This window comes from Bacillus sp. ISL-47 (assembly GCF_018613175.1).
In the GTDB taxonomy this organism is placed as follows: Bacteria; Bacillota; Bacilli; order Bacillales; family Cytobacillaceae; genus Cytobacillus.
Window position 1 is genome coordinate 5,939 of sequence record NZ_JAGGQS010000067.1, and the last position, 107,339, is coordinate 113,277.

A 107,339-nucleotide genomic window follows, 5' to 3' on the forward strand; every position below is an offset into this window, starting at 1 on the left:
ACAGGCCAATTTAACAGAGCCAATAAAAAAAGAAAGCATGTCTGCTGCAGATATGCTTTCTATTGTATCTATTACTTAAAAAAATATATCTGTCTGATACAGTTCCCTTTATACTATTGTAAAGACAACAAAGCAGCGGGGGATGTAAATGTTTAAGGGGAGCATTAGAAATAAATTGACTATTCTGTTGCTGATTGCAACAATTGTGCCATTTGGGGCATCTATTGTGATCACGTATTTCCATACGACAGAATCGCTGAAAAATCAGGCCATTAAGGAAAATAGCAATTTATTGTACCAGGGAAAGGTGAACCTTGAAAGCTACATAAATGAACTGAACGGATTAACGCTATCTCTTTATAATAATCCGGGTTTTATTAATTTTATAAGAGATCCCCAGAAAGAAAACAATTATCAGGCTGTAGATGCAACAAGGAATGTGATTTCAACCATTCTGTATGCAGAAGAAAATATAAAACGAGTAAATATTGCTGTAGCAAAGGAAGATCGGCTCATTACTGCTTCCAAGCGTTCCACTGTTATCTTTTCAAGAAAGCTGACGAACATTAATCAGGAGTATTATGTAAAGGCAAAAGAAAGCCCAAGCAATATGTATCTTGAACCTATTCATAAGATTAAGGAACCGGAGGATAAAAAGCCTAAAAATGTCATCACTCTCCACCGTTCACTGACCAATATCCCATCAGATGAAGTCCTGGCTTACATTTCGCTGGAATTTTCACCGGATCAAATCAATAATATTAGCCGTAACCTTTATACAAAAGGAAATGAGGAATTTTATATTGTATCACAAGAAGGAGAATTGATATACCGCTCCAATGATGAGAGTGAGGGGGGAGCCAATAAGCCTAAATGGATTGATTGGGTAATAAAGACGGACAAAGAAAAAGGTACAGTTGAATGGAGAGAAGGTTCATTCAACGGTGTTATGGTTTACGATCAATTGTCGAAAAATTCTGGCGGCTGGTACCTCGTAAAGAGAGTTCCGTATACAACCTTATATGAAAGTGCCTTTAGTGTAGCCAAAATCAATATTATGTTTGGAGCCGTTGGGCTTCTTCTCGTCATTCTTGCTACATTATTTATCTCTTTTAAAATAACTTCTCCGATCAGAGTACTTCTTCAATATATTGAACAGGTAGAAAAAGGCAATCTGAAGGTGCATTTTAAATCTATTGGGAACGATGAGATTGGTTATCTCGGTGACCGGTTTAGACGCATGATCGATAAAATTAATGATTTGATTAACCGGGAGTATAAATTGCAATTGGAAAATAAAACGAATCAGCTAAAGGTTTTGCAGTCTCAGGTGAATCCCCACTTTTTATATAACGCACTGCAGTCAATCGGCACTGCTGCCTTAAAGAATCAGGTTCCACAGATTTATTCGTCCGTTACTCACCTATCTAAAATTATGAGATATAGCATGAATATGGAAGAAGATATGGTACCGCTTTTAAAAGAGATTGAGCATACCAAAGCTTATCTGCTGCTCCAAAAAGAGCGGTTTGGAGATCAGCTGCAATTCTCCTTTGAGCTTGATGAAGAGGCTATGAAGATTCCGGTACCTAAAATGATTCTGCAGCCAATAGTTGAAAATTACTTCAAGCATGGCTTTGATGCGCGGGAAAAAGCAGGTGAGATAAAAATTGCCTGCAGGCAGGATGAGTTTTTTCTTGATATTCTTGTGAGAGATAATGGGATAGGTGTTTCAGAAAACAGGCTTGATGAAATCCACAGAAACCTGATGAATGATCGGATAGGACAAAAGGGTGAGGAAACGAATATTGGCTTGAAAAATGTGTATGTCCGCTTAAAGCTGTATTATGGCGATCGTTCATTTCTTCAGATAAAGAACCTCAAGCAAGGTGGACTTTTAGTTTCTATTAAACTTCCAAAAAGGATGGAAGGTGGTCAAGATGAAAGCGATTATCGTGGATGATGAAAAGCATGTTCGTGAAGGGTTAATGCTTTTAGCCGAGTGGGAGCGTTTTGGGATTAAAACAATCATAGAAGCGGTTGATGGAAATGAGGCCGTGAAGCTCATTAGCGAGCATCGACCGGAAATTATCTTTACAGATATGAGAATGCCGAAAAGAGATGGAATCAGTCTTTTAAAATGGATTCATTCTTCAGAAATTCCCAGCAAGACCATTGTAGTCAGCGGATATGATGATTTTGAATATATGAGAAACGCCATCTGCTATAAAAGCTTTGATTACATCCTAAAGCCAATCGATCCAGAAGTTTTAAACGAAACATTGGAGAGAGCTGTTACGGAATGGAACCAGCAAAGTTGTCCGGGAATACCTCAGGGGGTGCAATACGGAGAAAAGAATGTCATGCAGCAAATAGAAGAATTTTTGCTGGAGAGCTACAACAAAGATTTTACTCTTCAGGAAATTGCGGATCGTTTTTATTTAAGCAGAGAGTATATTTCAAGAAAGTTTAAACAGGAGTACCAGGCTACCATCACCGATTTTATAACAAATATCCGCATGGAAAAGGCGAAAGACTTATTGCAGAATACAAAGCTTAAAATCTATGAGGTTGCTTTTCAAGTCGGCTATCAGGATGAAAAGTATTTTAGCAAGGTGTTTAAAAAGACAGCAGGAGTTTCGCCGAATGAATATAGAAGCTCACTTGTTTAGTAACAGAAGGAGGAATAACCATGGTTAACGTTTTAGTTTGGAATGAGAACCGCCATGAGAAGAAGGATGAAAAGGTAAGAGCTGTGTATCCGGATGGAATTCACGGTGCGATTGCCGGCTTTTTAAAAAATGACGGATATATGGTTAGTACTGCAATATTGGATGAGCCCGAGCATGGAATTACTGACGATGTTTTAAAGAAAACTGACGTAATGATTTGGTGGGGCCATCTCGCCCATGGGGAAGTGGAAGATTCCATCGTTGAAAAGGTGAAACAACGAGTGCTTGAAGGAATGGGGCTGATTGTTCTTCATTCAGGGCATTTCTCAAAAATCTTTAAAACGTTAATGGGAACCTCTTGTGATTTAAAGTGGAGGGAGGCAGATGAAAAGGAACGGATTTGGATTGTAGACCCGAGCCACCCGATTGCTTCAGGATTGGGAGAATATATTGAGCTTGAACGAGAAGAAATGTACGGGGAGCATTTTGATATTCCTGCTCCTGATGAACTTGTAATGGTAAGCTGGTTTGAAGGCGGAGAGGTCTTCAGGAGCGGATGTACATATAAAAGGGGTAAGGGAAAGATATTTTATTTCCGCCCAGGGCATGAAACGTACCCAACTTATTATCATAAGGACATTCAGCAAGTCATTAGAAATGCTGTTCAGTGGGCTAAGCCTGCCGGTCTTCCGACACCTGTTTATGGAAACGCAAAACCATTAGAGAAAATCAGTGCGAAGTATGAAGGAGTGAAGAAATAAGATGGAAAAAATCAGAATAGGGATTATTGGCTGCGGAAGTATTGCGAAGCATCGCCATATGCCTGAATACCATGCAAACAGCGGGACAGTCATTGCGGCGGTTTGTGACATTGCAGAAGAACGAGCACAGGGGTTTGCTGAATTATACCAGGCAAAAGGGTACACCGACTATGAAGAATTGCTTGCTGATGCTGATGTGGATGCTGTCAGCGTGTGTACCCCGAATTATCTGCATGCTCCGATTTCAGTTGCGGCACTTAATGCAGGGAAACATGTTCTATGCGAAAAACCAATGGCTACCTCAAAGGAAGAGGCGTTGGAAATGATTGAAGCAGCCCATAAAAATGAAAAAAAACTAATGATTGCCCATAACCAGCGGTTCGTACTGTCACATAAAAAAGCAAAAGAACTAATTGAAAGAGGCGAAGCCGGAAAAATCTTCAGCTTCCGAACAGCTTTTGGCCATGGCGGTCCTGAGGGATGGAGTGCGGATGGCAAAGATAGCTGGTTTTTCAAAAAGGATCAGGCTTTCATCGGCGCAATGGGTGACCTTGGCGTTCATAAAACGGATTTGCTTCGCTATGTACTTGGAGAAGAGTTTGCTGAGGTCGGAGCCTTTGTGGAAACAAGTGCAAAGAAAAATGCTGATGTAGAAGACACTGCTGCATGTGTTTTGAAAACAGAAAGCGGTGTGATCGGCACTTTGGCGGCAAGCTGGTCCTATGTTTCCAAGGAAGACAACTCAACGATTATTTATGGAGAGAAAGCGATCTTAAGATTAGAAGATGACCCAATAAATTCTCTTATTGTGCAATATGCGAACGGTGAAACTGTAAAGTATGAACTTGGCGGAATCCAGACAAATGACGAAGGCGGACAAAAGAGTTCAGGCGTCATCGATCATTTTGTGGATTGTATTGTAAATGATCAAGAACCTGCCATTTCAGGTTCAGAAGGAATGAAGTCGCTTGAAGTTATTCTTGCTGCCCTGGAATCCAGCAAGACCAAACAAATCGTCAAAATTAATTGAGGTGCACTTATGAGGAAATTGCGGATAGGGATCATCGGAGCTGGCGGGATTGCCCAATCCAGGCACATTCCTGTCTTTCTGAAATTCTCTGACAGCATAACCATTACGGCTGTATGCGATGTGAATAAAGATACAGCAAAAAGAGCTGCAAGCCAATTCGGTATTGAAAAGTCATTTACAAATTATAAGGACATGTTTAGTGAAACAGATGCAGTGGTCATTTGTACCCCGAATAAGTTTCACTCTGAGATTACAGTTGCTGCACTGGAAGCTGGACAGCATGTACTGTGTGAAAAGCCGATGGCAATGTCATCAGAAGAATGCAAAAAAATGGTTGAAGCAAGGGACATGTCGGGAAAGGTCCTGGCGATTGCTTATCATTACCGATTTATGAAAGAAGCACAGGCTGCAAAAAAACTCATTCTTGCAAATGAAATAGGCCGGCCATTTGTTGCGAGGGCAAGGGCGATGAGAAGACGGAAGGTACCGGGCTGGGGTGTTTTTACGAACAAGGAACTGCAGGGCGGTGGAAGCTTAATTGATTATGGGTGCCATCTTTTGGATCTTTCGCTTTGGCTAATGGGAAATCCAGGAGAAATGGAAGTAATAGGGTCAGCTTATAATACGTTAAGCAAAATGCCTGATCAGGTCAATCTATGGGGCAGCTTTGACCATAAAACCTTTAATGTTGATGACCATGTGACAGCCTACATAAAATTTAAAAATGGTGCATCTCTGATTTTTGAAACTTCCTGGTCAGCCAATATTGAAAGGGATGAAGAAAGTGTCAGCCTTTCAGGAGAGCACGGAGGAATCGATGTGTTTCCATTCAGGATGAATCAATCCAAGCATGGGATGCTCCTCAACACCCTCCCAGAATGGCTGCCTGGGGAGGTAAACTACTCTCTGGCACAAACGCAGAATTTTATTAATGCCTGTATGGGCAGGGAAGAGTTTACAGTTAAACCTGAAGAAGCTTTACAGACAACAAGAATAATCGATGCAATCTATAAAAGCAGTGGAAAAAGAGAAAAATTTTAAGAAGCAGGAGGGGACACTTGTGAAGCTGGGTGTATTTACAGTTTTATTTGCAGAAAAAAACTTTGAGGATATGCTTGATCATGTGAAGGCCGCGGGTCTGAAAACAGTTGAAATCGGAACGGGTGCTTATCCCGGAAATGCTCATTGCAATCTTCAGGAGCTTTTGAAAAGTGAAGACCTTCGTCATGATTATTTGGAAAAAGTTACGTCCAGAGGACTGGAAATCAGCGCATTCAGCTGCCATGGCAACCCTATTTCACCTGATAAAGCTTTTGCAGAGGAATCAGACAGAGTGTTATATGATACCATCAAACTGGCAAGCTTGATGAATGTTCCGGTTGTAAACTGTTTTTCCGGAACAGCAGGTGATGGGGAAGATGCCAAGCATCCGAATTGGCCTGTTGCACCATGGCCGAATGAATATGGAGAGGTATTAATATGGCAATGGGAAGAAAAGCTCATTCCTTACTGGAAAAAAGCCGGCCGGTTTGCCAAGGAGCATAATGTTAAAATTGGGCTCGAGCTCCACGGCGGTTTTCTTGTGCATACACCTTATACGCTTTTGAAATTAAGGGAAGAAACCTGTGAGGCAATCGGGGCTAATCTGGACCCTAGCCACTTATGGTGGCAGGGAATCGATCCTGTTGCAGCCATAAAAATATTGGGGAAAGAAAATGCTATCCACCACTTCCACGCAAAGGACACCTATATTGACCGGGAAAATGTAAATATGTATGGCTTAACGGATATGCAGCCATATGGCAATGTGCAGACAAGAGCGTGGACATTCCGGTCAGTAGGATGCGGACACAGCCTTCAGGAATGGTCAGATATGATGAGTGCTTTACGGACCTTTGGCTATGATTATGCTGTAAGCATTGAACATGAAGATCCGCTTATGTCGATTGAAGAAGGATTTACACGGGCAGTTAAGAATTTGCAATCGATCTTAATTGAAGAGCAGCCGGCTTCCATGTGGTGGGTGTAGACATTTTTAGATGGCTGGGGAGGAAATTAAAAAACCTCTCCGGTGTTTTTTCGACAAATTTCTCGAATAGGGTTGACCCTTTCTGCTGAATTTAGTAAAATTAAATAGTTGATTCGACAAAGTGCTTAATAGTTACCTAATAATGCGGGTGTAGTTTAGTGGTAAAACCTCAGCCACGAGCAACGCATCCATGAATTAACGTCGAGTTGCCTCGACGCATCCGTCTTCTCTGAATCAGCTTGAAGAGGAAGAGGCATGAAAGAACGGGAAAAGAGTTAGTATTTAGGTAATTTAATTTTATACGCGGGTGTAGTTTAGTGGTAAAACCTCAGCCTTCCAAGCTGATGATGAGGGTTCGATTCCCTTCACCCGCTCCATACATAGCCAACGCAGTGTTTCGTTCAAAAAGAACGAGGTATTGCGTTTTTTCATTTTTGGCTACTAACCGGTACCAGGTACCACCCGAATTTTGTCGAAATAAAAGGGTGCTTTTAGCACCCGATTACCTTAAAGTTCCCATCGCCCCCATGGACTTGTGTGTACATATTCATCAATGATTTAACCATTTTCTCAGCTTGCCGGGTTTCAAGTGAAGGGCGCAAATAGACGATTTGGACAGCATTTTTTGTTTGTTCTGTTACTGCTGTCCTTTCAGAGTCGACGAATGGGCTCCCGAATGGGCCCGCTGCATCTTCGCAAATAATTAAATTGGCCAGTGAATTGGGTCTCCCATTTAAACCGTTATATTCTTCGCTATCTTTGCCAAGCCTGATAGATAAATCACCAGTGAGCTTGTCTGCATCATAAACGCCAATCGGAATTTGATATTCCAATGAGAAGAAGTTGTTAATATCAATAGAGCTATTGACCGGCTGCAGGTAGTTCTGCTTTTTAATTCTGCGGTACAGTGCTTCTGCAGAATGCCGGTAGCGGTTAGGGTCCTTTCCGGCTGTCTTGAAAATCTGTCTCCATTCTTTAATGCCCTCCAGATCCGTGACGTTTTTATCCTCTAAATCAAAATAGATAGATTCCTGGAACAGCTGGAGACGACCTTTTACCATTTGCGGAGACTGTCCGACTTCTATATTTGTATATGTAATAATACCGACTTTAAAATGCGGAAATAGTCCGCACAGCTCGGGAGAAATTGTAATTTCCAAGCTTTCCACCTCCAAATTTACTTTAAAATAGTTTATCATAATAAGCGATGTTCCTATAAACAATGACCTTTCAAATATATAAATTTCCATAGAAGGGAGGTTCTAAGATGGACTTTGCACAATTCAAACAGGAAGTAATTGAGTATAGTAAAACAATCGGGATTGATAAAATTGGTTTTACATCGGCGAGCACTTTCGGTGAGATGAAAAACAGGCTAATTCGCCAGCAGGAGCTTCAGTATCAATCAGGATTTGAAGAGCCTGATATAGAGAAGAGAGTCAATCCGGGGCTTTTGGTAGACAAGCCGAAGTCGATCATCTCGATTGCACTTGCCTATCCTTCAAAAATGAGAGTAAGAGTAGTCAGCAAAAAGGGTGAGAGAAGAGGGATCTTTTGCCGGGCTTCGTGGGGCAAAGACTACCACCATGTACTGAGAGACCGCCTCCAAAAGCTTGAAGAATTTATTCAAGCACGGATTCCTGAATCGATCTGCAAATCAATGGTCGATACAGGCGAGCTGGTGGATAGAGCAGTTGCGCAGCGAGCTGGCATTGGCTGGAGCGGGAAAAACTGTTCCATTATTACACCCGAATTTGGTTCGTATGTGTACCTCGGAGAAATGATTACGAACCTTCCGTTTGAACCTGACGAGCCAATGGAGGATAGATGCGGCAGCTGCAATAAATGTGTCGAGGTGTGTCCGACGGGAGCTTTAATCCAGGGCGGGCAGCTGGATGCACAGAAGTGTATTGCTTTTTTAACGCAAACGAAGGGCTTTCTTCCAGACCCTTACAGAGAGAAGCTGGGGAACAGGCTTTATGGCTGTGATACCTGCCAAACGGTTTGCCCTGAAAATAAAGGCAAGGACTTTCATTTTCATGAAGAAATGGAGCCCGATTCGGAAGTTGCCAAACCACTTTTAAGACCGCTGCTTTTCATCAGTAACCGTGAATTTAAGGAAAAGTTCGGACCTGTTTCAGGCTCCTGGAGAGGGAAGAAGCCAATACAGCGAAATGCAATTATTGCTTTGGCCCATTATAAAGATGAAACAGCAATCGGTGACTTGATTAATGTTATGAAATCCGATCCGCGGCCAGTAATCAGGGGAACGGCTGCCTGGGCTCTGGGGAAAATTGGCGGTGAAGAATCTCTTTCTGCCTTGGAACTAGCTTTACAGCAGGAAAAAAATGAAGAAGTTCTTGAAGAAATCGAAAAAGGCTTAAGCTATATCGAACAATGATGAGGAGGGGCTACCTCCTCTTTTTTTTATGTTTTTACCTTGGAAAACCTATGCGCAGAGAAATTTAGTTGTACGCAGAGAAAAAAATTTATGTGCAGACAAAATCGTTCTATGTGCAGAGAAACTACTAAAGAGAGATAGAAAAGCACTTTTATTAGTCAAATGCTGTTTATTTAAGCAAAAATTTAAGCAAGGTCCATTCACCGCCTTCATATGTATTGAGTATGAGAGGAGTGAGGTGCGTGAGAGACCAGCTACAGGAACTTTTAGTTAAAAGAGTGCAGCAATGCGTTTCCCATTCGAGGAATTCAATTCATACTTGCCCTAAAATTGAAAAGAAGAAGGAATCTTTGTCCGGCCGCTCAGGGGAAATTGTTAAAGCCCAGGCCACTGGGAAAGTTACCAGAGTTGGCGAGGAGAAAGATGGAGTTAAGCGGGTTGAATACAATGTCCACTTCAGATACTTAATTAAACATAAGGGCATGCTCTATATGGAAGAGGAAATTGAAGAGCGCATAGCTGAATTTTATAAAGGAGTTTTAGTCGAGGATCAGGAGATAAATCCTTTTGAAGATATCCGGATCGAAGAAGAACAGTTAACCTGCGGGAATGAAGGGGAAGAGGAGAGGCTGGAATATAAATATGACCGGATGAAAGCCGTGCAATATGCAGAAAAATGGTGGAACAGCTATAATCCCGCTTATAAAAAATTCGAGGTGGATTGCACCAATTATATTTCACAGTGCCTGCATGTAGGCGGCGGTCCTATGAGGGGTTATCCAAACCGCGGAAAAGGGTGGTGGATGAGGAGCGAGAACTGGAGCTTCAGCTGGTCGGTAGCCAATTCGATGAGACTGTATCTTCCGGGTTCAAGTGCTGGGTTAAGGGCAAAAGAGGTCTCCAGTCCGGATCAGCTCTTATTGGGAGATGTCATTTGTTATGATTTTCAGGGAGACGGACGATTTGACCATACGACCATTGTAACGGGAAAAGATGCAGTAGGGATGCCCCTTGTCAATGCTCATACTTATAACAGCAGGATGCGTTATTGGGCTTATGAAGACTCAACTGCATACACACCCAACATAAAGTACAAATTTCTCTCTATCACCGATGACAGGTAATTTGTCAGAGGAATTCAAAGTGATATAATAGCATGTAGAGTATAATTTAGAGGTGAAGGAATTGGCATTGCATGTAGTTTTATACCAGCCGGAAATTCCGGCTAACACAGGAAATATTGCCCGCACTTGTGCGGCAACTGATACAATATTGCATTTGATCCGTCCGCTGGGCTTTTCCACTGATGATAAAATGCTAAAGCGTGCCGGATTGGATTATTGGCAGTATGTAAATATTATGTATCATGATTCACTTAATGACTTCTTTAAAAGCAGTGAAGGCGGTGAATACTTCTATTTAACGAAGTACGGCACCAAGCCGCATTCCACATTTGATTACAGTAATGTGGACAAAGATTATTATTTTATTTTTGGCAAGGAGACCACTGGCCTTCCAAAGGATGTTATTGAAAGCAATAAAGATCGTGCATTAAGAATTCCGATGAACGACAATGTCCGTTCACTTAACTTATCAAACACAGCAGCCATTCTTATCTATGAAGCGCTGCGCCAGCAGGAATATTTACATCTAAATTAGAGCTGTCCGAGGCCTGGATTCTGTCAGGCCTTTTCTTTTGGAGAAAACTCTCTTTTCCGGGTAAAATGAAAATGACAAATGGAAAGGATGAGAAGTAATGAATGAAGTTACCAATTTGCTTATGGACCATCGTTCAGTCCGGCATTTTGAAGACAAACCTTTAACTAGGGAACAGATTGAAACCATCGTGCTGTCTGCCCAGGCTGCTTCCACATCAAGCTTTGTACAAGCCTATTCAATAATTGGGGTTACGGATAAAGAAAAGAAAGAAAAGCTGGCGGAACTCGCCAACAATCAAAGCTATGTTGCTGAAAATGGACATTTCTTTGTTTTTTGTGCAGATTTGCATCGTCATGAGGTAATAGGCCAGATGGAAAACAAAGATGTGATACCATCAATCGAAAGCACGGAGAAGTTTATGGTTGCTGTAATAGATGCAGCATTGGCTGCTCAGAATGCTGCTGTTGCTGCCGAATCTATGGGGCTGGGGATCTGCTATATTGGCGGTATCAGAAATAACCTTGTGGGTGTGGCCGATCTTTTAAAAACACCTGAACGCGTCATTCCGCTATTTGGTTTGGCTGTAGGCTATCCTTCTAAAGAGAATGATAAAAAGCCGAGACTGCCTCTTCAGCACATTTATCATGAAAATGAATACAAACAGGATGAGGAGGACTACCGAAAGGAACTTGAAGAATATAATAGAATAATTTCAGAGTATTATGATGAACGGACAGGAGGAAGAAGGACGGACACCTGGACAGGACAAATTGGCGGCATGATGGAAAAACAGACTAGAATGTATATGAAGGATTTTGTTCAAGGGAAGAAAATGGATTTAAGGTAAAACTATAAACCATAGAAAAAAGCTGCTGGATAATCAGCAGCTTATTTGTTGTTTACGCCTGGCTTGTCGTCATATCCAGCAGTGAAGATAGCAGCAAGGAAAGCAACCATTACACCGATAATAATAATTGTACCCATGTATATGTAATCCTCCTTTAACGTATATGTCAATAGGCAGGCATCGAAACGTCCATAAGAGGAAATGCATTCCATGTTATGGAGTTTAGCCAATCCGGCCCTTACGGTCAGTTAAACTTCTTCTTGAATTATAGAAAGGAGTTTTACTGACCGTTAAACTGCGATAAATATAAGCTTATTATAGCCCAAAAAAGGATTGGTGTGAATGAAAAGTGTGGAGTTTTTTTTACAGCTTGGCTGCTGCTGTATATTTTTAAAAAATCCAATGGCCGGCTCTCTCATATAACTTCCCCATAAAAAGAACAAACCAAACTCTCAACAGATTTACGCATGTTCAATTGCCGGGGCGCATAGAGTATATTAATCGTCTCTGATAATGCGACAGGGGGAGGTCCTTATGGATATTCTAAAAAAAATTGAGATGTATCGACATGAAGAGGAAAAGCTTAAATGGGAAGGGACTTTTGGAGAGTATTTAGAAATAATTAAAGAGAAGCCATGGGTTGCCCAGTCAGCACATTCACGGGTATATAACATGATTAAAGATGCCGGTGTAGAAGAAGTGAAGGGGCAAAAACGATATCAGTTTTTCAGCAATCAGCTATTTGGCTTAGAAGAGGCACTTGAAAGACTCGTGGAGGAATATTTCCATCCGGCTGCCAAGCGCCTGGATGTACGAAAAAGGATACTTTTACTTATGGGACCAGTCAGTGGCGGTAAATCAACATTAGTGACAATGTTAAAAAGAGGTTTGGAGCAATATTCCCATTCTGATAGGGGAGCGGTCTATGCTATAAAGGGATGCCCTATGCATGAAGATCCGCTTCATTTAATCCCGCATCATCTCCGCAAGGACTTCCATGATGAATATGGAATCAGAATTGAAGGGAACTTATCGCCATTGAATAGTATGCGTCTGGAACAAGAGTATGGAGGCCGCATAGAGGATGTTATAATTGAGAGAGTTATTTTCTCTGAGGACCGCAGGGTAGGCATTGGAACTTTCAGCCCTTCGGATCCAAAATCTCAGGATATTGCTGATTTAACTGGCAGCATTGACTTTTCAACCATTGCTGAATACGGATCAGAATCTGATCCTCGAGCATATCGCTTCGATGGGGAGCTGAACAAGGCAAACCGCGGTATGATGGAATTCCAGGAAATGCTGAAATGCGATGAGAAATTCTTGTGGCATTTATTATCGCTAACACAGGAAGGCAATTTTAAAGCAGGGCGTTTTGCTTTAATTTCAGCTGATGAGCTTATTGTAGCGCACACGAATGAAACGGAGTACCGTTCGTTTATTTCAAACAAGAAAAATGAAGCACTGCATTCCAGGATAATCGTCATGCCGGTTCCTTATAATCTAAAAGTTTCAGAGGAAGAAAAGATTTACGATAAAATGATTCGCGAAAGTGATGTTGCCAATGTGCATATCGCTCCTCATACCTTGAGAGTTGCAGCAATGTTTACAATCTTAACCCGTATGAAGGATCCGAAAAAAGGCGATATTGATTTAGTGAAGAAGATGCGTTTGTATGATGGAGAAAGCGTAGAAGGCTATAACAGAGCGGACGTGGAGGAATTGAAAAAAGAGCATTCGGATGAGGGCATGAGCGGTATTGATCCGCGTTATGTTATTAACCGCATCTCGTCTACGATTATCCGCAAAAATATTACCAGCATTAATGCGCTTGATGTATTGCGTTCCCTCAAGGAAGGATTGGATCAGCATCCATCCATCACTCCGGAACTTAAAGAAAGATACCTGAACTTTATATCCCTTGCCCGTAAAGAGTATGATGATATTGCCAAAAAAGAAGTTCAGAAAGCGTTTGTCTACTCTTATGAAGAATCTGCGAAAACCCTTATGGAAAATTATCTGGATAATGTTGAGGCATATTGTAATAAAGCGAAGCTGCGCGATCCATTAACAGGCGAGGAAATCTCACCGGATGAAAAGCTTATGCGTTCCATCGAGGAGCAAATTGGCATTTCGGAAAATGCGAAAAAAGCGTTCAGAGAGGAAATCCTTATCCGAATTTCCGCTTATGCCAGAAAAGGGAAACGGTTTGATTATAATTCACATGATCGTCTTCGTGAAGCCATCCAGAAGAAGCTGTTTGCAGACCTAAAGGATGTAGTAAAGATTACAACATCCTCCAAAACACCTGATGAGCAGCAGCTGAAGAAAGTTAATGAGGTTGTAGCAAGATTAATTGATGAGCATGGTTATAACTCAACATCAGCAAATGAATTGCTGCGTTATGTTGGAAGCTTGCTGAATCGATAAATTTTAAGAAGCCTGGCAAAATGCTGCCAGGCTTTTTTTATGCAAATAGAATATTTGGTGGTATTTGAAAATAAATCTAAGAATCTGCAAATAAAATTTGCAAAAATATAGGGAAATCTGCAAATAAGTATTATTGACAGTTCGATTGAGTGTATAAACGAGTGTCATAACGGCCAAAAGAAGTCCTAATTCAGATGAAAAAGCAGTTCAACTTGGAAAACTGCTGTAAAAGCTGCCAAAAGACCGACTTTTTCTTCAAAAACCCAAATAAAAAAGAGGCTGCAGCGCCTCATGATCATTCTTCTTCAGCTTTTACTATGGAAGTGTCTCGTTTCACCTGACATTCGGGACAAACTGGCTTGTTTTCAATATAAGCAGCCCGGTCATATAGGGACAATTCACCGAACCAATCACAGCAAAGGAATTCACTCATAAAATCCCCCCTTTGGTAAAATCATATTTTGGCTTGGCTGTTTTTATGAGAGGCAGCAAAGGAAAAGTTTAAACAAGCCTGATGTGGGGAATATAATCACCAGAGGTGATATTCATGAAGAAGAAAGAATTGGACAAAGATTATACACCGAGAAACAGCTCAATGGCAGAGAATGTTGAAGAGATGAAAAATTTGGGCAATCAGATGGAAAACCTGCGCACCAATAAAGAATTAAAGGAAGATTATGATAAATACCCAGACCCTATACAAAATAAAAAGAAAGATAAAGACCTCCGCTAAAAAGCGGAGGTTTTCTTATTGTAAAATACATAGAACCCACTAAAGGCACTAACCCATTTATAAAAAGGGCTTGTCCAAAAGAGGTTACTAATGTCTTATTGTCAAAATTATTTGTAAATTATTTTGTCTTCTTGCATAAGATAGAGTAATAAACATTTCTTTTGCTGGAGCCTAAAAGGGTTTTGGATGCTGCCAGAATGGCAGGGAAATGAGTCTATGGATAGCAGGCAGACTGCAGATTTAGGGATGATGTATCTTTTTTGACACTCGCGATATTGTATGTTGGAAGGCTGGAATGTGTGAAAAAATTAAATTATTAAAGGAGGGGTTTAAATGACGAATGTCAATAACCATCAGTTTGTGATTTCCCAAGAAGATTGGTCCCTCCATCGCAAAGGCCATGATGACCAGCAGCGTCATCAGGATAAAGTTCAAGAAGCAATCCGCAACAATTTGCCTGATTTAATAACGGAAGAGAACATTGTAATGTCGAATGGACGGGAAGTAGTAAAAATACCAATTCGGTCATTGGACGAATACAAAATCCGTTATAACTATGATAAAAATAAACATGTCGGCCAAGGCGATGGAGATAGCCAGATTGGAGATGTAGTGGCACGCGATGGTTCCGGCAGCCAAAAAGGACCCGGAAAAGGGCAGGGAGCAGGCGACCAGGCAGGCGAGGATTATTTCGAAGCGGAAGTTTCATTAATGGAAATTGAAGAAGCACTTTTTAAACAGCTGGAATTGCCTAATTTAAAGAAAAAAGAACAGGATGAAAACCTGGTGGAAAACATTGAATTTAACGATATACGGAAAACAGGTCTTATGGGCAATATTGATAAAAAACGAACGATGATGTCGGCATTCAAAAGAAATGCGATGACCGGGAAGGCTGCATTCCACCCCATTTATAAGGAAGATCTGAAGTTCAAAACCTGGAATGAAATTGTAAAGCCCGACTCAAAAGCAGTTGTTCTTGCTATGATGGATACGAGCGGAAGTATGGGGATATGGGAAAAGTATATGGCCAGAAGCTTTTTCTTCTGGATGACCCGATTCCTGAGAACCAAGTATGAGACGGTAGAAATAGAGTTTATTGCCCACCATACGGAAGCAAAGGTGGTCTCAGAGGAGGATTTCTTCTCCAAGGGGGAAAGCGGTGGAACGATTTGCTCATCTGCGTACCGAAAAGCGCTTGAACTTATTGATACAAAATATAACCCGCGAAAGTATAATATTTATCCGTTCCATTTCTCTGATGGTGATAACCTGACCTCTGATAATGCCCGTTGTGTTAAGCTTGTAGAAGACCTTATGAAAGTGTCCAATATGTTTGGATACGGTGAGGTTAACCAGTATAACCGCCACTCGACCCTTATGTCCGCGTATAAAAACATCAAAAATGACGATTTTCGATATTATATCCTTAAGCAAAAAGCTGACGTATTCCACGCTATGAAGAGCTTTTTCAAACAGGAAGATGAAAAGAAGGTGTATGCGTAAAAAGAGGGGGAAACCTCTCTTTTTATTATTTTCGCAGAAAAAAGACCCCTAAATCGAGGCCCTAAAAAATGTGTCCATATGGCATTGAAAAAGACTTCTAGTCCGGAAAATACCTGCAGATGCTATACCAGCACGAGAATGCTATTTAATTTCCGTCATTTTGCCACCCCCTGGTTCGACGAATATATCCATTATTCGTAATATATTAGGGTGAAAAACTATTTACAGCTTGTCTTTGTTTAATCGGCCATCTGTGTCCAATTCAGCATTGGCCTTAATATCTACTTCTTCATGCTTTACTTTTTCGGTGATGGTCTCAGTATCCTGGACCTTTCTTTTCCCAATCACGATCTCTTCCGTCACCACTGGTTTTTTTTCTACATGGAGAATTTCTTCTTTCAGCGGCACACGGATGGTTTCTTCTTCATCTATGAGTGTTTGGGTGTCTGCAGTTGAGTTTGCCGGTTTACGCCGCTTAATAAAAGCTTCTTCATGCGAGACAGGAACATCAACGTTTTGCTGTTCCTCGACAACTTTTTTGGTAACCTCCACATCACCTGACTTTTCGGCCAGTTTTTTAATATCCAGTTGTTCTTCTTTTACCTTGAGCACCTCTTCACGGGCCGAGGCACTTTCCCGGTAGGCTTCAGCTCGTTCCTCTGTCTGCACCTGACTTTCATTCTGGGCAGAAGGGTATGTGCCATAGTGGTCGACGATTAAGACATACTTTCCATCGAAAACCATGCTGGCATACTCATCCAGGTCATGCTCATCAAATCTTGTTCCGTCTTTTTTATCAGGATCTATTCCTGAACTCGTTGCGGGGTCTTCACCCATAAATAGCGCTTTTACGGAGTCAAGGAAGCGCTGGTTGCCCAGTTCCTGGGATCCGACAATTTTTAGGTTTACACCATAATTGTCTGCAAAGCTATCAAGATTTGCTCCATCTTTTGAAACAATAACCAGGTTTTCTTTTTGGTACCCGTTGGACTCTGCTCTTTCAATTGCATCTTTGAGCTCATGCTGTGTATCATAACCGCCGATTAATATATTTTTCTTCATATTTTCTCACTCCTATAGTCTTGTTTTTTTCTTACTTTCCCGGAAGAGCGTCTCGGGAAACTCTATTAATAGATTAGGGAGCAAGGACGATACGAAAAATATTAATTTAGGCGGCTAAGCGAGAGCCTGAGCAGGCATGGTTTCCTGCATGAAACTATTTTTCCATGCAAGTAAAATATAAACGAATCCCGAATATTTAACAGGTACAAGCCGTATGAATTAATAAATCTAGGTGAATACAGTATGATAGTGATATCACTCTATTATCTGGAACTTGCTGCTGGAGGTGGATATATGGAGATTGAGAAGCTGGCTAAAAAGCTGAAAGTCCGAACCCCTGTTATATTAGGGAGTGAGCGGTTTTCGAAATTTGCCATTTTGCTTCCGCTGGTTGAAATGAATGATGAAATTCATGTTCTGTTTGAAGTGCGTTCGCTTAAAATGAGGAGGCAGCCTGGTGAGGTATGTTTTCCGGGAGGAAGAATTGATCCTGGCGACAGGGATGAAGAACATACTGCTATCCGTGAGACATCAGAGGAACTGGGTATTGGCGAAGGTAGCATCACAGATGTTTCTCCGTTAGATTACATGATTTCTCTTGGGCAAATCATCTATCCTTATGCAGGCATTATTAAAAACCCCAGTCAAATTGTGCCTAATCCTGCGGAAGTGGAGGAGATCTTTACTGTACCGCTTTCGTTTCTCAAGGAAGTAAAGCCGGAAACTTACCACGTGAATTTTAAGGTAGAGCCTGAAGAGAATTTTCCTTTCGACTTAATCGTTGGAGGCGAGAATTATAATTGGCAAACAAGGAAGATGGAAGAGGTATTTTACTATTTTGAGGACAAAGTTATTTGGGGACTCACAGCAAGGATTCTTAAGCATTTCCTTGAAATCATTTACGAAACCCCTAGTGAGAATAATTAAAAATGAAAGCGTTTTATGAAAACTATTTTTAAAAAAGTGGTTGACGCGGCTCATTTAAATGTTTATGATTTATTTTATTAATTTAAATACTTAAAAACTTCTTATCAAGAGAGGCGGAGGGACTGACCCTATGAAGCCTCGGCAACCAGCATATATATGCCCGGTGCCAAATTCAGAGGAAATTTAATTTCCGAAGATGAGAAGGCGGAATGAATGGTACGTTAATTCAAACCCCTTCTTGTCTGTTATGGGCAGAAGGGGTTTTTTATGTTGATAAAGGCACATTATTAAAGCAGGGGGAATGCAATTATGTCAGCGATATCAGTAGGACTTTTGGGGTTTGGCACAGTAGGAAAAGGTGTTTATGAAACAATAAACAAACATCAGGGACGGCTTAAAGCAATACTTGGAAAAGAAGTGAAAGTCACTGCCATTCTTGTAAAGAATGTAGATAAGCATGCTTTACCTGAAAAGGACGTACTTCTAACTGATGATTTTCAAAAAATAATTGATCTTCCAAAGCTTGATGTAGTGATTGATGCGATTGTTGGGAAGGAGCCGGGCTATACATATTTACGTCAGGCTATTACAAGAGGCTGCCATGTGATAACAGCAAATAAAGAAATGTTTGCGCATCATGGAAGTGAATTAAAAGTGCTGGCAAAAGAGCATAATGTTTCATTGGGCTTTGAAGCAACGGTAGGAGGCGGGATTCCCATTATCCAGACTCTCAAGCAGCTGCTTAATGCAAATAAAATTGAGAGGATTGAAGGCATCCTAAATGGCACCTCCAATTTTATTCTAACAAGTATGCGCGAAGAAAAGCTTTCATTTGAAGCCGCGTTAAAAATCGCCCAGGAAAAAGGGTACGCAGAAGCAGACCCTGAAAACGACATCGAAGGATACGATGCTTTTTATAAAGCCGTCGTCCTGAGTGAACTTGTATTCGGGAAGGCGCCGGAGTGGGAGAAATCAACAAGGATAGGCATTACCGATATTTCAATTGAGCAAATTAATATTGCTTCTTCCCTGGGCTTAAGGTTTAAGCATGTGGCTTCTCTTGAGAAGGAAAAAAGTGCAGTCCAATGTACAGTGAAGCCCGTATTGGTTGGAGAGTCCCATCCGTTGTACAGGGTTGAAGGGGTACAAAACGCGGTTTCAATTGATGCAGATATTGTGGGGAATATAAGCCTCCAAGGGCCTGGAGCGGGAATGTTTCCAACAGCGAGTGCCATCATAGAGGACTTGATTCATCTTGGTACAAATGATTTCCCAGCTGTCTTTGAAGAATTTAATGCTGAAGGAATAGATGCGGGCTTGCCTATTTGGGCATTGTTCGGTGGAGCGGACAAAGCAGAATTGCCTGAAGACTTTGATATCCTTGGAAGAGTTTCAGCGGATGCGGTGATTGTAAAGGCCTCAGAGGCAGCTGTAGCCTCATTGGAGGATAACACTGTAGTTGCTTACCAAATACTTGGAGATCATGGCTTTGTGGAAATACTGGCAGAATTGCAGCCAGTATAAGAAGTGAAGTCTATAAAAAAAAAACAGGAGGAGCAGCTTATGGGCTGCCCCTCCTGCATTATGCTTATAGAGATGGTGGATGTTATGCCTGCTGATTTTTCAATAAAGACTGATTTAGTCCGGAGTATAGATCCTTCACATGAACCGTCACTATCTTGGCGCCAATCTGGACATGGACCATATTATCAAAAACAGCTGTTACCAGGCCGTTTAATGACACATTCGTACCAATATTTAAATCCTTATCAGCAACTTTCACGTTCTTCTTATCTGCCATCGTAACACCATCCCATTCCATTTTATTAATAATCATTCATACAAAGAATATTGCCTTTTTATAGTAAAATAAACGCTCAAATGAAAAAAGTCCAGTAAAAAAGCCTGGTTTTTTATCGACAAATTCCTTTAGGTACCAGGTACCTGTCGAATTTTCTTTAACGGAAGACAGATGATGGCACATTAAACTGGTTCCATAAGAAGATGATAAACAGGATGGACAGGATCCAGGCTGCTACGGGCCGTTTGTGGTGAACTATAAGAATGGTAAACATGGTTGTGTTAAAAAAGATAGACCACTTTAAGCTCCATCCATTAGAGTATTTAATCAGGTTTAATTTAATGTCAATGATTTCATTAACAGTATAGAGGAGAACCCAGCCTGCAATGTAAAGGATCTTCTTAAATAAGCTGCGGTTTTTGGGGAATCTGTATAAAAAAATGAGAATGGTGGCTGGGTATTTAACGGCCATGATGGAAAAAGTGACATGAGTGTTGGTCAGGTGGACTTGCTCATCAAATCCCTGTGGATTATATCTCCACATTGGATAGTGGTCAGATAACAAATATAAATAAAGAAAGTCCCCCAAGATGAAGAAAAGCAGGGTGGGATAATAATTTCTCCAGTTTCTCCAGTCTCCCCATTTCCATAAAGCAAAAAACCATACAAAAGCATAGAGCGCATTCAATCGATTCATCCCCTTACCAGTACACAAACCTGTTATTCCTATATTATCCAAGTGAAATAAGTTTTAAAAAAAATAAAATAGGACTTTAGTTTGTTTTTTTCAGTGATTTTCCCTTAATCCGAAATTGGTCCTAACTTACAGGAATGAATTTGCGAGGAAAGGGGTATGGATAGTTCATAAATATAGCTTACAAAAAGGATGATATACTGCACATGAATATGCCTCTTGCCATAGGGCTAATATTTCTTGTCCTATTTATAACTGCTCTGATCGGGATAAAAATCCTAAGGATACCTGATATTGTTATTTATATTATTTTAGGAGCCGGAATCGGCTTTTTCGGATATTTCCAGGATACAAAGGTAATTGAGGTTGCTGGAGAGATAGGTCTAATCCTGCTATTCTTCCTGCTTGGAATGAAATTCTCTGTTCGTGAATTAAGAAAAAATGGGAATAAAGTTTGGAAACCAGGTCTTTTGGATGTCCTGCTTGGTGTGGGTGTGACAACAGCAATTGCCTATATTGCTGGCCAAAACTTATTTGTATCGCTGTTAATCGGAGGAATTGTATATGCTACAAGCTCCTCTATTACGGTTAAGCTGCTGGAAAGCAAAGGTCGCCTTGACAATAAGGATTCCGAATATATACTTTCCCTTTTAATTTTTGAGGATCTAATTGCGCCTATCCTGGTGACAGTTTTAATTGGATTAAGCGGAGAAAGCTTTTCATTTGTAGATTTTCTTTTAATCTTTCTTAAAGTAGCCCTCTTAGCCGGAATTGCTATATGGATGAGCAGAATTGTTCTTCATAAAGCCCAGCATTGGATGAAAAAGGTTGCGAATGAAGATTCGTTTTTAATTTTAGTATTGGGAGTAGCGATTACTTATGGAGGATTCGCTGTATTCCTTGGGCTTTCAGAGGTAATTGGCGCTTTTCTAGCTGGAATCATGCTTGCCGGAACGGTCGTAAAGGTCAAAGTGGAAGAAGTCGTTTTTCCAGTCAGGAACCTCTTTCTCCCATTCTTCTTCCTTAACTTTGGTCTTTCACTTGAGTTTAAAGAAGATATACCCTCAATTGGACTCCTGGGTGTGATCGTCTTATGGTCAATCATCCATAAGCTGGCTGTTGGTTATTTCGGAGGACAATGGTATGGACTATCTAAAACGGATTCCCTCAAGTCGGGATTTTCAATGGCCTCAAGGGGGGAATTCTCTGTTATTATTGCAGGATTGGCAACAGGAGGACTAAAGGTATTTGCTGGTGCTTATATCTTAATTGCTGCTTTAATCGGCATGCTGCTGTTTCAACTGGCCCCCCGTATTCAGAAATGGCTGAGTAAAAAACAGGAGAAACAAGCATAAAACCGGAAGAGCCGCTCCTTTCTAATGGAATAGGAGCGGCTCTTCCGGTTTATTTTTATCATCTTTCAATGAAATATGAAGTTCTTTTTTCTTATTTACAGCAGCATAAAATACATCCTCAAGATTTTTAATCTGCTTTTTTAATAATTCCCGCTTAAGCCACTCTTCGCTAATGTTTTCCCGCCGCATGACATTTCTATAAAGAATACCGTCTACAATGATGGGGAGCTCCCAGCTGCTTTCTCTAATAGGAGAAGAGAAATGCTCTACCCGGGCTGTTTCTTTTTGCGGCAGTAATTTGACAGTGAGCTCCCCATTGGGCTCAACCATGGCAAAGTCAACATCTTTTATATTAAACACATTTTTCTCACGCAGCATCCGCAGCACATTATCAATCGAATATTTTATGGTTTCCATATTCTTGACGAGAAACTGCCCTTTGTAAATGACGATAGTTGGCTCAAATGTGACCAATTTCCCAAACTTTCTATTTTTAATCTTCAAATAGGAAACAAGCATTTGCAGTGAGGCAATGCCAATAACTGCGAACATGGTGAAGAGGTGATTAACCTTTGGTTCTGCTATGTCGGCGCCAACAACAGATCCCAGGGTAAGGATAACTAAAAAATCAAAGACCGGCAGTTCACCTATGGATCTTTTTCCCATAATTAATGTGACAGCTAATAATAACGGCAAAATCGTATAGATCCTTCCAAGGACCTTCATTAAATCAATAAATGCATCCATCACGGCACCCCTTAAAAATTTTCTTTTTCAGACATTGTTGGTTAAGATTTTTTTTACTCAGGGAGTTTTATAAAAATGATGAAGTTATTGAAAAAGTTCTTCAACATTGGCAAATTAACCCTTCTTTCTATGCCGTGATACGAAAGGATTGCCGGTAATCCAAAATCTCCAAGGATAATCCTTAGCTTCGCCGGAGTTGTCGATCCCAATCCGTTTTCCGCAGGAGATATCCTGTGGAGTGGTTCCTTTTGCAATCAGAAGAGGAGGCTCGGAAAAGCTGCTGCCATAGTCTCCCATGGTAATTCCTAGAGCTTTCGTCAATTTTCCCGGTCCGTTTGTGAGATTCTTAGGGATTTCTATGTTTCTCCTTTGTTTCATAAGTTCAATCCCATCAACGGGCTGGACTGCCCTAATTAGAATGGCTTCAGGCTTTTCAATGGGGCCACTGACGACATTCACCAAACAGTGAGTATGCATGACATATGTATAGGCAACTCCAGCCTCGCTGAACATTATTTCAGTCCGCTTTGTTCTCCGGTTTCCAAAGCTGTGTGCTGCCCGGTCTTCCGGCCCCATATATGCCTCTGTTTCAACGATATAGCCTGAAGTAAGTCCTTCTTCTGTTTCTTTTATTAAAAGGCAGCCCAAGAGAGCTTCAGCCAATTTTAGTGTGGGCTGCTGAAAGAAAGCTTTTGGAAGTGAAGTATATGGAATATGGTTTTTAAGGTGTTTATCGGGCATGAATATCTCTCCAAACTCGTTTTTCTCTGGAAGAATGAAACTGTAAAAAAGCATTTGTGTGCAAAAGGGAAATCTTTTCATTGAACCTATTTTTTAATGGAGTGAAGCTTAATATGCTGCACCCTTTTTCATATGCTATTACCCTGTGCCATTTTTTCATAATCATACAAATGTAAGGTGAATACTTTTGTTAAGTTAAATAGCCTGAAGTATAATAGCAAAAGCAAATACATAACAGGATGTGTAATGACATGAATAAAAAAATTGGGTTTATCGGATGCGGGAAAATGGCACAGGCTATCATTGGCGGAATTATAAAATCCAAATTGCTTATTCCAGGGCAGATTATAGCCACTGCCAATACAAAGGAGACACTCGCTGATGTTAAAAATAGGCTGGGCATTGAGATAAGCCTTACCAATAAACATGCAGCAGTTGAGGCGGATATTTTATTTCTGGCTGTAAAGCCTGATCTCCATATTGAAGTAATTAAAGAAATCAAGGATAGTATTAAGCCGGGTGCAATCATTATAACAATTGCTGCAGGCATCAGCCTGGACTATTTGGAAAGAGCTTTTGGCCAAAAGATAAAGGCGATCCGCTCCATGCCAAACACTCCATCGTTGGTTGGAGAAGGAATGAGTGCGATTGCAGCGAATAAATTAGTATCCGCAGAGGATCTTGAAGTGGTTATACAAATTTTCTCAAGCATAGGAAGAGCAGAAGTGATGGATGAAAAAATGATGGATGCCATTCCAGCAATCAGCGGCTCCTCGCCAGCCTATGTTTACATGTTTATTGAGGCTTTGGCTGATGGGGGTGTAAGGGCGGGGGTGCCTAGGGAACAATCCTATCAGCTGGCCGCGCAGGCTGTTTTGGGGGCTGCTAAAATGGTGCTGGAAACGGGGAAGCATCCCGCAGAATTAAAGGACCAGGTCTGCACTCCAGGCGGGGCAACGATTGAAGCAATAGCCAAACTGGAGAAGAAGGGATTCCGTGCTGCTGTCCTATCTGCAATGGAAGAATGTTACGATAAAACAAAGGCTCTCTCGGATAATAAGAAATAGAAAGAGGATTAGAATGTTAGATATACGTCCCGAAAAACCAAGTGAATTTGAGAAGATTTTGGAGATAAACAATTTGGCATTTGGCCAGGAAAACGAAGGGAAGCTTGTTAGTCTGATACGAACATCCCCGCATTTTATCCCGACACTATCCTTAGTTGCGGAGAAGGATGGGGAACTATCAGGGCATATTTTATTTAGTGAGGTAATGATTGAGACTTCACAGGGGACTACTGTAAACACTATTGGACTCGCCCCGATGGCAGTAAAGCCTGATTTTCAAAATCAGGGTATTGGCTCAGCTTTAGTAAATGCAGGCCTCGAAAGGTGCAAAGAACTGGGATACGGCCATGTTGTCGTATTAGGCCATCCGGAATTCTATCCCAGATTCGGTTTTGAGCCGTCTGTAAAATTTGGTATAAAGCCGCCATTTCCTGTCCCTGAGAATGTCTTCATGGCTCTCGAGTTAACAAAGGGGGCACTAAGTGGTATAGAGGGAGCGGTTAGATATCCCCCGGCATTTAGTGAAGTTTCTTAGGATTTTACTATGCAGTTGACTCAAAAACCCGGCATGAATTTACATGCCGGGTTTCTTTAGGTCATGAGCGGAAGCCGAATGGTGAATTGGGTTCCTTTATTCACTTTGCTTTCAGCTTTTATTGTACCGTCCATACTTTCAATAATTCTGTAAACTACCATCATTCCGAGACCTGTCCCTTTTCCTTCTTTTGTTGAAAAATATGGCTCACCGAGTCTCTTAAGCTGTTCAGGAGTCATGCCTAATCCTGTATCCGCTATTTGGAGAATCAGGTTCTTTTCGTTTTCGTTCGAGGTAATATGCAAGATGCCACCATCTGGCATTGCTTCTATGCCGTTTTTTAAGAGATTGAGCAAGCATTGCTGAAATTTTGCTGAATCTCCTTTTATGTATAATTGCTCCTGCAAGCTTTCAATCACTTCTACTGAATAATGATTGGCGTATGGAGTGATTAAATCAATAGCCTTCCGAACCTCTACTTGTACAGACAGCTTCACCATTTCGTTTAGATGGGGTTTGGCAAATGTTAAGTAATCGCTAATTATACTCTCTGCCCGGTCCAGCTCCTCTAAAGCTGTTTCCAGGTAGTAAGCACGTTTAGCTTCATCGATAGCAGGGTCCTTTAAAAGCTGCAAAAAACCGCGGGTTACTGTCATGGGGTTCCTGACTTCGTGGCTGATACTTGCGGCAAGCTGGGAGACCACCTCCATTTTTTCATTTTTCATTAAAGCCGTATCCAAATGGTAGTTTTCAATAATCAGTTCGGCGGTGTATGCAATCATAAGCGTACCGATTGTTTGAGTAATAAAAAAGAGCAGCATAAAGGATATATCAATCTTAAAGTTTAAGACAACTTCCGGGATTAGAAGAGAAATCACTGAAAAAACAGCAGACAAAGATGTCACCATTATTAGTTTTTCCGCCAGCATAAGCTTTCGGTAGCGCTTAGACAGCATAAATGCAGCAAATGTAACCATAGCCATGATTATGATTGTATTAACAATACCTATACCGCCAAAGGGCAGCCGCACGCCCATAACGAGAATAAACAATAATAAACTAAGCTTAGGCCCGCCGTACAATCCGCCAAGAAGCACAGGAATTAATCTAAGATCAAAAATAAATTGTCCGCCTATATTTATAGAGAATAGCATACATAATATTGCCGCGACGGAAACCAATATAAAAATTAGTATTTTTTGATATTTAACAAACAATGAGTTCAGCCTGTCTACTACAATAAGCTGGAAAAATAATAAAACCATAAATAAAAGAAGGAGGTTAAGCAGTAAATCCTTCATTGTAATAACCCTTCCTTTTCGATAGGAATTGTACATTTGCCGTAGCTTTGTACCTATTTTATCGGAATTGCAGCGAATCGACTATTCACAATCATAGACAAATTTCGACAATGTTTCATCTATACATTTAATTTTTAGTTAATTAGTGAGAAGAGATGGAAGAAAAGTCCCGGGATATTAAAAATAAAGGGTCTATTCGAAAAGGTTGTTGCTTTTAAATAGATTTGTGAATAAAAAATTAGTTTGCGAAAACAGCCAAAATAAAAGAACCTTCTCCTTTCCAACAGAATATAATTAAAAGACCAGCAAATGAAGAAAAAAATACCTTTTAATCCGACTTGACGCATAGGAATACATGTATTATAGTTAGTCATTATAAAAATAATAACTTTTTAGGGGGATCATATCCAATGACTACAGGTCTTTTGGTTTTAAATATTGCTATTATGCTATTGCTTATATCCGGCTTATTTTATATGCAAAAAAAGCATATTTCGTTTTCAAAGCGGGTGTTTACTGCATTGGGATTAGGAATTTTGTTTGGTTTTGCACTTCAGCTAATCTATGGTGCAGGATCAGAAATTATTGCAAATTCGGCTGACTGGTTTAATTTAGTCGGCGGAGGTTATGTTAAATTCCTGCAGATGATTGTTATGCCGCTTGTTTTCATTTCAATTCTGGCAGCTTTTACGAAACTTAAATTAACGAATAATATCGGGAAAATCAGTGTGCTTATTCTTGGGTTGCTGGTGGGTACAACAGCAGTTGCTGCTGCTGTCGGGATTGCAACAGCTGTTGGGTTCGATTTGGAGGCAGTCCAAATAAGCGGAGGCGATGCTGAGACAGCCCGCGGAGAACAGCTTGAAGAAAAATTTCAGGGTATTGAAGGAAGAACCTTCCCGCAGCAAATGCTTGATTTACTTCCTGCCAACCCATTTCTTGATTTTACAGGAGCACGTCCAACATCCACGATTTCTGTGGTCATCTTTGCAGCCTTTTTAGGAATTGCGTATGTAGGTGCCAGAAGGAAAGCACCGGAGCAAGCTGAGCTTTTCGCAAAAATCGTAGATGCTTTCTATGCCATCATCATGCGTGTGGTTACAATAATTTTGCGCTTAACTCCGTATGGTGTTCTGGCGATTATGACTAAAACAGTCGCAATGAGTGACTTTGACTCTATTTTGAATTTGGGGAAATTTGTTGTCGCCTCTTATGTTGCGCTTGGAATCATGTTCCTGATTCACTTGCTGCTTTTGACTATGAGTGGCTTGAACCCTATAACTTATATGAAAAAGGCGTTTCCGGTATTAACCTTCGCCTTTACTTCAAGAACAAGCGCAGGTGCATTGCCTTTAAATATTAAAACCCAAAAATCTTTGGGTGTTCCTGAAGGGATTGCCAATTTTGCAGGTTCATTCGGACTTTCCATCGGACAAAATGGATGTGCGGGTATTTATCCGGCTATGCTGGCTGTTATGATTGCGCCAACGGTTGGAATTAATCCACTGTCACCAGGATTTATTTTCACTGTCATTCTCATCGTAGCCATTAGCTCCTTTGGTGTGGCAGGTGTCGGCGGCGGTGCAACATTCGCAGCAATTCTTGTATTGTCTGCATTAGACCTTCCCATAGCACTTGCCGGTTTACTGATCTCGATTGAACCGTTAATCGACATGGGCCGTACAGCCGTAAACGTAAGCGGATCGATGACATCTGGAATCCTTACCAGCCGAATTACCGGTGAAATCGACGGAAATATTTATAGCGATATGAATAATAAAATAGAAGCGGAAGCATAAAGAAAAAACGACAGGTACCTGGTACCTGTCGTTTTTTCTTTTAAAGCGGTTCGGATTTTTTAATGACCGTTAAAGATGTCATGGCCCCTACGAACATAATAGTGATAAAGGAATAAAGGAATTTTTCCATTCCGACAATTTTTAATCCGCTTAAAATGACTAGTCCGTCTATCGCGAAAATTAATGCTCCAATGTTGATAGGAATAAGCTTTGTCATCAGCTGGGCTAGTAAATCCGTTCCCCCGGTGCTGGTTTCATAGCGGAGCATAAGCCCAATTCCGAAACCAACCAGGCATCCTCCTATAATAGCGCTTGGAAGTACAGCGAGATCAAAGCGTCCCCGCAAATACGAAAGAAGATCAATGGTAAGCGATGAAATGAGGAGGCCGTGAAGACTATAATAAAAATATTTTTTCTCGTAAAACCAAGCAAGAACATATAAGGGAATGCTTAAAACAATCATACTCAAACCTGTGGGCAGCTCGTAATAGTAATGGAGAATCAGCCCTATGCCAATAATGCCGCCATCGAGCAAATGATGTGGCACCAGGAACCCATTAATGCCAATGCCCAATAAAAAACTTCCTAATAAAATCGCAATCAGCTTTTCGAAAATAAGCCATCACCCTAACTTGTCCTATCTTTATTATTAGACTATGAGGCGATGCTGGCAAAATAGAAGTGCGGAGTGTTTTAAATACTAAAAAAGCTTATCCAAATGGACAAGCTTTTTAAAATATTGAGTGCATGAATTAATGAGGCAAAAACGCAAGCTGGTAAAAGAATAACACGGCGAATAAATACACAAGCGGGTGAACTTCACGCCATTTTCCTTTTACTACTTTCATTAGCGGATAGGCGATAAATCCAAGCGCAATTCCTGTAGCGATGCTTGATGTCAGCGGCATGCTTAAAATAATAAGGAATGCTGGGAATGCTTCGTCAAGTTCATTCCAGCGGATGTGCGAGATGCTTCCCATCATCAGGCTTCCAACGATAATCAGGGCAGGTGCCGTGATAGCTGCAAGTCCAGATACCGAACCGACTAAAGGGCCAAAGAAAGCTGAAAGAAGGAATAAGCCTGCTACAGTCAAAGTAGTTAATCCGGTTCTTCCGCCGGCAGAAACACCTGTAGAGGATTCAATATAAGCAGAAGTCGGGCTCGTACCAAACATGGCGCCAACAGAAGTAGCAATGGAGTCCGATAACAATGCTTCACGTGCTCTAGGCATTGTTTTACCTTTCATTAAACCTGCCTGTTGGGCAACTCCAATCATCGTCCCTGTCGTATCAAAAATAGTTACAAGGAGGAATGAGAAAACAACTGCATACAAACTATGCTGGATGACATCCCCTATGGCTTCAAAAGGATTTAAAATAATGATTCCATCCGGAAGAGTTGGGAGTGATACAAAGCCCTGATCAAAAGAAAGATGCCCGGTAAAATACGCAACCACACCAGTAATGATCATTCCAAAAAACAGAGCCCCATTAATGCCGAGAGTCATTAATATCAATGTAGCAGCAAGTCCGACCAAAGCGAGAATGGCTTGGGGAGAATGCAGGTCGCCAAGCGCCACAAGATTAGTTGGATGGCTTGTAATCAGCCCGGTTAGACGCAAACCGATAAAGGCTATAAATAATCCAATTCCGGCTGTAATTCCGTGCTTTAAATTATCCGGGATGGCGATTATTAATTTCTCCCGGAAAGGAGTGAGTGATAAGATAATAAAAATAATACCCGCAATAAATACAGCAGAAAAAGCTGTCATATAATCAATATTCCCATGCGTGCCAACTACTGAGTAGGCAAAGTAAGCATTCAGGCCCATTCCTGGTGCAATGGCAATTGGATAGTTTGCAAATAAAGCCATCCAAAGAGTACCGACAACGGTCGCAATAATGGTCGCTGAAAATACTTGTTCAAATGGAACACCGGCATCAGATAAAATAACAGGATTTACAACGACTATATAAACCATTGTTAAAAAGGTTGTGATCCCAGCGAGAACCTCGGTCTTCACATTTGTTTGATTTTCTTTTAATTTGAACATATAAAGTCCTCCATAAAGTAAAACTTCTTTTTTACATGTATCGCATGTCAGAAACACGAACGTTAAAAAGCACAACTTATATAATATTCGTTTTTGTTCTGTATTTCAAGTGCTTAATAACTATTATTTATTTAATGAGCTTTATTCATTCCTCAGCAGCTATAAGGTATATCTTCCTATAGAGCGCCATATCTTCCCACTACGGCCTCTTGGCTCATAGAAATGAACTGGAAATTCACCTAAATATTTAAATATTCCTGTAATCAATCTTGGTGTCTACGGGAAAGCAGGACATAAGTGGACTGAACGGGTTTATAAGCCATATACATTTAACATTTTGCCTGAACTTATTAGAAAGCTAACAAAGAGGATTCTTTAAAAAAAGCTCTTTTCTAAAGGCTGCTTTAACATAGATTGTTGTTTTTTTTCTTATTAATTCAGCCCGTTGATTTCCGCTGCGGGGACGGAGCGAACCCGCGGGGAGGAAACGGGAGCTCCTCGGCTTCACCTGTCCCGCTCCTGAGCGGGACAGGTGAGACCCCACGTTTGCTGCACGGCGAGGATGCTCACCGGCCGCACGCGATTTGCTGAGTATCCTGAAGCCTGTCCTCACTGTAAAAAAACAACAAATTTTGCAACAGCATCCTAATATAATATAAAGTGCTGAGAAGCAGACAATGTTTCTCGGCTCTTTTGCTACTAAAGGAAACTTTAAAAGGAAATCAGCGTCTAATCTTAGTAAACTAAATCCAGACGGAGTGATAGAATGATTAAAGCAGTAATATTTGATTTTGACGGTACGATCGTAGATACAGAGTCTTTGTGGTTTGAGGTGTTTAAAGCTGTTCTGTCTGAGGACTATGGATTTGATCTCAAGCTGGAGGAGTTTGCGAAGTGCATTGGCACCACAGATGATATCCTTTTTGATTATCTTGACAGCATGCATGGAATTTCCATCGACCGCAATTCGGTACAGGAGAAAACCGAAAAAGTCTTTCAAAGTCAGAGAGAGATACTGACTTTAAGAGAAGGGGTTCAGGAGCTTATAGAAAAGTTTGCCGAAAGAGGTCTTCAGCTGGGAGTCGCATCTAGTTCAGGCAGAGAGTGGGTACTTCATTTCCTTAAGGAGTTTGGGATTGAAAGTTATTTTCCGGTTATCAAAACAAAAGAGGATGTCGAAAAGGTAAAACCGGATCCTGCCTTGTACATAAAGGCACTTGAGGAAATGGGTGTAAAGCCTGAAGAAGCAATTGCTATTGAAGATTCGGCCAATGGATCGATCGCTGCCATAAAGGCGGGAATGTCCTGTGTAGCAGTGCCGAATGATGTCACGGCTTTTCTTGCTTTTCATGAAAAGGTACTGAGATATAAAACTTTTTCAGAAACGTCTTTTGAAGAGCTGATAAAATAACAGGGCAGGGGAAAGACCCCCTGCTGTATTATATCCTCTTAACAGAAATGGCATTCCGCATTTTGTGGAGTGCTTTTTTTCCTTCTTCCTTTCTTGCCATCATGACATTTACATAAAGGGCATCAATGATGCTTAGCTGGGCAATCCGGGAAGAAAGAGCTTCCGAGCGGTAATCTGTTTCCTCAGCCACTGTATAAAGCGAGATATCCACCTTTTGACTGAGCGGTGATTTAGCAAAGTTCGTTATGGCGATAGTCTTCACTTTATTTTCCTTGGCGACATTTAGCACCTGGATGACATCCTTTGTTGTTCCGGAGTGGGAAATAAAGACAGCAACATCATCCGCATCTAGCTGCGAGGCGGACATTAATTGCATATGGGAATCGCTGTTCGCCAACACGGTAATTCCGGTCCTGATAAATTTGTGGTAAGCATCCATGGCTATGATGCTTGAGCCGCCGCTCCCGAAAAATTCCACTTTATTGGCATTCAATAACATTTCTACTGCCTCTTCAAAAGCTCCACCGCCAAGGATCTGCAGGGTATCTTCAAGGGTTTTAATATTGGAGCGGAACACCTTCTCAGAAACAGTCAGCACCTCATCATTCTCATTAATGGTTTCATGGATGTCTTTGATTGGCGTTACAATTTCCGATGCCAGTGCTATTTTAAGAGCTTGATAGCCTTTAAATCCAATTCGCTTGCAAAAACGAAACACTGTTGAGTCAGCAATGCCAAGATCATCTGCAAGCTGGTTGATCGAGCTGTGCACTATTTTTTCAGGGTGTTCGAGTATATAATCAGCAATCTTTTTTTCTTTATCGCTGAATTTTGCATAATGAGTTTTAATTCGGGCAAAACAATACAGATTGTCATGAACCATATGGGCAGCTCCCTAGAATAAATTTTTATGAAATAATTTTCGTTAGTAAAGATCAGTCATTAATATAGCGTTTAAAAAGAATGTACTGATCGATTAGTGCTGATAATTCAGTAAAGCGCTTTCTAAACTCTAATTCTATTATAAAAGAAAAATATTTTTTTGAAAACGATTGCAAATAGAAAAATATTTTGTATAATGAAATCACAAATGAAAAAAATTTTCTTCATCCAGGAGGCTTTTATGCAAGTAGGAATGATTGGTCTTGGAAAAATGGGTTACAACTTATCCCTAAATTTAAAGGATCATGGGCATGAAGTAGTAGCTTTTGATAAAGACAGCAGTTTAAGCGAAAAGATTTCCGCTGAAGGTATTCAGGGAGTTTCATCAGTCAGTGAATTGGTAAGCAGCCTTTCTAAGCCGCGTGTCTTATGGCTGATGGTACCTGCAGGCAATATAACAGAGGCAGTCATTGAGGAGACATCTGCACTGCTTGAAGAGGGAGATATCCTGATTGACGGTGGAAACTCCAATTATAAGGAAACATTGCGCCGGGCGGAAATGCTGCAGGCAAAAGGAATTTACTTCTTTGATTGCGGAACAAGCGGCGGCATGGAAGGCGCACGCAATGGTGCCTGCACCATGATTGGCGGAGATGCAGAAGTATTCAAAACGATTGAGCCGATCTTTAAGGATATTACCATTGAAAATGGTTATTTATATGCTGGAAGAGCTGGAAGCGGCCATTTTCTAAAAATGGTACATAACGGAATCGAGTATGGTATGATGCAGGCCATTGCTGAAGGTTTTGAAATCCTTGAGAAGAGTCCGTTTGATTATGATTATGAAAAAGTCGCCAAAGTCTGGAATAATGGTTCTGTCATTCGCTCATGGTTAATGGAATTAACAGAGAATGCTTTTTCAAAGGATGCAAAGCTTGATGGCTTAAAAGGCGTTATGCATTCATCCGGTGAAGGGAAATGGACAGTTGAAACTGCGCTGGATCTGCAAACAGCTGCTCCGGTTATTGCGATGTCCCTAATGATGCGCTACCGCTCACTGGAAGAAGACACTTTCTCAGGTAAGGTAGTAGCTGCCCTAAGAAATGAATTTGGCGGGCATGCAGTAGAAAAAAAATAATTCTAAGGGGACTGGGAGAGCCGCCTGAAAGAGGCTGGTTTTCCAGGACTCCGCTAAATAAAAGCTTCAAACTCTATTATTGCACAAAATGAAAACGCTTTAACTATCTAAGGGGGAAATAAAATGTCAGGCTCAATGTTGATTTTAGTAGCGATGGCTGGTATCTTTACGCTATTGTTCCTAGTTATGAAAACAAAGCTTCATGCTTTTGTAGCTTTGCTGCTTGTGAGTTTGCTAGTTGGTATTGCTGCAGGAATGCCGCTTGGTGATGTTATACAGTCTGTACAAAATGGAATGGGCGGTACGCTTGGTTTCGTAGCAGTTGTCGTGGGTCTTGGTGCCATGTTTGGCCGAATGCTAGAAGTTTCTGGCGGTGCTGAAAGACTTGCACAGACAATGATTAAGAAATTCGGTGAGGACAAGGCACAATGGGCGCTAGGTATTACAGGTTTTATCGTAGCAATCCCAGTTTTCTTTGATGTTGGTTTCATTATTCTTGTTCCGATTGTTTATGGACTGGCAAAGAAAACAGGTAAGTCATTGCTTTACTATGGTATTCCTCTTTTGGCCGGTTTGGCTGTCACGCATAGCTTCATCCCGCCGACTCCAGGACCGATTGCGGTTGCTGATTTAATTGGTGCAGATCTTGGCTGGGTTATCTTATTTGGTGTTATAGCCGGTATTCCTTCTATGATTATTGCCGGTCCTTTATTTGGAAGGTATATCGCGAAAAAAATTCATGTAACTGTGCCTGAATACATGCAAATTGAAGAAAAAGAGTATGATAAAGAGCTTCCAAGCTTTGGACTTATTGCGAGCATCATCTTTATTCCGCTTGTTCTTATTCTAGTAAACACAGTATCTGGCGTTCTATTGGAGGAAGGCAATGCGCTAAGATCGTTCTTTACATTTATGGGACATCCTTTTGTTGCTTTGACAATTGCTACATTATTGGCGTTCTATAGCCTTGGAACAAAACGAGGCTATACTCGCCAGGAAGTACAAGATATTGCAACAAAGTCTTTAGAGCCAGCTGGTATCATTATTCTTGTGACAGGTGCCGGCGGTGTGTTCAAACAGGTTTTAATTGATTCAGGTGTTGGACAGGTATTGGGAGATATGATGGCTGCTTCTGCGCTGCCTCCAATCTTACTGGCATTTTTAATTGCCACTTTCGTTCGTGTTGCACAAGGTTCAGCGACAGTAGCGATGGTTACAGCTGCTGGCCTGATTGCACCGCTGATTGAAACGATGGGACTCGAAGGACCAGTACTTGGACTAATTGTTATTTCAATTGCTGCTGGTGCAACGATTTTCTCTCACGTTAATGACTCAGGCTTCTGGCTTGTCAACCGTTACTTTGGCCTTGACGTAAAAGATACGCTGAAATCATGGACTGTAATGGAATCATTAATTGCTGTAGTCGGTTTTGCGACAGTATTTATACTTGGCTTCTTTATTGCCTAAAATATAATGTTAAGAAGGAAGGAGCGACTTAATATAGAGCTGCTTCCTTCTTCTATTATAATAATAGGGAAATTGCTGCTAAAATTAACAGTTGTCTAGCTTTTCTTTATGAAAGGAGATTATTCATCATGGCTGCGACTAAATACGTAATAGGTACTGATATAGGTACAACAAGCACAAAATCGGTTTTGTTTGATCATAAAGGGCAGGTCCTTGGAAAGTTTACAATCGGTTATCCCTTACATACACCTAATCCTTCCACGGCGGAACAGGAACCAGATGAGATTTTTCAGGCTGTCCTTGGAACTATTAAAGGATGCATGAAGGAGGCTAAAGTCAGCCCGGAGGAAGTTACTTGCGTGTCCTTCAGCTCAGCAATGCACAGTGTTATTGCTGTTGACTCAGAAGGACAGCCATTGACTAATAGCATCACTTGGGCTGATAACCGCAGTGCAAAATGGGCAGACAAGATTAAGCAGGAAATGAATGGCCATGAAATATACTTAAGGACCGGTACTCCGATTCATCCAATGTCGCCACTCTCAAAGCTGGTATGGCTGAAGAATGAACAGCAGGATCTTTTCCAGCGTGCTTATAAATTTATTTCCATTAAAGAGTATGTTTTTTACAAGTTGTTTGGAGAGTATATTGTTGATTATTCAATTGCTTCAGCAACCGGAATGTTCAACTTAGAAAAACTTGATTGGGACGAAGGAGCTTTGGAAGTTGCAGGAATATCAAATGAAAAACTTTCAAAGCCTGTTCCCACTACTTTTTCTGTAAAAGGAATGAAGGAAGAATACAGCAGGCTCTTGGGGCTGGATAAGAATACGCCTTTTATTGCAGGTGCCAGTGATGGTGTTCTTTCCAACTTGGGTGTTAATGCAATTGACCCAGGAGTTGTTGCAGTTACGATTGGAACAAGCGGTGCGATTCGTGCTGTGACTGATAAGCCGGTAACCGATCCGAAAGGCAGGATTTTCTGTTATGCCCTTACTGAAAAACACTGGGTTATTGGCGGACCTGTAAATAACGGCGGCATGCTTTTCCGCTGGGTCCGAGATGAGTTTGCCGCTTCAGAAGTAGAAACAGCAAAGCGGCTTGGGATCGATCCTTATGATGTCCTTACAAAAATAGCATCAGGTGTTGCACCAGGTTCTGATGGTCTAATATTCCATCCGTATATGACCGGAGAGCGTGCACCTTTATGGAATGCAAATGCAAGAGGATCTTTCTTCGGTCTAAGCCTTCACCATAAAAAAGAGCACATGATTCGCTCTGTTCTTGAAGGAGTTATTTATAATTTGTATACCGTTTTGCTTGCTTTGGAGGAGCTTACAGGTGAACCAAGGAGGATCCAGGCAACGGGCGGATTTGCGAGGTCAGAGCTGTGGCGCCAGATGATGGCGGATATTTTCAATCAGGAAGTTGTGGTTCCGGAAAGTTATGAAAGCTCATGCTTGGGAGCAGCAATTCTTGGGTTATACGCTTTAGGTGTGGTTGATGACCTGAATGTAGTCTCAGAAATGGTTGGTGCAACCTATAGCCATCAGCCAAAAGAAGAGAGTGCGAAAGTATATCGGGAGCTTATGCCGATTTATATCCGGTTATCCCGTCTCTTTGAAAACGAATATAAAAGCATAGCTGATTTTCAAACAAAATATCTGGGATAAAAGAAAGGAGCCTGCTGTTTTAGCACGGCTCCTTTTTGTATCTTTAGCCTTTAAGCCAACCGACAAAATCGTTTAACTGCTCCAGTGATATCAGATTATCATTACATTTTTGACTGTCCTGGCAGATGTAATTTCCCCTTTTTGTATAAGTTCCTAATTGAGATCCTTTCGTTTCAGACAGAAACATGCCGATCTCTTCAAACTTATTACAGATAGCACAGATTCCCTTTTTGCTTACAGGCTTAAAAGTTCCATGAAGACCTGACAATTTATCGTTTTGCTGGCTGATTATATACTTTCTGTTTGTGCCATTATCATTCCAGCCCAAATAGCTGATTTCCCGAAAATCGATATCTTCGAGTTCGGGCATTTTTAATTTTTTCGCCTTAGGGAACAGCTTTTTAATGGATTGGTCAGTTATAGGCTTAAAAGGAATGACATATCCTTTTATTTCGGCTAGAAATGCCTCTGCCTGTTCTCTTTCTTTTATCTCAATGACCGGATTAAGGAGGCGCTTTTGGTCTTCGTTGAGTTCTTCAAAAAGGCCAAAAATCTTGTCTGCAGAAAGAGATTTCAGCGCATTTAACACCCCTGTATCATTTACTGACGCATGGCCGTTAATCAGAACCTGTGCCTGGGATTTAATAAAATTGTATTGATCATTTCTGATGAAAGCTTCCACTATCAATCACTCCTAAATATGCAGCACCGAACATATCTCTTTCACTTTAAAAGGTTTTCCTAATATTGTAAATGTATAAATCGACTAGGAAATGAACTCGGCATATGAAAAAGCACTGAAATTCTTCAGTGCTTAAAAGGACTCTATCTCTTATAAACAATCTTTTTAATGGTTTCAATGGATAGGTAATATTCCTCCGATAATTGGCTGATGGTTTTACCGTTCTTGAAAGCATGTTTAATCGAACGATTTCTTTCATCCAAAGCTTTTCTTGCCCCGGAGCAGGAACCCCATTTACGGTGGTCCTTTTCGGACCTTGGAATATAAATAGCTTCACCCTGTACGTATTTTTGGATTTCCGCGATCAGGTTTTCAGGTAAAACAGCATTTGCCTTTACATAACTCATTTCTGCCAGCTCCTTATTATTTTGTATCTAAAAATCAATAAGGTGCAAAGCCGATATCAGAAATGGCATAGCTTGAATTGGCGATATAGTTCAATCAATTACCACCTCATGCAAAGTATCGCCAGCAATATCAGGCTTTGCATGAGACGCTGCAGTATCAGGCAATTCAATCATTGCCATCTCTATCACCTCCTAAAAAGTAGATTTTTCTACATTATAAAATAAACTATACAGCAATGTATATCACGGTTGAAATTCGACAAAATTCGGGTGGTGCCAGGTACCCATAATTAATTTGCTTGCCCAATGCAGAGTTTTCTGATAATATGTTTTTCTGCCCACGACTACGCTCATATATATTTCTCCATTGCGGCTGAAAAAATAAAGGAAGGAGAAACATATGCCATTTGAACATGAGCACCCCGATTTTCAACAGGAGATTCAGCGGCTGGAATTTACGAAACGTTATATTGACGTGGTGATTAAGACATCGGAATCCAGCAAAGACCAGTTTCAGGAGAACATGAAAGAAGCTTTTGAAGACGTTGATTGGCTTGAATCCAGTTTGAGTTATTCTTCTTTATTAACGAATGCCCGCTTTTTTGAAATGTCTAAGGATGAATTAGCCCAATTGAAAAAGGCCAGAAGAAAGCCATATTTTGCAAGGATTGATTTTCACAGGGAAGACCTTAATGAAAAAGAAATCTTATACATAGGAAAAACCTCTTTATATTCCCGTGAAAATCAAGAGCAGATTATTGTTGACTGGCGGTCCCCAATTGCCAATCTATACTATGAAGGCAGGCTTGGAGAGGTTCAGTATGATTCATATGAAGAAAGCTTTCATGGTCACCTTTCATTAAAGCGCCAATTTATGATTGAAGACGGGATTCTTGATGAAATCCGTGATATTGATTTAACCACAACAGATGAATTGCTTCAGGAATCTCTGTCAAAAAGCTCAAGCAACCGCCTCACAGAAATTATCTCGACGATTCAGGAAGAGCAGAACAAAATTATCCGCGCTGATTTAAATAAGCCGATCATTGTGCAGGGAGCGGCAGGAAGCGGAAAGACAACGATTGCTCTGCACAGGATAAGCTACTTCATTTATCAGTACAAAGAAAATTTCGCCCCCGAGCAGCTTATGATTCTCGCACCCAGCAGGCTCTTTATCGATTATATTTCAGAAGCACTCCCGGAACTTGGTGTAGAAAGAGTCCGCCAGACAACCTACCAGGAATATGTACAGGCTTGCCTGGGGGAGAAACTCGTGCTGGCTGAGGATAACAAATTAGTGAGGCTTCTTGAAAGGAATGACACCCAAGAAACACAGCTTGCTGCCTGGGCCTCGTCCATCAAAGGATCGCCTGTCTTTCAAGTCGTACTCAGCAATTACTTAAAGGATATTTATAAAAGTTTTTACCCAAAAGAGGATTTTACCGTAGATAAGTTCCGGCTGTTCAGCCATAAAAAATTCATCCAGCTTTTTAAGGATGATTATCAGTATCTTCCCCTTTATAGAAGGCTGGATAAGCTAAAAGCAGTACTTCAAAATGACCTGGCAAAGAAAAAGAAGAACATCATCAAAAAAATTGAAACCTATTATGATGAACGGATTGAACGGGCTCTCTACAGAGGGAAAGATCCGGAAAAAAGAAGGCAATATGTTTCAGAGGCCCTTGATAAAAAAGCAGACAGGCTTGAAGAAATAAAGAAGAGCATAAGAACCGCTGTGCCAAAATATATGAAGCAATTTAGGAAAAAAAGCCTGATCCGATATTATAAGGAGCTATTTGCGGACGCAGACCGCCTATCGAAGATGTCTGGAGGGAAACTTTCGGAAGAAGATGCAGGCTTGCTTTGCGAGTACAATCAGCAATTATTCAAGAAGAAGGTTTATGAGAGAGAAGACCTTGCATTAATGCTCTATTTACAGGAAAATCTTTTTGGCATCCCTAAAGAGCTCCGGGCAAAAAATATAGTTATCGATGAAGCGCAGGACTATAGCTTTATGGAGCTTCTTTCTTTAAAAAAAGCGCTGGATACTGATATGTTTACACTTGTCGGGGATCTGGCACAGGGAATCCACTCATACAGGGGACTAGCAAGCTGGGAGCAAGTACTTGATTATATTTTTCCGCGTGCAACCTATACCGAACTCCAGAAAAGCTATCGTACGACAGTTGAAATTATGGAAAAGGCAAATGAATTGTTAAAGCTGCTTCCCTATTCATTTCCGGAAGTAGAACCAGTTGTCCGCCATGGGAAAAGCCCTGAGTTTATAAAAAGAAAAAATGGTCAAGACCTTGTAAAGCAGCTTGAAAACCAGGTAACTTCATTAAAGGAAGAAGGTTATAAAACTTTTGCGGTGATCGGAAAAACGATGAAGGATTGTAAGGTTCTTCACTCTCTTTTTGAGAAACATGGGGAGCTGCCTTTTAAGCTGCTGCAGGAGCAGGAAAGTATTCCGAAGGATGAAATTGTTATCGTGCCCTCCTATTTGGCCAAAGGGCTGGAATTTGATGCGGTCATCGTTTTGTCGATTGAAGAGAAATTCTCGAGAGAATCTGAGCTGGATATAAAACTTCTTTATGTTGCCATGACACGGCCGCTTCACCGTTTGTATTTTTATGGGGTGAAAGAGGACAATTTTATATTAGGCTAATGATCTAAAATAGCGGCTGTCCATTTTGAGCAGCCGCTGTTTTTTTGGTTAAAAAAGAATTTAAAAAAATATAAAAAGTTCGCTGTCCTTTGTTTAGGACAATTTTTCATCGGGAAGAACATCCATACAGAATAAAAAATGGCGATAAGATGCAGCAGAAAAACGAGGATTAGAAATGCTACGAATTAATAATCCCGGCATCTGCCGTTTATATAGATAGGCGATTGCTTCCCTCAGGCAATCGCTTTATAATTTGTCAGAAATCTTAATATTAGGTCTCTAGTTAAAGCAAATGCTACAATGAAGAAATAAAGCATTGAAGGAGTTGACCTCGATATGAAGGATATCTACAGTACTTTAACTTTGCATAATGGGGTGGAGATGCCCCAATTTGGCCTGGGTGTGTATAAAGTGGAGGAAGGTCAGCAGGTTGAAGAGACCGTAAAAAATGCCATTCATTTAGGCTACAGACTGATTGATACTGCCGCTTTTTATGAAAATGAAGAAGGGGTAGGAAGAGCAATCAAGGAAAGCGGTGTGCCGAGGGAAGAGCTTTTTATTACGACAAAGGTGTGGAATACGGATCAGGGTTATGAACAGACTCTAGCTGCGTTTGAACAAAGCTTAAAGAAGCTGGATATGGAATACATAGATTTATACTTGATCCATTGGCCGGTTAAAGGAAAATACCTTGATACATGGAAAGCTCTTGAAAAGATATACCAGAACGGAAAAGTAAAAGCCATTGGTGTAAGCAATTTTCAAATTCATCATCTAAAATATCTTATGGAAAACTCAGCTGAAAAGCCTGTAGTTAATCAAGTAGAACTTCATCCGCGGTTATCACAGGAGGAACTGAGGGCTTTTTGTGATGAACACGATATTAAAGTAGAGGCATGGTCTCCGATTGCCAGAGGAAGGGTATTGGATGATCCAGTGATTAAGGAAATTGCGGTCAAACACGGTAAGTCAACGGCCCAAGTCATCCTAAGATGGCATCTTCAAAACGGCATTATCATTATTCCAAAATCAGTCCATGAGGAGAGGCTTAAGGAAAACACTGATCTTTTTGATTTTGAATTAAGTTTGGATGAGATGAATCGAATGAATCAATTAAATATAAACGAACGATACGGTCCAGATCCGGATACATTTTAACAATAAGCAAACACAGTCAGCAAAGCATCCTTAGGGGTGCTTTTTTTATTTATCTTTTGATACAAAAGAATAGATTTTAAAAAAATGGTTTTAGAAATGGAATGATGGGTAATTTAATTATACAAGCAGATAAGATCACCAAAAGCTGCGCAGCTACTGAATGAAAGTCTTAATCTGAACAAAAACTAATTTTAAAAACTAACAAGGAGTGATTTTTAATGATGAGCTTTTTATGGGCATTAATTATAGGTGGTATCATTGGTTGGTTAGCAGGTATGATCGTAGGAAGAGATATTCCAGGCGGAATTATCGGTAACATTATTGCAGGTTTCATTGGTGCTTGGTTAGGTTCATTAATTCTTGGTGATTGGGGTCCAGTTGTAGCGGACTTTGCTATTATTCCTGCTTTAATTGGTGCTATCTTGCTTGTATTCATCGTAAGCTTTGTTATGAAAGCTATGCGTAAATCTCATGACTAATAGGAAATTAAATGAAAGAAGTCCCCGAGTGGGACTTCTTTTTTTGATATTCTTTTGAGAGATTTCTCATCCAATTTCTGTTAAAATTGTTCATCAAAATGCATAAGGATCAATCCCTTTGAAAATCTCGGGGTGATCTAGGAAAGGCGCATGGCAGACAATCGTTTCCCTGGAAAAAGGATGGGGGATTTCGAGCTTGACCGCATGCAGCGCTTGACGGGGGAAAACGGGTTTCCCTCCATATAATAAATCTCCTGCGAGCGGATAGCCAAGGTGGCTTAAATGGACACGGATTTGATGTGTTCTTCCGGTATCAAGCCGGCACTTAATAAGGGAAAGATCTTGTCGGGAATACGTTTCTATTAATTCAAAATGTGTCACGGCCGGCTGCCCTTTTGGAGAAATTCTTCTTCTGGTAGCATGGTGCCTGTCACGGCCAATCGGTTCACGGATCGTCCCTTTTTTTTGTTGAAGCTTTCCTTGTACCATTGCCAAGTATGTACGCTTGATTTCTCTTTCCTCAAGCTTTTTATCTAAGATTGCGCCAGCCAAGGAATGCTTTGCAAAGAGAACAGCTCCAGTTGTATCCCGATCTAAACGGTGGACATGTTTAATAATTCTGCTTTCACCCTGGATCTGCAGATGAAAGGCTGCCGCATTGGCAAGTGTATTACTTTGCCCAGGGGAATTAGGATGTGTATCCATTCCAGCTGGTTTATTTAGTACGAGCAAATGATCATCCTCATATAAAATATCAACATCAAAGTAAGAAGGAACAACTCCAAAATCTTCTTCCTGAAATAAATGCAATCTTAGCTTATCTCCCGAAAGCAAAGGCTTTGTCCAGTTTGCCGGCTCTTCATTGATTAAAACCTGCTTTTCCATTCTCATGTTATGTGTTTGCTTCTTAGGCGCGGACCAAACGGTGCGGAAAATAGATTCCACTGTGTAACCTTCCCAGTCAGGGGGAACCAAAATTTCACACCATTCTCCAAACCTTTGTATATTTACCATAAATTACTCCTTACACTACTTGAATAATCCAGCTTTTCGCACATATAAATTAATTACAATAATATTTTAGCCCTTTAAACTTGCTGATAAAAGGGTAATGGTCAGAAAAATATTATTGTAATAATCAAAAGCCTACTTCCGTTTTGCTGAGAATGGGGGTAATATAGAACTTTAGTACCATTTTGACATAAACAAAAGAATGCCAACTATTTCCGCAGGAGGAAAAATTGTCAACAAATACCTTCTGCATGGGTATAATTACCACCCTAAAGGGCTTTCAGAATATGATATTCTTAAGTATATATTACGAACTGATTACAAGGATTACAAAGGTGGGTTATCAGTGAAGGTTGTATTTGCATCAACTCCTGATCAGGAACAAAAAATAATGGAGCTAATTGAAAAATTCTATTCAAATGTGTTTCCTCTTTATTTCACAGATGATGACATAAGAGAATTTGAGCAGCAGAAGATTTTACATACTTCTACAAGACACTTTGAGTATTTTGGGACATTAAAGGAGGCTTATCAGGTTATTTCAGGACTGCAAACGCTAATGGCTATTTTGGAATCCCCCCGGCAGGAGGATAAATATGAAGCCATTTTCGTAAAGAATGTGCAGATTCTTAAAGAATTTGGCCTGTCTTTTCCATTTGACTACAGTCATTTTTGCAGTGAAAGAATGCCAAGAAATGGTTTATTCAGTGTGTACGCCAAAGCCGCAAATGAAATATTGGTATAAGAAAAACGCCTGCATCTCAGGCGTTTTTTCCTTGTCTTATTTTGTATTTTCATTAAACCACTGTTCAAATACGGCTTTTTCCTGATAGCCCGTAATCCTGTTTACTTCATTGCCATCCTTATATTGTACGATTGTTGGAGTTTCGGTAATTCTATAACGATCCCAGCCGTCTTCGAATTCAAGCAAATTGAATTGAACAAGATCGATATCCATATCTTCTGCAAGTGGAGCCACTACAGGAGTAGTTCTCTGGCAGTGCGGGCATGTGGGGCTATGGAAATAGACTGTTACATCTTCCTTATTATTTAATTTTTCTTCAAGTTCCCCCGGCAGGATGATATTTTGGTAGTTCGGATCATCAAGCTGAGCTACCGTTTCAGGATGAAGGGTATCCTTGCCATATGGATTATCCTCCGAAACCTTTTCTTCATTTTGCATTTTGGTTAGAATTCCTACAGCTGCGAATAATACAATGATCACAGCGAGAAAGATAATGACTTTTTTCATTTTATGCCTCCTTTGAGTTCTTCCAGACAAGATAACTGCAAATAAAAATTATAATGAAAGCTGTTAAAGCCAAAAAGGGAATTGTAATAAATCCAAACCAGTTTATGTATTGGCCAGTACATGGTAATCTTCCGCATGTTGCGGCATGATCTGCCATAAAGGATATTTTTTGAATGGAATAATGGTAGATTGAAGTGCCTGCTCCCACTGCCGATAAAACCATCGTATACAGGCAGATACGATAATCCCTCTTTATGACAGCCATTCCAAGTATAACAGCAAAAGGATACATTATAATTCTTTGATACCAGCAAAGCTCACAGGGCTCATACTGCCTAATTTCCGAGAAGTATAGGCTGCCGAACATTGCCAGTATGGATACTGCCCAAGCAGTAAACAGCAAGTTCTCCCGCCGGTCTTTTTGTTTTTTCTCCATAGTGATCTCCTTAAGGTATATGTACTCTAAAAATTATAAAGCTAATGGCCATGCATGTAAATCAACTTGTGCAGGCCTTTTTTGGATATGGCTAATTTAATCAGCAAAGACTAATTCAATGCATTTTACCGAAAAAAGAAGATATCAATCGTCTCTATAGAAATATATATGAAGGAAAATACGTAAGATAAGAGGTGAGCAAGCACCTGAAATGGAATCTGTCATCCTCGGCTTTAGGGAGGAAACTGGACGATCCAGATGGCTTACGAACAATGAAATTTCAGATGGCGTTATGAATGCCGTAAAAAAGGGAAAGGAACTGTATATCACTGGAGAGGTTGAAACTTGGGATCAGCGTCCAGGATGAAATATTTATTACTTACCAAAAGGAGTGCACCACCATTGACAAAGCTGGACTTGACGAAGTTTGAGAAAAAAATGATTATCCGGAATACCCGGCATACAGATATTGATCATATCATTGCCCTTCAGGAGGTTTGTTTTCCTGGAATGGATCCATGGAAACACGAGCATTTAGAAAGCCATCTTGAAATTTTTCCGGAGGGCCAGTTTGTAGCAGAATATGACGGAGAAATCATTGGCTCCTGCTCGAGCCTGATTATTAACTTTGATGAATATGATGACCGCCATTCCTGGGATGATGTGACTGATAAAGGGTACATAACAAACCACAATCCGGAAGGCTATAACCTATATGGAATTGAGGTAATGGTCCATCCGGATTACAGAAGGATGAAAATCGGCCATCGCCTTTATGAGGAAAGGAAGGAGCTAGTAAGAGCCTTAAATTTAAAAAGCATCATAATCGGCGGGCGTATTCCTAATTTTCACAAATTTGCCAATGAGATGAGTCCAAGGGAATATGTAAATGAAGTTTCCCTCCATAAAATTTATGACCCTGTTTTATCCTTTCAGCTGCTGAATGGATTCACCTTGATGAGGATTAATCCAAATTATTTGCCTGATGATGTGCAGTCAAATAAGTATGCCACTTTGATGGAATGGAATAATGTCGACTACCGGCCAATGACAAAACGGTTTTACAAAACGAGCTACCCTGTACGAATTTGTGTGGTGCAGTATTTGATGAGGCAAATTAATTCCTTTGATGAATTTGCACACCAGGTAGAATATTTTACGGATGTTGCTTCGGATGCCGGATCGGATTTTGCGGTATTTCCGGAGATTTTCACTACCCAGCTCATGTCCTTTTTGGATGAGCGTTCGCCGAGCCTGGCAGTCCGTAAGCTGACTGAGTATACAGAGCAGTATATCGAGTTATTTACGGATTTGGCTGTCAGGTATAATATTAATATAATCGGGGGCTCGCATTTCGTAAAAGAGGACGATGATGAGATTTATAACATTGCTTATCTGTTCCGCCGCGATGGAACGATCGAAAAGCAATACAAGCTCCATATCACCCCAAACGAGCGGAAATGGTGGGGGATAAGCCGAGGTGACGAAGTGAAGGTATTCGACACCGATTGCGGAAAAATAGCCATTCAAATTTGCTATGATATTGAATTTCCAGAGCTTGCAAGAATTGCGACAGATAAAGGAGCAAAAATCATTTTTACGCCTTTCTGTACAGAAGACCGCCAAGGCTACTTACGGGTCCGATACTGTGCACAGGCGCGCGCGGTAGAAAATCAAATTTACACCGTTATATCCGGAACTGTCGGCAATTTGCCGCAAACGGAGAACATGGATATACAGTATGCTCAGTCAGCGATTTTTGCTCCATCCGATTTCGAATTCGCAAGAGATGGTGTAGTAGGTGAAACCAATCCTAATATTGAAATGGTGCTGATTGGGGATGTAGATCTTGAAATTTTAAGGCGCCAAAGGCAAGATGGCACGGTCCGCCAATTAAAGGACCGCCGCCATGATATTTACAGCATTAAATATAAGAAGTAACATAGAAGAGAAGCGGCAAAAGCAAGGGACTTTAGCTGCTTTTCTTATCTTTTAGAGAACTTTCCTAAAATCAATACATACATACTGTAAAGCGTGAAATTTGTCAAAATATCACGGATGTTTTTGAAAGGAAAATCAATTTTTAAATCGAAAAGGTAGTAGAAGGCAGATCTGGGAGGTCAAACAATGGAATGGAAAACAGCTGCAGAACGATGGATTAAACATGAGAATTTGGACAGCGCATTAATGAAACAGCTGCGAAGCCTGCAGGGGGATGAAAAACTCCTTGAAGAGGCATTTTATAAAGGGCTGGAATTTGGTACTGGCGGTATGCGCGGCGAAATTGGGCCGGGAACCAACCGAATGAATTTATATACGGTCCGAAAAGCATCTGCGGGGCTGGCCGCTTACATAGAAGAAAAAGGCTTGGAAGCAAAGAACAGGGGGGTAGCGATCGCATATGATTCCCGCCATATGTCTCCAGAATTCGCCATGGAGGCAGCCAAAACCCTTGCTTCAAGGGGAATTCAGACATATGTGTTTGAGGAATTGCGCCCTACTCCAGAATTATCCTTTGCAGTTCGCTATTTGCATGCCTACGCGGGCATTGTCATTACAGCAAGCCATAATCCTCCTGAATATAATGGATATAAGGTTTATGGTTCTGACGGTGCACAGCTTCCGCCTGCGGAAGCGGATGTGGTCATCAGTAAAGTAAATGAAATAGAAAATGAATTGATGATCGAAGTAATGGATGAGGGAGCGCTGAAGGAAAAAGGGCTGATCACTATGATTGGCATTGCGGTAGATCGAGCTTATCAAAAGCAGCTCCTCACAATATCCGAGAACCCTTCCATTGGTGAAGAAACGGATTTGAACATCGTTTTCACTCCGCTTCATGGAACAGCCAATAAGCCTGTAAGAGAGGCTTTATCAGCATTAAATTATAAAAATGTACAAGTCGTTAAAGAACAGGAGCTTCCGGATCCGGAATTTTCAACGGTAAAAAGCCCCAACCCAGAGGAGAAATCAGCATTTGAGCTGGCTATGAGGGATGGAAAAAAAACAGATGCTGATATTTTAATTGCAACAGATCCTGATGCAGACCGACTTGGCATTGCTGCGAAGAATAAAGATGGAGATTATGTACTTTTGACAGGAAATCAGACAGGCGCCCTGCTGCTGCACTATATTTTGTTGCAGAAAAAGGAAAAGAACAGCCTCCCTGCCAATGGAATCATGCTTAAAACCATTGTTACCTCAGAATTTGGACGCAAGGTTGCCTCGTCCTTTGGGGTTGAAACCATTGATGTTCTGACTGGGTTTAAATTTATTGCGGAGAAAATCAAGGAATATGAAGAGTCAGGTGAATATACATTCCTGTTTGGATATGAAGAAAGCTATGGCTATCTAATCGGTGACTTTGCCAGAGATAAGGATGCGGTTCAGGCAGCACTGCTTGCAGCCGAGATGGCGGCTTTTTATAAAAAGAAAGGCATGTCGCTTTATGATGCACTTCTCAATCTTTTTGAAGAGTATGGATACTTCCTTGAAGGGCTGCGCTCACTCACCTTAAAAGGGATTGAAGGAGCAGAACAGATTCAGCAGACTCTTGCTTCCTTCCGTGCAAATCCTCTGAAAGAGCTTGAAGGGATTAAGGTTCAGGCTGTTGAAGATTATTTAACCGGAATAAGGACGGAAGTAGATGAGGCTGAAAAAAATATCGATCTTCCAAAATCAAATGTCATTAAATATTTCTTTGAAGATGGTACATGGATCTGCCTAAGACCATCAGGAACTGAGCCTAAGATTAAGTTTTATTTTGGCATTAACGCTGCTTCCCTGGAAGAAAGCACGCAAAAACTGCAATCGGTTGAAAAAGCTTTTATGGAAATTGTAGAAGAAAGAATGGGCAATTCATCACTTGCTAAATAATTAGTTAACATAACAAACATCCAGAAACGCATAATGCTGAAAGGAAGATATGATGTTAAAAGGACAAGTAGCAATCGTAACAGGTGCATCAAGAGGAATCGGAAAAGAGATTGCCATCAAGCTTGCCGAGCAGGGAATGAAGCTCGCTGTAATCGGAAGCTCAGAGGATATCCATAAATCTGCTGTTGAAATAAAAGGAAAAGGGTTTACCGATGTGCTGCCGATACAGGCGGACATTTCAAATGAAGCCGAAGTAAAGGAAGCTGTCGAAAGAACACTTCAGGAATACAAACAAATTGATCTGCTTGTAAATAATGCAGGTGTAGGCTTCTTTAAACAGGTTGATGAAACCACTATTGAAGAATGGAAAAAAGTCTTCGAAGTCAATGTCCAGGGAGTATTCCTTGGCAGTAAATCGGTACTGCCTCATATGAAAGAACGGAAATCCGGTACGATTATTACCATTTCTTCAGATGTGGCCCGATATACGATCCCAAATGGATCAGCCTATACTGCAACAAAATATGCTGTTCAAGGCTTTTCGGGTTCTTTGGCTCAGGAGGTAAGGGAATACGGTATCCGTGTCGGGACCATAAACCCTGGCATGGTAGATACGTATTTTGCGGAATCCGAGCAGGGGCTTGAAGAGAAAAAGGATTGGCTGAAGGTTGAGGATATTGCAAATGCCGTTGTTTATATGGCTTCTGCGCCTCAGCATATGATGATTGATGAAATCGTTCTTCATCCATTTGTCCAGGACTATCCAATCGCATAACATACTGCACCGTAGAGGCTTCCTCTTCGGTGTTTTATTTTACTCTGTTAAACTTGCCTGTTGATTTCCCCTCCAATCAACAGGGTGGTAAAATCAACGATCTGTTTTAACATTTATGGGTGAAGCTACAACTTTAGTCGTAGAATACTTCCTTCCAATTGCCAAGGAAGGGGAGGGAAAAAAGTTATATAATATAAGAACATATTCAATCAGTCAAAAGGGGGATAAGGGTGGTAGGGGAAAAGAGACAATCTGAAATCAGAATCTTAAAAGAAATTGCAGAACTTTTAAATGAAGGAACCGAAATTGATGCCCTGCTAAAAGAGGTACTTCAAAAATTGCTTCATATTACCGGCCTTGAAACCGGCTGGGTGTTTCTTATTGATGAACAAGGTGAATTCCGTCTTGCTGCAGAGGAAAAATTGCCCCAGGCTCTTTCGAGGGATAGCTTCAAACCAATGTGCAAAGGAGACTGCTGGTGTATCGACCGGTATAATGACGGCAGATTAAATAAGGCTTCCAACATTATTGAATGCAAAAGGATAGAAGATGCAATTGCCGAGCAAAGAAATGATACAAACGGGCTTACCCATCATGCTTCTGTTCCGCTTAGAGCGGGTGATGAAAAGTTTGGAATCCTTAATATTGGCTCACCCGATAAAACACATTTTGAGCCCGAGGAGCTAGCTTTGTTGGAATCTATTGCTTTTCAAATAGGAACTGCTCTTAAAAGAATTAAACTCACACAGCTTGAGCAGGAAACAGCCCTTGCGGGAGAAAGGAACAGGCTGGCTCGAGACCTCCATGATTCAGTCAATCAGCTTCTGTTTTCCCTTAGCTTAACAGCAAGGGGAGGAGCCGAGATGGCTAGGGATCCCGAAGTAAAGGAGACCTTCTCCTATATGCAGGACCTTGCCCAGGAAGCTTTGAGCGAGATGAGAGCGCTAATATGGCAGCTGAAACCGCGTGGACTTGAAAATGGCATTATCTGTGCCATGCAGGGTTACAGCCAAATGCTGGGCCTTGAGCTTACATCAAAAGTTAACGGTGTCATTTCCCTGCCTGGAAAAGTTGAAGAAACACTTTGGCGAATTGGACAGGAAGCATTGGCTAATTGCAAAAAACACTCAGGCCAGTCAATAGCAGAGGTAACGCTGACAGTGGAAGACGAAAAAGTAATGATGGTAATTTCCGATTGTGGCAGGGGGTTTCATTACAGCTGGAACAACGAAATTCCCTCTCTTGGCCTAAAAAGCATGAAAAACCGAGCTGAAGCATTAAATGGGACTTTTATGTTAGACACAGGACATGATAAAGGAACGAAAATCGAAATTATGATTCCATTTAAAAAGGAGGGAAATAAATGGCCATTCGGGTCTTAATTGCGGACGATCATCATGTAGTAAGGAGAGGACTCGTTTTTTTCCTGAAAACACAGCCGGAAATAGAAATTGCCGGCGAGGCAAAAAACGGCCGTGAAGCAGTGGAATTGATTAAAACAAATAAGCCTGATGTCGTATTAATGGATTTGGATATGCCTGAGATGAATGGGATAGAAGCGACACGGGAGATTAAAAAGAATTATCCCGATGTAAAAATCCTGATCCTTACAAGCTTTTCAGACCAGGATCATGTCATCCCGGCTATTGAAGCAGGAGCTTCGGGATATCAGCTTAAGGACATTGAGCCAGATGGCCTTGTTGAGGCTATTATGCAGATTATGAAAGGGGAAAATCAGCTGCATCCGAAAGCAACGTCCCATTTGCTCACACATTTAACGAATAAAAACAGTATAGAAAGAAAACCGATTGATGAGCTGACCAAAAGGGAGCTGGAGGTTTTGGGGGAAATTGCTAAAGGAAAAAGCAATAAAGAAATTGCTGCATCTCTTTATATAACAGAAAAAACAGTGAAAACCCATGTCTCCAATCTTCTATCCAAACTGGAGCTGGCAGACAGAACGCAAGCAGCTCTGTACGCAGTACGAAACGGCCTCGCAGCTGGGAATAAATGACCGAGTCTCATCCTAAAGTCTTACAAAGCACTTACTGGATTAGTCCTAAAGTAAGCTTGAAAACTCATTCATACTGACGATGTTAAAAACGCCATGTCTCTATATACTAATAGCAGATAGTAAATTAAAGGAGAGTTTATGATGAAGCTTACAATTATTAACGGCAGTCCAAGACAAAAGGGCAGAACAGGAATTGCCTCACGTTATATAGCAAGAAAATATAATGCAGAGCTTATTGATTTAAGCCTGGGAGAAATTCCTTTATATAATGGAACCGAGGAACAATATCAGCTTCCTGCGGTAAAAAATCTGCGCCAGCAGATTGGAGACTCTGACGGAGTCATTTTAGCTTCCCCTGAATATCATAGCGCCATGAGCGGTGCGTTAAAAAATGCACTTGATTTTCTGGGAAGCGAGCAATTTGCCCATAAGCCAGTCGGTTTGCTCGTTGTAGCAGGCGGTGGAAAAGGCGGAATAAATGCACTTAACAATATGAGGATTGCCGGCAGGGGCGTATATGCCAATGTTATTCCTAAGCAGCTGGTACTTGATCCCCACTGTTTTGATTATGAAAATGACGGCCTGTATGAAGAGCCGGTTAAGCTGGTCGAAGGACTCATACAGGAGCTTCAGGTATATATGAAAGCCTATAAACAAATTAAGCAGGAAATAAACAACTAAACAACAAAAACGAAAACACGGATCATGACGATCCGTGTTTTTTATTGGTGGAATTCATTTGATTCAGGTTTTAAGTTATTTCATAAAAAGAAGAGGCTGGCAGCTGCTCTTCCGATAATTCGTTGGCATGGTCGATGTATCTTAACAAAGAATATAAATGTTTCTCAATAACGGAATAGTCTTTTTCAAAATTGTAGGCATGAAGAAAGTGTTCAATTTTCTTCGAAAGGAACTGATCTTCTGTTCTGACCATCAATATTAACAAGTTATCCCATTCCGATCGGTGCGTATAGTATAACGCACGATCATAATCCACTTTATTCATTTGTCCTTGCCTCCTCTTTCAGGAGATGATTTTAGTTTGCGATTAAGATGATATTTCTTTCGCAGTAAATCTTGGACTTGTTGATTTAAAAGGGTTTTCATCTTTTACCTGTATAAAGAATTTCGTTTTATCTCAATAAAAGCATACATAAAAATATGGACCAGGCGAAAAATAATCTTAATGGCAAAGGAATGGAGGCTAACATGAAAAAGTTCTTATCAATTCTTATGATGTTATGCATATTGACTGGAGGAAGCTCATTGGCAGAAGCTGTTCAAAAGCCTGATTATGAGAAATATGGACGAATCGCCATCACGGTAGTAAAGGAAGATTACCCAGGAGAAGAAGTGGTGGATTACCAATATGGCGGAAGGCAGAAAGTATCTGAAACAGATGTAACGGATACCTTTACTTTCACAGTAAAAGAAGATGGCAAGCCGGTAACCGTACTGGTAAAAGTAACCCATAGCCTGGAAAGTAATAAACTGGTCAGCTTAACAGCAGAGAGAAAATTACAGGAGTAAGCTCAACACCTTTAGGTATTGCCTTTCGAAAAAAAAATAGCATAGATTTTCGTCTAAGATTGTGAAAAATACTGTAAACCTGACCTTTACGTTTATTATCCGCTGCAGCTATTTGTAGCGGTTTTTACTTTTGATGGAAATAAGAAGCGGTTTTGCTTTATAAAAGGTTATCACAAAATCATTAATCCCCCATTTTGTTCATAGATTATGTTAAGGACTAAAAGGGGGAGTGGCAATGCGCGAAGACGATAATAAATCACTGGAATATGCCATTCAGGAAATTACTGAAATTGCTAATGGCTTTGGCTTGGATTATTACCCGATGCGATATGAGATATGTCCTGCGGAAATTATTTATACTTTTGGTGCTTATGGCATGCCGACAAGATTTTCACATTGGAGTTTTGGAAAACAGTTTCATAAAATGAAGCTCCATTATGATCTGGGATTATCAAAAATTTATGAGCTGGTAATCAATTCTAATCCTTGTTACGCCTTTTTGCTAGATTCCAACTCGCTCATTCAGAACAAATTAATTGTCGCTCACGTTTTAGCACATTGTGATTTCTTTAAAAATAATGTCCGCTTCCAAAACACAAAGCGTGACATGGTGGAAAGTATGGCAGCAACTGCTGAGAGAATCAGGCAATATGAAATTGAGTTTGGAAAGAAAGAAGTAGAAACCTTTCTGGATGCAGTGCTCGCTATTGAAGAGCATATCGACCCATCGCTAATGAGGCCAAAGCTGGCCTGGAATATGGAAGATGAAAATGAAAGCAGCGGCGATACTGCAGCACCTAGCCCTTATGATGATTTGTGGGGGCTCGATGAACGAAATAATAAACGTGAGCCTAAAAAGAAGAAAAAGAAGTTCCCTCCTAAACCTGAAAAGGATTTGCTTTTGTTCATAGAAAGCTACAGCAGGGAGCTTACCGATTGGCAGCGGGACATCCTAACCATGATGCGGGAGGAAATGCTCTATTTTTGGCCGCAGCTCGAAACAAAAATCATGAACGAAGGCTGGGCTTCTTATTGGCATCAGCGGATTTTGCGAGAAATGGATTTAACATCTGCAGAAGCGCTTGAATTTGCTAAACTGAACGCAGGGGTTGTACAGCCTTCAAGAACCGGAATTAATCCATATTATCTTGGCCTTAAAATTTTCGAGGATATTGAAGAAAGATACGACAACCCAACAGAAGAAATGAAAAGACGCGGTGTAGAGCCGGGATCGGGCCGAGAGAAGATGTTCGAGGTCCGTGAAATTGAGTCTGATATTTCCTTTTTACGGAATTACTTAACAAAGGACCTTGTAATGAGGGAGGATATGTATCTATTCCAAAAGCAGGGCAAGGATTATAAAGTTGTTGATAAGCAGTGGGAGCATGTCCGCGATCAGCTTGTCAGCATGCGCGTAAACGGGGGCTTCCCATATCTGACTGTCAATGACGGCGATTATATGAAAAATGGAGAACTCTACTTAAAGCATTGGTTTGAAGGAGTCGAGCTCGATCTGAAATATCTTGAAAAGGTTCTCCCTTACGTGCACCAGCTATGGGGCCGCAGTGTCCATATGGAAACAATCGTGGAAGGCAAAAACATGCTCTTCACATATGATGGGAAGAGTATTCACAGAAAGTATTTGTAAGAATCTATCTGAGGTAAAGCGAATCACACATGTTGTGATTCGTTTTTTCTATTGGCGATACCGGGAGCCTCCCTCGACGCTCCGCGCCTGCGGGGTCTCACTTGTTGCGCTACTCCCGCAGGACTTTGATAAGAATCTCTGCGTAAACTTCGGTATAATATTATTTTCATTCTGGCCAAGTTGGGGTAAATTATTATCAGGTACAATGTTATAGAGATACCTCACTCAGGACGGAGATGAAAACATGGAGCAGGGAAAAGTACAAGAGTTATTAAGCAGCTCAATTTTGGAAAAAACAGAAGAGCTGGCACAGGAGATGCTGGATTCCTTAATGGTCCATTTTGAAAATGAGCTTTCTAAAGAGGAAGCCAGAGATAATGCGTTAAAGACATTCTCTCATTTAGTGTCGATTGTCGGCAAAGGATTGATTGATGATAAAGTATGGGATAAAGCTGAAACCTGGGGGGAAGAAGTAGGGTATATTTCTGTTCAAACAGGCGGAGATCTCGGTGGTACGATTAAAAGTACTACACTCTATAAAGATGTGATAACAACCTTTATCTTAACGAAGGCAGAAGAAATGAAATTGCCAGCCACTTCGTTGATTGAGGTAATATCCAGAGTGGACAGAATTATCACCATCACTACATACGGTTTTACAAACGCATTTATAAAACATGCGGAAGAGCTAATAAAAGAATCACAAAGCCAGTACCTGAAAATATCTGTACCAATTGTACCGATATCTAATAATATAGCGATTTTGCCGCTAATTGGCGAAATTGATGAAGTTCGGTCAGGAGTTTTAATTGAAGAGGCCTTGTCTGTCAGTGTTAAGCAGAGATATGCACACCTCATTTTAGATGTATCGGGTGTGTACATGGCAACACCATTGGTGATCGAAACCCTTCAAAAGCTTGTTAAGAGCCTAAAATTGCTCGGTGTTTCTCCTCTTGTAACCGGAATCAGGACAGAGCTGAGCAAATCATTTGTTGAAAGTGGAGTAAGACTTGATGAAATACCAATATACACGAACTTAAAACAGGCTATTGACCATTTAACGCATTAATATAGCAAGAAAAAAACTGTTCAGGCGGAATGAACAGTTTTTTGTTTTCTTTATATTAAATAAAAAATAAATCCTGATATTGTCGACATTGTGATGACTGAAGCAATAAAGGCGATCACAAGCTGTTTGCGGAAAATGGATTTTAAAAGAATGACCTCCGGAAGACTTGCACCGGCAGAGCTGATCATCATGGCCATGACAGGGCCAAGAGCCATTCCTTTTAAGATAAGAATTTGGGAAATCGGAATCATACTTGATAAACGGATATAAAGTGGAATTCCGGCAATCGCTGCAACAGGTATTAGCCACCAAGCATCATGTCCAAACCATTTTGCTATAAAATCATCCGGTACAAGCCCGTGTATACCTGCTCCTATAGCGGCACCAATGAGGAGGTATGGATACACACTTTTCATAAGGCTTAAAGTTTCCTGCCATGCCAAGGACCAGTTGAATTTGTGCTGTTTTTCCTGATATCCTGTCATGATTACATTTTTTACATACTTCTGATAGCCTAGCTTCTCCAAAGAGAATCCAATCATAAAAGAGAAAACGCTAGTAATCACAGTGTATATAATTGCAACCTTCCAGCCCATGACAACACCCATTATCGTTAATATTGTCGGGTCTAATACAGGGGAAGCAAAAAGAAAGATCATGACAATTGAAAAGGGAATCTTGTTTTTTAGCATATTGACCACAACAGGAATAGTGGAGCAGGAGCAGAATGGTGTAATAAATGCAAAAGCAATTGCTGCTGCACTGGCCAGAAACTTGTTCCTGCCTGTTAACTTCTTCTCAATTTTTTCATAAGGAATATATCCTTGCAGCAGGCTAATGACAAATGAAATACCGACAAATAATATAGTAAGCTCCAATGCAATCCATAAAAAGCTTTTTAGAAACTCCATCATATTTATCCTCCTTATTATGCTTCACGTATAACGGTGCAGCATTTTCTTTCTTTTAATAGATTAGAATGTGAGTCTTCTACCGGCTTTTTGAAAAATTTCCATAAGTGATGCGATTTTTTCTCCAGTTCATTCTGTTTCATTTGGGCATTTAGTAAGTTTTCTTGAAAAAACATGAAATCTTCTCCTTTTTTATCAAAAAAAAATTTATTTATATATCAAAAAAAATTGATATAAAGTCTAAATTTAAGACCTAACAGCAGCTAGGTCTAAATAAGCAGCATAACTCCGGAGATAGCAAGTGATTAATTTCCACTTGATTAATTCGATAATAGCTCCATGTTCCTTTTGTCTCTTTTAGAATTAATCCTGCATCAAGAAGAATCTTTAGGTGATAGCTCAGTTTGGACTGCGGCATTTCAATAAGTTCGCTTAAATCGCAAACGCAGCTGGATTCCTGTTTGCACAGCAGATTCAAAATGTGGAGGCGTTTTTGATCGGCAAGTGCTTTAAATTTCGCTTCGTATTTAGAAAAAGTTTCATCCAGTGAAGTATCCTTTAAAGGAATGATATTGTCCATGGTGTATCCTCCTTAAATCAAATTCCTTTGATACATTGTATTATACTTCCAATAGTGGCAATGTGCAACTGAATATATCAAAAAAAATTGATTTATTTTTATGAAAGAAGGAATTGAATGATAACATTTACTAATTTTTAATTGCGTATATAAGAATATACTTATATAATGATGAGAGCTTAATATTTTTGATACTTATGATTATATTGAAGAAAATAAGAAAGAGGTGATTTTGTTTTGATTGCTGATCAAACTTTGGACATAGAACGTGCTGCAGGCATTTTAAAGCTGCTTGGGGATAAGACACGTTTGTCGATGCTGAGAATTCTTTCAGAGCATGATTGCTGTGTATGCGAGTTCACTGAAATTTTCCAGATGAGCCAGCCTGCTATTAGCCAGCATTTAAGAAAGCTCAGGGATGTCGGCCTGGTAAAAGAGAGCAGAAGAGGGCAGTGGATCATTTATGCGCTGAACGAGAGTCATGAGTATTATTCATTTGTAAAAATGCTGCTTGATGCTTTACCAAGCCAGGAAGAGAAGCTTAAAGAGCTAGAAAGACAGGGAAAAAGAATTTCTTGTGAATAGAGGAGGATAAGGTTTGACATCAGTCATATTGGCATCCGTTATATTCCTTGCTACTTTGACATTAGTCATATGGCAGCCAAAAGGACTTGGAATTGGCTGGTCGGCTGTCGGGGGAGCGATTGTAGCCCTGATAGCCGGGGTCGTGTCCTTTCAGGATGTAATCGATGTAACAGGAATTGTATGGAACGCCACATTAACATTTGTAGCATTAATAATTATTTCACTTATTTTAGACGAAATCGGATTTTTCGAGTGGTCGGCTTTACATATGGCCCGATATGCAGGGGGCAATGGACTTCGCATGTTCCTGCTTGTTACCCTCCTGGGTGCAATAGTGGCCGCATTCTTTGCGAATGATGGAGCTGCTCTTATTTTAACGCCAATTGTCCTGGCAATGGTCAGAGCTTTGAAGTTTAAAGATACAATGATTCTTCCATTTATTATGGCAAGTGGATTTATTGCAGATACGACTTCCCTGCCGCTGGTAGTCAGCAACCTTGTGAATATTGTTTCCGCTGACTATTTTAATATCGGCTTTGCCGAGTATGCATCAAGAATGATTGTGCCGAATTTCTTCAGTTTAGGTGCCAGTATTCTTGTCCTGTATTTATTTTTCAGAAAAAGCATACCCAAAAAGTATGATATGGCCCAATTGAAACGTCCTGTTGAAGCTATTAAGGATGAAAGAATGTTCAAACTGTCATGGTTAGTGCTGGCAGTGCTTTTAATCGGCTACTTTGCGAGTGAGTTTTTGGGAATACCCGTTTCCTTTATTGCCGGTGCCATTGCGATCTTATTTTTGCTTATCGCAAGAAGAAGCCCTGCAGTTCATACCTCTGCCGTTATAAAGGGAGCACCATGGGCAATCGTATTTTTCTCAATCGGCATGTATGTTGTGGTATATGGCCTCCGCAATGTTGGATTAACATCCGTTCTTGCCGATGTCATCCAGGCTGTGGCCGACCAGGGCTTATTTGCAGCAACCATTGGCATGGGATTCATTGCAGCAATTTTATCATCCTTCATGAACAATATGCCCACTGTCATGATTGACGCTTTAGCGATAGCAGACACAAATACAAGCGGTCCTATACGGGAAGCGTTGATTTATGCAAATGTTATTGGGTCTGACCTGGGTCCTAAAATTACGCCAATTGGTTCACTTGCTACCCTTTTATGGCTGCATGTACTTAATACCAAGGGGGTTAAAATTACTTGGGGTTATTATTTTAAAGTGGGTATTATTTTAACAATCCCTACTTTATTCATTACTTTAACAGGCTTGTATATCTGGCTGTTGATTATATCTTGATAAATGATATAAAAAGTGGAAGTTAAATTATCAAGAATTAATATAAATGAATCAGCTATCTTCCACAGCAATACAATTAAAAAGAATCCAAGGAGCGATTATGATGGAAAACAAAAAAACAATCTATTTCTTATGTACAGGCAATTCATGCAGAAGCCAAATGGCGGAAGGATGGGCAAAAAAACATTTGGGAGACCATTGGGAAGTAAAAAGTGCAGGTCTTGAAGCTCATGGCCTGAACCCAAACGCTGTAAAAGCTATGAAGGAAGCAGGCATTGATATTTCAAATCAGACTTCTGATACAATTGATCCTGAAATTTTAAATAACGCAGATTTGGTTGTTACGCTTTGCGGACATGCGGCAGATCATTGCCCTGTCACGCCTCCGCATGTTAAACGTGTTCACTGGGGATTCGATGACCCTGCGAGAGCTGAAGGAACTGAAGAAGAGAAATGGGCATTTTTCCAGCGTGTTCGTGATGAAATTGGCGAACGAATCCAGAAGTTTAAAGAAACAGGCGAGTAAAACTGCCATAAAGTTAATATAAGCCGGGGCTTTTCCCGGCTATTTTCATAAAGGAGAGGATAATATGGCGGAATTAGAAATCTTTGATCCGGCATTATGCTGTGCGACAGGTGTTTGCGGACCAAGTGTGGACCCGAAACTGGCAAGAGTGGCTTCCGCATTATTTATTCTTGAAGGCAAAGGTTTTTCTATAAAAAGATACAATCTGGGAAATGAGCCAGACGTCTATGTTAATAATCCAATTGTCAGCAAGCTTTTAAATGAAAAGGGCCCGGATGTGCTGCCGCTGATTCTTCTTGACGGGAAAGCTGTTAAGGAAGGCAGTTACCCAACAAACGAGGAGCTGGCTTCATGGTTTGGCGTTAATGCATCGATATTGGAGGCAAAAAAATCATCTAATAGCTTGTTATAAGAGGGAAGGTTTTAAAATGTTAAAACGATTCGATCCTGCAGAAATTACAATGACTCCTTTTATGTTTTTTACGGGGAAGGGAGGAGTAGGCAAAACATCGACCGCAAGTGCGCTGGCTATTACACTTGCTGATCAGGGCAAGAAGGTGCTGATTGTATCGACTGACCCTGCTTCCAATCTTCAGGATGTTTTCAAAACGGAATTGACGAATAATATCAGCGCTGTTCCAGATGTCTATGGACTATATGCCTGTAATCTTGATCCTGAAGAGGCAGCAAGAGCGTATAGAGAAAGGACTATCGGTCCATACCGGGGCAAGCTTCCTGAAAGTGTAGTTCAAACAATGGAGGAACAGCTGTCTGGTGCTTGCACAGTTGAAATTGCTGCCTTCGATGAGTTTACAAACTTATTGGCAAATCCCGAAATTCATGAAGCGTATGATCATATTATTTTTGACACTGCTCCAACAGGCCACACACTTCGTTTGCTTCAACTTCCAGCAGCCTGGACTGACTTTTTAAATGAGAGCACACACGGGGCAAGCTGTCTGGGCCCGCTTTCGGGATTAAGTGCAAAAAAAGATCTTTATGCAAAATCTCTGGCAGCGCTATCAGATGGGGAAAAGACAACTCTGATTCTCGTATCACGTCCGGAGGCGTCCGCATTAGCGGAAGCAGATCGCGCCTCAAAGGAATTGGGCGAGACAGGAATCAAAAGCCAGATTGTGTTAATTAACGGTATCCTTCAAAATGAATTAGAAGGTGATACCATTTCCGAAGCGTTTTATAGAAAGCAGCAAAAAGCCCTTTCTGCCATGCCGGCTAAATTGGCAGAACTCTCCCTATACGCGGTTCCTTTAATCGCTGGGTCATTGACCGGCCCGCAATCATTAAGGAAACTATTTACTAAAAACCAGTCTGAGTCTGGAATCGCACAGGAAAAGGACCGAATTGAAATTCCTTCTCTTCAGGCAGTACTGGATGATTTACACGAGAGCAACAAAAATGTTATTTTTACAATGGGGAAAGGCGGAGTTGGAAAAACAACTGCAGCTTCGGCTATTGCTGTCGGACTTGCAGAAAAGGGCAAACGTGTCCATTTGACAACAACAGATCCAGCTTCACATTTAACCCATATATTTGGCGATGAGCATAGCTTTGGCAATTTAACAATTAGCAGCATCGATCCAAAGGATGAAGTGGAAAAATACCGTAAAGAGGTACTGGGCAGGGTATCAGCAAAGCTTGATGAAGAAGCGATCGCATATATCAAAGAGGATCTTGAATCCCCGTGCACAGAAGAAATTGCCGTGTTCAGAGCTTTTGCAGAGGTAGTGGCAAGCGCTAAAGAAGAAGTGGTAGTTATTGATACGGCACCAACCGGACATACCCTGCTTCTGCTGGATGCAGCTCATTCTTATCATAAAGAGTTGGAGAGGTCCACTGGTGAAGTTCCTGAAAGTGTAAAAGAGCTGCTGCCTAAATTGAGGAACAATAAAGAAACAGAGGTTGTAATTGTTACACTTCCAGAAGCAACCCCTGTTTTTGAAGCTGCGAGGCTCCAGGAGGATTTAAAAAGGGCAGATATATCGCCTAAATGGTGGGTCATAAATCAAAGTTTCTATGCTGCGGATACCGAAGACCCCATTTTGCGTGGAAAGGCCGCTTATGAAAAAGAATGGATTCTTAAGGTTAAGAATGAACTGGCGAAGGACCTTGCAGTTATTCCATGGTTAGAGGACGAGCAAATTGGCTATAGCGAATTACTGAAAATATACAAGAAGAAAGGATGAACGTCATGAAAATTACTGACGGAGCCCGTGACCTGCTGAAGCAAGTGCTTCAGGAGAAAAATACGGGTGGTATTAGAGTTTATTTTGCAGGCTATGGCTGAGGAGGCCCACAGATTGGACTGGCTCTGGATGAGCCGGAAGCAGATGACATAACAGAAACCATCAATGAAATCCAGGTTGCCTTTGACCCGGAAATCAAATCTTACACAGAAGGCATGACTCTTGAGCATGATCAACAAAGAGAAGGTCTTGTCCTGCTAGGTAATGAAAGTGATTGCTGCTAAGCAGCAAGCAAAAGACACCTCATTTTTTTGAGGTGTCTTTTTGTGATTGTGTTAAAGCTATTGTTGTCTTTGAACCTGTTGATAGTAGAGAAAGAGGGCGAGACCTTTCGAAAATACAAATCCCCGATTCTTCGTGCCGTGTTTATGCGAGTAAGTTCATCAGATGTCCGACGGGAGGAGAGTGTCAAAGGAAGGCACTATGCGAATGCATCGAGGAGTCTCCCGGACCGACCGCAGAAACCAGTCTCAGGAACGGAAATCACCAGGGAAGGTTAATAGAAAACTGTTGATAAAAAAAATTTGATTTATAGGTTGACATTATACCTTAAGGGGTATAATATATGTATTGTATTTGAATCATACATGCAGAGGAGATTATAATGCTATATATTTTACTAACTTTGTTGTTACTTATAATCCCGTTGTTCAAAAGGTATTACCCTGTGAAAAACATACCATGTTATAGTTTGGAACAGTGCAGTCCCAAAGAAGATACTGTCCTGCTGGACGTCAGGGATTATAATGATTCCTGCCACTGTGAAATACCTGGGGCGATCAATCTTCCGATTCCATATATAAATAGGCACATTAAAGAAATACCTCATAACCAAATCCATTTGGTTGCATCCAGCCCATTAGAAAAAAATGTGGGAATCAGGATGCTCCGAAAAAAAGGTTTTAACATAGTCGGTTTTTCAATGCCAGAATGCCATTGTGTAAAATAAAGGCTCTGTTAAAGCTTATTGTTGTTTTTTGCACCCTGTTGATTGGAGCGGAGGGCACGATACTCCAGCGGGAATGCGGATCAAAGGGAGTCCCCGCAGGAGCTTCGGACCGCCCGCGGAAAGGGAGTGCCTGCAGTGGAAATCAACAGGCCAATTTAACAGAGCCAAAATAAAAAATAAAATGGGGTGAAAATTGTGTTATACGATGCAAAAACTCAAAATCGAATCAAAAGGGCGGAGGGGCAGCTAAGAGGCATTTTGAAAATGATGGAGGAAGAAAAAGATTGCAAATCTGTCATTACCCAGCTAACAGCATCCCGGTCAGCGATTGATAAAGCAATTGCAGTTATTGTCAGTTCAAATCTTGAACAATGTATTCTCGAAAGCGCGGAAAAGGGAACTGAGAATTCCAGCATGATTGAAGAGGCCGTCAACTTACTTGTTAAAAGCAGATAAAAGGTAGTTGACTTCCTTTTTTTATTAAGCTACAATATACCCTACAAGGTATAATGAAGATTGATTAACACTATATTAATATTTACAATCACACAAATTCGGAGGTAAACAAATGACTATTGTAAATGGAATTATTATCGCCCTGCTTATTATTCTTCTAGCTCAGAAGCTGATCCCGGTAAAGGGCATAAAGCAGATGACAACTGCTCAGCTGAAGAATGAATTAAAGGACAAAAACAAGCAATACATTGATGTAAGAACACCTGCAGAATTTAAAGGCTTTCATGTTCCAGGGTTTGTTAACATGCCTCTTCATCAGCTTCACCAGAAAATGGGGCAGCTATCAAAGGACAAAGAAGTAGTTGTTATTTGTCAAAGCGGAATGAGAAGCAGCAAAGCAAGCAAAATACTAAAAAAAGCGGGTTTTAAAAACATTACAAACATCAAAGGCGGAGTAAGCGCCTGGAGATAACGGGGAGGATGTAAAATGAAAACATTGACTGTTAAAGAAGTAGAACAAAAACTAGCTGCCGGAGAGAAATTAAATATCATTGATGTTCGTGAAGTGGATGAAGTAAAAGAAGGAAAGATACCTTCAGCTATCCATATTCCGCTTGGATTAATTGAATTCCGTATGCATGAGCTGGATAAGAATAAAGAATATGTTATGGTTTGCCGATCAGGCAACCGCAGCGGATTAGCTGCTCGCTTTCTTGAAGGCCAGGGTTTTAGCGTAATTAACATGCTTGGCGGTATGATGAACTGGGATGGCCCTACAGAATAAAAAGCCAATTGACTATCTGGCAATATTTTTTTAAAATAAAATATACTTACGGGGGTAAATTGTATGAAGGAAATGACTGCAAAACAAGTTGCTGAGTTTGTAATTGAGAAAAAGGACTTGTTTATTCTGGATGTAAGAAATGAAAGTGATTATAAGGACTGGAAAATTGAAGGGGAAAAAGTAGAATCCATTAATATTCCATATTTTGATTTAATTGACGGAGTAGAACCTGCTCTTGAAAAACTTCCAAGCGATAAACAAATTCTTGTTGTTTGTGCAAAAGAGGGATCTTCAAAATTTGTAGCTGAATCTTTGGAGGAAGCTGGAATCTCTAACGTTTCATATCTTCAAGGGGGTATGAAATCCTGGAGCGAATACTTATATAAAGCAGAAGTATATCGCGATGAAAACGTAAAGGTATACCAATTCATCCGTGTCGGAAAAGGATGTCTCTCCTATATGGTTGTATCCGGAAAAGAAGCCCTGGTAGTTGATCCATCCAGATTTACTGGAATATACGAAGAAGAAGCAGCAAAAGCTGGGCTTAAGATCACTCATATTGTAGATTCCCATTTACACGCTGATCATATCTCAGGCGGTAAAGAACTTTCAGATCGTACAGGCGCTAAATACTACCTCATGCAAAGTGAAGGAGCTATTTTCGACATCAACGCACTGGAAGAGCACGATGAGATCGTTTTTGAAGATGTAAAGCTGGAAGTACTTGCTGTTAAAACTCCTGGTCATACACCAGGCAGTGTATCGTTCTTTGTGAACGACAAGCTGTTGTTCTCTGGAGACACTATCTTTGTTGGGGGACTTGGACGCCCGGACTTGGGAGGAAAAGTTGCAGAATGGGCGCAGGACTTATTTAACACAGTCTATGAAAAAGTAGCAGCGATTGCAGATGATGTAATTGTTCTTCCTGGACATTATGCAGATTTGGATGATGAAATGAACGAAGAAGGCTTTATTGGAGACCTATTAGGAAATATCCGATCACGAAACGAACTTATGCAGAACAAAAATAAGGCAGAATTCGTAGATATGGTTGTTGCGAATGCTAATTCTGAAACTCCTCCAAACTTTGAGGAAATTGTAGCGATTAACCGCGGCGTCATGAAGGCTGAAGCAGAAAAGCAACAAGAACTGGAGATCGGACCTAACCGCTGTGCGCTTCACCATACACATTAATTTTGATCCTAGGGGAGAATATTTCTCCCCTTTATCAATGGCTCAGTTAACTTGTTATTGATTTTAGAACGTGTTGATTAGAGCAGCAGGAGCGAGATCCTCAAAGAGCAACAAAGATCATATATAAATAAAAAGGAAAACCCTGTTGACAGATCATCTAATATAAGATAGTATATACCCTGTAAGGTATTAATACGATATAAGGTATTAATACTATTATCACAGTAAAAATAAGATAAACAAATATTTTTTTGATTAAATATATACCTATTAGGGTAAAGGGAGGAAGAAGAACAAATGGAAAAGAAAAAAACAACGATTGTTCTTTTCAGTGGGGACTATGACAAAGTAATGGCGGCTTATATTATTGCAAATGGTGCTGCTGCGTACGATCATGAGGTAACGATTTTTCACACTTTTTGGGGATTAAATGCTTTAAGAAAAGATGAACCAATTCAAGTGAATAAATCGTTTATAGAGAAAATGTTTGGCAAAATGATGCCAAGGGGACCTGAGAAAATGGGTCTTTCAAAAATGAATATGGCTGGAATGGGTCCTAAAATGATTAAAGATATCATGAAAAAACACAACACAATGCCAGTAAGCGACCTTATTGAAATGGCAAAAGAACAGGACGTTAAGCTTGTAGCTTGCCAAATGACTGTTGACCTTCTTGGCTTTAAACAAGATGAAATTATTGATGGCGTTGAATTTGCCGGTGTTGCTGCGTACTTAGCTGATGCAGAAGATGGCAATGTCAACTTATTCATATAATCAAATTTCGCAAATATGATAGGGGGATTTTTTGAATGGAAGCATTAAAAACAAATTTTACAGTTGACGCGAAAGGCCTTGCATGTCCAATGCCGATTGTAAAAACAAAAAAAGCGATTAATGACTTAAATCCTGGAGAAGTACTTGAGGTTCTTGCAACAGATAAAGGATCAAAGGCTGATATCCAGGCATGGGCTAAAAGCTCTGGCCATCAATATCTTGGAACAATTGAAGAAGGAGAAGTGTTAAAGCACTACATCCGCAAAGCAAGTGCAAATGAAGAGCGTGAAGCTGCAAAATTTGAGCCTGTTGCTTCAAATGAAGAGCTTCAAACAGAGCTTGACTCAAATTCTGATATTGTCGTTCTTGATGTAAGGGAGCCTGCTGAATTTGCATTTGGCCATATTCCGAACGCTGTTTCAATTCCTTTCGGCGAACTGGAAGAGCGCATCGGCGAATTGAACAAGGATAAGAAAATCTATGTAGTATGCCGTACAGGAAGCCGCAGTGATATGGCGTCACAGACATTAACCGAAAAAGGCTTCACCAACGTAATTAATGTTGTACCTGGAATGTCCGAGTGGAATGGACCAACTGAAACAAAAGTTAACTAAAAATTTTTAACTGAAATGATACAGTAGGAGGTATAAAGATGGCGAAAGTAATGACAGCTAAAGAAGTAACGAAAAAAGTTTTCAATAATGAAGAATTTTTCATCCTTGATGTCCGCAATGAAAGTGACTTTAACGATTGGAAAATTGAAGGCAAAAACTTCGAATATTTAAATGTTCCTTACTTCGATCTTCTTGATGGAGTAGAACCTATCCTTGATAAAATTCCGGCTGATAAAGAGTTACTGGTAGTTTGTGCAAAAGAAGGTTCTTCAGTAATGGTTGCAGACATGCTTGAAGAAGCAGGACGTGAAGCTTCTTACCTTCAAGGCGGAATGAAAGCTTGGAGTGAACATCTTGAGCCTGTTAAAGTAGGCGATTTGAAGGATGGCGGAGAAATGTATCAATTCGTCCGCATCGGCAAGGGCTGCCTATCTTACATGGTTATTTCCAACGGTGAAGCTGCGATTGTTGATGCAACTAGAATGACTGATGTATTTACTGATTTTGCTGCTGAAAAGAATGCAGAAATCAAGCATGTCTTTGATACACATCTGCATGCTGACCATATTTCCGGCGGAAGAAAAATTGCTGAAAAAACTGGTGCTTCATACTGGCTTCCTCCTAAGGACGCTGAGGAAGTAACATTTGAATATAACCGCCTTGAAGATGGAAACGAGGTAATGATTGGTTCCACAAAAATTACCATTCAGGCTGTTTATTCACCTGGCCATACAATCGGTTCAACCTCTTTTGTAGTTGATGATCAATACCTTCTATCAGGTGATATCCTGTTCATCGATTCAATTGGACGTCCTGACTTGGCGGGTAAAGCTGGTGATTGGGCTGGAGATTTAAGGGAAACCCTCTACAAGCGTTATAAAGAGCTATCAAGCGAATTAATTGTTATGCCTGCACACTTCATGATCATTGATGAGTTAAACGAAGATGGCAGCGTATCTGAAAAGCTTGGGACTTTATTTGCTAAAAACCACGGGTTAAACATTAAAGATGAAGGTGAGTTCAGAAAATTGGTTTCTGAAAATCTTCCTCCTCAGCCGAATGCTTATCAGGAAATCCGTGAAACAAATATGGGTAAAGTCAGCCCGGATGAAGAGAAACAGCGTGAAATGGAAATCGGACCAAACCGCTGTGCTGTAAGATAACTTTTTTGAATTGGATTTTGGTTTAACTTTAATACTAACTATAAAAAATCGGAGGAATGAAATCATGAATGTAACAAAAGTATTAGATGCAAAAGGTCTAGCTTGCCCAATGCCAATCGTAAAAACAAAGAAAGCAATCGGTGAAATCGAATCCGGCCAAGTGCTTGAAATTCATACAACTGACAAAGGCGCAGTTAAAGATTTAGCTGCCTGGACAGAATCAACTGGCCATGAACTTTTAAAGCATGAGGACGATAATGGAGTTCTAAAGTTCTGGGTTAAAAAAGGCTAATATAATGAAATGATAAAAGGGAGTTGTTACTCCCTTTTGTCGATTTAAAGGAGGGAACAGCCACATGGATTTTACCTTTTTAATCGTTATCTTTTTAATTGGTTTCATCGGCTCTTATATTTCCGGTATGGTCGGAATCGGCGGTTCAATTATTAAGTATCCTATGCTTTTATACATTCCACCATTATTTGGTTTAGCGTCATTTTCCGCTCATGAAGTATCGGGAATCAGTGCTGTACAGGTGTTTTTTGCCACTATCGGGGGCGTCTGGGCATACAGAAAAGGCGGCTATTTAAATAAAACACTTATCATATATATGGGTTCTGCTATATTAATCGGTAGTTTGATCGGAAGCTACGGTTCACGTTTCATGTCTGAAGGCGGCATTAACCTGGTATACGGAGTATTGGCTTTGATTGCTGCAGTCATGATGTTCGTACCGAAAAAGGGTTTGGACGATATACCATTGGACCAGGTAAAGTTCAATAAATGGCTTGCAGCCTTCTTTGCTCTGGTGGTCGGAGTTGGAGCTGGTATCGTCGGTGCTGCAGGAGCATTCCTGCTTGTTCCAATCATGCTTGTTGTGTTAAAAATTCCTACAAGGATGACCATTGCAACATCCCTGGCGATTACATTTATTTCTTCAATTGGTTCAACAGTAGGTAAGGTTGCAACTGGCCAGGTTGATTACATCCCAGCTGCCATCATGATCGTAGCAAGCTTAATTGCATCTCCGCTAGGTGCAAATGCGGGAAAGAAAGTAAATACAAAAATCCTGCAGATTATCTTGGCTGTGCTTATCCTAGGTACATCTATTAAGATCTGGATGGATATTCTATAATAACAAAAGGGGTCAGCATTTGCTGTCCTCTTTTTGAGTTTAACTTGAGAATAAATGGAAAATATAAAGCTATACTCTAATCCGGGGAGAGTTGTTTCAAATGGAAGAAACAAAGGAGTCAAAATACATACAGCAGCACTTGGCCAACGAACGTACTTTTTTGGCTTGGGTTCGTACGTCGATAGCTGTAATCGGCATAGGGGTTCTGGCATCTACACTGCATTTTAATAACATACAGAGGGTAAATGAATTTGCTGACAGTATTGCGGTGGCATTAAGCCTATTCTCGCTGGTTACTGGACTTACCATACTATTATATTCAACCATGAATTATTTTCGGGTTCGCAAAAGAATTAATACGCAAACCTACACTTCATCAAGGTCTTTAATCTATTTAATAACTATCATCATCTTTTTGATATTCATTCTGTTGTTAACCTATTTATTTGTCATATTAATTTAATAGCCGGGCGGCTGGGCCCCCTACGCACATCAGACCTGGGATAACAAGTCCAAACCTGGGCGTAAAAGTAGAGAAAGCACGTAAAAGGGTAAAAATAGCACGATATGGCAGTTAATCGAAGCGATTAACGACGATAAAAAGGTCCATCCACCAGAAATGGTAGTTAATCGAACGGATCAACGACGATAATAAGGTCCACCCCTCATATATGGTAGTTAATCAGACGGATTAACAAACGAGTGTAAAGCGGACTTCTCATTTGCAGACGCAAAGCAAGTCTAAAACACAGCAAAACCCGAAGCGGTGCGAGGATGAAAGTGCTTCCGGAGTCGATTTTTATTTCTGCTTATCAAATCCATCTGAACCCATAAAAAAAGTCATCCTTAGTGGATGGCTTTCTTTTTAAACCTACCGCCTCTTACCTCAGCAATATCAGCTACTGCCAAAAACGCATTGGGGTCGATTTCTTCGACAATGGCTTTTAGTTTTGCTTCTTCCAGTCTGGTGATTACGCAAAATATTACCTTTTTATCGTCGCCTGTATAGGCGCCCTCGCCATTTAAATAGGTAACTCCTCTTCCGAGCCGGGCAAGAATTGCTTCGCCGATTACTTTATGTTTTTCACTAATAATCCAGGCAGATTTGGACTCATCAAGTCCGCGTATGACAACATCAATTGTTTTAAAAGCAATGAAATAAGCTAGGATGGAATACATGGCACGATTCCAGCCGAAAACAAATCCAGCTGTTCCAAAAATGAAGATATTGAAGAACATGATGATCTCCCCAACAGAGAAGGGGAGTTTTTTATTGACAAGAATGGCCAGAATTTCTGTTCCATCCAATGATCCCCCGTACCTGATAACCATGCCGACCCCTATTCCAAGGACAATTCCGCCAAATACCGTTGCCAATAGCAAGTCTTCTGTAAATACAGGGACGTCATGCAAAAGGAGTGTGGTAGCGGATAATACGGCGATGCCCAATAAGGTGGATAACGCAAAGGTTTTACCAATTTGCTTGTAGCCAATATAGAAGAAAGGAATATTTAAGACGAAGATGAACCAGCCGAGTTTCCAGCCGGATAAATGTGAAAGGATAATGGAGATACCAACGATTCCGCCATCCAGTATCTTATTTGGAACCAGGAATTCTTCAATCCCGACCCCCATAAGAATGGCCCCTAAAATGATAAAGACGATCCTTTTGGCTAGCTTGGCTTTCGTTAATCCTTTATGTAGATTTTGTTCAACAGCAGGTTCTAATGAAACATTCATAAATGACCCCCAATTATGTTATTTTAGAAAAGATTTTTTTGCGTCGATGAATATTAAAAAATTTGAAGATAGTGGTTATTGGAAGAGCCGGTGTTTTTTTTAATCCTTTATAAAACAGTATGATAGCTAGTGCCAATTTAGGCCTTCTTAAAATCCATCTAATGAACAAATTGAAATCTTTAATCTTACACTTTAAATATAATTATAACATTTCATGGATTAATTTGGTTGAATCCAAACTGCCTCTAAAGTTATGAATTAGCTTATAAGTATAATTTCTTCATTTCTTGGAAAAATACCTGCGAGGTGGTTAAATGTATAGGTGGATTATAATCTTGCTGGCATTATTGTTATCCTTAAATTTATCAACAGCTGCGTCTGCAAAAGATAGCAAAAAAAACGATCTTGAATGTATAAGGAAGCAGGAATTTCGCACAAAGGAATTCAACGAACAGGTTACTAGTGATGTGTTTGCAAGTTTCGGGCATAAATATGATGAAATAATTGATCAGAGCATGTATATAAATATGATTGATCTGATGAAGTATTCAGTTCTTACTGCCGGTGAAGATGCACATTTGGAGAGTTTAAAGAAGCAAATGAGAGGCGCTTCAAATGGAGAAAAGAGGCTTTACTTTTTTCATGGGAATCCAGATGAGGCATACATCTTTTATAAAGACCTTAAAAACGGTAATAATATGGTCCATTTAAAGAAGGAGCCAGCTGGCTGGGAAGTAGAGGAAAAGGTCGTGAAAAAAGGGAAGAGAATACCCTTCAAACGTGAAAAATGCGAAGACGATTATTTTATGAAAAGAATGTTTAATAATTTATATCAAAAATAGAAAAAGGTGCCCCAGATCAATCTGGCGGCACCTTTCCATTTCATGGATTAGCAGCAAGTTTTGGCTTCCTTGCAGCAATCTCTATCTGTTTTATTATCTGCTTCCTTGATTTCAATTTGGCAGCATTCCTTGCCATCCTTTGTGACTGATAGGGATTTAAAGACATTCAACATGAATTCACCTCCTTTAAGCAAAAAACAAAATTAACAGGTTTCACATGGATTGCACCCACAGCCTGATAGTTCCTGTTTGGTGGGATTTTGGCGGGCAGGTTTTTCTTTCAGAGGTGAAGAGAACTTCCAGGCATCTCTGGCTATCCTTTCAATTTCCTTTTGTTTAAGCTCTGCGACCATAAAGTCTTCAAATCGAAACATAAATTCCAACTCCTTAATCAATAAAATTTGTTTTATTAATCAAAAAAAATTGATTTTGAGTGCAAAATAAGCAGTGTTGTGTAATCAGATTTGATGTATGATTAAATCAAAATGTTTTGATATTTGTATTATAGTTCCATTAATTCCAAAATGCAACTTAATAATCAAAAAAAATTGATAAATATTTTTCTGCAAAAAATGATTATGAACCCTATCCGGGGGGAAAAGACTTTTTACAAGGTTTATGTTGAAAAAGGGAGGATGTAAAAATGAATAAGGTGATCAAATACGGCAAGAAGCTCGGGAAGGAATTCAAAAATGATCGGGCAACCGGGCTTGCAGCTGAACAAGCCTATTACTATATGCTCTCCATTTTCCCTTTGTTAATCTTGCTTATTTCCATAGTTCCATATCTTTCTTTGGATCCTCAAAAAGCATTATCTTATTTGCAGGCAGTGATGCCGGCAGATTCATATAGTGTAATTGAGGACAATGTAATAAATATTATAACGAAGCCCAATGGCGGGCTGCTGACTTTTGGTATTATCGGTACATTATGGTCGGCCTCTAACGGTATGCAGGCATTTATAAGAGCTATGAATGATGCTTTTGATGTTAAAGAAACAAGGTCGTTTATTAAATCAAGGCTCATATCGATTGGTTTGACAATAGGATTGATTGTGGCCGTTATCATTGCAATGGTTTTGCCGGTTTTCGGAAAACTGATTATGAATTTTGTGGAGAATTTTATTCATATACCAAACGGCATGCAAATCCTTATTACAGTTTTAAGATGGGTAATTGCATTTGCGATCATGGTATCTGTTTTAGCCATCCTTTATAAGGTGGCTCCAAATAAGCATTACCCGTTTAAACATGTTATCCCTGGTGCACTGGCTGCAACAGTAATGTGGCTGATGATATCACTTGGGTTATCTTTTTACGTTAGCAACTTTGGAAATTACTCCGCAACTTATGGAAGTTTAGGCGGGGTAATTGTTATGATGCTATGGTTCTTTTTGACAGGTCTTGCTCTTGTTATTGGCGGAGAAATCAGTGCTATTTACCATAGGCATAAGACGAAAAAGCCTGACGATAATAAGAAGGATATTGATAAAGATAATAGCAGCGGGAAGTTGGATGCAGAGGCTTATAGTACTCTTTCCATAAAGTAACACAAAAAAAACGAGGGGTTAGCCCTCGTTTTATTTGATTTGGTGGATGAATGGTATTTTGATGTTCCACCATTTTTTGAATTTCTTCGGTGTTTCTTTTACAGCTGATACAGTATTATGAAACGTTTGTTTCTTATAATCAATATCCTTCTGGATCTCTTGTTGTGTTGATGTCAGCTCATCAACTCCACTTTTTATTTGATCAGCTTTTAGCTGCATGACAGTGCTTATCGCTGTCAGCTTTTCAATGGCCGGCTTGGCATCCTTGTAAGTTTTAAATGCGTAGATGCCGAGAAATACCAATGATGCGACGATTAGTATCAGGCTTGCATAAACAATGTACATAGTGATCCACCTCCTCATGTTGCTTTTTTAGTGTTTACCCTTTTTCCGAAAAAAGTAACATCGGGATCTTTCTCTTAAAGCATAGGAATAAGGAGAATTCTCAGAATAAATTAAAGAATTGACCTCCATATATGAGTTTGCTAGAATAATCATCATTATATTAATATATTATAAGATTTAGCCCGGGTGCCATAAATTCGGTTCTATGCGCGTTTCTTATTACCTGTATATGTTCAGAAATAGGGTCTGAACGTTTCTACCAGGCTGCCGTAAATAGCTAGCTTGACTACAGGGGATGTAGCCTGGTTTTATTTACATGCTATTTTCTTCTGTATTCTTTATGGGCAGCTTCGCATATTGCGGAGCTTTTTTTAGTTATTTAGAAGAAGGAGGGAAATTGTGTGTCATCATTTTTTCAGTTTCATGAAAGAGGAACATCATTCAAGCAGGAGACAATTGCGGGTTTCACCACCTTTTTGTCAATGGCTTATATATTAATTGTAAATCCTATTATTCTCAGCCAGGCTGGAATGGATAAGGGGGCAGTATTTACTGCCACAGCATTGTCAGCTATTATTGGCTCTCTTCTAATTGGCATGCTATCCAACTATCCGATCGGAATTGCGCCAAGTATGGGCCTAAATTCCTTTTTCACCTTTTCTGTTTGCATCGGGATGGGCATCCCATGGCAAACAGCACTAACGGGTGTATTTGTTTCCGGAATTTTATTTGTGATATTAAGCTTATTAAAGATAAGGGAAAAAATTATTAACATCATCCCAAAGGATTTAAAGCATGCAATTGCTGGCGGAATCGGCTTTTTTATCGCTTTTATCGGTTTGAAAAATGCCGGTCTGATTGTGGGCAATGAAGCGACGTTTGTTTCGATAGGCGATATTAAATCACCAGTAACACTACTCGCTGTCTTTTGTTTTATATTAACCATTGTTTTAATGATCAGAGGCGTTAAAGGTGCTATATTTTATGGAATGGTCATCTCTGCTGCTATCGGGATGCTTCTGGGTCTAATTGATAAGCCAGAAAAAATAATTGGTGCGATCCCAAGTCTTGAGCCAACTTTTGGAGAAGTATTTTTGCATATTGATCAAATCTATACTGCAGAGATGCTTGCCGTCATATTTACTTTCTTATTTGTAGCCTTTTTTGATACAGCTGGAGCATTGATTGCGATTGCCAGCCAGGCAGGGCTTATGAAAAATAATGAAATTCCAAATGCGGGGAGAGCACTGCTGGCGGATTCAAGTGCAACTGTAGTCGGTTCTGTATTAGGCACTTCTACCACTGCTTCGATGATAGAATCAAGCTCTGGAATTGCGGCTGGAGGAAGAACTGGCTTCACCTCTGTGATTATCTCAGCATGTTTCACAATTGCGTTGTTTTTCTCCCCATTGCTGAGTGTAATTACAGCGGAAGTAACATCACCGGCGCTGATTATTGTAGGTGCATTAATGGCAATGGAGGTTAAGCATATTGATTGGGGCAAACTTGAAATAGCCATTCCGGCGTTTGTAACGATCCTGATGATGCCTCTAACATTTAGTGTAGCAACAGGAATCGCCTTGGGATTCATTCTTTACCCCATTACAATGCTGGCACTCCGTAAGCCAAAAGAGATTCATCCCATTATGTACGGACTTTGTATTGCTTTTATGGGCTATTTTGTTTATCTGGCATAAACTGAAGCCTGCCTGTTCATTCAGGCAGTCTTTTTTTGTTTGGCTCTGTTAATGCTTATTGTTGTTTTTTGCACTCTGCAGCGGAAATTAACGGGCAAATTTAACAGAGACTTTTGTTTTATTTTATGTAATTAGTCTAAATATAAAAGGAAGGCAGTAAAAAAACATTGAACAATAGAACAATGTCATACATAATATATATGAGCATATATTCATATAAAAGGGGTGCAGAGTATGGGACACGGACATGGACATTCACATGATCACCATCATACAGGCAATAAAAAAGCTTTAATGTGGGCATTTTTTCTGATCGCTTCCTTTATGATTGTGGAGGTAATAGGCGGTATTCTGACCAATAGCCTTGCGCTCTTATCGGATGCGGGACATATGCTGAGTGATGCAGCCGCACTGGGGTTAAGCTTTTTAGCCATAAAAATGGGAGAAAAGAAGGCAACAAGTTCGAAAACATTTGGATATAAAAGGTTTGAAATCATTGCAGCATCGATTAACGGAATGACACTTCTCCTGATTTCCTTTTATATTTTCTATGAAGCGTATCATCGTATTCTTGAGCCGCCGGCTGTTCAAAGCTTGGGAATGCTTGTTATCTCATCTATTGGCCTGCTAGTGAACATTGCTGCAGCCTTTATATTAATGAGAGGAGATAAGGATCACAACTTGAATGTCAGGAGCGCATTTTTGCATGTTTTGGGAGATTTGCTTGGTTCTGTTGGGGCCATTGCGGCTGCACTTTTGATTTACTTCTTCGGCTGGGGTATTGCAGATCCGATTGCAAGTGTGATTGTGGCTATTCTGATTTTAATTAGCGGCTGGAGAGTTGTAAAGGAATCATTCCACATTTTAATGGAGGGGACTCCTTCCCATTTGGATCCTGAAGATATAAAAAAGAAGCTTCTCCAAGTTAAACATGTCAAGGATGTTCATGATCTTCATATTTGGACGATTACATCGGGTTTCCCTTCTCTGAGCTGCCACCTTGTGATTGAACATGCTGGAGGCCATGATACTGTCCTTCATGAAGCACAGTCTGTGCTTCATGATGAATACGGCGTTGAGCACAGTACTATACAGGTAGAGGGAGAGAAAGAAGGCTGTCCCGGCCATAGTGAGAGCTGCAATTAGTGCTGCAGGCGACAGAACAGCTAATCAGGAATGCTGGGCATGTTCGATAGCCTGCTTTAATAAACTGATGACATGTTCATCGTCATGGCTGTAAAAAAGTGTAGTTCCTTCCCGGCGGAACTTTACCAGTCTAAGGTTTTTTAAAAAACGGAGCTGGTGTGAGACAGTTGACTGCAAAAGGGAGAGTTTTTCTGCTATTTCATTAACCGAATACTCCCCGTGAAATAATAAATGCAAAATGCGCAGTCTGGTTGGATCGGATAAGGCTTTGAAAGTCTGGGAAACCATAAATAGTGTTTCTTCATCTAAGCCGTCAGGAGACGGAAGCGGGTTTTCATTCTTCATAGTTAACACCTCCAATTAAATTATAATCCTGAATAAAAAAAAACAAAACCGCAGAGTAGGGGCCGCTGCGGTTTTATTGCTGTGAAATAAGGTTACTCTCCCTTTTTAATATCTTCTTGGATTTTATCAACAAGTTTTCTCATTTCAGTATGGATTTGTTCTTTTTCAATATTGAGTTCTTTTTTTATCTCATGAAATGACTTTCCCTGTTCCTTCATTTTTATTATCTCGTCTAAATCCTTGTTGGCCGCCTTAGCCATGGCTGAACCGGAAACGAGGAAACGTAAAGGTATTTCTTTATCAAGATAACCCTGTAATTCTTGAGCTGTCTTTCCTGAAAACTCTGACACGTTTTTAAGGACAATGTCTTTATTTTTTTCAAGGAACTTATCCATGTGATGATGGTTTTTCTTAATTTTATTTAAATCAACTCCATAATGCTGGGCCGTTTTCTCCCAGGAGGAGTCATTTTTTTTATAAAAGGCTAATATCTCTTCAACCTTTTGATTTGAAAATTTGGCAATATGGGATGCTATATAAATTTCTTTTTTCGTATACCCTTTCTCTTGCAGGCTTTTTAAAAGTGACTCATCAATAATGCTGTGAGTATGTTCGCCTATATCTTCTTGATTTGGTATTTTGTCTGGCTGTGTTTCTGCGTTCACTGAAAAGGCTGATCCAATTAAAAGGAAGCAAAAAGCCAATACTGTTAATAATCTTTTTTTCATGGTGTTAACACTCCTTTTCGAAATAATGCTTCGTTAATAGCATGTCCCAAGATATAGTAAAACCATGAATAAAATTTTCTAAAGTCAAAGCCTAAAGGGTCAGAGATATTTATTGAAAAAAAAGGTTAATTTCGATTTAATTTAAGGGAAGAAGATGTTCCGGGATGGTGTGGAAAATGAAAATTCTTGTTGTGGAAGATAACCAAAGTGTCTGTTCAATGCTTGAGATGTTTTTTATGAAGGAAGGATATCAGGGAGTTTTTGTCCATGATGGCCAAGAAGGCTTTGTGCGGTTTAATAAAGAGAAATGGGATCTCATAATTGTGGACTGGATGCTTCCCATTATGGATGGTGTGACTCTATGCCGAAAAATTAGGGAGCTGAGCAAGGTGCCAATTATTATGCTCACGGCCAAGGATAGTGAATCTGATCAGGTTTTAGGGCTTGAAATGGGAGCTGATGATTATGTAACAAAGCCATTTAGCCCCCTAACGCTAATGGCAAGAGTTAAAGCTGTCACAAGACGGTTTCAGGCCGAAACGGCTTCAGGAGAGGACAGCCAATCTATTTCCAGTGAATTTTTCAAAATCAGCAAAGAATCAAGAGAGGCGTATTATAATGGCCAGCTTCTCAGTAATCTGACTCCTAAAGAGTTTGATTTGTTATATTATATGGTTAAACACCCGAAGCAGGTTTTTACAAGGGAACAGCTGCTTGACAGCGTCTGGGGATATCAGTTTTACGGAGATGAGCGGACAGTTGATGTACATATAAAACGTCTCAGGAAAAAGATAGGAACGGCAGAGCAGCCATATATCCATACAGTTTGGGGAGTTGGCTATAAATTTGATGAAACGGCAGCGGATAATGAAAATTAAATATTTTTATCAGCTGCTGATCAGCCACGTCAGTATTTTAATTTTGGCGTTCCTGTTATTAAGCCTGCTTTTCTCCCAGTTTGTTGAGAATTATATTTTCGAAAATAAAGTGGATGAATTAAATTCCTATGGAGAACGGATTTTAACAGATTTAACTGTCAGGATTGAAGGAAACGAGCAATTTTTAACCGAATACAGCCAGCTGCTGGACGCAAGAAATATTAAATATATTCTTTTTGACAATAAAGGCAGAGTCTTGTATCCCGAGTTAAAATCAGATCCGATGATTCAGCTGACAAATGCTGAATGGGAGGAAATCTCAAAAGGGAAAAGAGTATCTGTTAAGCATGATATTAAGCGTTTTGATCAGGAAGTAACTTTGGTTGCCCTTCCTTATATGCAAAGAGGCAGGCTCATTGGCGGGGTGCTGCTTTTATCGCCCATCACCGGCGCTATGGAAGTGGTAAGTCAGCTAAACAGATTTTTATTATATACCATCATTATTTCATTAACAGCTACTATATTATTAAGTCTTGTCCTTTCCAAAAACCTGATTAAAAGGATTACTCATCTTCGAAGTGCTGCCTCCATGATTTCTTCCGGGAATTATGATGTGAATGTCCCATATACATATAAGGATGAAATCGGTGATCTGGCCAAGGATTTTAATGAAATGGCAGCTAAACTAAAGAAATCAAACGAAGAAATCAAGCGGCTGGAAAATAGAAGAAGAAAATTTATTGCCGACGTGTCGCATGAGTTACGCACACCCCTAACTACAATAAGCGGATTGGCTGAAGGGATCAAGGATGGATTGATCCCGGAGGAGGAAAAAGCTAAAGGGATGGTACTGATTGACCGGGAGGCAAAAAGGCTCATTCGGCTTGTAAATGAAAATCTTGATTATGAGAAAATCAGATCGAATCAGCTGCAGTTAAATAAAATGGATATTAATCTGATGGAAGCCTTTGAAATTGTAAAGGAACAACTTGAAATTCAGGCAGAGGAAAAAGGAAATAGGATTTATATAGAGGCTGATGAAGAAATTTATGTTTATGCAGATTATGACCGTCTCATCCAAATACTTGTCAATATTGTCAAGAACAGTATCCAATTTACGGAAAATGGCAGCGTGTTTTTAAGAGGGAATAAGAGACCTGATGAAACCATCATTGAAATTGAAGATACGGGCATTGGTATTGATCCGAAGGAAATTGAATCCATCTGGCTGCGATTTTACAAGGCTGATTTATCCAGAACCAATCATTCTTTCGGTGAATTCGGCATTGGGCTTTCAATTGTTAAACAGCTTGTCCAGCTGCATGATGGAAAAATAATGGTGAGCAGCGAGAGAGAAAAGGGAACAAAATTTACGATTAGGATTCCGAGAGCGCAGGGCTAATTGGTACAGCCGGCCTTTTTTGAAGACAAGCATCTTTGTGAAGCCGAATTCCTTTGTGCCCATGGATGAAGAAAAGAGGAGAGAACGGGAACGTGGGCATCGGATTCGTACCAAAGCACACCAGGAAACGTTAAGAGAATAGGAACGGAAATCCATATTAGTATCAGATACATATGAAGGGTGGATATTGATGCCACAAAAAAGGATAGGCAGGATTTTCTTTATTATCATCATTGGTTTTCTTTTTTTCATAGCCTATTCAGCGTACAGCATTTGGTCTTTCAGTTCGAAAAATGAATTGGTTATGGCTGATGCTGCGATTGTCCTTGGGGCTGCAGCTTGGGATGATGAGCCCTCTCCTGTTTTGCGCGAGCGAATAAACCACGCGATTTGGCTCTATGACAATGGTTATGCTGAGAAGCTAATTTTTACAGGCGGCAAGAACGGTGAGGACAGGTTTGCTGAATCGGAGGTAGCGAGGGAATATGCTATTAATAATAATGTTAAGGCAGAAGACATTCTAATTGAAACGAAATCTGCCATAACAGAAGAGAATCTTAAGTACGCCATTAAGGTTGCTTTTGATCATCACTTAGAGACATTTCTTATTGTGAGCGATCCTTTGCACATGAAAAGGGCTATGCTTATGACAAAGAATGATGGGGTAGAGGCTTATCCTTCTCCGACACAGAGTTCGGTTTATACATCATTAGAAACGAAAATTCCTTTTTTCTTTAGAGAGCTTTTTTTCTATATAGGATATATTATTAGCTTGCCTTTTCGTTAATAGGTAAGTGGACCATTAAAAAAAGGAACAGCTCCCAGAGGGCTGTTCCTTTATTTACATTCTATGACATGACCTGGGTCTCCGTTAAGGGCAATTTTTGCGCCGGAGCAGTTTCTGTTTCGGGAACGGCTGTTACCTCAATGTACTTAATATGGTGTTCCTCCATATCAAGGATTTTAAAGAGGTACTTTTCATGCTGGATTGTATCGCCCTGTTTAGCTTCATAATTTTCAGTCAGGATCCATCCGCCGATTGTGTCGACATCTTCATCATTGATATCAGTTCCAAGAAGGTCATTGACCTCGCTGACAAGAACTTTTGAATCAATAATATAGTGGCCCTCTTTTGTATTTCGGACCATAGGAACTTCATCCATATCAAATTCATCACGGATTTCCCCGACAATTTCTTCAATAATATCTTCTACAGTTACGAGACCTGAAGTTCCGCCATATTCATCCATCAAAATAGCCATGTGGATTCGTTCCTTCTGCATTTTTAGAAGCAGTTCATGGATCGGAATGCTGTCAATGACTCTGATAATCGGACGTATATATGATTCAAGTGTGCTTGAAGATAACTCTCGGTTCATGATCAGGTCTGTCATGACTTCTTTAATATTGACCATGCCGATAATATGGTCCTTATCTCCGTCTATAATTGGATAACGTGTGAATTTTTCTTCCTGAACGATTTGAAGAAAGTTTTCCAGTGTATCATCTTTAGAGAGTGAGACAATTTCTGTGCGCGGAACCATAATTTCTTTCGCAATACGATTGTCAAACTCGAAAATTTTATTTACATACTTAAACTCAGATTGGTTAATTTCGCCGCTTTCATAGCTCTCAGATAAAATAATGCGAAGTTCTTCTTCCGAATGGGCCAATTCGTGTTCAGAAGCGGGCTTTAGTCCAAACATACTGGTTAAAAGACGGGCAGAGCCATTCAACGCCCAAATAATCGGATACATGATCCGGTAAAACCAAATTAAAGGACGCGATGTTAAAAGGGTAACGGCTTCAGCTTTTTGAATAGCCAGCGTCTTAGGAGCCAATTCGCCAACAACCACGTGAAGGAAGGTAATAAAAGCAAACGCGATGCTGAATGAAACGACTTGAGCAATCGAACCTGGTAAGTCGAACTGGTTAATCACAGGCCGAAGCAGATGTTCAATCGTTGGTTCACCAAGCCAGCCAAGGCCAAGGGCGGTTATCGTGATTCCAAGCTGGCAGGCTGAAAGGTATTCATCCAGGTTTGAAACAACTTTCTTGGCAGCAATTGCATTTTTATTGCCTTCTTCTATTAATTGATCAATTCTTGAACTTCGTATCTTTACGATGGCAAATTCCGAAGTTACGAAAAAAGCCGTTAAAGCAATTAAAATGGCTATAAAAACCAAGTTTAATATGTCCAAATAAGTTCCCCATATCCCGCTAGAAACGGGCAGGGTGTCACCTCCTGATAATGTGAAAATGGGATTAGCTTGTTAGGCTGGAAAGGGAACGGAGCAGTGCATTGCTTTCAACAGTCAGCTTCTTGGAAAGGCCATCCTTCTGTTCTTCATCCAGTGTATTAATTAGCGGCATGAGAACGGATATTTCCTGGTGAAGCTGCTTCATTTGCAGTGTGACTGCGTCGATGTGCTTTTCAACATCCCCTGTACGTATCTCCCTTTTCGTCTTCATTTCTAGTTTTCTTTTAATCTCTTCAAGCGGAAGATGCAGTTTTTTGCATTCTTCAATAAATCTTAAATCGGACAGTACGTCTTCAGAATATATTCGGTAGTTTGATTTTGAGCGTTTCGCTTTTATAAGGCCAATGCTAGTATAATAGTCAATTGTTCTTTTAGATACATTAGCAATACTTGCTAATTCGCCGATACGATAGTAAGCCCCATCATATCACCTCTGCTTTTGGTTACTTATATCTCACCCGAGTACCGCTCCGTAAAGAGATATAGTTAGAATTAATTATACTTTAGCCCAAACCATACAGTCAAACGTAGCAGTTTGGAAAAAAGGGTTACTTTTATTTTATGAAAAAATGAATAAAATATGAAATAAAAACATTCGGAAAAATTAAAAAAATGCTTTTACTCTAAGTTCCAGGAGAAAAATATCAGACCCTGGAACCTATGCAAAAGCAGCTGTTAAGTTTTTATGACTTCAATATACGATATGTGGTGGCCATCTATTTCTTGAATAATGAATTTGTAGCCCTCTTCTTCCACAAAGTCACCCTGAACAAGATCATACTTTTGAGTCAGGATCCAGCCTCCAATTGTATCTACATCCTCTTCGCTAAGATTAGTGCCAAGAAGGTCATTTGCCTCCGAAATCAACAGCTTTGCATCCAGGATAAAATGGCCTTCATCCATTTTCTGTACAAGCGGGAGTTCGTCTGTGTCAAATTCGTCACGGATTTCACCAACTATCTCTTCAAGGATGTCCTCAACTGTGACTAATCCTGCTGTTCCGCCATATTCATCCAGGAGAATAGCCATATGTGATCGGTCTTTTTGCATTTTTAAAAGTAAATCATGAATAGGAATGGTTTCAATAACCCTTATAACAGGCTTAATATACTGCAACAATGGTTTTTCGCCTTCACATTGTTTTCTTACACAATCTGTTAATATTTCTTTGACATTAATAATGCCCAGAATATTATCCTTATCACCCGAAGTGACGGGATATCTGGTATATCGCTCATCCAGTATGACGTCCAGTATTTCTGATAAAGTGGATTCCTCGGGGAGACTGACAATCTCGGTTCTTGGAACCATGATTTCTTTTGCTACCCGGTTATCAAACTCAAAAATCCGGTCGACATATTGAAACTCTGAAGGGTTGATTTCACCGCTCTTTAAGCTTTCGGATAAAATGATGCGAAGTTCCTCTTCCGAATGGGCCATCTCGTGTTCCGACACAGGTTTAAGTCCAAAAAGCCCAGTGACAATCCTTGCTGAACCATTTAGAATCCAAATAAATGGATACATAATTCGGTAAAACCATATTAATGGCTTTGAGAAAGTTAGCGTTATAGCCTCTGCTTTTTGAATGGCAAATGTTTTAGGCGCAAGCTCTCCAATTACCACATGCAGAAAAGTCACAACAGCAAATGCAATAACAAAAGAAAGAATATGGGTAATAGATGCCTGCAGGTTCAAGCTTTCAAAAACAGGCCGCAGCAGCCTTTCAATGGTAGGTTCTCCCAGCCAGCCAAGGCCCAGTGCTGTAATCGTTATTCCAAGCTGGCAGGCAGATAAATATTCATCCAGATTGCTGATGACCCGTTTCGCTGAATGAGCTTTGGCGTTTCCTTCAGCAATCAGCTGATCAATCCGTGAAGTACGAACCTTTACAATGGCAAATTCAGAAGCAACAAAAAAGGCAGTTAAAGCGATTAAGAAGAATAATAACAATAAGTTAAGGATAGTCATATTAAATCCTTACATGATATGTAAGGGACAGCACCTCCTTTATAATGTACTTTTCCCTTTCTTCATGGATTTTACAAATAGATACGCTTAAAAAGCTTTGTTTACCATGAAACTACCCTTATATAGGAGAAAGATAACAATAAAAGGGGCAATAAGCTGAAAGATGTCACAAGAATTTCTTTGACAAACTGAATTTGAGTAAGAACACTTTGATGCTGTTAATGCCAGCCTTACGATAATAGTGGTTCCTGAGCTGGAAAGGCTTCTGCAGAGCTTTTGAGAGTCACAAAAAGGCGATTTCTATTATTTATTGATAAGTTTGCACCTGAGAAGGGGAAACTGCTGCTAATAAAAATGCTTATTCATTTTTGGGTACAGATATGGGGCTGAAATTCGAAAAGGTGACAAAACCAAGTGAGGCGTGTTTAGGCATTGCGTGGGATGAACCTGTCATGTTCAATGGTATATAAAAATCAAGAGTTATCATGAAAAAGAAGCCTGCAAAGAGGCTTCCTTAATTAAAAATTCCATTCTCTTGCAAGCATTCCGTACACGGCAAGGTCATGATATCGATTATAAAGAAGCTCCCCGTCACGGATAATTCCTTCTTGTTTAAAGCCGAGCCTTTCAGGAATCGCCCTGCTTTTCAAATTTTTAACTCCACAGCGAATTTCGACTCTGTTTAACTTCAAATCAATAAAAGCGTGATTAACCATGGCCTGGACACTGCGCGTCATAATTCCCTTGCCCTCAAAGCCTTTAGCCAGGTAATACCCGATGCTAGTCTGCCCATTGTGCCAGTCAATCTGATGAAAGCCGATTGAGCCTGCAAGCCGGCCCCGATATCGGATGCCAGCATTAAAGCCATTATTATCAGCAAATTGTTTCAGCCACATTGGAATAATGGAATGATACTGGACAGGCGATGCCATGTTATCAACCCAGGGCAGCCACTCCCTTAAATGCTTGCGGTTGCTATCGACTAGATTGAAAAGATCTTCGGAGTGGTGCAGCTGAAACAATTGCAATTCAATATTCTTATCTACTTTTAAGGAAAACACAGGCAACTCTCCTTCTTTTTTTATTTGGCTCTGTAAAATTTCCTGTTTGATATTGGCACCCTGTTGATTAGAAACGTAAGACCCTCGAAAATACATTCGCATTTCCTTGGTGTGGTGTTGATTCAAGGATGCAGAATCAACGCCCAGCAGGAGAATCGAGTGCAAGGGGAGACCCGGCAGTCCACAGGCGCCGTGGGGGCTCCCAGACCGCCATTGGTTCGCTTGATTGCCCTGGAGTGGAAGCCAATAAGCAAGTTTAACAGAACCTTTTATTTAAATAGTTCTATAATAATAGGAAACTTTAAAATAATACATAAATTTTTGGTAAAAACAACAAAAAACTTATTCTTCCAGAGAAATGTGAGTTTCAAGAAAAAATTATCCGGGTATAATTCCTGAAAATATTTTGTCTTAAATAATATTTTTTAAAATTATATTAACGGAGGTATAACCTATGAAGCTCACAACAAAAATTATTCTGGGCTTAATTTTGGGTACCATAACAGGCTTGGTGTTAAATATGGCAGCACCTGAATTATTTAAAACAGCAGATACATGGCTATTTGGCCCTCTTGGTAAGATATTCATCAATTTAATCAGCATGCTTGTTGTACCGATTGTATTATTCTCAATCATTCTGGGTGTAGCAGGTTTGGGCGATCCGAAAAAGCTTGGCCGAATTGGTGCTAAAACAATAGCCTATTTCCTTTCCACGACAGCCATTGCCCTTATTATCGGGATTTCACTCGCTTTAGTCATTAAACCTGGTGAAATGGGGAAATTTGATACTTCCGGGGCAGAGTTCAAGTCTGAAGAAGCACCGCCTGTCAGTGAGACATTATTGAATATTATTCCAGTAAACCCTTTTGAGGCATTAACTTCTGGAAACATGCTCCAGGTTATTGCTTTTGCTATATTTGTTGGTTTTGCTCTTACTGCATTAGGCGAGAAAACAAAAGGCATCCTAAATCTGGTTGAGCAAGGAAACGAAATTATGATGTTCCTGGTTAGCATTGTGATGAAATTTGCCCCATACGGAACCTTTGGGCTGATTGCCTCTGCAATTGGCAGCCAGGGGCTGGATGCTATAAAGGCAATGGGCATTTATATGCTTGTTGTTGTGGGAGCATTATTTTTCCATGCTATTGTTACCTATGGAACAGCCGTATACTTTCTGGGAGACAGAAACCCTATTTCTTTCTTTAAAGGATTTGCTCCTGCCATGGGAGTGGGTTTTAGTACTTCAAGCAGTAATGCGACTCTTCCAATTTCGATGGAAACTGCCCAAAAAAATCTCAAAGTTCCCGAATCGGTCAGCAGCTTTGTGCAGCCTCTTGGGGCAACGATTAATATGGATGGCACTGCCATTATGCAGGGGGTTGCGACAATTTTTATTGCCCAGGTGTACAATACAGATTTAACCATTGGGCAAATGGCTGCAGTTGTCCTGACAGCTGTATTGGCAAGCATTGGTACAGCAGGCGTTCCAGGTGTAGGGTTGATCATGCTGGCCATGGTTCTCCAATCTGTTAACCTTCCTGTGGAGGGGATTGGCTTGATTCTCGGAATTGACCGTTTGCTGGACATGATCCGTACTTCAGTCAACATAACCGGTGACGCATCATGTGCGGTTGTAGTGGCAGAAACGGAAAGAAAGCGGACCCTCAAGCTTTCTGCCGGAAAAAAAGAAAAATCCTACAAGACATCCATGAATGAAATATAAAATAAAGGCTGACTCCTAATTTTAGGGAGTCAGCCCTTTTTTATTTAATCAGCTTTTTGTTCAATAATCGGCAGGAGTATGCTGAATACAGTTCGATCGGGGTTAGAGTCACATGTAAGCTTTCCTTGATGCTTTTCAATTATTTCCCTGCAAACAAATAATCCAAGTCCGGTTCCAAGAGTTTTTGTCGTTACAAATGGCTCAAATATGGATGAAACAAGATGGTCGGGAATACTCGGACCGTTGTTAGCAATATCAAGTTTGATTTGCCCTTTTCCAGTTAACTTGCTTTTAATTTCAATTACAGGATCGCTTCGGTATTGGGTTAGGACATCGATTGCATTAAAAATGATATTAATTAACACCTGGCGGATTTCATCTGCATAGCCTTTCAGGTGAATTTCCTGCTTCAAGTCCTGCAAAATTTTGACCTTTCCATCCAAAATACTTGGGTACAAAAAAATCAGCACTTCTTCTATTAATTCATTTAAGGAAAAAGTGATTTTTTCCTTTCCAATCAATTCCTTTTTGGAAAGAAGCAAAAATTGGGATATTCGAAAATTCAATTGTTCCAGTTCATTTGAAATGATATCCAAATATTTCATATTTGGATGTTCGGATTTCAGCAGCTGGATAAAACCCTGTACGGAAGTAAGCGGGTTTCTGAATTCATGGATAAAGCTCGATGTCATTTGCCCAAGCAGAGTTAATCTGTCCTTATGGGTAGAATCGATAAATTGGGTTTTTTCTTTGATAATCTGGTCTTTAGCATCTGTATATCTTGAAACTGCATGATATAAAAATTGATCAAAGCAATAACTGATTTTTTCATGGTACTCCTGCAATTCATGGAAGCTAATATCAGCATGGTTCAAATACTTTTGAACGATTGAACGGCCGATGTTCACATTGTGAACAAAGTCTCCAATGTTTATTTCAGCTTTAACACGCTGTTCGGCCACAGAGTATGCGAGCTGCTGAATATATATTTCCAGATCATTCTCATTCCTTAGCAGAAACTGGATAACAAGATTGAACATCGCATCGCCGTTGTCTCGAATCTTTTCTTTATATGGATCATCGTCTGTGATGAGAACTTTTTTCTTCCATTCATTCAAAAGGGTTTCTCTCTCGTTAAGCAATAGTTCCAATACGACATCATTTGTTTCGATTGCCATTTTTACCTCCACTCTTTCGCAAAAAAACAGTCTATTCCATAGATTTCGCTAGAATGCGGCAAAATCCTTTGTAAATTTTATGGAAAATTAAAGCAGCTTTTATAATAATTTCAGCTCTTACTTTCCAATCAACAGGGTGCAAATATCAACAAGAAGATTTAGCAGAGGCCAATTTTAAAGCAGATTTTACGAATTAGCTTTAGAGCACAGTGATAAATAACACAGCAATCTTTCAAAAATATTGTTATAAATAAAGAGAATCATTCTCACTTATTAATAGATTAGGGTGAAGGATTATGCTTGGAACATTAATGATTGGTGATAAGTGCAAAATTTTGAATTTGGCCAATATTGATTTTGCTGTCAGAAGGAGACTGCTTGATCTTGGCATTACGGAAGGCACAGAGGTGTGTATTAAATGTCTGATGCCATTTGGAGGTCCTGTAATGGTAGAGTCTTGTGGCCAATGTGTGGGCATCCGCAGAAAGGAAGCTCTTCAAATAGAAGTGGAGAGATTGTAATGGAAATTGCGCTGATTGGAAACCCGAATACAGGGAAAACATCTCTTTTTAACCATCTGACAGGCTCGTATGAATATGTCGGAAATTGGAGCGGCGTTACTGTTGAGAAGAAAGTCGGTGTATTTAAAAATAATCAAGATAAATTGATTGATTTACCGGGGCTGTAACACTTAATCCTTTATCAAAGGACGAAGGAGTTGTTACCCGGTTCTTGCTGGAAGAACCAGTTGATAAAATGCTCAATATTCTAGATGCAAGCCAACTTGAACGGAATATGCATCTGACTATTCAGCTGCTTGAATATGACAAGCCGGTTATCATAGGGTTGAATATGATAGATGTGGCGGCCAAAAGGGGAATCTTACTAAACCCGAATACACTTTCAAATACAATCGGAGTTCCCGTTTCCCCTATTGTAGCAAGGACGGGAAAGGGATGTGAAGAGCTGAGCCTGATTGCATCAGACCAGTCTGTGAAATTTCCCCATGCCCGCATTGTATATTATGGAAAAGAAATAGAGGAAGCCATCAAAATTCTTGATCAAAGATTGAAAGATCAAACTAATCTATCGACAAGATGGCTTGCCCTGCAGCTTTTTGAAGGAAACCAGTTTGTGTACGATTATGTGAAAGAGCTTACGGGCGAGGAAATACTTAAACAGCTTGTGAATGAGGTTGGAGAAGCCTTAAAAATGAGCACTCCAGGAATGGAACTTGAACGCTGGATATACCAAAAACGAAAAGAAAAGATTGATAAAATTTTCGCTGAAGCAGCATTTAGAATAAATGAGCATGACACTCCGCTTTCCTTAAGGATTGATAGAGTTGTCACTCATAAATTTTTAGGGATGCCGATCTTTTTTTCGTTAATGTATTTTATGTTTATGCTGACATTTGACTGGCTTGGTTTTCCTTTATCTGACGTGCTGGATGCTTTCATAACGGGTAATATTTCGGAATTATTGGCACAGCTGCTAACGATGGCCGGAGCCTCTTCGTTTATCCATTCTCTTATTCTGGACGGAATTGTGGCGGGAGTAGGGGGAGTTCTGGTATTTGTTCCACAGATTTTTATTCTCTTTTTCTTTATTTCTTTACTTGAAGACTCAGGTTATATGGCAAGGGTTGCGCTTGTTATGGATCGGCTGATGGAGACGGTTGGCTTAAATGGAAAAGCTTTCATACCTATGATTATTGGTTTTGGATGCAATGTTCCGGGCATCATGGCAGCCCGTACAATTGAAACTCCAAAAGAAAGACTGCTGACAATCCTTCTGACTCCATTAATGTCATGTTCAGCAAGATTACCTGTATATGCCTTATTTGTCGGAGCGTTTTTTGCCCAGCAAAAAGCTTTAGCTGTTTTGTCCCTCTATATATTGGGAAGTGCAGTTGCCCTTATATTAGCAAAGATTTTTTCTTCTACAATACTTAAAGGGGAGACTTCCTTATTCGTGATCGAACTTCCGCCTTACCGGATGCCCCAATTCAAGGCATTATGGAGAAGCACCTGGGATAAAGGGAAAGGTTTTATTAAAAAAGCCGGCACGTTTATTTTTGCAGGATCTGTTTTGGTTTGGGTGGCATCTTATGCAGGGCCTCAAGGAATCAATGTGGAGATGGATTCCAGCTATCTTGCAGGGGTAGGCGGGATAATAGCACCGGTGCTTCAGCCGCTGGGATTTGATTCCTGGCAGGCAGGGGCAGCGCTGTTAACCGGATTTCTTGCAAAAGAAGCGATCATTTCTACCATGAATATCATTTACTATGTTCCGGATACAGGCAGCCTGCAAGGATTAATGGCAGACTATTTTACGCCTCTTTCAGCTTATAGCTTCATGGCTTTTATTCTTTTATATATTCCTTGCCTTGCAACAACGGCTACGATTTACAAAGAGACTGCTTCAAAAAATGGACAGCATTCTCGATAATTTATGCCCTGGTCATCGCTTATATTTTATCCTTGGTGATTTATCAATTGGGCAGATTTCTTGGATTTGCATAAAGGTGGGGTGAGATCGATATGGCGGCAAATATTATACTGGGTGTATTGATTTTTGGATATGCAGGCTTTTCACTGTTTAAGTTTATTCATAAATCTAAAGAAGGCAAATGTGCAAGTTGTGCTATAAAGAACTCCTGCTCTTCTATATGCCATACAGCTAAAGGGAATGATCATATAAAGTAAATGAAAAAACTGACATAAACTGCTGAGAAAAACAGCAGTTTATTTTATTTGAAATTTTGCCACTATTTCTTTTATAATAAGATGATCAGGTGTAAATTTACACCATAAATGAAAAGGAATGAAGCTGCATTGACAAGAGATGAAATTATCCTAAAGGTATCTGATAAAATCCGCTTAATCCGTACGGAAGCAGGCTATACACAAGATAAGATGGCAGAAATAATTGGAGTTTCAAAGAAGACCCTTGTACAAATTGAAAAAGGGAGAGCGGAAGCAGGCTGGTCAACAGTTGTCGCTGTCTGTGCTTTGTTCCGGGAAACTGAAACAGTCAGATTTCTTTTTGGAAATGAACCGCTTGAGGTTTTGGAAACGGTTGCCAGAGAGGGAATCGATTATAGAAAGGAAAAGACGCTTGGCGGTAAAATCTGGTGGCGTGAAATAAAGAGAAGCAATGGTTTAATTCTTCAGCAGAACATAATCAGCCAGCATTACCGGATCATTGACCAGGATCATTTCCGCATCTACAGCAGTTTTGATGAAGCTTCCTCGAAAGAACGGTTTGAAGAATTGTCAGCAGAAAATGGTGGCCTTTTGGGCTAATAGTATAGTTTCGGAGGGGTGAAGATGGCTCCAAACATCGCGCTTTTCCTCATTTACCCGCTTTCGGCTATTGTGATTGCCGCATTTTTTAAAATTGTGTTTTGCGGCTCTAACAGGGCTAATGGCTGGATCATTCTCTTAATATATATTCTTTCAATTTTGGAATCTATCTGTTTGTGGAGGGAGCCTTTGCAAAAGGGCTGCTTAATCAGGATATACTCAAGCCTGGACTGTTTACAGACTTAAAGATCCGGCAATGGATAGATATATTTTTGGTACCTAATACATTCACCTTTCTATACATAGGCATAAGTTTTTTATTTCTTAGGGGATATGACAGAATTCCAGCTGAAGCGCGAAAAATACGGATGAAGCAAGGCAGATTATCGAACAGCAAAAAAGAAGCACTATAGGACCGTTTCATAAAAGAAGCAGCCTTTATCAGGCTGCCTCTTTTATTGAAATGGCTAATCTGTATTAAAGCATCTTTGGATTTTCCTTATCTTTGGCAATCAGCACCGGACATGGAGCGTTTCGTGCGATCTTGGCACTTGTGCTTCCAAGAAACATCCTTTTAATTCCCCCTTTACCGGAGTTCCCGACAATAATCAAATCTGCATCTTCAACAGCAGCATAGTCACAAATGCTATCGGCAGGGTTTCCTTCGAGAACATCATATTTGGCATTAATATTGTACGGTTCAATTGATTCCCTTGCGTTGTAAAAGGCTTTGTCGACACTGTGTGTGACTTTTGCATGTGTGGTGATATTTGATTCATCGTGGTAGACTGGCAGCGGAGGAATCTGAATCCCTTCAAGCAAATAGCCGTTTGTTCTAACCGGCTCTACGACCTTTTCATTACTAACAGGAATATTTTCAATTTTTTCTTCAAAAACCTGGGCAACCAGCAATTGGGCATCATGATTTTCTTTCACTAAGCTAATAGCTAAATTTAAAGCTTTCTTGCTTCCTTCTGTATCATCATAACCAACTACGATACGGTTAAATTGTAAACTCATTCTCGATCATCCTTTCGTGAGGAATAAAAATGAAGTTACCTATTGTATATATACCCGCCTGCACAAAAAACAATCTTCACACAGTCAGACTGGAATCGGCATATTATTTTAAAGCCCCCAAAAAACCCAAGGGAGCCGCGAAAATTTTAGTAATACTTTGGATTAGTGTAGAAGTATTTGAGCAGATATAAAAGCGAAAGTTACTGTACAGCCATAGCATTGAAATAAGGTAAGCATTCGATCTCTTCGATTGCTTTTTTTTTATGAAAGTTCTGTTTTTTTCAACAAAGGTGTGTAATAGCTGTTTTTTTGGGTAAATGTATATGTCAGGCATATTTCTGTTTACCGATTTGGGAATAAAATACTATATGAAAACTTTATCTTTGCAGTTATCCTGATAACCGTATAGACTGATAGCTGCCTAATTAGGCAAGGTTCAAATTTGGATCAAAACACTGGGGTTCGCTTCAATACAAGTGAGCCCAGCAGAAGCTTTAAAGTAAGAGAAATTGGAGGACTTATGAGCAAGAAAACTTCATTTATTAACAGATTTCAATCAACATGGAAAAAGCTCCACTTAACGCAAGTATCTATATTACTGGCATCCACATTGGTTTTAGCATTCCTAAGCTTCGTTTATTTTTCATACAAAGATGCAGATATAAGTGCGCTTGAAGCCGGATTGGCACAGTCTACCATTATTTATGACGCTGATGGAGAAATCGCCAGCAAAATTTCGGCAAATAAAAACGAGGGAGTTTCGATTGACCAAGTTCCGGATCATATGAAAAATGCTGTCATTGCCATTGAAGATCACCGCTTTTATGAGCATGGAGGAATTGATTTAAAGGGAATAGGCAGAGCATTTTTCACTAACATGAAGGCCGGGGAGATCGTTGAGGGGGGGAGCACGCTTACCCAGCAGCTGACTAAAAATGCCCTTCTGTCGTCTGAGAAAACCTACAAGCGAAAATTGGAAGAATTCTTTCTAGCGCTGGAAATTGAAAAGGAATATAGCAAAGATGAAATTTTACAAATGTATCTAAACCAGGTTTATTTTGGAGAAGGGGCTTGGGGCATTAAGCGGGCTGCTATGAAATACTATGCAAAAGATGTGCAGGACCTGACTGTAAGCGAAGCAGCTTTGCTTGCAGGGTTGGTTAAGGCTCCTTCAGCAATTAATCCTTATCAAAGTGAAGAGAAGGCAATTGAACGAAGAAACTTAGTCCTGGATCGAATGAAGGAACACAACTTCATTTCTGAAAAGGAATGGGAAATAGCGAAGAATGAAAAGCTTGTTTTTGATGACAGCGGCGGTGATCCTTTAAAGGGGAAATTTCCTTATTATGTAGATGTTGTGCTGGAGGAAGCTATAGAGAAATATGATCTTTCACTCGATGAGCTGCTTAGCGATGGTTATCAAATCTACACTGAATTGGATCAGGAGATGCAAAGAAGTGTAGAAGAAACTTATAAGAATGATGCCCTATTCCCTCAAGGCACTGGCGATCGATTGGTACAGAGCGGAGCCATCCTGCTTGATCCTCAAAATGGCAGCATCCGTGCTCTTGCTGGCGGCAGGGGTGAGCATACTCTTTTAGGCCATAACCGTGCAGTTCATGCGGTAGGACAGCCTGGATCAACCATGAAGCCAATCGTACCTTATACAGCTGCCCTGGAAATGGGATGGAATATAGAAGACGAGCTAAAAGATGAAAAAATGACTTTTGGAAAGGATTATGAGCCAAACAACTATAATGGACAATTCCGCGGAAATGTTCCAATGTATGAAGCGGTCAAGGATTCTTTAAATGTTCCTGCAGTGTGGCTCCTTGATGAGATTGGAATGGATAAAGGGGTAGATGCTGCAAAGCGATTTGGAATACCTGATGAAGCCATAAATCGGAATCTCGCGCTTGCGCTGGGAGGCACGAGTGAGAATGTTTCACCATTAACAATGGCTCGGGCGTACGCTGTCTTTGCGAATGGCGGTCAAAGGCCGGAAGCTCACGCCATTACCAAAATAGTAGATAAAGATGGGGAGACAGTTGCAGAATGGAAAGGTAAGAATACAAGAGTCATATCTAAGGAAGTAGCTGATAAAGTTACGACCATGCTGCTGGGAGTTGTCCAGCATGGTACGGGTAAAGCTGCCCAAATTCCCGGGAGAGAAGTAGCAGGAAAAACTGGCAGCACACAAATGACAATAGAAGGAATAGACGGGGTTAAAGACCAATGGTTTGTCGGGTATACACCACAGCTCGTTGGCGCTGTTTGGGTAGGGCATGATAAAACAGATGCAAATAACTACCTTACTACATCCAGCAGTGAAGGAACAGCGCCGATATTCCGTGAGATTATGTCAGGAGCCCTTAAGAATCAGGAACCTGAGTCCTTTAATGTTCCTCAAGTTGCTGCACTTATGGAGAAAAGACAAAGGGAGCAGCAAAGAAAAGCTTGGGAGGAAAACATTAAAAAGGAAGCAGAGAAGATAAAAGAAAAAATTGAAAAGGAAAAAGAAAAATGGAAAAAGAAATGGAATAAAGGGAAAGAAAAGGGCAAAGGTAAAGGAAAAGATAGAGAAAAGAAGAATGATTAATAGTATAAACCTTCAGAGTACGGTTGAAAAGCTGTACTCTTTTTTATACCCATTGGGAGGTCATACATAATGGCAAATAAGTTCTATGATGAATTGGCAGGAGAATATCACTTAATTTTTAAAGACTGGGATCATTCCATCGACCGGCAGGGGGAAGTTTTTGCAAGGCTGTTAACCGCAGAAGGTGTAAAGAATTCTTCCGGTATTTTGGATTGCTCATGTGGCATTGGAACACAGACATTGGGACTTGCTAAAAGAGGATACAAAATAAGCGCCTCGGATATTAGCAGCAAATCGATTGAACGTGCGAAGAGTGAAGCTAAATTGAGAAACCTGAATATCCCATTTGTTCAGGCTGATATGCGGGCATTGTCATCTATTTTCTCCGATCCGTTCCAGGTTATTCTTTCAATCGATAATGCCCTGCCGCATCTGCTGACTGAAGAGGAGTGTGCATCGGCATTTTCAGAGATTCATAGTCTTCTTAAACCGGAGGGATTCTTTCTTTATTCCATCCGGGATTACGATGAAATTCTTAAAACTAAGCCAGCTTCCACTTTGCCAGCGCAAAGGCAAAATACGATAACCTTTCAGCTTTGGCAGTGGCATAAAGAAAGCAATATTTATGATTTAAAGCATTTTACCATGCTGCAAAAGGAAGGGGAATGGACAGTCTCCGAGAGGGTTTCACAGTACCGTGCCTATAAAAGGCATGAGCTGGATGAACTAGCAATAAAAGCGGGGTTTAAGCGTGTAAAATGGCTCTTTCCGAGAGCAACAGGATTCTATCAGCCGATTGCAATTGCCTATAAATAAAATAAAAAAAGGCCTGGAGTCCAGACCTTTTTAACAGTTATATATAAATTAGAATAACCAGCTAATTAAAGCGCCGATTACCACAATAGCTCCAACAACCATAAAAATAGTGCGTATCATTCAAATTCACCCCGTTCCATTTCAGATAAACAATTTGTATAGTTTATATAGTTAGTTAGATTTGAATTGTTTCGGAAGAATTGATGAAGCGTTTTTCTGTCATGCGCAGCACTGAAATATGGCTTGTACACATATCCTTAATCTTTTCAAGGTGGTCCTGCACTTCATTTCCTTCTACAATAATTTTTAGTGTCGTTTGCGGTTTAACAGTCAGCAGAAATGAAACCAACTTGGAAAGGTTTGAGGCATCTACAGCTTTATGCTTACTGTATAAATATGTAGTGCCTTTAAATTGTTTTGATGCCTGATAGATTTCCAGCATTTTCTTCATTGTGAATTTATTTTGTACGAGAACGTTAGTAGAAATAATTTCTTTCATTTTTAAAATCTCCTTTTAAAAGTTTTTTATATTAATCGATTAATAGGTGATGTCGTTTGTACTAGGAATTTACCCAGGGGGGAGAAAAGGTAAACCACACATCAACAAAGTGTGAATAATTACCTGTTATTTTTCCAATTAACGGTATAGATGGCGAGGGTTGCACTGAAAGGCGGCCAATAGATAAGATAGCAGTAGCAGTTGATCTTTAGAAGGGAGAAATTCATGCTAACTCTCATAAAAAACGCAGAAGTTTATGCTCCTAAATATTTAGGGAAAAAAGATCTTTTAATCGTTAATGACAAAATCGGTTTTATTCAAGATTCCATACAAAAACCCGAGGGCTTCGTTGATATCGAAGTAGTTGAAGCAGAAGGGAAGATTGCGGTTCCAGGTTTTATTGATTCCCATGTCCATATTATCGGAGGCGGCGGGGAAGGCAGCTATAAAACACGGACTCCCGAGATACAGCTGACAGATGCTACCTTATCAGGCATCACTACTCTGGTAGGGGTTATCGGGACAGACGGAACAACGAGGGCGATGGCTAGCCTAGTTGCCAAAGCAAGAGGTCTGGAGGAAGAAGGCATTACCTGCTATGTACAGACCGGCTCGTACCAGGTCCCAGTCAAGACACTGACAGGCAAGATTGAGGATGATCTTATCTTGATTGATAAAATTATTGGTGTTGGGGAAATAGCTATTGCTGATCATCGTTCATCCCAGCCAACAGTTGAAGAAATAGCCAAAATTGCCTCTTCAGCACGGATCGGCGGCATGCTCTCCGGCAAATCTGGAATCGTGAATGTCCATGTTGGAGACAGTTACGATCACTTGAAACTCATTGAAGAAGTAGTGGAAAAAACGGATATTCCAATCAAGCAATTTTATCCAACGCATATTAACCGCAATCCTCATTTATTTGAAGAGGGCATTCGCTTTGCCAAAAAAGGCGGCTTTGTCGACTTTACGACAAGCAGCATTCCGATGTTTTTTGAGGAAGGGGAGGTTAAATGCAGCGTTGGCCTCAAAAGGATGCTTGATGAAGGAGTACCAATTTCGCAAATTACTTTTACCTCTGATGGACAAGCCAGTCTGCCGGACTTTAATGAACATGGCGAGTTAATCGGGCTACAAATCGGCAAAGTCTCCACACTTTATAAAGAAGTCCGAGATGCCATTTTAAATGAGGGAGTATCCATTGAAGATGCAATATCTGTTATTACTAAAAACCCGGCTTCCATTTTAAAGCTACATCGCAAGGGATCAGTAGAGGCAGGAAAGGATTCAGATCTGGTGCTATTAAATAAAGAAGATTTGTCAATCCATTCTGTATTTGCCCTCGGCAGGAAAATGGCTGAGAATGGGGAAGCGCTTGTTAAAGGGACATTTGAATAAAAACGAGAGGGCTTGGACTGTAAAGGTTCAAGCTTTTTTATAAGGTTTGGCCGGTAAAATACGAGGAGTTGACGATAAATTTGATAAAGTTGTTGATTTATTGGCTTAGTTGATGATATATATCCGCAGTTGAGGATATTTCTCCTAAAGTTGATGATAAAGTCCTTTCCGGCTGGTAAAATGGATCAGTTTGAATAGTAAAAGCCTTACATAATCTTTAATAAGGATTTAAAACTCAAAAAATTCATATAATTAAGCTAGTATTTTATAAGCATTATCAGTCTCCAGGAGGAGATGGATACCATCAGAAGCCGCTTATGCAAAGGTTATTCCTGAGATAAAATTTAGCTATAAAACAGGGGAACTGAGGTAAATGTGATGAAGAAATTTAAAGAAATTTTTCAAAATGCCAATTATGTTAAATTGTTTTTTGCTAATTTTACTTCACAGATGGGCAGTACGATCGGCCTTACAGCATTTATGTTTTTTCTTCTCGATCGTTTTTCAGAGCAGCCTTTATATGCAACTTTAACTGAGCTGATGTTTTCGGTGCCGACTTTAACTGTATTTTTCCTTGTCGGTGTGTTTGCGGACAGGATGGACCGCCAGAAAATAGCTTATTATTGTGATTGGATTAGCGCATTGCTGTCCATTGTGCTCCTGATGACCATTATCATCGGCTGGATGCCGCTGATTTTTATAGTATTATTTCTAAGAAGCGCAATCCAAAAGTTCTTCTTCCCTGCTGAGCATGCCATGATACAAGGAATATTAAAAAATGAAGACTACACAACTGCTGCGGGTCTGAATCAGGTTGTTATGAGCTTATTCATGCTTTTTGGCAATGGTCTTGGCATTCTCGTATATTGGACGGTCGGCGTTTACGGGGCGATTTTGGCTGATGCGATTACATTCATTATTAGTGCGTTATTAATAAAATCCTGCCGTATCCCTGAGGAAGTCAGACTGCCAAATGGAAGCCATAAGCTGAAAGATCTTAATATACCGCTAGTCTTTAAAGATTTTAATCTAGGAATGAAGTATATTTTCCAGCATAAATTATTATCTGCCTTGCTTATTGGTTTCTTTGTTTTCGGGGTTGTGAATGGAGGGTTTTCAGTAATGCCTATTTTCATGCTGAAGTACAAACTCGAGCCGCAATCATACGAAGAATATTCCATCTTACTAGGTATACTATTTGGGGTCGGTGTGCTGATTGGAAGCTTTATTGCTTCTTTGCTTACTCAAAAATTCAAGCTCTACCAGCTGATCATTTCTGGACTGCTGATTTCGGGAAGTTTTATAGTTGCAGCTTCATTCGCAGAAACTACATTTATTTTTCTTTCCCTGTTATTTGCTGCAGCGTTTGGATTGCCTTTCGTGAATATCGCCTTAGGAGGATGGATGCCAAGCATTGTTGACCCAAAAATGATGGGAAGGGTTCAGGGATGGATCAGCCCGTTGATGATGCTTTCCCAATCTTTAACACTTGGATTCATTGCTGTCAGCTTCCCTGGATTCCTTAAAGTTGAAATGCTTTATTGGATGGTAGGCGGCTGTTTGGCGCTTGTCGGTGTTTTTTACAGCCTTGTGTTGCCGAAGTTAACAAAAGAATCAGAAAAAAATACAAAAACACATTCTTTGGAACAAACTGGTACAGTATAATAATATTAGTAGTATAATAGTCCCTTTAATAGGGGCTTTTTGTATATAAAAAAATTATTTTTAAAAATAATGAACGAATTCATCTCTTGAGCGTCTTATGAGTGAAATAAACAGTTAACAATGGGATGATGGAGAAGAGAGGAAAGAAGCTGATGGAGGAGAAATACCTTATTATAAGTGCCAAACGAGGAGATCAGCTAGCTTTTGCCATGCTTTTTAAAAATAACTATCCCTTTCTGGTTAAGTACTTAATCAAAATTACGATGAATCCTGACACTGCAGAAGAGCTCGCTCAGGAAACGATGGCGAAATGTGTGGAAAAAATCAGTATGTATAATGGTAAAGCGAAATTTTCCTCTTGGCTGATTTCGATTGCGACCAATTTATATATTGATCAGCAGCGAAAGTCTAAAAGAGAGAGAAATTGGAGACAGCAGGAAGAAGCATTCAGGAGGATGAAATGGCAGCTTGAAAGCCGAAATGAGGAATGGAATGATGCCTTATCAGCCCTTGGAAAGCTTAAAGAAGATATCCGAATCCCAATTATACTGAAACATTATTACGGCTATTCTTATGAGGAAATAGGAGAGATGATGAAAATATCTGCTGGCACTGTTAAGTCAAGAGTCCATAACGGGATAATGGCTGTAAGAGAGGAGTTGAAACTTCATGACGAACCGAAAAGTGCTGCCGCTCGAACACGAACATCAAAATGAAAACGATTTGGCAGCTATAAAGGAGATAGAGGATGGATTAGATTTGCTTGAAAATAATGTCCAGATGTACACACCTGATCTGCAATTCTTTGAACAATTGGTTTTGGATCAAAGGCAAATCATGAAAAAGAAGTTCATGAGGGAAGTGGCCATCTTTATAGTTGTTGCGCTCCTTGTTGTAAGTTCTGTTTTGTTCATGCTGTACCAGCTTCCGGTTGCATTTTTTATTTTGCAGGGAATTGTCACTGTTTTTATTATTGCTTATAGTACAGTCAGCTTTGTTAAGCAGGTGAATGGTACATGAATAACGAAGAAATCTCCCTTCCATTACTTATAGTTGTCGGGATCATTTTAATTGCACAAAGCACCTTTTTATTTTTGAATGCAAGAAAGCATGGGCATAATTATTGGCTATGGGGAATAATCGGCTTGATTCAGGCACCAATGCCGACGCTGTTTTATTTGATTTTTGTTAGAAAGATTTGGCAGAAAAAAGATAAGTATTGAGGGATGGATGAATGAAAAAATTAAAGCAGATGCTCCTGCTTACGGCTACAGGCGGCCAGCTTCTAGGCGTTATCATGCTATTCATTAATATTAAGGCAGCAATTATGTTTTATATTTTATATGCAATTATGATTTTTGCGATATTTATTGTACTGCTGGTTGAGAGAAAGAAAGAAAAAGAGGAGGATGACGGGAATGATTATCGTAACTACTGATATTGTACATGGAAAAGAAATTAAAGAAATAAAAGGATTTGTAAGAGGCAGTACTGTCCAGACCAAACATATCGGGAAAGATTTATTGGCAGGGTTAAAAACGATTGTAGGCGGAGAAATTGGCGAGTATACAGAAATGATGGATGAAGCAAGGCAAAAGGCTATTGGGAGAATGGTGGAGGATGCCAGGGCAAAAGGGGCAAATGCAATCATTGGCATGCGCCTGCAAACTTCGGCAGTCATGCAAAATGCTGCGGAGATTATCGCCTATGGAACAGCAGCAGTTGTTGAAGAATAATGGGAAATTAACCAGCTGAATTCGGCACGGGTTCGGATACCTGTCACTTTTCACAAAAATACGCTTGAAAATCTGCTTATAATTGTTATACATTTTGTCCTGCAAAATGCAGGGCTTTTTATTATGTAAGAATATTACAAAGTGCCACCTAATGTATAATGCATTTTATGGCCAAAGTACTGTTATAAAACTAAATGTTGATTTCACTGTGTTTGAAAAATAACCGGAAAAATTCCGTTTAAAATGGGAAATACCCATATTTCCTTAAGAATAAGCGGAGTTTTTTCGCTTATATGATCTAAATCTTTGAATTTTGGCTTATTTAGAGCAGTTAACCGGAATTCCTCCGCTTATCTCTGCTTCTTAAGCTTCCACTATATACATTAGCCGGAAATTCTCCGCCTATTAATTCTCATATCTATACGAAAATCATTAATGAATAATTACGAGCCAAAGAGAAACTTAGTTTGTAACTAAAAATCACAGCATTTTGCAATCCAATTTGCGAGGTAACAGAAATCTCTGTAACCTTACATTTCGAAATACAAATTGGACCACTTTTTCCGGCCTATTTTTATAATTATTCGCGTTATATCATGAAAAATGACCATCAAATTCACATGCAAATTGATGGTCATTCTAATATTTGCGACAGGTAAAAGAACCCGTTACTGAATTCGGCTGGTTTTTTTATTGTGCAATTAACAAATAAATGGAAAAAGATGCTGATTTGGTTTTGGATTCTAAAAAGAGGGAAGTTATTTGAAGGATAATATTTTTGGGAAAAAATACTTTAAAATTGACTAAAGAATATTATGTGATTTTCAAAGCTTTTTTTAGTGAAATCCTTTACAATAAAGTGATAGTTCATTTATTTTAATTACCTAGATCTAATGACGCTGGAAAGAGGTTAGGAGTTTTTTATGCTATATTACCGCACCTATGTGAAAGATGAATCTTTGCCCTGGGTAACCTTTGTGCATGGCGCAGGAGGAAGCTCTGCTATTTGGTATAAACAAATGAGAGAGTATAAAAAGTATTTTAATGTACTGCTGGTAGATTTGCGCGGCCATGGACAGTCCGGCAGAGGAACTTGGGAAGAAGGGGATCATTTCTCAGAGGTGTCCCGGGAAATTATTGATGTACTGGATCATTTGTGTATCGAGGAATCCCATTTTGTCGGTATTTCTTTGGGAACCATTGTGATTCAAACAATTGCCCAGGACCATCCTTCAAGAGTTGCATCTATGATTCTTGGCGGTGCCATTACGGAATTGAATTGGCGGACAAGATTTTTGATTGCGATAGCTAATATGACAAAGTATATGATGCCTTATATGGTTCTTTACCGTTTGTTTGCCTGGATCATTATGCCAAAGAAGAATCATCTTGAATCAAGGCACGCATTTGTAAGGCAGGCTGCGAAAATGTGCCAAAAGGAATTTATAAACTGGCTCTCACTGACCAAGTCGGTGAATCCTTACCTTGAAAAATTGCAAACGAGCATTTCGCATATTCCTACCCTCTTCATCATGGGGCAGGAGGACCACCTGTTTATTAAGTCTGTTAAAACGATCACCCAAAAAGCAAAAACGGCTACATTTAAGGTTATCAAAGGAGCGGGGCACGTCTGCAATATTGATGAACCAGATTTATTTAATCAAATTACAATTGATTTTATCAATAGACAAAAACGAAGACTGGCTTCATGAAAAAAGATCCTTAATAAATAGGGATCTTTTTTTTGAATACAGAAAATTTTTAAGAATGGGAAAAAAGCCGATTGACTTTTGTGAATGGCGATGATAATCTTACCAATATGGAAAATAATGAAAAGGAGGGGTACAAAATGATCTTTATCCATCATCTTCAGAAAAAAGCTGAATACACAAAAATTGTAACCTCTCCTATAAATAAAATGAAAATGTAAGCAGGGTATTTTCTGCACTTTTTTAGGGAGCTCAGGTTACGAATCGTAACGTGGGCTCTTTTGTCTTTTAAGACATATCGCATGCCGCGGTATGTCTTTTTTTGTCTTTTGTTTCAGCTCCAGGTGGGATCGATCCGGGAGCCTCATCGGCAAAATGCCCTGTTGAGGACTCCCTTTTACTCGCTAATCCCCCGGAGATTGAAACAGCATCCTCGAATAAATCTCTGCACAAAGGAAATTCGAATGCAATCTCAAGGGGAACACGCCTTTTTTCAATGTAATAACAAAGTCAAAAAAGCTTTTTTATAGCTATTGGACAAAATTTCAGACGGTTTTACCAGTAGGAACTGCAGGATATGCCTGTTTCCATATACTTTCGCTTGAAAGAGAGCGCCTGCTGTTGAACAGCAGAAAAACAAACATTAGGAGGAGATTTACATGATTGAAGTAAGAGTGGAAAGAAAAGCAGTTTTGCCAGAGGATCTCGATGGAGGCTAGGTAAGGATCAGGTATTGGCTAAGGGAGGTTCACGGATTGAATTAGACATTTAATTCTGAACTTTCTGCGGAAAGGGGAGAGAACTTTGTTTTCAATTTTAGGGAAATTAAGCTGGTTTTTTAAAGAAAACTGGAAAAGGTATACAATAGCAATCACCCTGTTAATCATTGTCGGCATCCTGGATGTGATGCCGCCGAGGCTTGTAGGAATGGCGATTGACGATATTCATCTCGGTGCATTGGACAGTGCAAAAATTATGGAATATCTGGGTTTATTGGCATTAATCACTGTAGTGTCCTATGCCATTACGTATATTTGGATGTATCAGCTCTTTGGCGGGGCATTTCTGGTAGAAAGAAAGCTGCGGACACAGTTTATGGGCCATTTGCTGAAAATGACTCCAACATTTTTTGAGAAGAACCGTACAGGTGACTTAATGGCCAGGGCGACAAATGATTTAAAAGCCATTTCGGTCACAGCCGGATTTGGGATACTAACCCTTGTGGATTCTAGTGTCTTTATGCTGACGATTCTGTTTACTATGGGGTTTTTAGTGAGCTGGAAATTAACTTTTGCAGCCATTTTGCCTCTGCCTATTATGGCTTATTTGATAAAGGTATACGGCAAGAAGATCCATACCCGATTTATGAGTGCCCAGGATGCATTTGGAGAGCTGAATGACCGGGTCCTTGAATCGGTTTCGGGCGTAAGGGTTGTGCGCGCTTATGTACAGGAAAGAGCCGATCAGCAGCGCTTCCATAATCTTACCGAGGATGTTTATAAGAAAAATATTCAAGTGGCCAAAATTGACTCTCTGTTTGAGCCAACCATCAAAGTCATTGTCGGTCTAAGCTATCTTATTGGGCTTGGATACGGGGCTTATCTTGTTTTCCATCAATCCATTACATTGGGCCAGCTAGTTTCTTTCAATGTGTATTTAGGGATGCTGATTTGGCCGATGTTTGCAATCGGAGAATTAATCAATGTTATGCAAAGAGGAAACGCCTCACTCGATCGGGTACAGGAAACTTTATCTGCAAAACAGGATATAAAAAATCCGGAAACACCTTCTTTTGTTGAAACACCTGATAGTGTTTCTTTTGCGGATGTACACTTCCAATATCCTTCATCCAAAGCAGCAAACCTGAAAGGGATACAATTGCATATTGAGCGCGGGGAAACGCTGGGGATTGTCGGAAAAACAGGCAGCGGGAAAACCACTTTTATTAAACAGCTGCTGAGAGAGTATCCGGCGGGAACCGGTACACTTGCAATTGCTAATGTACCGATTGAAGAACAGGAGCTTGAGAGAACAAGGGGCTGGATCGGTTATGTCCCCCAGGATCACGTTCTATTTTCAAGAACCGTACGTGAAAACATTCTTTTGGGTAAAAAGGATGCGACTGAAGAAGATATGCAAAAGGCCATTGATTTGGCGGCATTCCGCAAAGATCTGGAGATGCTTCCAGAAGGGCTTGAAACGCTTGTTGGCGAAAAAGGGGTTGCTTTATCAGGAGGTCAAAAACAGAGGATTTCCATCGCTCGTGCACTTGTAAAAGATCCGGAAATACTCATACTGGATGATTCGCTGTCAGCAGTTGATGCAAAAACAGAGAAAAGTATTATCGATAATATTCGATCTGAACGAAAGAATAGAACAACGATTATCACAACCCACCGGATGTCGGCTGTCCAGCATGCCGATCATATTATCGTCCTCGATGAAGGTGTAATTGTTGAAGAAGGTTCACATGAGGAATTGATGGCCGGGAATGGCTGGTACAAGGAACAGTTTGAAAGGCAGCAGACCCAGGCTGCTGCTGAAGAGGAGGTGCTTTCATGACAACGGGGAAGCGATTATTCCGCTATGCACTTCATTATAAAAAAATAATTATTGCTGCGTTACTGATGCTAACGGTAGCTGTCGCTGCGGATCTCGCAGGGCCATTTATCGCGAAGAAAATGATTGATGATCATATCCTTGGCATTGAATCTGTCTGGTACCAGACACAGGGGGATAAAGAGGCAGTACCGTATGATGGCCACTTTTATAAAAAAGAACAAAATATCTCCAAAGGAGAGAAAACAATCGATCAGGCCCGCATTTTTCAGGTGGGCAGCCAATTTATTTTTGTAAATGAAGAAATTACTTTTGATGGGAGCAGAACCTTTAAAGATGGCACACTGGTAATAGAAAAGGGCGGGCAAACGGAAGCTTATAAAGGGAAGGTACTGACCAGTGACGAATTAATGCAATTTTACAGGCCGGAGATTCCGAAGATTTTTAAGCTGCTGGCCTTTTACTTTGGTATGCTGGTTATCGCTGCATTCTTTCAGTATGGACAGCGCTTTTATCTCCAGAAGTCGGCAAACAGGATTATTCAAAAAATGCGGAAGGATGTATTTGAACAGATCCAAAGGCTTCCAATCGGTTATTTTGATAATTTGCCGGCCGGCAAGGTGGTGGCCAGAATTACCAACGATACGGAAGCAATTCGCGAATTATACGTAACCGTATTGGCTACCTTCTTTACAAGCGCTATTTATATTTCTGGTATTTATATCGCTTTATTTATTCTGAATGCCAAGCTTGCGGCAATCTGTTTAATCCTGCTGCCGATTCTTTACGTATGGACGGTAGTGTACCGTAAATATGCATCCAAATACAATCACGTTATCCGATCCAGGGTGAGTGATATTAACGGAATGATTAACGAATCGATTCAGGGAATGAACATCATCCAGGCATTCAGCCGGGAAAAAGAGACACAAAAGGATTTTGAAAAGCTGAATACAGAGCATTTTACGTATCAAAATAAACTTCTAAGCTTGAATTCGCTGACCTCTCATAATTTAACCGCAGTGTTAAGGAATATAGTATTCGTAGCATTTATCTGGTACTTTGGGGGAGAATCCTTAAATGCATCATCAGTCATTTCACTTGGAATGCTATACGCTTTTGTCGACTATATTAACCGTCTATTCCAGCCGGTACAGGGTATTGTGAATCAGTTAGCCAATTTGGAACAGGCGCTTGTAGCAGGAGATAGGGTATTTCGTCTGCTTGATGACGAAGGTATTGATGTAAGCGATAAGCAAATTCCGCGCTATAAAGGTAATGTTATATTCGACCATGTGCATTTCGGCTATAAAGAGAATGAATATGTTTTGAAGGATATCAACTTTGAAGCAAAGCACGGGGAAACAGTGGCGCTGGTCGGCCATACCGGTTCAGGAAAAAGCTCTATTATGAATTTGCTGTTCCGTTTTTATGATCCCCAGGAAGGAAGAATCATGATTGACGGCATAGATATTAAGGAAGTTCCAAGGCAGGAGCTTCGCAAGCATATGGGGATCGTCCTGCAGGATCCGTTCCTGTTTACCGGGACCATCGCTTCAAACGTAAGCCTGGATGATCCCAATATCTCGCGTGAGACCGTCGAAAAGGCTCTTAAGGATGTAGGGGCAGATAAAATTTTTAAGCATCTTGAGAAAGGCTTTGACGAACCAGTTATTGAAAAAGGCAGCACACTATCCAGCGGGCAAAGGCAGCTCATTTCCTTTGCGCGGGCACTGGCTTTTGACCCTGCCATTTTGATACTGGATGAAGCAACCTCCAGCATTGATACAGAGACGGAAATGGTCATACAGGAAGCAATGAATGTGCTGAAAAAGGGAAGAACGACCTTTATCATCGCCCACCGTCTGTCAACAATCCGCAACGCTGATCAAATCCTTGTTCTCGACCGGGGAAAAATCGTTGAAAAAGGAAACCACGATGAATTAATGAGGCAGAACGGAAAGTATTATCAAATGTATCAGCTCCAGCAGGGATCGACACTAGCTGGGTAAAGGGGAAAGCGCCGAATGGCGCTTTCTTTTTATGTTTGTCTGCTGGAAATGGATTATCGGTCAGGGGATGTTCAACAAAACCTGGTTTATAAAAACAAAATTGACCTTTATCCTGTATAAATAATGAACAATAACTAAAAGTTGAAGAGTCAAACCAATGCTGAAGATAAAGTCCATATAATT

110 protein-coding genes, 1 tRNA gene, 3 pseudogenes and 2 riboswitches are annotated in these 107,339 nt (G+C 40.2%); of the genes and pseudogenes, 80 read left to right on the top strand and 34 right to left on the bottom strand.

Going from position 1 to position 107,339, the window contains the following annotated elements; all coding sequences use genetic code 11:
• The first annotated feature begins 148 nt into the window (after positions 1–148).
• From J7I93_RS21255 to J7I93_RS21285, 7 genes are all read left to right on the top strand, one after another.
• On the top strand, positions 149–1,963 hold the full coding sequence (locus J7I93_RS21255; RefSeq protein ID WP_214728278.1) for a sensor histidine kinase: 1,815 nt from the start codon (positions 149–151) through the stop codon (positions 1,961–1,963).
• On the top strand, positions 1,941–2,672 hold the full coding sequence (locus J7I93_RS21260; RefSeq protein WP_214728280.1) for a response regulator transcription factor: 732 nt from the start codon (positions 1,941–1,943) through the stop codon (positions 2,670–2,672). Before J7I93_RS21255 ends, J7I93_RS21260 begins: the two co-directional genes overlap by 23 nt.
• 20 nt (positions 2,673–2,692) lie before the next feature.
• Positions 2,693–3,433, top strand: a complete 741-nt coding sequence (locus J7I93_RS21265) for a ThuA domain-containing protein (RefSeq protein ID WP_214728282.1) — start codon at positions 2,693–2,695, stop codon at positions 3,431–3,433.
• A 1-nt stretch (position 3,434) separates the two neighbouring features.
• Complete coding sequence (locus tag J7I93_RS21270; RefSeq protein ID WP_214728284.1) at positions 3,435–4,463, top strand: Gfo/Idh/MocA family protein; 1,029 nt, start codon at positions 3,435–3,437, stop codon at positions 4,461–4,463.
• A 9-nt stretch (positions 4,464–4,472) separates the two neighbouring features.
• On the top strand, positions 4,473–5,504 hold the full coding sequence (locus J7I93_RS21275; protein WP_214728286.1) for a Gfo/Idh/MocA family protein: 1,032 nt from the start codon (positions 4,473–4,475) through the stop codon (positions 5,502–5,504).
• 19 nt (positions 5,505–5,523) lie between these two features.
• The gene (locus tag J7I93_RS21280; protein WP_214728288.1) at positions 5,524–6,492 is read left to right on the top strand and encodes a sugar phosphate isomerase/epimerase family protein; all 969 of its coding nucleotides are present in this window, start codon (positions 5,524–5,526) and stop codon (positions 6,490–6,492) included.
• 303 nt (positions 6,493–6,795) lie between these two features.
• Positions 6,796–6,869, top strand: a tRNA-Gly gene (locus tag J7I93_RS21285).
• A gap of 114 nt (positions 6,870–6,983) precedes the next feature.
• Here the strand turns inward: J7I93_RS21285 and J7I93_RS21290 are convergent.
• The gene (locus J7I93_RS21290) at positions 6,984–7,652 is read right to left on the bottom strand and encodes a B3/B4 domain-containing protein (protein WP_214728290.1); all 669 of its coding nucleotides are present in this window, start codon (positions 7,650–7,652) and stop codon (positions 6,984–6,986) included.
• Positions 7,653–7,759: 107 nt separating this feature from the next.
• Here J7I93_RS21290 and queG point away from each other — a divergent pair, with 107 nt between their 5' ends.
• The 5 genes from queG to J7I93_RS21315 all read left to right on the top strand — a co-directional run bounded on the left by queG (position 7,760) and on the right by J7I93_RS21315 (position 13,829).
• The gene (gene queG / locus J7I93_RS21295) at positions 7,760–8,893 is read left to right on the top strand and encodes a tRNA epoxyqueuosine(34) reductase QueG (protein WP_214728292.1); all 1,134 of its coding nucleotides are present in this window, start codon (positions 7,760–7,762) and stop codon (positions 8,891–8,893) included.
• Positions 8,894–9,135: 242 nt separating this feature from the next.
• Positions 9,136–10,017, top strand: a complete 882-nt coding sequence (locus J7I93_RS21300; RefSeq protein WP_214728294.1) for an amidase domain-containing protein — start codon at positions 9,136–9,138, stop codon at positions 10,015–10,017.
• Positions 10,018–10,078: 61 nt separating this feature from the next.
• Entirely contained in the window at positions 10,079–10,552 is a 474-nt protein-coding gene (trmL, locus tag J7I93_RS21305; RefSeq protein WP_214728296.1) for a tRNA (uridine(34)/cytosine(34)/5-carboxymethylaminomethyluridine(34)-2'-O)-methyltransferase TrmL, read from the top strand.
• Positions 10,553–10,649: 97 nt separating this feature from the next.
• Complete coding sequence (nfsA, locus tag J7I93_RS21310) at positions 10,650–11,399, top strand: oxygen-insensitive NADPH nitroreductase (protein ID WP_214728298.1); 750 nt, start codon at positions 10,650–10,652, stop codon at positions 11,397–11,399.
• 534 nt (positions 11,400–11,933) lie between these two features.
• On the top strand, positions 11,934–13,829 hold the full coding sequence (locus J7I93_RS21315; RefSeq protein WP_214728300.1) for a PrkA family serine protein kinase: 1,896 nt from the start codon (positions 11,934–11,936) through the stop codon (positions 13,827–13,829).
• Positions 13,830–14,124: 295 nt separating this feature from the next.
• Here the strand turns inward: J7I93_RS21315 and J7I93_RS21320 are convergent, their stop codons facing one another.
• Complete coding sequence (locus tag J7I93_RS21320) at positions 14,125–14,262, bottom strand: hypothetical protein (protein ID WP_214728302.1); 138 nt, start codon at positions 14,260–14,262, stop codon at positions 14,125–14,127.
• 114 nt (positions 14,263–14,376) lie between these two features.
• On the opposite strand from J7I93_RS21320, the gene J7I93_RS21325 reads away from it, so the two are divergent.
• Both J7I93_RS21325 and yhbH read left to right on the top strand, forming a co-directional pair.
• Positions 14,377–14,562, top strand: a complete 186-nt coding sequence (locus J7I93_RS21325; protein WP_214728304.1) for a hypothetical protein — start codon at positions 14,377–14,379, stop codon at positions 14,560–14,562.
• A gap of 333 nt (positions 14,563–14,895) precedes the next feature.
• Complete coding sequence (gene yhbH, locus J7I93_RS21330; RefSeq protein WP_214728306.1) at positions 14,896–16,068, top strand: sporulation protein YhbH; 1,173 nt, start codon at positions 14,896–14,898, stop codon at positions 16,066–16,068.
• A gap of 222 nt (positions 16,069–16,290) precedes the next feature.
• Here yhbH and J7I93_RS21335 read toward each other — a convergent pair whose 3' ends face one another.
• On the bottom strand, positions 16,291–17,130 hold the full coding sequence (locus tag J7I93_RS21335; protein ID WP_214728308.1) for a YsnF/AvaK domain-containing protein: 840 nt from the start codon (positions 17,128–17,130) through the stop codon (positions 16,291–16,293).
• 294 nt (positions 17,131–17,424) lie between these two features.
• Between J7I93_RS21335 and J7I93_RS21340 the strand changes: the two genes are divergently transcribed.
• Both J7I93_RS21340 and J7I93_RS21345 read left to right on the top strand, forming a co-directional pair.
• Positions 17,425–18,057 carry an NUDIX hydrolase gene (locus tag J7I93_RS21340; RefSeq protein ID WP_214728459.1) on the top strand — a complete coding sequence of 211 codons (633 nt, stop codon included), beginning with the start codon at positions 17,425–17,427 and terminating at the stop codon, positions 18,055–18,057.
• Between the two features lie 98 nt (positions 18,058–18,155).
• Positions 18,156–18,260: riboswitch (SAM riboswitch) on the top strand.
• A gap of 106 nt (positions 18,261–18,366) precedes the next feature.
• The gene (locus J7I93_RS21345; RefSeq protein ID WP_214728310.1) at positions 18,367–19,581 is read left to right on the top strand and encodes a homoserine dehydrogenase; all 1,215 of its coding nucleotides are present in this window, start codon (positions 18,367–18,369) and stop codon (positions 19,579–19,581) included.
• Between the two features lie 82 nt (positions 19,582–19,663).
• Here the strand turns inward: J7I93_RS21345 and J7I93_RS21350 are convergent, their stop codons facing one another.
• Entirely contained in the window at positions 19,664–19,858 is a 195-nt protein-coding gene (locus J7I93_RS21350; RefSeq protein ID WP_214728312.1) for a hypothetical protein, read from the bottom strand.
• Between the two features lie 157 nt (positions 19,859–20,015).
• Positions 20,016–20,546 (bottom strand): CBO0543 family protein, encoded by a 531-nt coding sequence (locus tag J7I93_RS21355; protein ID WP_214728314.1) that lies wholly within the window; start codon positions 20,544–20,546, stop codon positions 20,016–20,018.
• A 212-nt stretch (positions 20,547–20,758) separates the two neighbouring features.
• On the opposite strand from J7I93_RS21355, the gene J7I93_RS21360 reads away from it, so the two are divergent.
• Positions 20,759–21,907, top strand: a complete 1,149-nt coding sequence (locus J7I93_RS21360; protein ID WP_214728316.1) for a cation:proton antiporter — start codon at positions 20,759–20,761, stop codon at positions 21,905–21,907.
• Positions 21,908–21,928: 21 nt separating this feature from the next.
• On the opposite strand, the gene J7I93_RS21365 is transcribed toward J7I93_RS21360, so the two are convergent.
• Together J7I93_RS21365 and J7I93_RS21370 are read right to left on the bottom strand one after the other, a co-directional pair.
• Positions 21,929–22,654 (bottom strand): DUF421 domain-containing protein, encoded by a 726-nt coding sequence (locus tag J7I93_RS21365; RefSeq protein ID WP_214728318.1) that lies wholly within the window; start codon positions 22,652–22,654, stop codon positions 21,929–21,931.
• 114 nt (positions 22,655–22,768) lie between these two features.
• Positions 22,769–23,395 carry a DNA-3-methyladenine glycosylase gene (locus J7I93_RS21370; RefSeq protein ID WP_214728320.1) on the bottom strand — a complete coding sequence of 209 codons (627 nt, stop codon included), beginning with the start codon at positions 23,393–23,395 and terminating at the stop codon, positions 22,769–22,771.
• 251 nt (positions 23,396–23,646) lie between these two features.
• Here J7I93_RS21370 and proC point away from each other — a divergent pair, with 251 nt between their 5' ends.
• Positions 23,647–24,462, top strand: coding sequence for a pyrroline-5-carboxylate reductase (proC, locus tag J7I93_RS21375; protein ID WP_214728322.1), 816 nt, complete (start codon positions 23,647–23,649; stop codon positions 24,460–24,462).
• A 13-nt stretch (positions 24,463–24,475) separates the two neighbouring features.
• Positions 24,476–24,997 (top strand): GNAT family N-acetyltransferase, encoded by a 522-nt coding sequence (locus tag J7I93_RS21380; protein WP_214728324.1) that lies wholly within the window; start codon positions 24,476–24,478, stop codon positions 24,995–24,997.
• A 56-nt stretch (positions 24,998–25,053) separates the two neighbouring features.
• Here the strand turns inward: J7I93_RS21380 and J7I93_RS21385 are convergent, their stop codons facing one another.
• Positions 25,054–26,298, bottom strand: a complete 1,245-nt coding sequence (locus tag J7I93_RS21385) for an ATP-binding protein (protein ID WP_214728326.1) — start codon at positions 26,296–26,298, stop codon at positions 25,054–25,056.
• 410 nt (positions 26,299–26,708) lie between these two features.
• On the opposite strand from J7I93_RS21385, the gene J7I93_RS21390 reads away from it, so the two are divergent.
• Complete coding sequence (locus tag J7I93_RS21390) at positions 26,709–28,097, top strand: L-cystine transporter (RefSeq protein WP_214728328.1); 1,389 nt, start codon at positions 26,709–26,711, stop codon at positions 28,095–28,097.
• 40 nt (positions 28,098–28,137) lie between these two features.
• Here J7I93_RS21390 and J7I93_RS21395 read toward each other — a convergent pair whose 3' ends face one another.
• Together J7I93_RS21395 and J7I93_RS21400 are read right to left on the bottom strand one after the other, a co-directional pair.
• On the bottom strand, positions 28,138–28,713 hold the full coding sequence (locus tag J7I93_RS21395; RefSeq protein WP_214728460.1) for a YitT family protein: 576 nt from the start codon (positions 28,711–28,713) through the stop codon (positions 28,138–28,140).
• 136 nt (positions 28,714–28,849) lie between these two features.
• A complete protein-coding gene (locus J7I93_RS21400; RefSeq protein WP_214728330.1) occupies positions 28,850–30,151 on the bottom strand; it encodes an NCS2 family permease in 1,302 nt (433 codons plus the stop codon).
• A 247-nt stretch (positions 30,152–30,398) separates the two neighbouring features.
• On the opposite strand from J7I93_RS21400, the pseudogene J7I93_RS25645 reads away from it, so the two are divergent.
• A pseudogene (locus J7I93_RS25645) lies at positions 30,399–30,530 on the top strand (hypothetical protein); the annotation flags it as partial.
• Positions 30,531–30,917: 387 nt separating this feature from the next.
• Positions 30,918–31,562: an HAD family hydrolase gene (locus J7I93_RS21405; RefSeq protein WP_214728332.1), complete on the top strand. Its 645-nt coding sequence runs from the start codon at positions 30,918–30,920 to the stop codon at positions 31,560–31,562.
• Positions 31,563–31,590: 28 nt separating this feature from the next.
• Here J7I93_RS21405 and J7I93_RS21410 read toward each other — a convergent pair whose 3' ends face one another.
• A complete protein-coding gene (locus J7I93_RS21410; RefSeq protein WP_214728334.1) occupies positions 31,591–32,445 on the bottom strand; it encodes a MurR/RpiR family transcriptional regulator in 855 nt (284 codons plus the stop codon).
• A 240-nt stretch (positions 32,446–32,685) separates the two neighbouring features.
• On the opposite strand from J7I93_RS21410, the gene gnd reads away from it, so the two are divergent.
• The 3 genes from gnd to gntK all read left to right on the top strand — a co-directional run bounded on the left by gnd (position 32,686) and on the right by gntK (position 36,722).
• Positions 32,686–33,582 carry a phosphogluconate dehydrogenase (NAD(+)-dependent, decarboxylating) gene (gene gnd / locus J7I93_RS21415; RefSeq protein ID WP_214728336.1) on the top strand — a complete coding sequence of 299 codons (897 nt, stop codon included), beginning with the start codon at positions 32,686–32,688 and terminating at the stop codon, positions 33,580–33,582.
• Positions 33,583–33,705: 123 nt separating this feature from the next.
• Complete coding sequence (locus tag J7I93_RS21420; protein ID WP_214728338.1) at positions 33,706–35,049, top strand: GntP family permease; 1,344 nt, start codon at positions 33,706–33,708, stop codon at positions 35,047–35,049.
• 128 nt (positions 35,050–35,177) lie between these two features.
• Positions 35,178–36,722 carry a gluconokinase gene (gntK, locus tag J7I93_RS21425; RefSeq protein ID WP_214728339.1) on the top strand — a complete coding sequence of 515 codons (1,545 nt, stop codon included), beginning with the start codon at positions 35,178–35,180 and terminating at the stop codon, positions 36,720–36,722.
• A gap of 43 nt (positions 36,723–36,765) precedes the next feature.
• Here gntK and J7I93_RS21430 read toward each other — a convergent pair whose 3' ends face one another.
• Both J7I93_RS21430 and J7I93_RS21435 read right to left on the bottom strand, forming a co-directional pair.
• Positions 36,766–37,404 carry a FusB/FusC family EF-G-binding protein gene (locus J7I93_RS21430; protein ID WP_214728341.1) on the bottom strand — a complete coding sequence of 213 codons (639 nt, stop codon included), beginning with the start codon at positions 37,402–37,404 and terminating at the stop codon, positions 36,766–36,768.
• Between the two features lie 143 nt (positions 37,405–37,547).
• Positions 37,548–37,811: a CD3324 family protein gene (locus tag J7I93_RS21435; protein WP_214728343.1), complete on the bottom strand. Its 264-nt coding sequence runs from the start codon at positions 37,809–37,811 to the stop codon at positions 37,548–37,550.
• A gap of 400 nt (positions 37,812–38,211) precedes the next feature.
• On the opposite strand from J7I93_RS21435, the gene helD reads away from it, so the two are divergent.
• The 3 genes from helD to J7I93_RS21450 all read left to right on the top strand — a co-directional run bounded on the left by helD (position 38,212) and on the right by J7I93_RS21450 (position 42,116).
• A complete protein-coding gene (gene helD / locus J7I93_RS21440; protein WP_214728345.1) occupies positions 38,212–40,479 on the top strand; it encodes an RNA polymerase recycling motor HelD in 2,268 nt (755 codons plus the stop codon).
• Between the two features lie 336 nt (positions 40,480–40,815).
• The gene (locus J7I93_RS21445; protein WP_214728347.1) at positions 40,816–41,637 is read left to right on the top strand and encodes an aldo/keto reductase; all 822 of its coding nucleotides are present in this window, start codon (positions 40,816–40,818) and stop codon (positions 41,635–41,637) included.
• Positions 41,638–41,858: 221 nt separating this feature from the next.
• Positions 41,859–42,116, top strand: coding sequence for a GlsB/YeaQ/YmgE family stress response membrane protein (locus J7I93_RS21450; RefSeq protein ID WP_214728461.1), 258 nt, complete (start codon positions 41,859–41,861; stop codon positions 42,114–42,116).
• A 93-nt stretch (positions 42,117–42,209) separates the two neighbouring features.
• Here J7I93_RS21450 and J7I93_RS21455 read toward each other — a convergent pair whose 3' ends face one another.
• A complete protein-coding gene (locus J7I93_RS21455; RefSeq protein WP_214728348.1) occupies positions 42,210–43,130 on the bottom strand; it encodes an RluA family pseudouridine synthase in 921 nt (306 codons plus the stop codon).
• A 343-nt stretch (positions 43,131–43,473) separates the two neighbouring features.
• Here J7I93_RS21455 and J7I93_RS21460 point away from each other — a divergent pair, with 343 nt between their 5' ends.
• Positions 43,474–43,872 carry a YhcU family protein gene (locus tag J7I93_RS21460; protein ID WP_214728350.1) on the top strand — a complete coding sequence of 133 codons (399 nt, stop codon included), beginning with the start codon at positions 43,474–43,476 and terminating at the stop codon, positions 43,870–43,872.
• A gap of 36 nt (positions 43,873–43,908) precedes the next feature.
• Here J7I93_RS21460 and J7I93_RS21465 read toward each other — a convergent pair whose 3' ends face one another.
• Both J7I93_RS21465 and J7I93_RS21470 read right to left on the bottom strand, forming a co-directional pair.
• The gene (locus J7I93_RS21465; protein WP_214728352.1) at positions 43,909–44,379 is read right to left on the bottom strand and encodes a thioredoxin family protein; all 471 of its coding nucleotides are present in this window, start codon (positions 44,377–44,379) and stop codon (positions 43,909–43,911) included.
• A gap of 1 nt (position 44,380) precedes the next feature.
• The gene (locus tag J7I93_RS21470; RefSeq protein ID WP_214728354.1) at positions 44,381–44,815 is read right to left on the bottom strand and encodes a disulfide oxidoreductase; all 435 of its coding nucleotides are present in this window, start codon (positions 44,813–44,815) and stop codon (positions 44,381–44,383) included.
• A 211-nt stretch (positions 44,816–45,026) separates the two neighbouring features.
• Between J7I93_RS21470 and J7I93_RS21475 the strand changes: the two genes are divergently transcribed.
• The 7 genes from J7I93_RS21475 (at position 45,027) to J7I93_RS21505 (ending at position 52,161) form a co-directional block, all read left to right on the top strand.
• Positions 45,027–45,182: a Rossmann-fold NAD(P)-binding domain-containing protein gene (locus J7I93_RS21475; RefSeq protein ID WP_214728356.1), complete on the top strand. Its 156-nt coding sequence runs from the start codon at positions 45,027–45,029 to the stop codon at positions 45,180–45,182.
• Positions 45,179–46,756 (top strand): carbon-nitrogen hydrolase family protein, encoded by a 1,578-nt coding sequence (locus J7I93_RS21480; protein WP_214728358.1) that lies wholly within the window; start codon positions 45,179–45,181, stop codon positions 46,754–46,756. Before J7I93_RS21475 ends, J7I93_RS21480 begins: the two co-directional genes overlap by 4 nt.
• Before the next feature lie 186 nt (positions 46,757–46,942).
• Positions 46,943–48,691 carry a phospho-sugar mutase gene (locus J7I93_RS21485; RefSeq protein WP_214728360.1) on the top strand — a complete coding sequence of 583 codons (1,749 nt, stop codon included), beginning with the start codon at positions 46,943–46,945 and terminating at the stop codon, positions 48,689–48,691.
• A 52-nt stretch (positions 48,692–48,743) separates the two neighbouring features.
• Complete coding sequence (locus tag J7I93_RS21490; RefSeq protein ID WP_214728462.1) at positions 48,744–49,466, top strand: SDR family oxidoreductase; 723 nt, start codon at positions 48,744–48,746, stop codon at positions 49,464–49,466.
• A 230-nt stretch (positions 49,467–49,696) separates the two neighbouring features.
• Positions 49,697–50,848 carry a GAF domain-containing sensor histidine kinase gene (locus J7I93_RS21495; RefSeq protein ID WP_214728362.1) on the top strand — a complete coding sequence of 384 codons (1,152 nt, stop codon included), beginning with the start codon at positions 49,697–49,699 and terminating at the stop codon, positions 50,846–50,848.
• Complete coding sequence (locus J7I93_RS21500; RefSeq protein ID WP_214728364.1) at positions 50,830–51,480, top strand: response regulator; 651 nt, start codon at positions 50,830–50,832, stop codon at positions 51,478–51,480. The genes J7I93_RS21495 and J7I93_RS21500 overlap by 19 nt, the downstream gene beginning before the upstream one ends.
• Positions 51,481–51,621: 141 nt before the next feature.
• Positions 51,622–52,161, top strand: a complete 540-nt coding sequence (locus tag J7I93_RS21505; protein WP_214728464.1) for an NADPH-dependent FMN reductase — start codon at positions 51,622–51,624, stop codon at positions 52,159–52,161.
• Between the two features lie 70 nt (positions 52,162–52,231).
• On the opposite strand, the gene J7I93_RS21510 is transcribed toward J7I93_RS21505, so the two are convergent.
• Complete coding sequence (locus J7I93_RS21510; protein ID WP_214728366.1) at positions 52,232–52,486, bottom strand: YhdB family protein; 255 nt, start codon at positions 52,484–52,486, stop codon at positions 52,232–52,234.
• A gap of 203 nt (positions 52,487–52,689) precedes the next feature.
• Here J7I93_RS21510 and J7I93_RS21515 point away from each other — a divergent pair, with 203 nt between their 5' ends.
• The 3 genes from J7I93_RS21515 to J7I93_RS21525 all read left to right on the top strand — a co-directional run bounded on the left by J7I93_RS21515 (position 52,690) and on the right by J7I93_RS21525 (position 55,727).
• Positions 52,690–53,010: a DUF3889 domain-containing protein gene (locus J7I93_RS21515; RefSeq protein WP_214728368.1), complete on the top strand. Its 321-nt coding sequence runs from the start codon at positions 52,690–52,692 to the stop codon at positions 53,008–53,010.
• A 235-nt stretch (positions 53,011–53,245) separates the two neighbouring features.
• Positions 53,246–54,658 (top strand): SpoVR family protein, encoded by a 1,413-nt coding sequence (locus J7I93_RS21520; RefSeq protein WP_214728370.1) that lies wholly within the window; start codon positions 53,246–53,248, stop codon positions 54,656–54,658.
• Positions 54,659–54,902: 244 nt separating this feature from the next.
• Positions 54,903–55,727: an STAS domain-containing protein gene (locus tag J7I93_RS21525; RefSeq protein ID WP_214728372.1), complete on the top strand. Its 825-nt coding sequence runs from the start codon at positions 54,903–54,905 to the stop codon at positions 55,725–55,727.
• Between the two features lie 50 nt (positions 55,728–55,777).
• Here the strand turns inward: J7I93_RS21525 and J7I93_RS21530 are convergent, their stop codons facing one another.
• The 3 genes from J7I93_RS21530 to J7I93_RS21540 form a co-directional block, all read right to left on the bottom strand.
• Entirely contained in the window at positions 55,778–56,638 is an 861-nt protein-coding gene (locus J7I93_RS21530; protein ID WP_214728466.1) for a permease, read from the bottom strand.
• Positions 56,639–56,655: 17 nt separating this feature from the next.
• Complete coding sequence (locus J7I93_RS21535; RefSeq protein WP_214728374.1) at positions 56,656–56,814, bottom strand: hypothetical protein; 159 nt, start codon at positions 56,812–56,814, stop codon at positions 56,656–56,658.
• Between the two features lie 77 nt (positions 56,815–56,891).
• Positions 56,892–57,218 carry an ArsR/SmtB family transcription factor gene (locus J7I93_RS21540; protein WP_214728376.1) on the bottom strand — a complete coding sequence of 109 codons (327 nt, stop codon included), beginning with the start codon at positions 57,216–57,218 and terminating at the stop codon, positions 56,892–56,894.
• Positions 57,219–57,458: 240 nt separating this feature from the next.
• Here J7I93_RS21540 and J7I93_RS21545 point away from each other — a divergent pair, with 240 nt between their 5' ends.
• The 16 genes from J7I93_RS21545 to J7I93_RS21625 all read left to right on the top strand — a co-directional run bounded on the left by J7I93_RS21545 (position 57,459) and on the right by J7I93_RS21625 (position 69,435).
• A complete protein-coding gene (locus tag J7I93_RS21545; protein ID WP_214728468.1) occupies positions 57,459–57,803 on the top strand; it encodes an ArsR/SmtB family transcription factor in 345 nt (114 codons plus the stop codon).
• Positions 57,804–57,816: 13 nt separating this feature from the next.
• The gene (locus J7I93_RS21550; protein WP_214728378.1) at positions 57,817–59,115 is read left to right on the top strand and encodes an arsenic transporter; all 1,299 of its coding nucleotides are present in this window, start codon (positions 57,817–57,819) and stop codon (positions 59,113–59,115) included.
• A 103-nt stretch (positions 59,116–59,218) separates the two neighbouring features.
• The gene (gene arsC / locus J7I93_RS21555) at positions 59,219–59,641 is read left to right on the top strand and encodes an arsenate reductase (thioredoxin) (RefSeq protein WP_214728470.1); all 423 of its coding nucleotides are present in this window, start codon (positions 59,219–59,221) and stop codon (positions 59,639–59,641) included.
• A gap of 64 nt (positions 59,642–59,705) precedes the next feature.
• Positions 59,706–60,053 carry an arsenite efflux transporter metallochaperone ArsD gene (gene arsD / locus J7I93_RS21560; RefSeq protein WP_214728380.1) on the top strand — a complete coding sequence of 116 codons (348 nt, stop codon included), beginning with the start codon at positions 59,706–59,708 and terminating at the stop codon, positions 60,051–60,053.
• A 16-nt stretch (positions 60,054–60,069) separates the two neighbouring features.
• The gene (gene arsA / locus J7I93_RS21565; protein ID WP_214728382.1) at positions 60,070–61,845 is read left to right on the top strand and encodes an arsenical pump-driving ATPase; all 1,776 of its coding nucleotides are present in this window, start codon (positions 60,070–60,072) and stop codon (positions 61,843–61,845) included.
• A 664-nt stretch (positions 61,846–62,509) separates the two neighbouring features.
• On the top strand, positions 62,510–62,854 hold the full coding sequence (locus J7I93_RS21575; protein ID WP_214728386.1) for a rhodanese-like domain-containing protein: 345 nt from the start codon (positions 62,510–62,512) through the stop codon (positions 62,852–62,854).
• 195 nt (positions 62,855–63,049) lie between these two features.
• On the top strand, positions 63,050–63,310 hold the full coding sequence (locus J7I93_RS21580; RefSeq protein WP_214728388.1) for a metal-sensitive transcriptional regulator: 261 nt from the start codon (positions 63,050–63,052) through the stop codon (positions 63,308–63,310).
• A 112-nt stretch (positions 63,311–63,422) separates the two neighbouring features.
• Positions 63,423–63,782: a rhodanese-like domain-containing protein gene (locus J7I93_RS21585; RefSeq protein WP_214728390.1), complete on the top strand. Its 360-nt coding sequence runs from the start codon at positions 63,423–63,425 to the stop codon at positions 63,780–63,782.
• A gap of 15 nt (positions 63,783–63,797) precedes the next feature.
• Positions 63,798–64,094: a rhodanese-like domain-containing protein gene (locus J7I93_RS21590; protein ID WP_214728392.1), complete on the top strand. Its 297-nt coding sequence runs from the start codon at positions 63,798–63,800 to the stop codon at positions 64,092–64,094.
• 63 nt (positions 64,095–64,157) lie between these two features.
• The gene (locus tag J7I93_RS21595) at positions 64,158–65,288 is read left to right on the top strand and encodes an MBL fold metallo-hydrolase (RefSeq protein WP_214728394.1); all 1,131 of its coding nucleotides are present in this window, start codon (positions 64,158–64,160) and stop codon (positions 65,286–65,288) included.
• Positions 65,289–65,585: 297 nt separating this feature from the next.
• Positions 65,586–66,062 (top strand): DsrE/DsrF/DrsH-like family protein, encoded by a 477-nt coding sequence (locus J7I93_RS21600; RefSeq protein ID WP_144543298.1) that lies wholly within the window; start codon positions 65,586–65,588, stop codon positions 66,060–66,062.
• A gap of 35 nt (positions 66,063–66,097) precedes the next feature.
• The gene (locus J7I93_RS21605) at positions 66,098–66,676 is read left to right on the top strand and encodes a sulfurtransferase TusA family protein (protein WP_214728396.1); all 579 of its coding nucleotides are present in this window, start codon (positions 66,098–66,100) and stop codon (positions 66,674–66,676) included.
• Between the two features lie 38 nt (positions 66,677–66,714).
• Positions 66,715–67,839 (top strand): MBL fold metallo-hydrolase, encoded by a 1,125-nt coding sequence (locus J7I93_RS21610; protein ID WP_214728398.1) that lies wholly within the window; start codon positions 66,715–66,717, stop codon positions 67,837–67,839.
• 64 nt (positions 67,840–67,903) lie between these two features.
• Complete coding sequence (locus J7I93_RS21615; RefSeq protein WP_144543301.1) at positions 67,904–68,131, top strand: sulfurtransferase TusA family protein; 228 nt, start codon at positions 67,904–67,906, stop codon at positions 68,129–68,131.
• A 64-nt stretch (positions 68,132–68,195) separates the two neighbouring features.
• Positions 68,196–68,972 carry a sulfite exporter TauE/SafE family protein gene (locus J7I93_RS21620; RefSeq protein WP_214728400.1) on the top strand — a complete coding sequence of 259 codons (777 nt, stop codon included), beginning with the start codon at positions 68,196–68,198 and terminating at the stop codon, positions 68,970–68,972.
• A gap of 100 nt (positions 68,973–69,072) precedes the next feature.
• Positions 69,073–69,435, top strand: a complete 363-nt coding sequence (locus tag J7I93_RS21625) for a YidH family protein (RefSeq protein ID WP_214728402.1) — start codon at positions 69,073–69,075, stop codon at positions 69,433–69,435.
• 383 nt (positions 69,436–69,818) lie between these two features.
• Here the strand turns inward: J7I93_RS21625 and J7I93_RS21630 are convergent, their stop codons facing one another.
• Positions 69,819–70,712 carry a YitT family protein gene (locus tag J7I93_RS21630; RefSeq protein ID WP_214728404.1) on the bottom strand — a complete coding sequence of 298 codons (894 nt, stop codon included), beginning with the start codon at positions 70,710–70,712 and terminating at the stop codon, positions 69,819–69,821.
• 335 nt (positions 70,713–71,047) lie between these two features.
• On the opposite strand from J7I93_RS21630, the gene J7I93_RS21635 reads away from it, so the two are divergent.
• The gene (locus J7I93_RS21635) at positions 71,048–71,554 is read left to right on the top strand and encodes a hypothetical protein (RefSeq protein WP_214728406.1); all 507 of its coding nucleotides are present in this window, start codon (positions 71,048–71,050) and stop codon (positions 71,552–71,554) included.
• A 47-nt stretch (positions 71,555–71,601) separates the two neighbouring features.
• On the opposite strand, the gene J7I93_RS25445 is transcribed toward J7I93_RS21635, so the two are convergent.
• Both J7I93_RS25445 and J7I93_RS21640 read right to left on the bottom strand, forming a co-directional pair.
• Positions 71,602–71,727: a hypothetical protein gene (locus J7I93_RS25445; RefSeq protein WP_285289090.1), complete on the bottom strand. Its 126-nt coding sequence runs from the start codon at positions 71,725–71,727 to the stop codon at positions 71,602–71,604.
• A 30-nt stretch (positions 71,728–71,757) separates the two neighbouring features.
• Positions 71,758–71,928 (bottom strand): hypothetical protein, encoded by a 171-nt coding sequence (locus J7I93_RS21640; RefSeq protein WP_214728408.1) that lies wholly within the window; start codon positions 71,926–71,928, stop codon positions 71,758–71,760.
• A gap of 269 nt (positions 71,929–72,197) precedes the next feature.
• Between J7I93_RS21640 and J7I93_RS21645 the strand changes: the two genes are divergently transcribed.
• A complete protein-coding gene (locus J7I93_RS21645; RefSeq protein ID WP_214728410.1) occupies positions 72,198–73,103 on the top strand; it encodes a YihY/virulence factor BrkB family protein in 906 nt (301 codons plus the stop codon).
• A 30-nt stretch (positions 73,104–73,133) separates the two neighbouring features.
• Here the strand turns inward: J7I93_RS21645 and J7I93_RS21650 are convergent, their stop codons facing one another.
• Positions 73,134–73,448 carry a DUF948 domain-containing protein gene (locus J7I93_RS21650; RefSeq protein WP_214728412.1) on the bottom strand — a complete coding sequence of 105 codons (315 nt, stop codon included), beginning with the start codon at positions 73,446–73,448 and terminating at the stop codon, positions 73,134–73,136.
• Positions 73,449–73,651: 203 nt separating this feature from the next.
• A riboswitch (purine riboswitch) is annotated at positions 73,652–73,757 on the top strand.
• 92 nt (positions 73,758–73,849) lie between these two features.
• Between J7I93_RS21650 and J7I93_RS21655 the strand changes: the two genes are divergently transcribed.
• Both J7I93_RS21655 and J7I93_RS21660 read left to right on the top strand, forming a co-directional pair.
• The gene (locus J7I93_RS21655; protein WP_214728415.1) at positions 73,850–75,145 is read left to right on the top strand and encodes an NCS2 family permease; all 1,296 of its coding nucleotides are present in this window, start codon (positions 73,850–73,852) and stop codon (positions 75,143–75,145) included.
• A 234-nt stretch (positions 75,146–75,379) separates the two neighbouring features.
• Entirely contained in the window at positions 75,380–76,291 is a 912-nt protein-coding gene (locus tag J7I93_RS21660) for a cation diffusion facilitator family transporter (protein WP_214728416.1), read from the top strand.
• A gap of 24 nt (positions 76,292–76,315) precedes the next feature.
• On the opposite strand, the gene J7I93_RS21665 is transcribed toward J7I93_RS21660, so the two are convergent.
• Both J7I93_RS21665 and J7I93_RS21670 read right to left on the bottom strand, forming a co-directional pair.
• Positions 76,316–76,636, bottom strand: a complete 321-nt coding sequence (locus J7I93_RS21665) for an ArsR/SmtB family transcription factor (RefSeq protein WP_214728417.1) — start codon at positions 76,634–76,636, stop codon at positions 76,316–76,318.
• A gap of 92 nt (positions 76,637–76,728) precedes the next feature.
• The gene (locus J7I93_RS21670; RefSeq protein WP_214728418.1) at positions 76,729–77,364 is read right to left on the bottom strand and encodes a hypothetical protein; all 636 of its coding nucleotides are present in this window, start codon (positions 77,362–77,364) and stop codon (positions 76,729–76,731) included.
• A gap of 176 nt (positions 77,365–77,540) precedes the next feature.
• On the opposite strand from J7I93_RS21670, the gene J7I93_RS21675 reads away from it, so the two are divergent.
• The 3 genes from J7I93_RS21675 (at position 77,541) to J7I93_RS21685 (ending at position 80,431) form a co-directional block, all read left to right on the top strand.
• Positions 77,541–78,242, top strand: a complete 702-nt coding sequence (locus J7I93_RS21675) for a response regulator transcription factor (protein ID WP_214728419.1) — start codon at positions 77,541–77,543, stop codon at positions 78,240–78,242.
• Positions 78,232–79,644, top strand: a complete 1,413-nt coding sequence (locus tag J7I93_RS21680; RefSeq protein ID WP_251025941.1) for a sensor histidine kinase — start codon at positions 78,232–78,234, stop codon at positions 79,642–79,644. Before J7I93_RS21675 ends, J7I93_RS21680 begins: the two co-directional genes overlap by 11 nt.
• A gap of 190 nt (positions 79,645–79,834) precedes the next feature.
• On the top strand, positions 79,835–80,431 hold the full coding sequence (locus tag J7I93_RS21685; RefSeq protein WP_214728420.1) for a YdcF family protein: 597 nt from the start codon (positions 79,835–79,837) through the stop codon (positions 80,429–80,431).
• A 61-nt stretch (positions 80,432–80,492) separates the two neighbouring features.
• Here the strand turns inward: J7I93_RS21685 and J7I93_RS21690 are convergent, their stop codons facing one another.
• The 5 genes and pseudogenes from J7I93_RS21690 to J7I93_RS21705 form a co-directional block, all read right to left on the bottom strand.
• Positions 80,493–81,845 (bottom strand): hemolysin family protein, encoded by a 1,353-nt coding sequence (locus J7I93_RS21690; protein ID WP_214728421.1) that lies wholly within the window; start codon positions 81,843–81,845, stop codon positions 80,493–80,495.
• Between the two features lie 64 nt (positions 81,846–81,909).
• Entirely contained in the window at positions 81,910–82,116 is a 207-nt protein-coding gene (locus J7I93_RS25250; protein ID WP_251025942.1) for a MerR family transcriptional regulator, read from the bottom strand.
• Positions 82,117–82,125: 9 nt separating this feature from the next.
• A pseudogene (locus J7I93_RS25450) lies at positions 82,126–82,311 on the bottom strand (MerR family transcriptional regulator); the annotation flags it as partial.
• Positions 82,312–82,580: 269 nt separating this feature from the next.
• Positions 82,581–83,873 (bottom strand): hemolysin family protein, encoded by a 1,293-nt coding sequence (locus J7I93_RS21700; RefSeq protein WP_214728422.1) that lies wholly within the window; start codon positions 83,871–83,873, stop codon positions 82,581–82,583.
• 518 nt (positions 83,874–84,391) lie between these two features.
• A complete protein-coding gene (locus tag J7I93_RS21705; RefSeq protein ID WP_214728424.1) occupies positions 84,392–84,934 on the bottom strand; it encodes a GNAT family N-acetyltransferase in 543 nt (180 codons plus the stop codon).
• Between the two features lie 128 nt (positions 84,935–85,062).
• On the opposite strand from J7I93_RS21705, the gene J7I93_RS25455 reads away from it, so the two are divergent.
• Together J7I93_RS25455 and J7I93_RS21710 are read left to right on the top strand one after the other, a co-directional pair.
• Positions 85,063–85,194: a hypothetical protein gene (locus J7I93_RS25455; RefSeq protein ID WP_285289091.1), complete on the top strand. Its 132-nt coding sequence runs from the start codon at positions 85,063–85,065 to the stop codon at positions 85,192–85,194.
• A gap of 194 nt (positions 85,195–85,388) precedes the next feature.
• Positions 85,389–86,657: a dicarboxylate/amino acid:cation symporter gene (locus tag J7I93_RS21710; RefSeq protein WP_214728426.1), complete on the top strand. Its 1,269-nt coding sequence runs from the start codon at positions 85,389–85,391 to the stop codon at positions 86,655–86,657.
• Positions 86,658–86,701: 44 nt separating this feature from the next.
• On the opposite strand, the gene J7I93_RS21715 is transcribed toward J7I93_RS21710, so the two are convergent.
• Positions 86,702–87,835 (bottom strand): histidine kinase N-terminal domain-containing protein, encoded by a 1,134-nt coding sequence (locus tag J7I93_RS21715; protein ID WP_214728428.1) that lies wholly within the window; start codon positions 87,833–87,835, stop codon positions 86,702–86,704.
• Between the two features lie 296 nt (positions 87,836–88,131).
• Between J7I93_RS21715 and J7I93_RS21720 the strand changes: the two genes are divergently transcribed.
• The 4 genes and pseudogenes from J7I93_RS21720 to J7I93_RS21735 all read left to right on the top strand — a co-directional run bounded on the left by J7I93_RS21720 (position 88,132) and on the right by J7I93_RS21735 (position 91,143).
• Positions 88,132–88,356: a FeoA family protein gene (locus J7I93_RS21720; protein WP_214728430.1), complete on the top strand. Its 225-nt coding sequence runs from the start codon at positions 88,132–88,134 to the stop codon at positions 88,354–88,356.
• A pseudogene (gene feoB, locus J7I93_RS21725) lies at positions 88,356–90,360 on the top strand (ferrous iron transport protein B). Before J7I93_RS21720 ends, feoB begins: the two are co-directional and overlap by 1 nt.
• Before the next feature lie 18 nt (positions 90,361–90,378).
• Positions 90,379–90,543, top strand: coding sequence for a FeoB-associated Cys-rich membrane protein (locus tag J7I93_RS21730; protein ID WP_214728432.1), 165 nt, complete (start codon positions 90,379–90,381; stop codon positions 90,541–90,543).
• Positions 90,544–90,672: 129 nt separating this feature from the next.
• Complete coding sequence (locus tag J7I93_RS21735) at positions 90,673–91,143, top strand: helix-turn-helix transcriptional regulator (protein ID WP_110065587.1); 471 nt, start codon at positions 90,673–90,675, stop codon at positions 91,141–91,143.
• A 477-nt stretch (positions 91,144–91,620) separates the two neighbouring features.
• Here the strand turns inward: J7I93_RS21735 and J7I93_RS21740 are convergent, their stop codons facing one another.
• Positions 91,621–92,163, bottom strand: coding sequence for a universal stress protein (locus tag J7I93_RS21740; RefSeq protein ID WP_214728434.1), 543 nt, complete (start codon positions 92,161–92,163; stop codon positions 91,621–91,623).
• Between the two features lie 520 nt (positions 92,164–92,683).
• Between J7I93_RS21740 and J7I93_RS21745 the strand changes: the two genes are divergently transcribed.
• Together J7I93_RS21745 and J7I93_RS21750 are read left to right on the top strand one after the other, a co-directional pair.
• Complete coding sequence (locus J7I93_RS21745) at positions 92,684–94,762, top strand: transglycosylase domain-containing protein (RefSeq protein WP_214728436.1); 2,079 nt, start codon at positions 92,684–92,686, stop codon at positions 94,760–94,762.
• Between the two features lie 69 nt (positions 94,763–94,831).
• The gene (locus tag J7I93_RS21750; protein WP_214728438.1) at positions 94,832–95,578 is read left to right on the top strand and encodes a class I SAM-dependent methyltransferase; all 747 of its coding nucleotides are present in this window, start codon (positions 94,832–94,834) and stop codon (positions 95,576–95,578) included.
• 175 nt (positions 95,579–95,753) lie between these two features.
• Here the strand turns inward: J7I93_RS21750 and J7I93_RS21755 are convergent, their stop codons facing one another.
• Positions 95,754–96,077: an HPr family phosphocarrier protein gene (locus tag J7I93_RS21755; protein ID WP_214728440.1), complete on the bottom strand. Its 324-nt coding sequence runs from the start codon at positions 96,075–96,077 to the stop codon at positions 95,754–95,756.
• 225 nt (positions 96,078–96,302) lie between these two features.
• On the opposite strand from J7I93_RS21755, the gene iadA reads away from it, so the two are divergent.
• The 10 genes from iadA to J7I93_RS21805 all read left to right on the top strand — a co-directional run bounded on the left by iadA (position 96,303) and on the right by J7I93_RS21805 (position 107,156).
• Positions 96,303–97,475: a beta-aspartyl-peptidase gene (gene iadA, locus J7I93_RS21760; protein WP_214728442.1), complete on the top strand. Its 1,173-nt coding sequence runs from the start codon at positions 96,303–96,305 to the stop codon at positions 97,473–97,475.
• 378 nt (positions 97,476–97,853) lie between these two features.
• Positions 97,854–99,140 (top strand): MFS transporter, encoded by a 1,287-nt coding sequence (locus tag J7I93_RS21765; RefSeq protein WP_214728444.1) that lies wholly within the window; start codon positions 97,854–97,856, stop codon positions 99,138–99,140.
• A 152-nt stretch (positions 99,141–99,292) separates the two neighbouring features.
• Entirely contained in the window at positions 99,293–99,856 is a 564-nt protein-coding gene (sigY, locus tag J7I93_RS21770) for an RNA polymerase sigma factor SigY (protein ID WP_214988440.1), read from the top strand.
• Positions 99,810–100,160 carry a YxlC family protein gene (locus tag J7I93_RS21775; RefSeq protein ID WP_214728448.1) on the top strand — a complete coding sequence of 117 codons (351 nt, stop codon included), beginning with the start codon at positions 99,810–99,812 and terminating at the stop codon, positions 100,158–100,160. Before sigY ends, J7I93_RS21775 begins: the two co-directional genes overlap by 47 nt.
• Entirely contained in the window at positions 100,157–100,363 is a 207-nt protein-coding gene (locus tag J7I93_RS21780; protein WP_214728450.1) for a sigma-Y antisigma factor component, read from the top strand. The genes J7I93_RS21775 and J7I93_RS21780 overlap by 4 nt, the downstream gene beginning before the upstream one ends.
• 11 nt (positions 100,364–100,374) lie before the next feature.
• Positions 100,375–100,578 (top strand): hypothetical protein, encoded by a 204-nt coding sequence (locus J7I93_RS21785; protein ID WP_214728452.1) that lies wholly within the window; start codon positions 100,375–100,377, stop codon positions 100,576–100,578.
• Entirely contained in the window at positions 100,559–100,876 is a 318-nt protein-coding gene (locus tag J7I93_RS21790; protein ID WP_214728454.1) for a YbjQ family protein, read from the top strand. Before J7I93_RS21785 ends, J7I93_RS21790 begins: the two co-directional genes overlap by 20 nt.
• Before the next feature lie 923 nt (positions 100,877–101,799).
• Positions 101,800–102,588, top strand: a complete 789-nt coding sequence (locus tag J7I93_RS21795) for an alpha/beta fold hydrolase (RefSeq protein WP_214728456.1) — start codon at positions 101,800–101,802, stop codon at positions 102,586–102,588.
• Between the two features lie 801 nt (positions 102,589–103,389).
• Entirely contained in the window at positions 103,390–105,147 is a 1,758-nt protein-coding gene (locus J7I93_RS21800) for an ABC transporter ATP-binding protein (RefSeq protein WP_214728457.1), read from the top strand.
• The gene (locus J7I93_RS21805; protein ID WP_214728458.1) at positions 105,144–107,156 is read left to right on the top strand and encodes an ABC transporter ATP-binding protein; all 2,013 of its coding nucleotides are present in this window, start codon (positions 105,144–105,146) and stop codon (positions 107,154–107,156) included. The genes J7I93_RS21800 and J7I93_RS21805 overlap by 4 nt, the downstream gene beginning before the upstream one ends.
• Positions 107,157–107,339 lie beyond the last annotated feature (183 nt).

What these genes read in the sequence shown, in the direction of transcription:
- J7I93_RS21640 (WP_214728408.1), bottom strand. Translation starts at nt 71,928, where the DNA reads ATGTTTCGATTTGAAGACTTTATGGTCGCAGAGCTTAAACAAAAGGAA.
- J7I93_RS21420 (WP_214728338.1), top strand. Translation starts at nt 33,706, where the DNA reads ATGTCAGGCTCAATGTTGATTTTAGTAGCGATGGCTGGTATCTTTACG.
- sigY (WP_214988440.1), top strand. Translation starts at nt 99,293, where the DNA reads ATGGAGGAGAAATACCTTATTATAAGTGCCAAACGAGGAGATCAGCTA.
- J7I93_RS21740 (WP_214728434.1), bottom strand. Translation starts at nt 92,163, where the DNA reads ATGAGTTTACAATTTAACCGTATCGTAGTTGGTTATGATGATACAGAA.
- J7I93_RS21775 (WP_214728448.1), top strand. Translation starts at nt 99,810, where the DNA reads ATGACGAACCGAAAAGTGCTGCCGCTCGAACACGAACATCAAAATGAA.
- J7I93_RS21520 (WP_214728370.1), top strand. Translation starts at nt 53,246, where the DNA reads ATGCGCGAAGACGATAATAAATCACTGGAATATGCCATTCAGGAAATT.
- J7I93_RS21490 (WP_214728462.1), top strand. Translation starts at nt 48,744, where the DNA reads ATGTTAAAAGGACAAGTAGCAATCGTAACAGGTGCATCAAGAGGAATC.
- J7I93_RS21465 (WP_214728352.1), bottom strand. Translation starts at nt 44,379, where the DNA reads ATGAAAAAAGTCATTATCTTTCTCGCTGTGATCATTGTATTATTCGCA.
- iadA (WP_214728442.1), top strand. Translation starts at nt 96,303, where the DNA reads ATGCTAACTCTCATAAAAAACGCAGAAGTTTATGCTCCTAAATATTTA.
- J7I93_RS21535 (WP_214728374.1), bottom strand. Translation starts at nt 56,814, where the DNA reads ATGTTTTTTCAAGAAAACTTACTAAATGCCCAAATGAAACAGAATGAA.
- queG (WP_214728292.1), top strand. Translation starts at nt 7,760, where the DNA reads ATGGACTTTGCACAATTCAAACAGGAAGTAATTGAGTATAGTAAAACA.
- J7I93_RS21755 (WP_214728440.1), bottom strand. Translation starts at nt 96,077, where the DNA reads ATGAAAGAAATTATTTCTACTAACGTTCTCGTACAAAATAAATTCACA.
- J7I93_RS21670 (WP_214728418.1), bottom strand. Translation starts at nt 77,364, where the DNA reads ATGAAAAAAAGATTATTAACAGTATTGGCTTTTTGCTTCCTTTTAATT.
- arsC (WP_214728470.1), top strand. Translation starts at nt 59,219, where the DNA reads ATGGAAAACAAAAAAACAATCTATTTCTTATGTACAGGCAATTCATGC.
- J7I93_RS21675 (WP_214728419.1), top strand. Translation starts at nt 77,541, where the DNA reads ATGAAAATTCTTGTTGTGGAAGATAACCAAAGTGTCTGTTCAATGCTT.
- J7I93_RS21370 (WP_214728320.1), bottom strand. Translation starts at nt 23,395, where the DNA reads ATGCCCGATAAACACCTTAAAAACCATATTCCATATACTTCACTTCCA.
- J7I93_RS21700 (WP_214728422.1), bottom strand. Translation starts at nt 83,873, where the DNA reads ATGACTATCCTTAACTTATTGTTATTATTCTTCTTAATCGCTTTAACT.
- J7I93_RS21470 (WP_214728354.1), bottom strand. Translation starts at nt 44,815, where the DNA reads ATGGAGAAAAAACAAAAAGACCGGCGGGAGAACTTGCTGTTTACTGCT.
- arsA (WP_214728382.1), top strand. Translation starts at nt 60,070, where the DNA reads ATGTTAAAACGATTCGATCCTGCAGAAATTACAATGACTCCTTTTATG.
- J7I93_RS21680 (WP_251025941.1), top strand. Translation starts at nt 78,232, where the DNA reads ATGAAAATTAAATATTTTTATCAGCTGCTGATCAGCCACGTCAGTATT.
- J7I93_RS21405 (WP_214728332.1), top strand. Translation starts at nt 30,918, where the DNA reads ATGATTAAAGCAGTAATATTTGATTTTGACGGTACGATCGTAGATACA.
- J7I93_RS21730 (WP_214728432.1), top strand. Translation starts at nt 90,379, where the DNA reads ATGGCGGCAAATATTATACTGGGTGTATTGATTTTTGGATATGCAGGC.
- J7I93_RS21585 (WP_214728390.1), top strand. Translation starts at nt 63,423, where the DNA reads ATGACTATTGTAAATGGAATTATTATCGCCCTGCTTATTATTCTTCTA.
- J7I93_RS21455 (WP_214728348.1), bottom strand. Translation starts at nt 43,130, where the DNA reads ATGGTAAATATACAAAGGTTTGGAGAATGGTGTGAAATTTTGGTTCCC.
- J7I93_RS21605 (WP_214728396.1), top strand. Translation starts at nt 66,098, where the DNA reads ATGGAAGCATTAAAAACAAATTTTACAGTTGACGCGAAAGGCCTTGCA.
- J7I93_RS25455 (WP_285289091.1), top strand. Translation starts at nt 85,063, where the DNA reads ATGCAGAATCAACGCCCAGCAGGAGAATCGAGTGCAAGGGGAGACCCG.
- J7I93_RS21450 (WP_214728461.1), top strand. Translation starts at nt 41,859, where the DNA reads ATGAGCTTTTTATGGGCATTAATTATAGGTGGTATCATTGGTTGGTTA.
- J7I93_RS21480 (WP_214728358.1), top strand. Translation starts at nt 45,179, where the DNA reads ATGAAATATTTATTACTTACCAAAAGGAGTGCACCACCATTGACAAAG.
- J7I93_RS21385 (WP_214728326.1), bottom strand. Translation starts at nt 26,298, where the DNA reads ATGAAGGATTTACTGCTTAACCTCCTTCTTTTATTTATGGTTTTATTA.
- J7I93_RS21320 (WP_214728302.1), bottom strand. Translation starts at nt 14,262, where the DNA reads ATGAGTGAATTCCTTTGCTGTGATTGGTTCGGTGAATTGTCCCTATAT.
- J7I93_RS21715 (WP_214728428.1), bottom strand. Translation starts at nt 87,835, where the DNA reads ATGGCAATCGAAACAAATGATGTCGTATTGGAACTATTGCTTAACGAG.
- J7I93_RS21645 (WP_214728410.1), top strand. Translation starts at nt 72,198, where the DNA reads ATGAATAAGGTGATCAAATACGGCAAGAAGCTCGGGAAGGAATTCAAA.
- J7I93_RS21275 (WP_214728286.1), top strand. Translation starts at nt 4,473, where the DNA reads ATGAGGAAATTGCGGATAGGGATCATCGGAGCTGGCGGGATTGCCCAA.
- J7I93_RS21350 (WP_214728312.1), bottom strand. Translation starts at nt 19,858, where the DNA reads ATGGCAGATAAGAAGAACGTGAAAGTTGCTGATAAGGATTTAAATATT.
- J7I93_RS21785 (WP_214728452.1), top strand. Translation starts at nt 100,375, where the DNA reads ATGAAAAAATTAAAGCAGATGCTCCTGCTTACGGCTACAGGCGGCCAG.
- proC (WP_214728322.1), top strand. Translation starts at nt 23,647, where the DNA reads ATGAATAAAAAAATTGGGTTTATCGGATGCGGGAAAATGGCACAGGCT.
- J7I93_RS21795 (WP_214728456.1), top strand. Translation starts at nt 101,800, where the DNA reads ATGCTATATTACCGCACCTATGTGAAAGATGAATCTTTGCCCTGGGTA.
- J7I93_RS21660 (WP_214728416.1), top strand. Translation starts at nt 75,380, where the DNA reads ATGGGACACGGACATGGACATTCACATGATCACCATCATACAGGCAAT.
- J7I93_RS21750 (WP_214728438.1), top strand. Translation starts at nt 94,832, where the DNA reads ATGGCAAATAAGTTCTATGATGAATTGGCAGGAGAATATCACTTAATT.
- J7I93_RS21780 (WP_214728450.1), top strand. Translation starts at nt 100,157, where the DNA reads ATGAATAACGAAGAAATCTCCCTTCCATTACTTATAGTTGTCGGGATC.
- J7I93_RS21720 (WP_214728430.1), top strand. Translation starts at nt 88,132, where the DNA reads ATGCTTGGAACATTAATGATTGGTGATAAGTGCAAAATTTTGAATTTG.
- J7I93_RS21610 (WP_214728398.1), top strand. Translation starts at nt 66,715, where the DNA reads ATGGCGAAAGTAATGACAGCTAAAGAAGTAACGAAAAAAGTTTTCAAT.
- J7I93_RS21340 (WP_214728459.1), top strand. Translation starts at nt 17,425, where the DNA reads ATGGAGATTGAGAAGCTGGCTAAAAAGCTGAAAGTCCGAACCCCTGTT.
- J7I93_RS21510 (WP_214728366.1), bottom strand. Translation starts at nt 52,486, where the DNA reads ATGAATAAAGTGGATTATGATCGTGCGTTATACTATACGCACCGATCG.
- helD (WP_214728345.1), top strand. Translation starts at nt 38,212, where the DNA reads ATGCCATTTGAACATGAGCACCCCGATTTTCAACAGGAGATTCAGCGG.
- J7I93_RS21525 (WP_214728372.1), top strand. Translation starts at nt 54,903, where the DNA reads ATGGAGCAGGGAAAAGTACAAGAGTTATTAAGCAGCTCAATTTTGGAA.
- yhbH (WP_214728306.1), top strand. Translation starts at nt 14,896, where the DNA reads ATGACGAATGTCAATAACCATCAGTTTGTGATTTCCCAAGAAGATTGG.
- J7I93_RS21590 (WP_214728392.1), top strand. Translation starts at nt 63,798, where the DNA reads ATGAAAACATTGACTGTTAAAGAAGTAGAACAAAAACTAGCTGCCGGA.
- J7I93_RS21685 (WP_214728420.1), top strand. Translation starts at nt 79,835, where the DNA reads ATGCCACAAAAAAGGATAGGCAGGATTTTCTTTATTATCATCATTGGT.
- J7I93_RS21505 (WP_214728464.1), top strand. Translation starts at nt 51,622, where the DNA reads ATGAAGCTTACAATTATTAACGGCAGTCCAAGACAAAAGGGCAGAACA.
- J7I93_RS21620 (WP_214728400.1), top strand. Translation starts at nt 68,196, where the DNA reads ATGGATTTTACCTTTTTAATCGTTATCTTTTTAATTGGTTTCATCGGC.
- J7I93_RS21630 (WP_214728404.1), bottom strand. Translation starts at nt 70,712, where the DNA reads ATGAATGTTTCATTAGAACCTGCTGTTGAACAAAATCTACATAAAGGA.
- J7I93_RS21270 (WP_214728284.1), top strand. Translation starts at nt 3,435, where the DNA reads ATGGAAAAAATCAGAATAGGGATTATTGGCTGCGGAAGTATTGCGAAG.
- J7I93_RS21410 (WP_214728334.1), bottom strand. Translation starts at nt 32,445, where the DNA reads ATGGTTCATGACAATCTGTATTGTTTTGCCCGAATTAAAACTCATTAT.
- J7I93_RS21500 (WP_214728364.1), top strand. Translation starts at nt 50,830, where the DNA reads ATGGCCATTCGGGTCTTAATTGCGGACGATCATCATGTAGTAAGGAGA.
- J7I93_RS25445 (WP_285289090.1), bottom strand. Translation starts at nt 71,727, where the DNA reads ATGTTGAATGTCTTTAAATCCCTATCAGTCACAAAGGATGGCAAGGAA.
- arsD (WP_214728380.1), top strand. Translation starts at nt 59,706, where the DNA reads ATGGCGGAATTAGAAATCTTTGATCCGGCATTATGCTGTGCGACAGGT.
- J7I93_RS21745 (WP_214728436.1), top strand. Translation starts at nt 92,684, where the DNA reads ATGAGCAAGAAAACTTCATTTATTAACAGATTTCAATCAACATGGAAA.
- J7I93_RS21445 (WP_214728347.1), top strand. Translation starts at nt 40,816, where the DNA reads ATGAAGGATATCTACAGTACTTTAACTTTGCATAATGGGGTGGAGATG.
- J7I93_RS21765 (WP_214728444.1), top strand. Translation starts at nt 97,854, where the DNA reads ATGAAGAAATTTAAAGAAATTTTTCAAAATGCCAATTATGTTAAATTG.
- J7I93_RS21315 (WP_214728300.1), top strand. Translation starts at nt 11,934, where the DNA reads ATGGATATTCTAAAAAAAATTGAGATGTATCGACATGAAGAGGAAAAG.
- J7I93_RS21485 (WP_214728360.1), top strand. Translation starts at nt 46,943, where the DNA reads ATGGAATGGAAAACAGCTGCAGAACGATGGATTAAACATGAGAATTTG.
- J7I93_RS21265 (WP_214728282.1), top strand. Translation starts at nt 2,693, where the DNA reads ATGGTTAACGTTTTAGTTTGGAATGAGAACCGCCATGAGAAGAAGGAT.
- J7I93_RS21710 (WP_214728426.1), top strand. Translation starts at nt 85,389, where the DNA reads ATGAAGCTCACAACAAAAATTATTCTGGGCTTAATTTTGGGTACCATA.
- J7I93_RS21595 (WP_214728394.1), top strand. Translation starts at nt 64,158, where the DNA reads ATGAAGGAAATGACTGCAAAACAAGTTGCTGAGTTTGTAATTGAGAAA.
- J7I93_RS21665 (WP_214728417.1), bottom strand. Translation starts at nt 76,636, where the DNA reads ATGAAGAATGAAAACCCGCTTCCGTCTCCTGACGGCTTAGATGAAGAA.
- J7I93_RS21575 (WP_214728386.1), top strand. Translation starts at nt 62,510, where the DNA reads ATGCTATATATTTTACTAACTTTGTTGTTACTTATAATCCCGTTGTTC.
- J7I93_RS21260 (WP_214728280.1), top strand. Translation starts at nt 1,941, where the DNA reads ATGAAAGCGATTATCGTGGATGATGAAAAGCATGTTCGTGAAGGGTTA.
- J7I93_RS21615 (WP_144543301.1), top strand. Translation starts at nt 67,904, where the DNA reads ATGAATGTAACAAAAGTATTAGATGCAAAAGGTCTAGCTTGCCCAATG.
- J7I93_RS21335 (WP_214728308.1), bottom strand. Translation starts at nt 17,130, where the DNA reads ATGAAGAAAAATATATTAATCGGCGGTTATGATACACAGCATGAGCTC.
- J7I93_RS21625 (WP_214728402.1), top strand. Translation starts at nt 69,073, where the DNA reads ATGGAAGAAACAAAGGAGTCAAAATACATACAGCAGCACTTGGCCAAC.
- J7I93_RS21325 (WP_214728304.1), top strand. Translation starts at nt 14,377, where the DNA reads ATGAAGAAGAAAGAATTGGACAAAGATTATACACCGAGAAACAGCTCA.
- J7I93_RS21360 (WP_214728316.1), top strand. Translation starts at nt 20,759, where the DNA reads ATGAATATGCCTCTTGCCATAGGGCTAATATTTCTTGTCCTATTTATA.
- J7I93_RS21650 (WP_214728412.1), bottom strand. Translation starts at nt 73,448, where the DNA reads ATGTACATTGTTTATGCAAGCCTGATACTAATCGTCGCATCATTGGTA.
- J7I93_RS21365 (WP_214728318.1), bottom strand. Translation starts at nt 22,654, where the DNA reads ATGGATGCATTTATTGATTTAATGAAGGTCCTTGGAAGGATCTATACG.
- J7I93_RS21540 (WP_214728376.1), bottom strand. Translation starts at nt 57,218, where the DNA reads ATGGACAATATCATTCCTTTAAAGGATACTTCACTGGATGAAACTTTT.
- nfsA (WP_214728298.1), top strand. Translation starts at nt 10,650, where the DNA reads ATGAATGAAGTTACCAATTTGCTTATGGACCATCGTTCAGTCCGGCAT.
- J7I93_RS25250 (WP_251025942.1), bottom strand. Translation starts at nt 82,116, where the DNA reads ATGAAGACGAAAAGGGAGATACGTACAGGGGATGTTGAAAAGCACATC.
- gnd (WP_214728336.1), top strand. Translation starts at nt 32,686, where the DNA reads ATGCAAGTAGGAATGATTGGTCTTGGAAAAATGGGTTACAACTTATCC.
- J7I93_RS21345 (WP_214728310.1), top strand. Translation starts at nt 18,367, where the DNA reads ATGTCAGCGATATCAGTAGGACTTTTGGGGTTTGGCACAGTAGGAAAA.
- J7I93_RS21475 (WP_214728356.1), top strand. Translation starts at nt 45,027, where the DNA reads ATGGAATCTGTCATCCTCGGCTTTAGGGAGGAAACTGGACGATCCAGA.
- J7I93_RS21790 (WP_214728454.1), top strand. Translation starts at nt 100,559, where the DNA reads ATGATTATCGTAACTACTGATATTGTACATGGAAAAGAAATTAAAGAA.
- J7I93_RS21600 (WP_144543298.1), top strand. Translation starts at nt 65,586, where the DNA reads ATGGAAAAGAAAAAAACAACGATTGTTCTTTTCAGTGGGGACTATGAC.
- J7I93_RS21515 (WP_214728368.1), top strand. Translation starts at nt 52,690, where the DNA reads ATGAAAAAGTTCTTATCAATTCTTATGATGTTATGCATATTGACTGGA.
- J7I93_RS21400 (WP_214728330.1), bottom strand. Translation starts at nt 30,151, where the DNA reads ATGTTCAAATTAAAAGAAAATCAAACAAATGTGAAGACCGAGGTTCTC.
- J7I93_RS21380 (WP_214728324.1), top strand. Translation starts at nt 24,476, where the DNA reads ATGTTAGATATACGTCCCGAAAAACCAAGTGAATTTGAGAAGATTTTG.
- gntK (WP_214728339.1), top strand. Translation starts at nt 35,178, where the DNA reads ATGGCTGCGACTAAATACGTAATAGGTACTGATATAGGTACAACAAGC.
- J7I93_RS21255 (WP_214728278.1), top strand. Translation starts at nt 149, where the DNA reads ATGTTTAAGGGGAGCATTAGAAATAAATTGACTATTCTGTTGCTGATT.
- J7I93_RS21805 (WP_214728458.1), top strand. Translation starts at nt 105,144, where the DNA reads ATGACAACGGGGAAGCGATTATTCCGCTATGCACTTCATTATAAAAAA.
- J7I93_RS21435 (WP_214728343.1), bottom strand. Translation starts at nt 37,811, where the DNA reads ATGAGTTATGTAAAGGCAAATGCTGTTTTACCTGAAAACCTGATCGCG.
- J7I93_RS21390 (WP_214728328.1), top strand. Translation starts at nt 26,709, where the DNA reads ATGACTACAGGTCTTTTGGTTTTAAATATTGCTATTATGCTATTGCTT.
- J7I93_RS21530 (WP_214728466.1), bottom strand. Translation starts at nt 56,638, where the DNA reads ATGGAGTTTCTAAAAAGCTTTTTATGGATTGCATTGGAGCTTACTATA.